Below are 115343 nucleotides of genomic sequence, written 5' to 3'. Positions count from 1 at the left end.
TATCAAAACCCTAGAATTGCTCAGACGATCAGGGACTTACGACCAGTTAGATCGGGTGACCGGTAAGTTAATCTCTGGATTGCTGCAGATTGCCCGTGAAGCAGGCCATGAAGTCTGTGGGGGACATATCAACGGCATGTTTGGGATGTTCTTTGCCCCTGGCCCTGTCCATAGCTATGACGATGCAAAGGCTGCTGATGCAGCTAAGTTTGCTAAATTTCATCGGGGAATGTTGGAGAAAGGGATATACCTAGCCCCTTCCCAATTTGAGGCAGGTTTTACCTCCTTGGCCCATACGGATGCAGACATCGACCAAACCCTTGAAGCCGCCAAGATTGTATTGTCTAACATCTAAGATCTAATTTAGAGATTGATTTCATCAGCTAAAGATCATCTTTGCAAATAATCATTCAAGAGAGGCCGATGTGCCTCTTTTTTTATTATTTATATTCATAAAGATTCCGTTCTGTAGACATTTTCGGTGCCATTGAAATATAGTCCCTTGTGGTAAAAGACTATTTCTGTTTTTTATAGTAGAAATTATGGAGCAAAGGACAACATAGCCCTACAAAGCTTACTGATTAAAGGAGATGAGAACTGTAGACATGTAGAGAACTATGACATCAAAGCTATCTATAGTGATGCCCATATTTTGAGGCTTAGCTTTTTATACAGGTTGAGAGAGCAAGGATTAGTACAGATTTCTATATATGATTTAAGTTTTTTTATTGCTAAAAAAATATTGGGCTATATCAATGAATAGAAGGTTTTATTGAACGTTCGTTTGGATACATAAATATCTTTGTAAAGAAAATTTCAGTAGATTTACATATTTCTCCCTCCACAGAATTGGCTAGGATTTAGGACAGTGAAATAATCCGTTTGCCTAAGATTGGGTGACTGGAGTCAAACATTCGTTGTATTAACCCTTGTGATTCAATTGCGTATTTAACAGGTCCCCAAATTTGTATCGTTGGCTCTATGAATGACTTTGCGACAAATCCTCTAGATAGACAGTCGGAACTAACTGAATTAGGGCAGAAAGCATTGTCCGGGTCTAGCTTAACTGACTTGTATTTAGATGCGATCGCACTGATGAGTCACCACTTGCCAGTCGAAGACTGTAGTTTGTGGCAAGTCCTCTCCGATAGCAATACCCTGAGGTTGGTGGCAAAACAAAAAGCGACACTCCTAGGGGAAGCCACCGATATCGATAGTCGGGGCTATCGGTGGTTACAGGCATTGATGCAAACTGGGCAAACAGCCGTTATTTCCGGGCAATCAGAACAACTTCCTCTGACACAACCCCAACTCATTAGCGGACTTTGCATCCCCATCCCTGGAACCGATCGCCCCCTAGGGTTACTGGAAATTTTGACTCCCGAGCCCCAGAATTGGAGTCAAGAGGATCTCCGTTTTGGTGCCTGTGTGGCCCAGGTGTTAGCAACGGCCATTCAGCGCAAACGTTCGGAAACGCTACTGCAAACCCAGACCCAAATCTTGGAACATGTGGCGACGGGGCAAGGGCTAGATGCAATCCTCAGCAGTTTATGTTTATTGATTGAAAGTCAGTCCCCAGGGACGGTGTGCTCTATTCTCTTACGGGATGCCCACAAACAGGAACTGCGCATGGGAGCAGGGCCAAGCTTGTCATCGGAAGTGGCTGCCGCTTTTGATCATTTACTGATTGCTGAAAATGCAGGCTCTTGTGGGACGGCTGCCTTTCGTGGCAAGGCTGTCTATGTTGAAGATACTCAACGCGATCCCGTCTGGGCGGACTTCCGGGAGTTTGCCCAACAACATAATATTCGTGCCTGTTGGTCCACGCCTTTTTTCTCCCAGTCTGGAGACCTCTTAGGCACCTTTGCCCTGTCTCACCAAGTCCCCTGTTTCCCGACTGCTCATCATCTCAACATCATTAAAACCGCTACCCATTTGGCGAGTATTGCCATGGAGGGACATCGGACAGCCGAGGAACTCAAACAAAAAGCGCTCTTTGATACCTTGACCGGATTACCGAGTCGTGACTACTTCTACGAACAGCTGCAACACAAACTGCAACAGGTCCAGCGGCAACAACTGGAAGGATGTTCTCGCCAACCTGCCCTGAATCATTTCGCCATTTTGTTTTTGGATGTCGATCACTTTAAGCTCGTCAATGACAGCCTGGGACATAGTGTGGGAGATCAGCTCCTCGTTGCCATTACTCAGCAGCTTAAAGAGAGTTTGCGACCTCAAGATTTGCTGGCTCGATTAGGGGGAGATGAGTTTGCCATTCTCTTAGATGGAGTGGTGAATCATCAGCAAGCCCATAAAATTGTCCAGCGTATCCAGCGGTCCTTGGCTAAGCCCCTGAAGCTCAAGCAGCAAGAAGTATTTACCTCAGTCAGTATGGGTATTACCCATTCCACCAGTTTGTCTCAACATCCAGAAGAACTATTGCGAGACGCAGATACGGCCATGTATCGTGCCAAAGCCCATGGTCGAGGGAGCTATGTGGTCTTTGATGAAAAAATGCATCGGCAAGTTCGCTCTCGCCTATGGTTAGGCAATAGCTTGAGATATGCCATCAAGGCGATTGATCAAGGGCAGAACCCGTTTCAACTGTATTACCAACCTATTTTCTGCTTGCGGCAACAGCAGCTGGTTGGTTTTGAAGCCCTGTTGCGATGGCACCATCCTCAACAAGGACTGATTTCTCCCGAAAAGTTCATTCCTGTTGCCGAAGAAACGGGGCTGATTATTCCTTTGGGACAGTGGGTTTTAGAAGCAGCTTGTCAACAACTATCGACATGGGAGCAGCAATTTTCTGTACCGTTGACCATGAGTATTAACGTGTCCAGCCAACAGTTTCTGCAACCTAACTTTGTTAAGTCCGTTGAATCTTTACTACAGTCGCACCAACTCGCCGGTCAGCATCTCAAACTGGAAATTACCGAAACGGTGTTGATGGAGTCCACTCACTACGTCACCGATCGATTAGAGCAATTGCAAAACTTAGGAATTTCCCTCAGTTTGGATGATTTTGGCACGGGCTATTCATCCTTGAATTATCTGTATAACTTGCCCATTAATACCCTCAAAATCGATCGATCTTTTGTCTGGGGGATTGGCCAAGGACAAGATCAAATTGTCAAAACGATTATTGCCCTTGCCCATGGATTAGAGATGAATGTTGTGGCAGAAGGGATTGAAACGATAGAACAAATGCAATATCTACACACCTTAGGATGTGAACTTGGGCAAGGCTATTGGTTTGCTCGTCCCCTGAAGCCGGAAGCTGCTAAGCAGGTTATTGCTGCGCGGTCTAATCCAGCGAGCTTGTCTTTACCGATTGCGGAATAAACAATACTTCTATGCCCTTTTGGTCCACACCTAAAACCTCCCTAAACCAACGCCTACGATTGGGCTTAGGGGCCATGCTTGTGCCCTTACTCATGCTGGCTACAGGGGCAATCATTTCCTTTGAAGGGGCATTAGGTAGTTTTGATAAGCACGATAATTTGGGTCGGGAAGCCTTGTTCCCCCTGGCCGAGGTTGAGGGATTATTTCTAGATTTAAATGTGGTGGCATCTCCGGTAGGGCCATCTCGCCCCATGACTTGGGATAAGTATCAGGAAAAAAAGTCAGGCCATCACAAATAGTTTGGAAAGGCTCTTAGAATTCTCCCACCATGATCCACACCAATTTAATTCTGTTCTAGAAATACAGCGAAAATGGCAACGAATTTCCCAGCTGTGTAAACAACTCCTAGATCCCTCTATTTCTGAATCAGGAAATACACAATCTACCAGAATTGAGCTGCAAGACCAGCTCAGAATGATTTTGCAAGATGTCCAACAACTGAATTATCGGTTAATTGTGTTTCAAAATGATGCCAATACCAACCAAGCAAAAGCCGTTCGCAAAGAAGTTAGACAGCTCATCGCTATGATTTGTGGTTTGGCGTTGGCACTAGCAATCGTGTTTGCCTATGGACTGTCTCGCTCTATTACAGTTCCACTGCAAACTTTGGAGGAAGGGGTTGAAAAATTAGGTAAGGGAGAATTGAGCCATCGGATTGCTTTGGCCTCAGGCGATGAATTGAGTCATTTGGCAGAAACCTTTAACCTGATGGCGACCAAGCTGGAGCAAAGCCAAAAAGACTTGTACCGTTTAGCCACGTTGGATGGTCTAACGGAGGTTTACAATCGGCGGGAATTCAATCGCTGGTTGAGGGTGGAAGTGGAGAAATCCCAGCGCAATACCGATCAAGTTTCGCTGATCATGGTGGATATTGATCATTTCAAGCAGCTCAATGATACCTTTGGCCATCAGGCCGGGGATTTGGCCCTTTGTGAAGTAGCTCAACTCCTGCAGCGGGAAGTGCGACCAGGGGATATTGTTTGTCGATACGGGGGCGAGGAGTTTGCGGTCATTCTTCCTAAGACCAATAGTGATGATAGCGTTGCGATCGCAGATCGAATCCGTCTAGCCATTGCTGAGGAGACCGTTATCCTGCCCTCCTTGCAGCAGGTAGAAATGACGGCTAGTTTAGGCGTTTCAACCTTCCCGGCTGATGCCCAAACGAAAGAGCACCTGATCAAACAAGCAGATCAGGCACTCTATGGAGCTAAGACTTCAGGTCGAAATCGAGTTCATCAGGCTCAGCAAAATGTCCTAGAGAACAAAGTGGTGGTCTAACTATTTCTGGTTAAACAAAGCACCCAAAGTATCAGGATTCATCATGTTGCACTGCATGAGTTTAAGGGCCAAGGCTGTACCCACTCGATTGGCCACAACTTGCTGCAACTTAGGTTGGGTTTGGGCCGAGGCTAGCAATTGACCTTCTAAAGATAGCTCTGAGGTTTTGCTGCCTTTGCTCTTACGCATCTCTTTCAATAGATTGCGAGTATCTTTGCAAGAGGAGGCTGAGATACGGGCGGCCACAGTATCACTCATTCGCGTAATGATAGCAAATGTTGTCTCTTCAGGAATTCCTAACTGAGAGGGATCCGCTTGGGCCTGGGCACCCAGGGGTAACATTGCGCTCAGGGCAACGAAAGCGCAACTTCCTAAAGATAAGATTGATTTGCTTCTCGACATATTCCACTCCAAAAATTTTCGTCAATTGGGATTGTGCCAATTTGGCACGGCCATCTAGCGGTGAGGCTGATGCCTATTTACGGTCTGGCACAGATGAGTTCAATACACCTAAAAATTCAGAATGCACCTAAAATTACTCAACTCTAACCACTTACTACCTACAAAATAGGTTTAATTTCTTGATGTTGAGACGAAATTAAGAATCACTCTATTTTCATCCCCCCATAAGTTAAAGTGACGGATACGAGCATTTGGTTGCTCTGGCTTTTAGGTAATGTTTAGTTGAACTGCTGACCTCCTCTAGGTTTACTATGGCTGGGTTTGATGCATATTGCAGTGATCGGCATCATGTTTTTGACATGATCAAACTGCCTTATATTAGGGCGTTCCAGGCCTTTTCTCTGCCTTTCCAAAGAGGAATGATTCGATGCCGATAAATCCCTTTGCCGCTGCTGTTATTCGTGGGTGGTTACAGCAGACACAATCTGCAAATCGTCGGGGTGTTCAGGCTGGCTTTGCATTACCCCTGGCCTTGGGTTTAGGCTTTGTGATGGTGGTATTGGGACTCACAATGCTCATGACTGCCCAAAGCGATCGCATCACGTCTTGGCAACGTAAAGAATCCGGTGCAAGTCTATCCACAGCTGAAGGGGGAATGGCCAGAACCTTGGCGCAACTGACGAACCCCAACAACGCCATTTTGCTCAACCGCAATTACGACACGATCAATATCAAAACGGGCAAAACCTATTTAGGTGCAGATGGAATCTTTAATAGTGGAGATGAAGAGACTGCCCTCATTGATGAATGGACCAGCTATAACCCCAGTAATGAACCCTGCCACCAGCAAATGAACTGGGGGGTACCTAATTTCCAATTTTCCGGTTCAATTGGTGATAATGGCACCTATTCCTTGAAGGCCTATCGCTATGATCCGAAACAACAACAGGGCACATTATTTGTAGAAGCCACCACCAATGGTCAGGCCACAGGCATCATAATCACGATTAATGTGACCCCGGATTTAGACAATTTTCCAGGTATTATCGCTTCCCGCAATACGAATGGTGCCGTCAAGACTGGGACTCTGGCCCTAAGAGGGCGCGAGGTTCTGGGGAGTAAGGGGAATATCTACTACAATCCTGATGGTTCAGCCAATTCTTCCCTCACAAATAGTGCTGCCCCAGAGGATGCCAGTCGTGCTGATTATTTGGATGCTATTTGGTCTACCGATGGGGAGGATTTTGATGCAGATGCTAGTCCGATCGATACAGTAGAAGGAAAAATTTTTGCTTGCAACTTACCTCCTAAGCTACCGACGACCATTCAAGGAACAAACTTCGGCCGCATTACAACAAGTACGACCTTAAAAGGGGTCGGTAGTATGACCCCAACCCTCTATCGTGTCGAAAGTATTGATTTAGACAACGATGAAGTATTGACCATTGACACCACTGGAGGCCCTGTCCAAATTGATGTCATTTATGGGGGTACTGATCCAGAATTAGCGATTACTCTGCGAGATAATGCCAAAATCCTCAATATTCGGACGGATGATCAACTCCCTCAAGTAGGGGATTTACGCATTTTGGCCAGAGGGAACAGTCAAGTTAACCTCTTTGACCGCAGCTGTATTCAAAATGCCTTTCTCTGGTTCCCGATTGACGACTTAAGATTGCTAACTACTGGCCCAGGTTGTCCAGGAGGGAGAAATACGAATGTTGAGGGAGTGTTATGGATGGAAGCTATTCTTGCGCTCAAGAGCAAAAAGTGTCCCCCTCCCAATGACCAGAACAATTTATATCACCGGGATGTGAATTTTTTGAACGGCTTTAATGGCACCAACTATGATGAAAATCCAGAGTGTCCCTATCAAAGAATTACATCAGGAATAGCTGTGCCAGAAGATGTCTCAAGTCTGATAGATTTACTGAAATATGTGGAGTGGCCTGCTCGCTATCGATTTGGTGGAGTAAAAAATTGGCAACGCGTGCGGCTATAGGTAAAAGATTTACTGAAACTACATTGCTTTTCATCGCCCCTTATCTATCTGTATTCAGCCCCCTGATTTAAGTATCAGCCTCTAATACTTGAGTTTGGACTAACGAAGAGTGGACAATAGTGCCAGGTGCTTTCAATCATGTGTTAGAAATCTGACGGTAGGTTAGGTTTCTAGCCTTTGATGCCTACAGAGACCTAGGGTTGAGGCTCCTGAGTGAGTTTCGTCCCTGAGGTTGGAAGGGTTGTCAATCGTGCGGGCAAGCATTGCTACCTAATACCAAGCTGTGCCTGAAGGTGTAACTCTCAAACTTGTGAAACCCAATACTGAGTTGGCTTAGCAAATAATTAGAATTACACTCTTAGGTGCTAATTGGTATAAGCTATTTCAACTGGATTTGGACCCATAGCCGTACCCACAGCTCAAAAAGCGGAGCTATCCTTGAATCCTTGGACTTGGAACGATTTAGCTGTGTATCCCACACTTCGCTAGCGCACTACCGATTTGTTTAAGGAGCGGCTAGTAGATGTAGGCTATGATTCTGAGATGGGAGCGCGTCCGCTACATCGAGCGATCACACATCTTTTGGAAGATTGTCTTGCTGAGGAAATTCTGACCAGTCGTGTTAAGGCAGGAGATGAGATCGTTATAAATATCGATGAGGTGGGGCAAACGAAAGTTCTCATTAAACAAACAGAGAAGAGTGATTGAGAAATAGAAGGAAGCTTCTACCAAAACCTGATGTGGGTAGGTGGAGGCGTTAGAGTATCACTACCTATCAATTAGTTAATATCTCAATATTAGAAGTTACAGGGTGTTTAATTTAGGTGCGTTGTATTGATTAAGCTATATGCCAAAAATACTAATCTGCTTTTAGTAAACAGATTTAAATTCAAAATTCCACTTTCAATACTCAATGAAGATTAAAGGAAATGTATGTCAATTCGTATTAGTAATCTTGCCGATGACGTTACAGAGATTGCTCTAAAAACAGTATTTTCATCATATGGGACAATAAAAAAAGTTAAGCTTCCAACTGATGAAAAAGGCCATATACGCGGCTTTGCTTTTATTGATATGGAGTCTGATACTGAAGAAAAAGCTGCTATTGAAGCCCTTGATGGTGCGGAATGGATGGGTCGAGATCTGAAGGTTGATCAAGCGAGACCTCAGAAAAAATATAGAGTCTCATCATTAGGTAGTGAGCACAGAACTGATCGTCTTTCTCAGGCTGATAACTTTCACAAGTGAGCCATTTTAGAATTCAAGATTTGGGAGCACCTAGAAAAATGGGTAGTAGACTGAGATGATTTCAACCTACCTTTGGAGTCATCTAAAGATAAGTACTTCCGACAAAATGTATTTACTAAATACATAAATCTTGTAGCCTTTATTCTGCAGTATTCTATCAAGGAGGCTGAGATGATCACACCTCACCTCCTAACTGCTTCCATTAGTGAGAATTACCTCTACCAGCGATTTCCACCACCACCTCTATTTTCACGAGGTTTTGCTTGATTTACTTTCAGGGTACGCCCCATCCATTCAGCACCGTCTAGTTCTTCAATAGCTTTGGCTTCCTCAGCTTCATCACTCATCTCAACAAAACCAAATCCCCGAATCTTACCTGTTTCACGGTCAGTGGGGAGCTTTGCACTTTTTACAGTTCCATATTCTGCAAAAGCGGTATTGAGGTCTTGCTCTGTAACGTCATATGAGAGGTTACCAACGTAAATCGACATAAATTTATATCCAAAATTAGTAAAGTGTAGAGATTTGGATATCGGTATATTGGCTTAAAAATTGAGTTGGAATAAACCTGGCAATCTTGAAAACAAATGTGAAACCGATACTTTCATCATACTAATCATGCTAGCGTATCGCTGAATATCCCTAGACATGGGACTTACACACTATACAAAGGGAGTATATTATGCATCAGCATATATGGGGGTGTTTCAGCCTCTTTTTAATTTTCTTCTAAGGCTAAAATCTCTTGTGGTAAAAGTGCTTTTATAGAAAATTATATCTAAACACTGGTTATTGCTTGTTTTAGCGGATTCTGGGGTCTTTAAAAATCCAAACCTAGAAAGTGTTCCTGAGAAAGCTTTTAATCTCATATTTCACATGACTTGCAGGAATTTAATAAATTCTCCCATCTGAAAACTGAGTGGGGCAATTTGAACCTAATATTATTGACATCAGGGTTTAAGAAGTTGATCAACATCATTTCAAGAATATGGCTTTAAAGCTTACGAAATAAGAACTCCATCCTATTGGAGATGCTCTTAATAGAGATCCCCCAGAATCCCTTAAACGGAGGATCAAGCCGGTCACCCTTGAGCTGGTGAAGGTAGGCAGTAAGGAATCAGCGAGTCTGTATTCAGGCAATAAAGCATACCAAGATCTTTGATTCAATAATTCTAAAAAGTAATATATGTTACAGTTTCTATAGGTATAGGTTTAAAAGAAAACTCAGCTAGGTCCTGAGCTTCTCGCTTCGATATATACATTACTTATATTCACCAAAGAATTTACTAAGCTCTGCAGTTTTAACTGCGTAGATCTTTAAAAAACACGATCACACTAGATTTCAGGAACTGTACTTTCTGAATAGTTTCTTCCTGTGAGAAAAAAATAAATCAACTCTAAATACTCAAGAGGCTTAGCAATCTTATAAAAGCCTCTTGAGTATTTAAGAGAAAATTGTAAAGGTTTAATGGCATGCCATTTGCGAAAAAGACGGCTTTAGTTTACTGCGAGAATCAGTTTGGTTTAGTAGACGGGAAAACTGCTTCAGGGTTAGTTCGGCACTCTGAGGCTTATACCATCGTTGGCGTTATTGATAGTACTTTAGCGGGAAGAGATGCTGGGGAAGAGTTAGGAGATCATAAAAACGGCATCCCTGTTTTTGCCAACTTAGATGAGGCTTTAGACCAGCTACAAGAAGTTCCAAATTGCTACATCTATGGAAAAGCTCCTTTAGATGCCTGTGTCTCAAGGGTGGAAAGGTTCTTAATTCTTGAAGCGATGTCCAAGGGCATGGATATCATTAACGGTTTGCACCAATTTTTCTCTGAAGATCCAGAGTTTGCCCGTATGGCTGATCACCATGGTATTCAGATTAAAGATATTAGAAAACCACCTCAGCTCAAGGATTTGCATATCTTTAGCGGTCAAATAGCTAGAGTGAATGTACCTGTCATTGCTGTCCTCGGTACAGATTGTGCTTGCGGCAAAATGACTACCGCAGTGGAGTTGAATCAAGCCTTAAAGAGGCTGGGGATAAAATCTGTCATGGTCGCGACAGGGCAGACGGGTTTAATGCAAGGAGCAAAATATGGAGTATCAATGGATGCTCTGGTGTCCCAATTCGTAATTGGTGAAATAGAAAATGCTGTGGTGCAGACGTTTGACAATGAAGCCCCCGATATCATTTTGGTGGAAGGTCAAAGTGCAGTCGGTCATCCCGCTTTTATGAGTTCTCTCGGTATTTTAAAAGGCAGTATGCCCGATGGAGTCATTCTCCAGCATCCACCTGCCAGAAAATTTCGATGTGATTTCCCTCATCTATCTATGCCTACTCTGGAGAGTGAAATTCAACTGATTGAATCGATTTCCCAATCTCAGGTGCTTGCCATCACAGTTAGCCATGAAAACATGTCTACTACAGAAACCCAAAGGGTGATCGCAGAGTATGAAGACTATTTTCAAGTACCAACAACCGATGTCCTTCGTGATGGGTGTCAAAAACTGATTCAGGCATTGGGTCAGCATTTTCCGCAACTGAATCAAAAAATTAAGCAGGAGGGGTTAGAGAAAGTACTGCTATTGGCAATGGGGTAGATGCAAAATATCTGGATTGAGATAGATGCAAGCTTTTTTGCCAAGGATAGAGATTTCCCTCTCGCAGATACAGCATAATGCACAGATCCTATCGGAGTTGTACAGGCAGAAAGGTATTTCTTTGATGGGTGTTACTAAAGCGACCCTCGGAGAACCTGCGATCGCTGCAGCTATGCTTCAAGGTGGTATTAACTTTATTGCCGACTCACGCCTTGAAAATATTCAAAGGATGAAGGATGCGGGGATATCAGCTCAGTTTGTGTTGCTTCGCACAGCCTTGAGTCAGGCAGAATTGGTGATTAGAACTGTAGATATTAGTCTGAATACAGAGCTTGAGACGATAAAAGCGCTTTCTCACTATGCCAAAGCGCAAAATAAGATTCATCAGATTATCATTATGGTGGAATTAGGCGATCTTCGAGAGGGCATTCTTCCTGATGATCTTGCTCCTTTTATCCACAAAGTGTTGGGCTTCCCTAATATTGATATTATTGGCATTGGCTGCAATTTGGCTTGTTATGGAGGGATTAAGCCAGATGCACAAAATATGGATGAGTTATCTGAATTAGCTACTGCAATGGAAACTGAATTTCAGATGAACTTCACCATTGTTTCAGGCGGAAACTCGGCAAACTATGAATGGTATCAATCGAATCAGGGAACTGGAAGAATCAATAACCTCCGCGTGGGAGAATCGATCCTTTTAGGTTGTGAAACGGTATATGGAAGAAGAATTCCGAGATTATATCGCCATGCCTTTAAACTAATCGCTGAAGTGATTGAGGCAAAAGAAAAGCCCTCTTTGCCTTTTGGTACGATTTGTCAGGATGCCTTTGGGAATATCCCTGCATTTATAGATCAAGGGATTCAGCACCGAGCCATTATTGCATTAGGAAGGCAAGATGTTTTGGTCTCTAGCTTAAGTGCTGAGAACGATGTTGAAATACTCGGTTCTAGCAGCGATCATATTGTCCTTGATAGTAAGGACTGCGATTTGAAGATTGGTAGCGAAGTTAGATTTAATCTGGATTATGGGGGAATTTTATCAGCTATGACATCGCCCTTCATTCAGAAAACAATGCTTGTCCATTTTTAATAAAAAAAGCCCCTATCAATTATTCATTTGTAAAAGTTGTCAGAGCACTGGTCGTCTAAAACTACAAGACAAAAGTCATTTTTTTGCCAAACCTTCAGATAAAATGGAGGCAGAAGCCTCAAATGCCGATTCAATAAGGCCTAAAGACTATAGATCCTGTTACACAACTAGTGCCTTAAGTTGGCCTGGTTCAAAAGCAGTGGATTTTGGGTTACACTTCCACGGCAAAATAAGCCATCAATTATCGATGACTTGAGGTCTACTGCTTCCCAATCAGATCAGACTATGCCCGTTGGAATCGTTTGAATCCTAGTAGCTCTAGCCAGTGAGAATGAGGTTCTCCCGTCAGCAATTCTTTAGGACTTTTACCTTCGCGTTCAGGAATCTCACTTCGCATAAAACAGCGGTGATTCAAGAAGTACTGCAACAGTCCCAAATAGGAGTTTCCAAGGGTACGTCGTAGAAAGAAGTAATTGCGCAGCCGGGAGTTGAGATCCTCCACTAACGAACTAGCTCTAGACGTCTGTTTAAGTGCCTCAGTGGCCGCTTCCATCAGGTAGTAGAATTTTCCTGAAAGTCCCTGATGTAATTGGTTCCACTTCTCCCAGTAGGCATTGGAGGTAGTCTGTTTTCGATGAAGCAGACAGACTTCTCTGACCTTGGCTAGCGGCATATCCAAGCGAATAGCAATCTCAGCCAGCTTTTGATCTAACACCCCTGAAAATGCCAGAAGTTGGTCACGTTGGTTGTGTAATGCCTTCCACAGTTTGCGCATCATAGGGAACTCACCATCATCCCGCTGTTGGAGTTCTACCTTGATGAAGTCAAATAACTCCTGACGCACTGACAAGGTTGGATCTGCTAGTTCGAGGACATCATGAACGATCCACTGAAACAGGGTTTTGACATCTTTTAGTAAGGTGAAGAGCCTCTTCTCTCGACGATTAAGGTGAACCCACTTGCTTATCATCGACCGAGTGGGTTCTTGTGCAAGTTGGGCTCTAATAATGTCCTCCTCCTGGTCCACTCGTGATGATGTTACCCCTTGAACTTTGCGTGTCAAACTCAGAACAAAGTCCTTAAACTGTTTGAGAATATGAAAGACATCGCCATGGCATGAGGTATCAGACATGGCTGCTTTTTGCCCAGCCCTCAAGCCTTTTGCTCCATCAGCAATTGTGTTGTCAGGGTCGAACCCTCGGGCTTGGAGCTCCAGTAAGTACCATCCCCAAGTCTCTTCATCTCGATGCTCTGCGGCTTTGAGGAGGTAGCAGTAAGTGGAAAAGGCATCTACCCCTGTCAATACAGGCATCGAGCTTTGAAAGATCTCATCATGAAGACCCTGCTTAATCGTAGATAGGTCTTGAGCTTGGTTGATCAGCTGCGACTTGCAAACGGTTGTGAACTGTTCCTACACTGATGAGCCAATCAAGCAGATCCCGCAGTAGCTCAACGACACCTCGATAGGAGCTGTGGCAGATCAGCACCAAGGCCAGAATCAGCTGGAATAGCCAAGTTTTGGTGATTGGCAGATGGAACAGAACCTCATTATCCCCTTTAGAGTCGAGAAAGGTGTCCTCTAATGCTTGTGCAGCGATACCTTCCTGCTCATACACAAACTTCCGACTGACTTGATTCGTTCTGGCAATGCGGGCGATGGGCATGGATCTCGATAGAGCCTAGATGCCGATATCTTTGCGGATCTTCGGAGGAAGGGTGGCTGCAATGGCAGGGGTTGAAATCATGCTCGGTGATCCAGTCAGAGGAGGAAACGACAAGCCTCCAGATTACCCTGATCGCCTATGACACTGTTACCTGGTTTTGAACCTGGCCGTCTGAAGCGGCACATTGCTCTCGAACTTGCACTTCCGAAGAACTTTGACAGTTGGCCTTGAGGAGTAACGATAGTTATCTAACAGTAAGTTTTTGGCTGATTCAAAAGGGAGAGGTTTGCCAAACAAATATCCTTGCCCAACTTGGCAGCCTAACCGCCGCAGAATATCAAGCTCTTCCTGGGTTTCCACTCCTTCAGCAACGGAAAGCATTTCCAAATCCTGAGTCATGGCCAAAATATTCTTCATCAGAGCCAGGGTTCGACGATTCGTTAACATTTGACGGACAAAATACTGGTCTATTTTGAGGCTATCTATCTCAAATTTAGCGAGATAAGTGAGACTCGAAAATCCTGTACCAAAGTCATCGAGGGCTAGATGAAATCCAAGCTGTCGGCACTGTTGAATGATGTTGATAGCTGAAGGTCCCTCCATTAGGACCCGCTCAGTGACCTCTAATTTAATCTGGGAATGGGGAATCTGATGTCGCTGGAGGATCTCAAGCAATTCTTCATTAAATTGTGGGGCTTGAAACTGGCGGGCAGAGACGTTAACGCTGATAAATAACGGTGGTCTGTTCTCCACCGGGTTTGCCAAAGTGTTAGTGAGGGCCTGATTAAGGCGATTGAGATCTGCGCAGGCGTTTTCAAGAACCCAACGACCAATGGGGCGAATCAATGAAGTTTCTTCTGCTGTATTGATAAACATGGCAGGAGAAACCCAGCCTCGGGTGGGGCTTTCCCACCGAATTAAGAATTCAAATCCCAGGATCTCTTCCGTCTCCAGATCAACTAGAGGCTGATAGTGGGGGACAAAGGCATTGGTTGCGATCGCATCTAGTAATTCCGACTCCAACCGCATTTTTTCCAAGACAGGTTGGTGAGGAAAGAACGGAGACGATGATGTTAACGAGGACTCCGGTAGGTCTGAGCCAGGCATAGCAGCCTGGGAGACTCCAGTATTCAACGACCGAATATGATCCAATAACCGTGAGACTAACAGCTTGACCACAGGATCAGAAGCTTCAATCCGATCTGAGATTTGCTCACTGGAAATAACAACACAACAGGTCTCTGTTAATGCCCGAGCAGAGGCTGAGCGGGGAGAAGCATCAATCACAGCCATCTCACCAAATACATCTCCTTTGGCAAGAGTCTTGAAGGAGACGTCTTTCCCCGTTGTTGTTACAAAAATATCGACTTGGCCTGACTCAATAATGTAGGCATGGTGCCCTTCTTCACCGGCAGTAAAAATCAGCTCTCCAGGCTGAAAATGAACCAACAACGAAGACTCTTTTCCCTCAGACATAATGCTTGGTTCTCAATGAGAACTCTCTAAAATCGATATTAACCTAGTCTTAGGATGCCCAAAATGAAGTCTGCAAGAGGCATATGGAATTTTTCAATATCTTTGAGGCTACTTCCCCTTTTATCCCTGTCTTATCCGTTTACAGGTAAAAAGCTTTCTTAAATGAATGCTTCAAGTTCTAGCTTGAGTCAATTCAGACTATTTAGAGACTGCTCAAATTTATATTGCATAGATGTCTGTCATCTTGTGCCTTTGTCAGGTGAATCTTGGGCAATACTGGATGCGATCGCATCCACAATACCTCTCTAACCCAGGCCTAACCTCTTGAGAGACTATTTTTGCTGCAGGGAACAAGCTTTGTTACTCTGGCGAAAGTAACATCAAGGGCACAATCCTTGGTGGACTGTGATATCCCTTATTGTTAGGTCTAGCGTATGAATCATGTGGAGCTTCTTGTAGATGCGGATGCCTTTTGGCAGCGCCTCCAGAGCGATCTGCAAGCAGCTAACCACGAAATCATGCTGCAGATGATGACCTTTGAAGGCGATCAAACGGGCCAGAATGTCATCGAGGCAATGCGGGCATCTGCGGCTCCTTGTAAACAAATCTTGGTGGATAACTACACACGATTTATTCAGAGTGACAAGTTTATCTACCATCCCAAATATTGGTCGGATCAAGAACTTAAAACCGAGGTCCGCCAGACTCACGCGATGTTTGAAGCCCTAATACAGGATGGAGGCCAGGTTCGCTTTACAAATCCGGTGGGTCCCTTCTTAATTCACTTCGTGGGGCGGAGTCATAAAAAGCTGATCGTGATTGATAACCGCATTGCCTATGTGGGCGGCTTTAACTTCAGCGACCATAACTTTGCTTGGCATGACCTGATGTTTCGGCTAGAAGACCCAGCAATGGTGGAATTCCTGCGGGCAGATTTTGTGGCGACTTGGCAAGATCAATCCCAGCCCAGGCATGCTGATTTCGGAGACTGTGAGTTTTTCCTCCTGGATGGTCGGTCTAATGAAGCCACATTTGCGCAAACGATGGATTTGCTATGCTCCGCCCAGAAATCTCTGCATATTATCAGTCCCTATCTGACCTTTCCGTTCTGCGGGGCACTAGCCGAACTACCTCAGCGGGGCGTCCCCGTCACTCTACTCACACCAGAAGGCAACAACAAAGGCACTGTGAGAGATTATCTTTTGTGGGAGGCCCAACGGTCGGGGTTTGATGTCCGCCTCTATGACGGCATGAGCCATATGAAAGCAGCTCTGGTCGACGATCGCTATCTAGTGGTGGGATCTTCAAATTTTGATTTTTTGAGCTATCGCATCGAAGAAGAAGTCCTAGCTATTTTTTCTAATCCCGCTGTGATTGAGACGTTTCGCCAACAGGTTCTTGAACCAGACCTGGCTCGCTGTCGCCCCTTTGATGGGCAGGCCAGTGCCCTACGAGGCTGGCTCTCCTATGGCATTCTGCGGGCAGTAGAAACATTGGCACTGTTCTCTCGCCGAATTAAATCAACCCAAGTCATTGATACAGCAGTGCGGGGCTATCCTGTGATGCCGAAAGAATCTTAGGGTCAACACTATTTTGGGGAGGTTTCAATGGTTGCGATCGCACCCAGGCTGCACTCTTTGCCCAGGTCACTGTGCCCTGACTTTCCCTAAGAATTGGGGCGAGCTTGTCGGTGTTCTGCTCGCCATTCTGCAATTAACCTCCACACGGTAATCAAACAGAGCAATAGGCCGCCGAGCACATAGGTAGACACCAGTAATATGAGCACATAGTCTGTTCCGGCCAAGGACTTATCCTGTATCCCACTGCTCATACTCTCAAGCAAATTCTCAGATCCCAGACGCACGAGTAGCAGCGGCGTGATTGCACAGGCATTGTGAAAGCCATGGGTCAACACTGCCCACCAAAACCCGTACCGCAACCGAATAAATCCCAAAAACACCCCAATCACAGTTTGGGGCAACACCAAAAGGGGGGCTAAAAGCCAAGCCTGAGCACCTAAACTCGTGAAGTTCCCAATATGAATTAGGCCAAAGGCTAAGGCAAAACTATAAAACAACCACCCTATCCATTTCTCATAAAAAGTATGGATGGGTTGAGAATCTAGTTCCTTGAGCCACAGCCATAGAACGACCGCTAGAACAACTGTGCCAGCCAACAAGGGTAATCCAGCGATGCGAGGGAGAACATCAGTCGCAGTTAGGGAAGATACAATCAACATCATCCCGATACAAAAAGGGATAGCTAGATTCATTGGGGTATAGCGCAAAGGCAATCGGAAGACCGCTTCTTCCCAAAGCGGAGCCAGAATCACCGCAAACAGAATAATTTGCAAGATAGGTACGGTTTTAGTAATCTCTAAGACTTTATTACTAGAGTCAAGATTATCTGCCAATCTGGAACTCAAAACCCCTAGGGGCAAAACCGTCACTAAAGCCAATGCATAGAGCCTCAGAACATCAATAACACCTTGATGCTCTGTTGCCACATTCACCGTATAGCGGGGATGTCTTAAAAACTTGAGAAACCGACCCAGCAGGCTTTGAGGTAAGTCAGAGGGCTGAGGGGAAGATATGCTATGAGTCATAATTTCAATCAGCATTAATCGCCAGGCAATTAACGGCCAAGCGGTCATAAAAGAGGGATATAAATCGTTGCATTAATGTTCAGGCCAATAGCAGAAACAGTGATAGCAAGGGATTGTTTTCACTGTAATGCTAAACACTGCGCAGCAATGCTGTCGCTTGTAAGATGCTCCCTAGACTACGACGCATCCAGCGGTATATCGAGTGCCATTGAGGTCAGATTTTTCAGGGATCAGGGGCCAAATGCAGCGGATGAAACCTTAGTGCAAAATCGTATATAAGCTATTTTCCCAAAGGATTCTGCCCTGGTTGCCAGAATAAATCTAACTGTTTGCTTGGGATACTTGTCCTTCAGCTCGCCACTCAAGCACCATTTTTACCACGATGAAGAGGCACAATAGAAGAAAGGCAATCTGACCCAGATTCAATATCAGCGTCATCAGTGCTGGATGGGTGGCGATGTCTGCAGTTTCATGGGTTCCTGATGGTTGTGTCAACATCCGATACAAAAGCATCTGTCCGACTAATAAACCATTATGAAACGCATGGGTAAACACACCCCACCAAAACCCATACCTTAATCGGACAAAGGCAAAGAAAAGACCGAGCAGAAGCTGGGGGGAGACCAAGAGCGGTGCTAATAGTAAAGCCGACCCGTTAATCAGCTGATAGTTGGGAATATGAATCAGGCCAAAAATAATGGTAGAGCCATAAAAGAACCATCCAATCCACTTCTCATATTGTTTATGAATGGGTTTGGCAGGCATCTTCTCCTTGAGCCAGACTCGTAAAAACACACATCCCAAAAAAGCCAGGCATAACAAAGGCAACATCAATATGGCGGATATAACCTTTGCACTAGCTAATGTGCCCAGGATGATAAGTAGCCATAGAAATAGAGGGAATGTCAAATTTGCCGGAGTGTAGCGCAGAGGTAGCCGAAACAGAACTTCTTCCAATGGCGGAGCAATCACCACTGCCATAGTAAATATCAGTAAGGGTTGCTCTGCCATCTCACTGATAGCGTGACTGCTTGACAGCTTCGCAGCCAGAAGACCCACCATAATTGCGAGAGGAAGAATAAGCACTAAAGCTAATGCATAAAGCCTGAGAATATCTTTGAGAGGTTGGGGCTGCGATGGGACATTGACAGTATAGAAAGGACGGCGTAAAAATCGATAGAATCTACCGAGCAAGCTGCCGAATGGCTGAGAAGGCTGCTGGGAAACCACACGTGAAGTCATGGAATAAACGGTCGTGCCTCAAATAATTGTGGGGTAGCAAAGAATGTCATTCCAGTTCCATGGGCAATCAGCTAATCCTGCTCGTTGGGCCGCAGTCGTTTTGAATCGGCTGTGAGTCCAAATCCAATTAAAATAGCTCACCCCTAACCGAGCCGTAACCTTCGTTTGCTCCCAAACTTTGCCAAACTTATTTTGGCGGCGATGCCATCGACCTGTTTGCTGCCGAACAATCCCATTGGTACGCTCCAATCGTTGAGTTCGGTCTTTACCAATGTAGTGGATAATGTCTGGCCCTAAGATGCGCTCATAACCGCCCCAATCATCACTATTCCAAAACTTGCAATCGGTCTTGCCTTCAGTGCTGGTCATCAGTTCATCCAACAATGAGTCGGTATGCTTGCCCACCCGACAGGTCAATATCAAACCACTGGTGTTGGCCAACGTAATCGCCATCCAACAATCGCCCACCTCTAGCTCTGATGGTCGGCAATGTTTTTGCTTTTTTTCACAAAGGACCACATCTCATCGGCACTGACATCATCGGTGCTGACTGCTTGAACGTTGCCATTATGAAGTTGCTGAGAGCGTTGGCTAGCAGAACGCACGAGGGAGACAACCGTGTTGTAGGAAAGCCCAGTGATTCGGGCAATGCCTCTGAGACTCGTGCCTTCTGCATGAGATTGGAGAACTTGATGGATCGTCTCTCGGCAGGTCTGTCGACGATAGTAAAGGGTATCAAAGGTTTCAGTGAAAGTTCGTTTACAAATAGGACAGTGATACCGTTGTTTCTCATTGGCCATCTTGCCATGCTTATAGGCTTTGGGATGACCGCACAATGGGCATTGCATGGTTACTCTAATAGCAGAAGGAATGTATTATTCTATCTGACCCACATTTGATTGAATCACAACCGAATAAACAAACCAGTATCAATTGCAACAAACGGTTCACAGCCTGAGTAGAGAGAAACTGGCAAAGGTTGCTAAATCCTACTCACTGTAGGTTTGGGGCAGTGAACATCAATATACTTAGGATGCCCATATTCCAGCTTAAGCTTAGGTATCGAAGAATGCATTTCAGCCAAAAGCATGCCCCATCATAATTGCGGTTAACGAGAGAGGGTTAAAACTTTCCAGATTGACTCTTTACGCACTTGTAGATTTTAGGACGACTATATAGAAGGCTCGTCATTAAAGGTAGAACCAATAACTCTCCAGCGAATTAGCGAAACCACCCTTTATTTAATGCCTAACACGCTATGGCAACTTTGCTTACCAACACAGTTGAATTTGCTTATCTTTATAGATACGATCATTGTTGAGGATTTTCAGGAAACTACTGCTAGGGGATAGAAGTTTTGCCATTGTGAATCCTGAGAAATTCAACCATCTCTACCCTTGCATTTGCTGGAATCCCCTTGCTTGAACCCTAAAAAAAACTAGTGACTTTGCCTACAATACAATCTAGAGAGACAGCATGAAAGACTCGACTATCTGTACTTTCAGCTGTGTTGTCTCCTATCAGGAAATAGGAATTGTTGTTCACTGACTGAATACGCTTGGTTAAATAAAGCTGATGCTGAAAAGGATGCCGCGCCAACACAATCTCTCCCGCTTGGGGAGTCGTCAGATGATAGGCCCCTGGATGAATCAAAACCTGATCGCCAGGATTTAACGTCGGTAGCATGGATCGTCCTTGCACTTCCCAACGTCGACGGCGGCGACAGCACCATAGCAAGAACTCCCAAACGGTGCAGTCTGGGAGTGATGAATTTGCAGGGAAATCTGGTTTAACTGGCTTTGTACCAGGACACATCTGTGCGGTTTTTAGTGGCCCAAAAGACTTTATGCACTTCCTCAACCGCAGTTAGGAGTTCTTCAGCATGTTGGAGGTTGACCTCCACCTTGCAAGAAGAGCAAAGCTTCGCTGCTTTCCAAAACATGTCGTGCAAATTAGGATATTGCTCCAGGTGCTGGGGCTTAAAATAGTCTGTCCACAGGATCAAAATTTCTTCTTTAGCCTTCTGGGCCTGCTCTTCTTTAATTTGAATATATCGGGACATCGTATTCAGATAAGTCGCCATAGCTTGCGGATTTTGATCGGCTGGCGGTTGTAGATCCAAAATCTTGCGAGTCATCGAGACTACCGCTTCTGTATAAATCCTTGCTGTCGCTGGATCATAAACCCCACAGGGACCATCACAATGAGCATGAGCAATAGGAGCCGGGAACCAACGCTTAATTTGGGTCGTAATTTGTCGCAGAACCATAACTAATCCTTAATCTGAATCGAAACAATCTTCGCCAAGGTGTCAGTCAAATCCATGAATACTATACACGCAACAACCGAGGTTGTATCTGACTGAAAAACGTCTGAGCAAGCTCAGAAGCTTGCGAAAACACCTTATAAGCTTTATCAGGCTGTCCTAAACGCTGATAAAACTCATAGATCTTGAGGCTAACCATTTTCAACGCTTTCGCAGCTTCTATGCGAAGACATTGAGAATATTGGGTGGCATACATCAAATCAACCACTTGATCTAAGACTTGTTGCATCGTTGTTTCTGCAACATGGAGATCCTCAAGTTTTACTAAATTATCGGCCAAATTGTGGCAAGCAATCGCATAGGCATGAATGGCTTCCGGGTGACGACGCTCTTTCTTGGCAGTCATCAACATCAATTCAGCTAAAGCAATGGCTTTGCGATAGGCCTGTAGCGCCTCCAGATGTGATCCTGCTTGAAAACACTGATTTCCTGCTTGACTGTGCAACTGCCAGTTCATTTCATAAGAGGAATAAGTCTGAGGATCGTAAGACATATCGTGCAATTCTCTTGAGTGAAGTTGCCAAGGGTTACCCGTCGATCAACTATTTCTAAAGTAGGGGGGTGAATGGAACATCGTTAACCTTGAGATCAAGATAGGAATTGGGCCATCTCGCTGCGATTAAAACTCACTCAACATCATTTGCCTTTTTTGGGTTAGCAAACGACATACGTAAAGACCTATTTATCAGCACCGCTCATTGATTCAGACTGTTGACTAATGAGTATTATGCTGACCACGTCATTACCATAGACATCATGCTGTCATATCTAGCTACCAATTGCAATCTATTATCAATAAGCAGTTTAAGGGGCTTAAGCAAATCATCTTAGGGATCCTTGTTCATAGCGTTTTGCTTGCAGTTCAGCATTTTTACGTATCCAGATAAACAAGAGAGACACAGCTGAAGGAAGAACAAGTTCAGTGGCTTACTTTGGAGTAGCTGCTCTCACTTCAATCCCCACAAGGAGATGTTGAAAAGCTTGAAATCTTCTATTGGTTCAGAACTCTCAGGAAAAAATCATGGGAGGGTAAGGATAGATCGATTTAATTAAATTGCCGTGCTAACGCTTCACCCCTATCAAATGGATCAGATCTATGCCCATGCCCAAGCCTGCTATCCAGAAGAATGCTGTGGACTGATGCTCGGGCAAATCCTAGAATCAGACGCTCAATCAGAAAAAAAACTGTTTGAACTCTATCCTCTAGATAATGCCTGGGACCAAGCCGAATCATCCATACAAAAAGAAGAGTCAGGAACACCTTTAACCACAACCCGCCGCTATTGGATTGCTCCTCAAGATTTATTTAACGCTCAGAAATACGCACGCACTCAGGGTTGGGATATTATAGGGGTCTACCACTCACATCCCGATCACGAAGCCGTGCCTTCTGAATGCGATCGCAAATGGGCTTGGCCCCAATATTCCTATGTGATAGTTGCCGTCGAAAACGGTGTACCCCACGACTTTCGCAATTGGATACTGGATGACCAGCAACGATTTCGAGCAGAACAAATCACGGTTGTGGATGCTATGGTCACATCAACCCTTGAAACAGATATTTAGAAACCTCATACATCTTTCCTCTAAGGATGTCCGTCATGCTTAATCCCAACTTGGACCAAATTCAGCTCAATAAAGAAGAATACGAGCGGTTCTCTCGCCACCTCATTTTGCCGGAGGTGGGCCTAGAGGGACAAAAACGCTTAAAAGCCGCTAGCATCCTTTGTGTTGGCACCGGGGGCTTAGGGTCACCGCTATTACTCTATTTGGCAGCAGCCGGAGTAGGCCGTTTGGGCATTGTTGATGCCGATGTGGTCGATAGTTCCAACCTCCAACGCCAAGTCATTCATGGAACGTCGTGGGTCGGCAAGCCTAAGATCGAGTCCGCCAAGCATCGGATTCACGAAATCAACCCCCTTTGTCAGGTGGATCTTTATAACACCTGGCTCTCCTCAGAAAACGCCCTAGAAATTGCTGAGCCTTACGACATTGTCATTGACGGTACAGACAATTTCCCCACCCGCTACCTGGTCAACGATGCCTGTGTCTTATTAGACAAACCCAATGTGTATGGGTCTATCTATCGATTTGAAGGCCAAGCCACCGTATTTAACTACGAAGGGGGTCCCAACTATCGAGATTTGTATCCAGAACCCCCACCTCCTGGTCTTGTGCCCTCTTGTGCTGAAGGGGGTGTGCTAGGGATTTTGCCAGGAATTATTGGCATTATTCAGGCTACCGAAGCGATTAAGATTATTTTGGGTCAGGGTACAACCTTGAGCGGTCGTTTGCTGCTCTTTAACTCCCTTGACATGAAGTTTCGAGAGTTAAAGCTCAGACCCAACCCAGAGCGACCTGTGATTGAAAAGCTGGTGGATTACCAAGAATTCTGTGGTATTCCCCAAGCCCAAGCAGCCGAAGCGGAGCAACAAGCCAATATGGAAGAAATGACGGTTCAAGATCTCAAGCAATTGCTCGATAGCGGTACGGATGATTTTGTCCTCTTGGATGTTCGCAATCCCCATGAATATGAGATTGCCCGCATCCCTGGCTCAGTCTTGATCCCCTTGTCTGAGATTGAGAGTGGTGAAGCCATTCCCAAAGTCAAAGAGCTACTGAATGGTCACCGTCTCATTGCTCACTGCAAGATGGGGGGTCGCTCGGCCAAAGCATTGGGCTTCCTACAAGAAGCAGGCATTGCGGGTACCAATGTTACGGGTGGAATTACGGCCTGGAGTCGTGAAATCGATTCTTCTATACCTGAATATTAAAGGCCTGAATTTATAGGTGTAAATGAATTTAATTTCAGGTATGAAATGCCCCAACCTACGCGGCTAACGCTGTTGTAGGTTGGTGGCTAGGATGGCAGCTTGGGTGCGATCTCGCAAATTTAACCGTTTCAAAATACTATTAACGTGGTTTTTGACGGTTCGTTCAGAAATATACAGGGCCTCAGCGATTTCCCGATTGCTCTGGCCCTCTGCTATTAAGGCCAGGACTTCTGTCTCTCGGGGCGTCAGTTCTGCCAATTCCGGCGGTTCTGCAACCGTTGGCGTTGCTGTGATCATCTTTTCAAACAAGCCAGGGCCGAAATGCGTATACCCTTTATGAACGGCCCGAATTGCCTCTGCCAATTCATCAGAGGGCGTATCCTTAAGCAAATAGCCCTTTGCCCCTAGCCGCATAGCTTGAGAAACATAATCCTCATCATCAAACGTGGTTAGGACCAAAATATTAATTTGAGGGGCCTGCTGTCGGATCGCTTGAGTGGCAGCGACCCCATCCATCACCGGCATGCGCATATCCATCAGGATAATATCGGGCTGGATTTCTAGGGCTTTCTCAATGGCAACTTGACCATTCTCTGCTTCACCCACCACTTCCAAATCGGGTTTTGTGTTGAGCAGACTGGAGAGCCCTTCACGCACAATCCCTTGATCATCTACCAACATCACCCGAATCATCACTCTTCTCCTAATCGAGGAATCTGGATCTGAATATGACAGCCTGTTTGAGGTTGGCTGTGTAGTTCGAATAGACCGCCTAAGGCCACTGTACGTTCCTGCATCCCTTGAAGACCAAAGCCCGTCGTATTTTTCCCCGGCAGAAATCCTTTGCCATTGTCAGAAATCTTAAGAGACAACTCCATCTCCTGCTCAGTCAAATTAATCGTAACCTGGGTCGCTTCACTGTGCTTGGAAACGTTAGTCAGGGCTTCTTGCACCAAACGATAGAGAGCTGCAGCCATTTCTCTAGGGACCGGAGTCTCTAGGTGAGTAGAGAATTGAACCTGAATCGATGTCGTGCGTTCAAACTCCTGGGTCATTTTGGTGAGGGCTTGGGATAAGGATTGACCTTTTAGCGGGTTATTACGAAGGGTAGCAACGGTATGCCGGACATTTTGGAGTGCGTCTTTCCCGAGGGATCGGGCTTTCGTCAAGTGATCAGAAGCTTTAGCCCTATCAGTGGCCATCCATACCTCTACATTTTCGAGCTGAATACTTTGAGCCGTTAGGGAATGGCCAACGGAATCATGCATTTCGCGAGCAATTCGGTTCCGCTCCTGCAAGGTAGCTTGATTTTCGATCATTAAGGCATATTTCCGCAGGCGCTGATTCGCAGATGCTAATTCTGTTCGACTGAGATGCTCCGTTAAGAGCGCTCCCACCATCAGCAATACAAAGATCAAGACCAAGCCAAATAAGAGGGCACTCCGCAACTGCAAACTCGCCACCAATTCTTGGGATAGTCCCCTGCCCCGCCAAGGGGGGGGAGGACCCAATCGCGGTGGACGAAAACGTTGGGGTCCCATCATTAAGCGGGCCAGAAAAGAGCCATAGGCAACGGATGCAACCATCAATCGCTGCTTCCAAGGAAACAACAAGCAGGCCCGAATCACCACAATCAATAGCATCGGGATAAAGTAGTCTCGGAGCCGCCCCCCCCATAAACACCGTTGCCCAACATAGACATAGCCCCAGACAGGTATAGAAGGCCTTCACTTTTTGGGATTGATGGATAGGCAATTTGAGCCCTAAACCAGCCAGAGTCAGAATACTCAGCAATATCCCTAAGGGAAATCTCAACCCTCGCCCTGGAATGACGTGGGGCAACAGAAAATGATGGCGGGGGAAAGGCACAAACAAGGTTAATAGGGCAATCCCCAGCAAAATCCATTCCAAATACAGAAGCAAACGAAAAGGATGGTTGGATTTTAATAGCCGAGACATAGATGCCCCCAGTCCAGAGAAGGATTTACCAGGCTCCTAAGGCTCTGATGTTCTCCCACTATAGGTGACGGTTTCTAGGTTGGTTTATCTCCCAGAAATTCTTGGGCTCAATCAGGATCATTCGTCTCCCAGAACACAAGTTAACAGAGAAAGGGGGTCCCATATTCATTAACAGAGAGACATTAACGGTCAATTAAGATCAGTTCTTGGCTTCATACAAAAAATTTGATGTTGGATGCAAAACATCTATAAAATGCATAAAAAGTAGCTAACCTTTGCCCCTTATACACTTTAAAGCATAAGAAAAACTTGGAATCATGCAGTTGTCTATTCAATTGATAATGATCACTTCTGAACTGCCATCACCCCGTCAAACTGCCTCTCCTTTCTCGATAGAAATCAACCTCAGACTCTCTTAACTTGAGATTGGAGAACAAAATCATTTTCGATGGCTGACAATTGTCCTCTTGAGCCCATCCATCTTTATCAGGGAATAGAGATATATAGCTTCAAAACTTTCTATGCTAACGATAGAGAATGATAAGAGTCGCTCCATGGCTTCACATACGTTAGTGCCAAACAACAGCTACTTCACTGTTGTTATTCAGGTCTTTACTAGCTTCGATTATGTCCGACTCCATTGATATATGCACAAAGGATTTTCTCTTCGACTCCTAAAAGCTAACTATCATCAGTATCAATTTAGTTCAATTTTTTTTCATAAAGGACTATACTGATGCAAAGCTTAATGAGCATCTTGAATCCAAAAATAAATTAATATTTTTTTGATCTACAAAAAATATTAGTTCTTCTAAAGATCTGTTCAGGTTTAATCAAAAGACATTTCCACAGCAGTTGAATCAGTGAATCTTATTGTTTAACTCCTAATCTCAAGACGAGGGGTACATCAGTTACCAGGACAATCCGTTCATCTTTTAGCGACTTTGACGATTGATCATCATGGCTTCTTCCTCTGTCCATCACCAAATTCAGATTGTTTCGAAGTGGGTTATTGATCGCACAGTTGCGTTGTTGGCCCTTATCCTGCTCACACCCATTTTAGGGATCATTGGGATCGCAATCTGCATCAAGATGGGTTGGCCCTCCTGGTTCACCCAACCTCGCCCTGGTAAAAATGGCCAAATTTTTACCTTCTATAAATTCCGTACCATGACTAATCAGCGGGATAGTAATGGCCAACTTCTTCCTGATGAACAGCGGTTGACGCCCTTTGGCCAATTTATCCGCAAGACAAGTTTGGACGAGCTGCCTCAATTGTGGAATGTGTTTCTAGGGCATATGAGTCTTGTAGGTCCTCGCCCCTTAATTGTCGAGTATCTTGACCGTTATACCCCAGAACAAAATCGTCGTCATGAAGTATTACCAGGGATTACGGGACTAGCTCAAATTAACGGCCGCAACGCCATCAGTTGGGAATCTAAATTTGAGATGGATGTTTGGTACATTGACCACTGGTCTCTGTGGCTCGATTGCAAAATCCTAGCTCTGACGGTGTGGAAAGTGCTGCGGCGAGATGGCATTAATCAAGATGGCTTTGCGACCTCAGAAGAGTTTATGGGGACCCTAGATCGATGAGCCCTCAAGCCCTATCTACTATGCAATGGGAGTCTCTGGATCAATCCTTAAGTGCCCGGCAACAGGCTCTGCTACCCACGGACAAAGATGTTGATTTCTATCGTCAGCATGGCTGGTTTATCTCTCAACCCGTCATTGCGGATACCGTTATTGAGCAAGCGCTCACGGGCACTGAAAGCTACTACCGGGGGGAGCGTGATACGGTTCTTCCCGTCAACGAAGGCTACAGTAATTGGCAGCCCAGTGACGGCTTTGACACTATTCGCAATAACGAATTTGTGTCTTTACAAAGTCAAGCCCTGAGGCAATTAGCACTCCAGCCAATGGTGGGGGCAATTGCAGCAAAATTAGCGGGCACTCAACAAATCCGCCTCCTGGATGATCAACTGGTTTACAAGCCCCCTCAGGATCACACCGCCCAAACTAGCGTCGGTTGGCATGCCGATCGGGCTTACTGGGCCACCTGTACCTCTGATCAGCTGCTAACTGCTTGGATTCCTTTCCATGACTGCGATGTTGACATGGGGCCATTAGTGGTGATCGATGGCAGTCATAAATGGTCAGGCTTAGAGCATCTGCGAGGCTTTAGTCAGACTGACCTAAGCACCCTATCGACACAGCTCCAGCAGCTTGGCATTAATCATTCAATCAAAGAAATTCCCCTCACCCTACGTAAAGGCCAAGTCAGCTTCCATAACTGTTGGACCATCCATGGCAGCTACCCGAATCACAGTCAACGAAACCGCCTTGCGATCGCAGTGCATCTTCAAGATGCCTCCAACCGCTATCGCCCTTACAAGAATGACAAAGGTCAAGCCATTCATATGTTTGACGAACAGCTTTGTCGAACCCTCCCCAACGACGATCCAGACTTTAGTGACCCGAATGTATTTCCAGAACTATGGTCAGAATCTTAATCAGTAATGAAAATAAAAGTATTGGATTGGCGCGATCCCTTATGGTCAGGCACCCTGACTCACCTTGCTCACGACATTTATCACTTACCTGAATATCTATATTGTGAGGCCCTAAGAACCCAAAGTATTCCAGAAGCAATCCTAATTACAGAGGGGCAAAAAGTCTGTCTTATTCCCTATTTAAGACGTGCTTGCCATTCCATTCCAGCAGCATCCGCTAAAGTTTATGACATCACTTCCCCCAATGGTTATTCTGGATTTTTACTCAGTCCAGCAGCCTTAGAAGATGCAGCATTTGGACCTAATGCTTGGCAGCAATTTCTCCACTTAGCTAAAGAACAGGGGATTTGCTCAGCATTTCTTCGCCTTCACCCTAGTCTCAATACAGTTCATCCCCAAGGGATGAAGGACATTCTCATCAAAAAAGTGGGTCAAACGGTATCCATTAATTTAGAGCTTTCAGAATCAGACCTTTGGAGTCATACCCATAAAAGTCAGAGGAATAAAATCAACAAAGGTAAACGACTGGGGTTAATAGCTAAGGTCAAGCCATTTTCTGAATACATCACTGAATTTTGTAATATCTATGAAGCCACGATGCAGAGGGTCGAGGCTGAGACCAGCTTTTTTTCATTCAATCGAGATTACTTTTATCTATTACAAAAGCATCTTGGCCATAAACTATTTGTCTGTGTTGTTGAATACCAAAATAAAATAATTTCTGCTGGACTCTATTCTGAATGTTCTGGAATTGTCCAAGGATTATTAGGGGGCACAACCCCTGAAGGATTAAAACTTTCTCCCACTAGCTTGGAGTTTTACCAAACTAGTTTGTGGGCAAAGCAGCGCGGTAACACCATGCTCCATTTAGGCGGAGGAGTAGGATGTACGGAAGATGGTCTTTATCAATATAAAGCGAATTTCTCGAAACAAAGGCATGGGTTTTATACAGCATCTATTATCATTAAACCGATACAATATAAACAGCTCCTTGAATCCCATTCAAAATCCCATAATATTGGTCTTGACCATTTAAACTCTGTTCAGTTTTTTCCAGCTTACCGATACAAATCTAATCCCCAGTGAGGTTTAGATTTCACTCATTGTTTACCAAGTCTGCAATATAAGTCATAGGTGAAATCGCAAATGGATGTGCAGATACTTGCATTAGATAATCCTCTCTGGCTCCAAGTTCTGGATGGTATTCGACATGATATTTATCACTTACCTGCATACGTTTCTATTGAATCCAAACGGTTAGAATCTCCTGCTGAAGCGATTATTATTCAAGAAGAAAGCAAAATACTTTTTTTACCTTACTTGCTTCGTTCCTGCAAAGACTTTTACCCTGAGCATCTAAAAGGTGGAGAAATATTCGATATTATCTCTCCCTATGGATACTCGGGAATAGTCTTGAGTCAAGAAGCAATAAAAGACCCAGCATTTATTCAGTCAGCACTCAAAGAGGTCATTAAAGCTTTTAAAGCTAAAAATATTTGTTCAGCTTTCTTTCGACTTCATCCTATTTTGAGCGCTCAGTATATTGAGCACCTTGATTCCTCTATTGCCACCCCAGATGGTGTAACTGTTTCAGTTGATTTATTGCAATCGGAGTCCAAGATTTGGGCCCATACAAGGAAAGGGCACCAAAGCACCATTAATAAGTGCAAGCGGTTAGGACTGCAAGCCAGAATCGTTCCTTATTCTGAGAGCATGGAAGTCTTTACGTCCATTTATACCGAGACAATGAATCGGGTTTCGGCCACTCAATCCTATTACTTCAACAAAGACTATTTTGAAGACTTACTCAATTTAGGTGACAAGCTGCACTGCTGCATCGTAGAAAATACCGACCAAATTGTTGCTGCCAGCTTATTTTTTGAATGTTGTGGCATTGTTCAAGCCCACTTAGGTGGGACTCGTACGGCATTTATGTCCCAGTCTCCCTTTAGCTTACTGCTTCATCATATGCGCCTCTGGGCAAAGGAGCGGGGCAATGAATTTCTACACCTGGGCGGGGGAGTAGGAGGATCTCAGGAAGATCGGTTATTTAAATTTAAGTCTGGCTTTTCTAGGCAGCAGCATGATTTTTATACCCTCAGACTGATTATCAATCCCGAAGCCTATTCTGAATTACTCCAACATCGAGCTCAATCTATTGATGTACCGGTTGAGAAACTTCAACAATCCACGTTTTTCCCGGCTTATCGAATAGCCTCCTAATCGTGAGAATCACCCCTCAATACGTAAAGTTAAGGCTTACAATGTTGCCCTGATCCAACTTCTCAACTTTTACACATTGCGAGAGTTAATTTCTCCTCTATTTTGACCTCAATGATTACTAAATATACTCGTGAATCCCTAGGCCATACGATCAGTTGGCTACTTAATGAACTTGAATTAGCTGAGGATTATTGAGAATAAAGACTTCAGCGGCATCACCCGACAAAGGTTGAGAAAAATAGTTTCCTTGGGCTTTCTGACAAGATAGCTTCTTCAAGTAATTGAGTTGCTGTTTGGATTCAACCCCCTCCGAAACAGCATCCATTTTCAACTGATTGGCCAAGCTAATGATCGTTTCAATAATTTCTTGATTTTCGCCCTGTTCACCAATCCGATTAATAAAAGATTGATCAATCTTGATTGTATTGAAGGGAAAAAGATGGAGATAGCTGAGGCTAGAATACCCTGTACCAAAATCATCAATACTGAGTTGAATTCCTCTATCTTTCAATTGATTTAAAATTACCTTTAATTCGATCACATTCTCCATCAAAATGCTTTCAGTCAGCTCTAAAGACAATTGGTGACCGTTTAATCCAGATTGTTCTAAAGCTCTATCAACCTTGGTGAGCAGGTTTGGATCTTTGAGTTGCTTAATTGACATGTTTACACTGATGGAGTAGTGCACTGCGGCAGGATAGGTTTGCAGCCAAGTTGCCATCTGCTGACAAGCCGTTTGCAGAATCCATTCCCCAAGAGGGACAATCAAGCTCGTCTCTTCGGCAATCGGGATAAACTCAGTTGGCGTAATAAATCCTCGCGTTGGATGAGGCCAGCGACTTAACGCTTCAAACCCAGATAATTTACCGGTCTGGATATCGACAATGGGCTGATAAAACACCCGGAGCTGTTGGTAGTCAATGGCTTGCCGCAAGTCATTTTCTACTTGCAACCGATCCAATGCTTGCATATACATCTGTTCATTAAAGATTTCAAAACAAGCTTTGCCTCGATTTTTGGCCCGATACATGGCGATATCTGCATCCCTGAGAATATCCGTAGCCTGGCTGTAATCTGGCGAACTCAGGGCTATACCCACACTGGCTGAAATAAAGACCTGCCGATTCCCTAAATCAATAGGAGAGCTCAATTCTTGCACAATCCGATCGGCCACTCGCACGGCATCGTTGACTTCCTCAATGGGTTCTAAAAGAATGACAAACTCATCTCCCCCCAATCGAGCCACGATATCTGTAGCTCTCACAAGGGAATGAAGCTGATGTGCGATCGCACCCAGTAACTGATCTCCGACTTCATGGCCCAGACTGTCATTGACGATCTTGAACCGATCCAAATCAATAAACAGGACTGCAAATAAATAATGGGGATGACGCTGCGCCTGCTTGACCGCTCGTTCCAATTGCTCCATAAAAAAAGCGCGGTTGGGGAACCCCGTCAAAGGATCGTGCAGTGCCAGATGCTTAAACTGTTCTTCGGCCCGTTGTCGCTCTGCCACTTCTTTCTTTAAGGCTAGATTGGCCGCTTCCAAATCACAAAAAGTGGTCTGCAGTTTTTCAGCCATGCGATTAAAGGAACGCTGGAGAACACCAATTTCCTTAAATCCTTTAACAGAAACCGTTTGATCAAACTGCCCCGAGGACATTGCTTGGCTAGCCTGGCTGAAACGGAGAATGGGTCTAGCGATCCAGCTGGCGGTACAAATGCCCAAATAGATCGCACACCCCAACGCTAGAAAACAGAGCAACAGTGTTGTTCGCGTGTTGGCATCGATCTGAGCCATAAAGCTAGACTCAGGAATAACCAAAACGCTGAGCCAATCTAATCCATGCTGATCTTGCAGCGGCGTCACTTGTAGAAAATATCGCTGCCCCTCAATAGAGAATTGGGTTTGGCGTCGAGCATTGATCTGCTGAAGCCCTCCCGTTTGCTTTGCTAAATAAGTAGCAGTAGCCTGGACAATACCATCTTCACTATGGTTAGCCATCAATCTTCCGGGCCGATGATTCCGCCAGACAAACGGCAGCTCATTGGATGAAGTTGCAACAATGTCGCCAGAGCGTTCCAGAATAAACGTCCGGCCAGAGTCACACAAACTCAATTCTTTCAGGAAATCACTAATTTGGGCCAGGGATAGATCCGTCGCTAAAATGCCCTGGAATTTTCCCTGAGTATCATAATAGGGCTGACCTAACGTGATGGCTAAGGTGGGCGGACTTACCCAGGGATAGATTTCTGTCCAGGCAGATTTATCAACCTGTTGAGGCACAATGTACCAGGGACGCTGACGAGCATCAAAATTAGGGGATGTTTCAAGATACTGTTTGCGATCGCCCTTGGTATCAATACTATAGGTTTGCAGTGCTCCCGTCTTTTCAGTCACTTGGTAGGTGAGCGTACCATCATCATTGACCGCTAAGCCTACAAACTCCCCTTGCGAATTGCCAAATTGAATATAGCTAATCAACTTAAACACTTGGCTCTGACGCCAGAAATGGCGTTCCATACTCTGGAGATCATTGAGCTGGAGTTGCCCCATATCGAGGGCATTTGCATTCAGTTGATTGACTTGATGAGGAGTCAACAGATAAATATTGAGTCGTTCTGAAATCCGATCTCCTGCCTCTGACATCAACTGATTGGCTAAGTCCTCTATCGCCTCTTCACCATTACGCAAAGATAAGTAGCCTACGAGGCCAACAGAAACCAATAATTGCAGAACAAATAGAACAATCAGAATAAAACGCAGCGGCAACTCTTGATGGACTGGAGAACCAATCTTTTTCCAACGTTTTAGCTGTTCCATGTCATCAATGCGAAACTTTTACTGCATTTTTCTGCAATAAAATTACTAATGCAGCGATTTTATCGTTATACCACCAATAATTATTCATTAGTCAGAGAAGGCAAAAATCAATCCAATTCATTCATTAAACTTTAATCGACAGAGGCGAATAGAGCAGGAGGTTATATTGACCTCATAATACTGTCCAAGCTGGAAGTATCATCCCTATAAAAGCACCCAGAATTTCACATTAGTGATTAAATCATCAACTGATAAAACACTCAGGCAATCACTTAATGAAACAAATCAATCGTTAATCTTAAAAAAACGATATTTATGCTGGTATTTCTTCATTCATATCAACCAGAATTTTGACTAACTAAGACGAGAGCATTTCTAGGTCGTACAGCGGGTCACTCAAATACTGAAACGGCCCAATATGGCCAAGTGCTGAATGGTGCCAAGGTTGCTGGCCCTTGCAATCAACCTTCAGAACTCATTCTCGACCTAAAAATCGGTCAAGGAAAGGTGATCGAACTAGAACATCCAGGTTATCTGATGTGATCGCAGCAAGAATTCCCTCACCACTTTCACCAAAAACCTTTAGCAGAGAAGTGTGCAGCCATTTTACGAGAAGGGTGGGCATGTCAGAAGATGGACGACTTACGCCAGACCCCTAACTACTCTTTAGCGCGAAAGGATGCACAATAAATTCCTAGATTATTGACTCGAACAGGAGCCAAACTTTAGCTTTAGGAGTCTATAGGCCAGTAAAGATGGTGCAAATCGTTACAGACAAAGACACGGCTACTGAGCAAGATTGATTTTCTGAGCAAGATCTCATACAGTTCTGAAGAAACTTTCGGCATCAACCGGTGGCCATTCGAAATAGGTGAGGAAGGATAATGACGGAATTGATGACAGACTCTATGGATACGACGATTGCAACCCCCTGTCCAGTCAATTCCTATAATGAATGGGATCCATTAGAAGAAGTGATTGTGGGTCACCTAGAAGGGGCGATCATTCCGCCTTATCACGTGACCGTTACCTACAATATTCCTCCCAGTACCGCCCGGTTATACCGGATTTTCGCGGGACAGAAATATCCAGGCTTCTTGCTCAAAAAAGCCCAGCGGGAATTAGATGAATTTATTCACATCCTAGAATCTGAAGGGGTGGTCGTTCGACGCCCTGAAGTCATTAAAGGAACCAAGCGCTATAAGGCATTAGATTGGTCTTCTAAGGGATTTTGTACTGCCTGTCCTCGCGATGGATTTATGGTGCTGGGAGACGAAATTATTGAAACCCCTATGGCATGGCGGTGCCGCTATTTTGAAACCCATGCCTATCGTCCCCTCTTTAAGAAATATTTTGCCCAGGGAGCCCGTTGGACCTCTGCACCAAAGCCAGAGCTAACGGACGATCTGTTCGATTATTCCTTTAAGCCCCCCGCCAAGGGAGAACCCATTCGGTATGTGATTAATGAGTTTGAACCGGTCTTTGATGCTGCCGATTTTGTCCGCTGTGGTCGCGATTTATTTGTGACCCAAAGCAATGTCACCAACCAAGCCGGGATTACTTGGCTCAGACGCCACTTAGGCGATCGCTATCAAATTCACGAGATTGATAGCTCTTGCCCCACCCCCATGCATATCGACTCTACCTTTATTCCATTGGCTCCAGGAAAGGCTTTGATTAACCCTGAATATATCGATGTAGATAAGCTTCCTAAAGCCCTTAAATCCTGGGATATGCTGGTTCCCCCCGAGCCAGATCCGATCACGGGCGTCCCCTCCATGTGCAGCAAGTGGATTAGCCTAAACGTCTTGATGCTGGATGAGAAGCGGGTGATCGTAGAGGAAGATCAAACTTCACTGATCGCAGCCTTCAAAGATTGGGGATTTGAACCGATTAAATGTCCCTTTATCAACTTTGCTCCCTTTGGGGGTTCCTTCCACTGTGCCACCCTTGATATTCGCAGACGCGGCACCTTGCAGTCCTATTGTTAGGCCAATGCAGTCATTAGCAAAGAAGTATCAATTGGACTGGAAAATTCAGATTCTAGATAGGTTATTAAACCGCTCCCAGTCGATTGAGCTGTTAAGCCCTGAAGCACTGCGTCAAAGGAATGAAACAACGCGCCCGGCTGTTATCAATTGGCTAAAGCATGGGCGCAAACGCAAACTGCCCAAAATTAGCAATCAATGGGTGGTGGGTCGCCATGGCAAGATTCCCATTAGGCTCTATTCCCCTAGCTTGAATCCCCACCTCCCCTGCATTGTTTTCTTCCATGGCGGTGGCTGGGTAACGGGTAATCTGGATACCCATGATGCCTTCTGTCGCCAAATTGCCTATCAAAGTGGGGCTTTAATCCTCTCTGTAGCCTATCGATTAGCACCTAAATTCCCCTATCCCACTCCCTTAGAAGATTGCTATGACGTGACCCAATGGGCAGCCCAAAACGCTGAGGCTTTAGGGGCTGCTCCTCAACAACTGATGGTGATGGGAGATAGTGCTGGGGGAAACCTGGCTGCTGCTGTCTGTCTGATGGCCCGCGATCTGAATGGTCCAACTTTACAGAGACAGATTCTTCTTTATCCTGCCTTGGATGGCACCCTTAACCATCCCTCTATGGATCAGTATGCGGATGCACCGGTATTAACAAAACCTGCCATGGAACACTTCGTTAATCAGTATGCCAAGTTGCCTGCAGATATTCAGTCCCCCTATTTTTCGCCACTCTTAGCTGAGGACTTGAGCCAATTACCACCTGCCCTGATGATCACGGTAGCCTATGATCCCTTACGGGATGAAGGACAAGCCTATGGTCAGCGCTTACAACAGGCCAGTGTTCCCACTCAAATAACGGACTATCCAGGAATGGTCCATGGCTTTCTCAGTTTTCCCCGATTTTGTAGCGGTGCAAAACTAGCCTGGGCTGAAATTACCCAATATCTTCAGGCTGCCGTTTCTCCCAACTGCTCCCCCACAGAGAGCCTTAATCCATTGGCAAAGTCCCCCCCCGACTGACGACGTTTACCTGCCATCTGCAGGGAGCGCAATAACAATAATCCATCACCCGTTTGCACAACTGGACCTTGCTGGGGCGCAATATAAACGATGCTACCGGGGTCAGCGTCTGAAGTTGGCATGACCTGAGTGAGAGCTGCTAACTCTTTTGGTAGAACAGCTGCATAGGCTTCCCCTAGGGGAGCTGTTGCCATGATTTTAAGGCCAGATTCTCGAAATTGAGTCACACAGCTGGGTGAAAATCCTCGCACTTGATTGTGAAGTGCGATCGCAGATCGAGACCAATCTAATGAGAAATCAGATTTCTGAATCAAGGGAGCATAGTTTGCCTGTTCAGGATCTTGAGGCGTAGGCGTAATGGTGTGTTGGTCTAGCTGGTTCAAGGTATCTATCAACAAGTCACCCGACAAATCAGCCAAACGAATCGCCACATCCAGGGTATTTTCCAGCAGGCCAATCTCAATACTTTTGTTCAACAGCATATCGCCGGTATCCATGCCTTCATCCATCAGCATAGTTGTGATACCCGCTAGGGGTTCACCATGATATAGCCCCCACTGAATGGGGGCAGCCCCTCGATATTTGGGAAGCAAGGAGCCATGGCTATTAATACAGCCTAAGCGGGGCATAGCCAAGATTTCAGGGGAGAGAAGTTGGCCATAGGCGACTACAACAAAGGCGTCCGCCCCTTGCGATCGCAACTCTGCCAAAATCCCTTGATCTTTTTTTTATATTGTGAGATTGCCAAATCGGCAATCCTGCTTCCATCGCCACCCCTTTCACAGGGGATGGAGACACTTTGCTGCCTCGGCCGCGCCGTTTATCCGGCTGAGTGACCACCCCTACCACCTCTATATCAGGTGCTTGGAGCAGACGTTCTAAACTGGGAACCGCAAACTGTGGGGTTCCCCAATAAATAAGCTTAATCACACTGCCAATCTTGGCTCTTGCTTACAACTTTGGCATCATACCCCAGCTCAGCAAAGTTCAAGCCCCATTCGATGGATAAACAGCGAAGGAATCTAAACGGTTTTCTCTGTTGCTTCTTCTGAGCCTTTCAACATTTGGCGGAGAGAAACTAACCCTTTTTTGACTTGACGGGAGACCGTCACAGCACTGATACCCAGGACCTCAGCCGTTTCCTTTTGAGTTAAGTCATGGAAAAAGACAAACTCTAATACATCCGAGGTCCGCTTTTCTAACTTAGATAAGGCCTGACGCAACCGAATTTGATCTTCTTGAGCTAACTGAAAACTGTGATAGTGGCGATCGGGCAACAGTTCCCCCAAAGACATGGATTCTTGCTCAGAATTATGCACTGGAGCATCAAGGCTCAAAACAGAGCGATTGCAGGATGCCAGCTTTACTTCTTGCCATTCCTTTTGACAGATATCTAAGGCTGCAGCAACCTCAACATCCGTAGGTTGTCGTTGTAATTCATCTCTCATTTCTCGGGTCACATTAATGGCTTGCCGCTGTAGCTCATGCCATTTTCGAGGGATCCGAACCTGAGGGCTTTTATCCCGCAGATAATGTTGAATTTCTCCTCGGATGTAGGGAACGGCAAAGGAGCTAAAGGCATGTCCCTTAAACGGATCAAATCGTTCGATGGCTCGAATTAAGCCGAGGGAACCCACCTGCATTAAATCATCAAAACTTTCAGTGGAATGACCAACCCATCGATGGGCCTCTCTCCTGACTAAACCCAAATTCATCTGTACGAGGCGATTTCGCAACTCAGTGCATGAAGACTGTTGATACTGCTGCAATAACTCCAAGCTTTCACTTTTAAGATTATTAGTAAGAGTTGCGGTCATGTCAAAAAAATATGAATTTGTCTTTTAGTCCGTTCTAATTAAGGATTCTGAGGAGAAGAAAACTAATTTGAACCTTCCATTAACTTAAGAAGTCAAAGGATAAACGGACATCAGCAAATCCACGGAACTTTACTGAACACTCCTTAACATTCCTTATTTATCTATCATCTCTCTGTGCTTTTGGGCGTATGGAGATCTCGACAAGCCAGTGACAGAGAGTGATTTGAAGAGTGTAGAATCAAAGCCTGACAACTCTTAAACTCAACTAAAATCTCTCTAGTATAGATGGGGTCAGTAAGAATACGCAGTCTCCCCATTCGCTTAATTGAGACATAAAAAAACAGGTGTGTTTTAGCTAAACACACCTGTTTTTTTGAATGTATATTTTAGGTTACAGAATAACCCTAAACGTTATATCTAAGAGATTTTCTTAGTTAACGCGACCATAGAAGATTCCTTGAACTTTCACTTCTAAGGGGTCAATAGCACCTAAGTCACTATCCGAAAACTGCTCGCTTTCAAAGGTGCCACCAAATTCTCCAGTTTCGTTATCAACAGAAGCAACATCCATGGAGATACTACCTTTGGTGAGGTCAAAGCGCTTGGCATTGGCTCGGTTCAGTTTATCAGCATCTGCGGAAGCAGGAAGTGCAACAGCATTGTCGTAACCAGTGGCAACACCCCGGCCTTTAGGATCTAAGAAACCTGAAGTCCGGTAGGAAGGTACTGCATACTCTCCGGAGAAGCTCGTTCCATCGGCGATGGAGCTGCCGGAGGCAGAAGCCAGAAGTTCCTTGACGGTGAACAGCATGGGTACGCGCTCACGGCCAGAAATTTGTACAGTAATGGCTTGGAAGTCCATGCCATCGGTCTCTTTGAAAGTTAGACCGCCGCCATCAGCAGACAAAGGTCCTTCAATCTGCTCAAGGGTGGTTGTTTTCCGAGTCATAACGCTCGCAGGCACGAATTCGGCCTCTTGGCGAGGGTTCTTAGGCTCTTCCTTCACAAAGAAAGAAGTTGGTTGGAAACACAAATCTGTAATGTAGGCAGAGCCTCCGACTGATATGGTGTCACCGGTGCCTGTAGGAAGGGTTGGGCAGCTATCAGCCAGACCAGTGCCTTTTACCTGGTCATAGGTCATAGAGCTGGGTACAACTGCCAAAGCCTTGGCGTTGACTGAGAAAACCCCCAGACAGACCGCTAAAAAAGTAACGATTAAAGTGCGAAATCTCATTGATCACCCTCTAGTATCAAAAGTTATGTTTATTCTTGCCAGATTGCCATCAAGGCACTGATGACCATGTTTGGTAAGACTTTTAGCTTTAGAGCCAACAATAATTTCTATCGGTAATGTCATAAAACGATGACCTTTCACAGAGTCTGCACTTTAGGGAAGTAAGTGCTATGCTCTGGGTGCAAGTGCACCGAAGAAATCGTCTAGGAGAAGGGTAGAACCTTTATAGATTCCACTTGAAAAAAACCACCTATACAATTGATGGGTGGTCTTCTGCGATCGCAGGAAGGATTCCCTCTCTCATAGAGCATTGTACACGGCGTTGACGCTTTTACTATGCTTGGTTTTAGAAATCAGGTGTTTAATCTGCGACAGAGATTGCCAGGATAAGATGGGAATTCGCTATCCTACTGACATATACATTAATGAATGATATCTATTTACTGACGGCAGTCCCTAATTAGATATCTGTGATATTTGATCCCCCCAACCGCTTCAGCCCACAATTCTAGGCCTAGTCCTTACAAAAACCACCATCAGCCCCACTATTTAGAGCTAACACTCCAAATAGTGGGGCTGATGGTGGTTCTGATGTATCAAAGCCCAGTTAGTGAAGCAACTGACTTCAATAGATTTAGGTTTGATACATCCTCAAGCGTATGGGAAAGAGAAGCGACCCTAACCTAGGCAAACGCCACCTCATGGGAAGCAAAATTTGGCTCAGGGGTAGAGGACTGTGGAGTGGTATTCCGCTTGTGGCCACTTGTAGATAATTGTTGCCAAGCTGCCGCCATCGTTGAAGGTAAAACCCCCACGAGCTTAGCCAAAATTTCATTGGGAATCATTTGGATTTCATCTTGATAAAAATGCTGAGATAGCATTTCAAGAACGGCAACAGCCCGTTCTATCGGTAAATCTTTTTCACAAATCAGCTGCATGTGCTCAATATCTTCCATTCTCTTTTGAAACGCATTTTGGCGCTCATCCAACGTTTCAGGAGCACTGAGTTCAACTTTGCCCAAGGGGTGAATAGTGACGCACTGTAGATCAAACATCCCTCCTACAGCCGAACCTGGACCAATATACTCGGCATAATAAGGTTTTTGCAGAATTAATCCTGCTGGGTAGCTTTGGGATAAAGATAATAGTTGTCCGTCTTTCAGCATCTCAATAGGCTGCTTGTTCTCGGAATTGCCGGAATTATCATGTGAATGGATAACTTTCATATGATTAATAAGGTGAAGTGACGATATGAGTGAGACGATGGGACTTGACTATTTCTGAAAACCTGAATGCTGCAGAACAAATGAACAAGATCGGCTCTTTCTCTAAATGCAGTGAGGTATACAGTTTGTCTAAGAAATACGAATCTACTATTAGTATCTTGCTCTAATCCAACAAAAATATCTTCCGTAAGATCACTGGAAAAATACTTCCGTGAATTCACATAAGCCTTTCATAATAGGCTTTACAGAAACCTACTAGTTCTCTTACTCCGTAATCTTGCGGAGAAAAAAACGAACACTTTTCATATCTCAGATAACTTCTTATACATAGGCAAAAGGTAAATATACAACTCCAATCCGTTAATATACCTTTGACTATTTAGGTTTCAAAAAAGAAGGTGCTACGGGAAATACTGAAATTACAAAAAAAATTAAAATATTCTTAACGCTCAATCTAAACTCTTTGCTGGAATTCTCTAGCGTTATGGAATAAGAGGTGATTGAGGCAGCACATATACAATGCCAGAAACGACGGTCAGGCAAACCGAAGCAGCATAAACGCCTAAAGAAATGGGCATCCACACCCCTGACAAGGGTGCAATTAATAAGGAAACAGCAACAATCTGCAGAACGGTTTTAGCTTTGCCCCACCCATTAGCTCCTGAAATTTGGATTTGCTGAACACGCCACCCAGCAATGGTTAACTCCCGAGTCAGAATAATCACCACACTCCAGGCGGGGATCTGGCCTAGTTCGACTAGTGCAATCAGGGGACCCAAAATCAGTAATTTATCTACGAGGGGATCTAGGAATTTCCCAAGATCTGTCACTTGATCTAATTTACGAGCTAGATAACCATCTAGCCAATCAGTGCCAGCAGCCACAATGAATATGGCTAAACAAATCCAGCGAGCGGTAGGGGAAGAAGCCACAATATCGCCCTGTAAGCCATAAAGCAGAAAAGGTAGGGCAAATAAGCGGGAAATCGTGATCCAAGTGGCTAGCGTCATAGGTCGTTAAAAACGGATGCGATATTCGAGAATGCCAACAGCTTCTCCATCAGTACTGATAGCACTTCGAACCCGCAATTGCTCATTAATGTCGTAACTTGCATTAAATAAGGTCGCTTCATCCAATCCCGTTAAGATTTGCAGGGCTGATACTGAGAAACGATCCGTCACGTCGTAACCTAGTTCTGCACCAAATGCCAACACGGACTGATCTTGGTCATCATTAGGGATTAAAACTGGAAACACACGAAAACTAGCTCGTGTTCCAAGTGCATCTGCGAATAACCCTTCAAAACCGGTTAGAAACGCTGAGCTAGCTAAATTTACTAAGGCTAATTCTGTATTTCCATCTTCTAAATTATTTGTGACACTCCCTCCTAACAAGGCCAGAATTTCACCTTCTGATCGGCTGGGCGTACTGGAAAGTTTCACCACTTGATTAAAGTTATTGACTAGCTCACTGGCACGCCCTTCTACCGTAGCCCGGACTCGCACGGATTCAATCGCCCCAATTCGACCTGCGGGTAAGTCTTCAAACTCGTTCAATTCCGTGGCCCGTCCTCCCGCGATATCTGTGGCAGTCGTCACCATGCCAATGCTGAGAAAAGGATCCAATCCCAAACTCGGATCGAATTCGGCAAAATTATCTTGGCGAGAATCAATCCGAAAACGACTGGTAAATAGATTCACAGATCCCTGACGGAATCGAATTTTACCGGCAGGGCGAGGGGCATTAATAGAGCCGTTGACGGTTACATTACCGGCAGCGACAAAACTAAGCAAGGGGGGCTGAGTGACCCGAACATTATTATTGAGCTGAACTTGAAGGTTATTAAATTCCAGGGGGGTGGTTTGTCCAAATTGTCCTGGAGCACTGGAGGAAGCAACATTCACATCAGCCAAAATGACCTGACCATTCGTCAAGGCCATCACTCCTCCCAATTGAGGGGCTAACAGCGAGCCGGAAATATTCAGATCACCATCAATTTGACCTTTATATAGTCCTTTGACATTGAGCTTGAGGGCTTTGAGGGCTAGTTGCAGGGAATCAGAAGAAGGAGATGCCTCGGACACAAATAGGGGGAGACTCCCCGAAGCCTCTAGTTTGCCCTGGCTATAGAGTCCGTTCAGACGTTTAATCCGCAAATGATTGCGATCGAATTGAATGATTCCAGTAACATTTGTGAGGGGTTCAAATAATAGATCAGACCCTAAGGTTGCCTGGTTGAGCTGGATACTCCCCTGCATGGAAGGTTGGGTTAGGGTACCCGTTATATTGAGATCGATTTCTCCCTGACCCTCTACCCAATTGAGCTGATCCGTAAACAGATTAATCAGAGACAGGCCATCATCCTTCACTTTCAGAGACACTTCCAGGGCATCGCTATCCGGTCCCACCGCAGTCAAGGGTAATTGATAAGGGATATTCCCTGTAAACCTGAATGGAAGGGTATCTGAGCCACCTTCAAAGGTCAATCGTCCTCGATTATAGGCAAAGGTCGACCGAGCTTGATTGAGGGCAAGGGTATTCACCATGGCCTCATCCCATTTCAGCTCGCCCTGAAGCTGAGGATTGGCTAAAGTACCGGCAAGGCTAGCAGAACCATTGACAGTGCCAGCCACCTCAAAGGGCAAATCGAGGAATTGATTCAGTCCTTGCAAAGGCAGATTCTTCAGAGTTAACTGGCCAGATTGCTGCTGAAGGCCAATCGTTCCTTGAAACTGGGCTTCCTGTTTCCCTGTTGTCACCCGCAAAGGTCGGAGCTGCAGGCTGCCATCTGCATATTGCCCCTGAGCAGTCATGAGATCAATGGCATAGTCCCCCCACTTTAAAGCCTGAGTCTTTAGGGCAAAGCGAGTATCTAGTCCCGATTGTAAAGAGCCTGAAAACTGCAGGCGGCCTGCAAGCTTACCTGATAACTCAGCTAAATCGGGAAATAGGGGGTCTGGGGGAGCTTGGGCTTGCTGCTGCGTAGTTAAAGCATCTAACTCAGACAGACGTCGAAGCTGCATGAGTAAAGACCCTTGGGCTGAACCTACGGGAAGCGTTTCGACATCTTCGGCTTTCCCTTGGGACTGACCCTGAGATACCGATGGATTGAGGTTGAGGGATGTTGCCGCAGCGACGAGATCGGCAATTTCAGATTGGCGAATGTTGAGTGTCCCTGAAAATTTGGGATTGATGCCAGGTACAACGTTGGCTTGGAACTGATATAAGTTGTTGCGATCGCGCAATTCACCTTGTTGCAACCGAATGGTATCGCTGGTGAGTTGAAACCTACCTAAAAATTGATCTCCGACTAACTTGCCAATGGCAGGGCGTTTCACCGTAAGAGTTCCAGCACCTACATAGGTTGTAGGGTTAAGAGAAAACTCACCAGAAGAGAGACCCGAAAGCGGTCCGAGATTATCAACAGGTTGCCAGTTTAAGGCAGCGAGGGGAACATCCTGGAAATCGAGATTGAGCCTACCCTGTTCAGTTTTACCGATCGCCCAGGCTTGATCACGACGAATATCAAAGGATGTGGGCAATTGATTGGAATTTAATGCGAGATTGATGCGATCACGCTGTCCTGATACCCGCAAATCTAACTTGGCTTGTTGCCCATATTGCATTTTGCCTTTGAGCGTGTTTTCAAAGGGAACCCCTCCTACCAAGAGGTTGTTAATTTGTACCGTAGAGTCTAGGTAGGGATCCTCGATAGTGCCTGTGAGTTGACCGACTAGGTTAGCCCGCCCCGCCATTTTGACTTGTGTGGGGCCAAAGGGAGGAAATAATCCTAAATCGTACCCTTGAGAACGAACCGCGAGATTGAGGGTGGTGAGCTGAGGACCTTGAGGCGAATCAAATTCCAGTCCCACTTGACCTTGGGACCAAAAACCTGGGGCAGTGGCTTGATCCACCAAGATCTGCTGTCCATCCCATTGAATTTGGGCTGCAATCGGGTCATAGACAATGGCAATTCCATCAGAGAAGCGAGCCTTTCCCTGGGCTCTGACTGTGTTGACACTAAAACCATCGAAGGGACCCGTAATGTTGAGTTGCCCAGTCATAAGTCCCCGTGTGTCAGGGGAGTAAGCCTTCAGGGCCACGCCGGGGGTCATCGTTGTTACGTTAACCTGATTATCTTTAATCTGGCCTTGGGTCCGTAGTTCCCCCCCAGGGACCTGAGTGACAATCCGCCTGAGTTGAGCAATGCTTTGGTGAATAAGAATATTCCCTCGGGTCGGGAATTGTCCCTTCAGGGCCTGAAAATCTACATTAGTGCGTATATTCTCTGGGGGGCCAAATATCTTAATTTGACCTTGGAGGGGCCCCAAGGGAAAACCGGGATCGGCTTGGTAGAACTGTGCGATCGCATTCCCGGGAATCTCGCTAGCTTCCAACTGGGTTAACAACTGTCCACCGGGCTGAACATCAAAGCGAGCTATCCCTCGGAACCGTCCCCCTACAATTGTTTCGGCCTCGATATTCTCCATTTTTAGCAGGGCATCAGCCAATTGAAATTTAGCCGTGAGCTGCTTAAACGGCACCCGATCAACCTTAGGTTGCTTTGCTAATTGAACTGAACCCGAGAAAATCGGCTGATCAATGGCACCATCAAATCGAAGATTATCTCCCTTAAACTTGCCCGTAACGGGAAAGGGTAAACCTGTGACTTGGAGGGTTTCTAGCATGGGTTGAGCGGCAACCCACTCCGTTTTCCCCACCAAACGATATCCGCGATCTGGATCAATCCAGCCGGTAGCCTGCATGGGGATTTGCCCATAGTCTCCCTGAAGTCCTTCTAGACGAACGGCAATGCCCTTAAAGCGCAGATACCCTTTCACCCGCCGAAAAGGTTGAGGGACATTAACTATCCCCATCTCAACCCGTTTTAAGAGGGCAGTCCCTTGGACATCGGGACGCTGTTTTGGGCGGAGATTGACTCGGATGCTGGCACTCACTTGACCCGAATCAACAGTCATGGGGAGTTGATAGGCTTGGTCAAACAGAGGCGCTGGCAGATTCTGAAGCTGCAGCCGCATGTTGGACTGTTGCTCTAAAAAAGAGGCCACGCCCCTAGCTTGCAGACGGCCACTTTGCCCCATTCGCCCTTTAAGATCAAAGCGAAATCGCTGTTTTAGACCCAGGAAATCAACTTTGCCCTGGAGCTGGGATAAGCGGCGAGGTTGTTGACGCTGATTATCTAGAAGTAAATCTTCGGGGACATCTGCCCTTGCGCCCTCTACAAAGGCCTCGCCTTTCAGTTCAACCGGACGCTGAATGGGCACTTCGATGCGGACATCGGTGCGAATGTTATTGGCTTGGACGCGAATGGCTTGCTTGGGAATCCAAATATCCCCTTGGAATAAGGTGGCATCAGAATGAATGGTTAAAGGCTGTTGGGGACGCACTTTAACCTGAAATTGCCCATTTAATTGTCCTTTGTTGATTTCAAAAGGGAGCTTTGGTAGCAAGCCCATCAAGGGGGCAGCAACGAGATCCTCCGCTTTGGCATTGACTTCTAGCTGCTGCTGTTGGGATTGCCAAGCCCCTTTCATCGAGAGTGTACCGCCTGAGTCCACCTGGCTTGTGGTATTGAAGTATAGGGTTTCAGGGTTCGAGAAATTGAGGGTGCCGTTGAGCTGGCTTAATTGTCGAGTCTCGATTTTGGCAGGATCAATCTGAGCTGTTCCTTGCTGCACCCGCAGCTGATTCAGTTTGACTTTTATCCAAGCCTTCGAAGGGCCAGAGCGAAGTCGAGTGGCAATCCATTCCCCATCCTGGGTCTGATCAAGGTACAGATGGGGTTTGATCAGTGTTGCATCTAGATGCAGCTTGCGACTCCATAAGATTGGCAACAGATTGAACCGGATATCTACGGCTTCCATTTTTGCGGAGTCGGCATCTTCCTTCGCACAACCCTGCTGGGGCGAACAAGCAGGAATCTCTGAAGGTCCAAAACGAATATGGGTGAGGGAGTAATTTTGAACATCTCCAATCTTGACCGGGCGATTTAAGGTTTTACTCAGTTCTTTTGCAACAAGGGGAGTTAAGTCTTCATCAATAAATCGCAGCACCCACCAACTCACACCTGAGATCGCAGCCAGTAGCAACCCAACTACAATGAGCAGAAAGTGAAGACGAATAAAGTGTCGATGGGGAGGAGATGGACGAGAAGCTTGCCCAGGAGGGGAAGATTGGGGCATGACATCCCTCAGAGGGGTACCGTTGACAAATAAGGAGTGGGCCCTTTAACTCAAAATCTGAATCAATGCACTGTAACCTTATTACAGAAGGCTTTCTTAGGGGTTAGTTCCTCAACAACATATAACGCACAGCAGAATTAAACTGATTTGAACAAAGTGACCTTCTTCAGATATTCTGTCCCCCGAGCAAGATTGAGCATGACACACCATGGGGTAGCCTTATAATCATTGTCCAGACAAAAAACGATTATAGAGGTAAATGCTATTCTTGTTCAGCACCCTCTAGTGGTCGATCAAAGGTCTATCTAATTTCAACTCAGGATCATGCGCGTATTTGTTTTGTTATTTAATGCTGGAACTGAGAACGAGGGCATTCACTCCTTACAAAAGCAGGTTTCCACCGATGAAGGCAGTTATACACAAGATGTAGTACTGGCTTTTGAAGAGGAAGACGACGCCACTCGCTTTGCCTTAATGCTGGAAGCTCAAGATTTTCCAGCAGCCACGGTGGAGGGATTTGATCAAGAAGAGATTGAGGCATTTTGCGACAGTGCGGGCTTAGAACTGGAATTAATTCCCGAGGGCTCCCTTGCTGTGCCGCCAGAGGCTAATGTCGACAAAACAGACTGGCAAGCCGATCAGTCTGATGCTGATCAACCGGATGCCGATGTCAATAACTTAGATCAAATTCGTCGTCGTTTAGAGAATCTGCTGGATTAACCCGTTATATTTCGCAAGGGTTTCCATGCTGGGTTACTTTCTGGTTATTGTCATTATTGTTTTGGGCGGTGCGATCGCAACTTTGGGCGATCGGATTGGTTCGAAGGTGGGCAAAGCGCGCCTGAGTCTATTCAACCTCCGTCCCAAAAATACTGCCATTGTCATTACGATCATGACGGGTGCGGTGATTTCTGCCCTCACCTTGGGGATTGTTTTTGCCTTTAGCCAGCAGTTTCGGGATGCCCTTTTTCGGTTTGATGACATCCAGAAACGGAGTCGTATTGTCCAGAAGGAACTGGCTGAGACCCAGGCTGAGAAGGACTCCATTGAGGTCGATCTCGCTCGATCCCGAACTAGCCTCAGTCGGACCCGGCAACGCTTGAAGACGGCCAATCGTTCTTTGGTAAAAGCGATTGCCCGAGAAAAGCGGATCGAGCGCCAACTCAAACAAACCCAACGCCGGTTTCTCCAGTCCAAACGGGAGATTGCGAAGTTCGCCGGACAAGCAAAGCAGTTGCGATCGCAAATTCAATCCCTTCGCACAGAACAAAACAACCTTCGAGTTCAGCGCAACCAATCTGAGGCTCGACTCAAACAAGTGAATGTTCAAAAAAGGCAACTCGAAACCGCGATTACTGAAGCCCAAACGCGACTAAGCCAAGTCGAAATTCAAAAGCAGGAATTAACCACAACCATTACGAAAGGGCGTAAAGAGCTTCTAGCAGCCAATCAACAACGTCAACAGCTACAACAAGACGTTCAGGCCCTGGAAGTCAATCGAGACCGCCTAGAGAAAAATGTCGAATTTTTACTGTTGGGGTTACGTCGAGGCACCATTGCCATTCGAACAGGGCAAGTCTTGGCCTCAGCGGTGATTCAAGACATCAATTCCAAAACCGATGCCTTACAAGCTATCAACACGTTGCTGACGCAGGCTCGTCAAAGTGCGATTTCCTTGTCCAACCTAGAAGACCTTCCAAATGGGCAGCAGGTTGTGCAAATGCGCCAGTCCGATGTTGAGCGGTTAGCCATTCGGATCGGGGATGGGAAATCTTATGTGGTCAAAATTCTAGCGGCTGCCAGTTATTTACAAGGAGAACGAGCCATCTTTGTCGTTCCTCAACTGGCTGCGAATCGAGTCATTTACCAAGCCGATACTAGAATCGCCCGAATTGCCGTCCAGCCAGCTCAGATGAGTGATGAGCAACTCCTACTTCAAATTGAGCAGTTATTAAGAGTCGTCAATCGGCAAGCTATCGTTGCAGGCTTCTTACCGGATCCCTTGACGGGTACCGTTGGTACTTTTCGACAGGTTGATCTATTCCGATTCATTTTGGCATTGAAAGATCGGAACGATCAAGGCCCTGTCGAGATTATTGCCATTACCCCTAAAACAGTACTTACCGCAGGCCCACTGGCCATTGAGCTCATCGCCATCAAAGACCAACAAATCATTCTCAGAAGTAACTCACCTGATCCGTCGTAAACCAGGCCTAACCCGTCAAGTTACTGATGGCATCTTGAGTCACTGCGGCGATGGCTTGATCGGTCGCTTTTGGCAAGTGATAGTAGTTCCCACCTGCATTTTGGGCCAGCTCTTTTGCAAACCCAGTGGAAATAAACTTGTTCTCGGTATCGATCACCAACAATTTCAAATTCAAGGCTCGAATGCGGCCTGCAATTTCTAATAGTTCAGCCTTAATATCGGGTTTCTCCCCATCTACAGGAGGTTCACCCAAGGATGTGGTCAAGGGAATATTACCTCGACCATCCGTAATCGCAACCAATACAACCTGGCCAATGTCTCCAGAAGAGAGGGCATTCATACCCACCCGAACCGCTTGGGTAAGGCCGTGGGCTAAAGGCGATCCACCGCCACAGGGCAAGGTATCCAAACGACGGCGGGCTGCTTCGATAGAGCGAGTAGGAGGCAGGAGAACATCAGCCCGTTCTCCTCTAAAGGGAATCAGAGAAACCTGATCTCGGTTTTGATAAGCTTCTGTTAATAAGCGCATCACGGCCCCTTTTGCCGACTGCATCCGGTTAAGGGCCATAGAACCTGAAGCATCCACCACAAACACGACCAATGCCCCTGCTTTACGGGCCAATCGTTTGGTACGGACATCAGACTGTTCGACAATTACTCGTCGATTCGGATGGCGCAACCGTCGCGCCTTTTGGTAGGGAGCCGCCGCTCTCAGCGTGGCGTCAACAGCAATCCGTTTAACGCCTCCCTTGGGCAACATGGGTTTGACATAGCGTCCCCGATCTTCCGAGAAGACAATACTCCGGCTGCCCGATTTTCCTTGTCGGCTAGCATTTTGGGCAAAAAACAAGACTTGGGGGTCAAGAACAACACCATCCGGATCGAATACAAATTCTTCAGGAATATTGGGGGGGGGGCTCCTCCGGTTCGGGTGGATCTTCCTCGTTCTGATCATCCTCTTCTTCCTCCTCCTGATCCGACTGATCGGAATTATCTTGCTGAGGGGGGCGGTGGAGGTGGGGGGTTGAGGTTGCTCAGGAGGTGGGGCGTCAATAACGGTTGCCCGAGGTACAATCACTAATTCAACGGCACGCCGTAAATCTTCCGCAGTGACTTCTGAACGACCGTTAAGAGCCGCATGGGCCTTAGCAACACGAACGGCAAATAATTCGGCTCGATGCCCCTGTACTCCGCCCCTGAGGGCTTCATCTACAAGATAGACAATCTGGGAGTGCTGGATTTGAACATCCTTTAGCCATTCCCGCGCCAGCAAGATCTGAGTTTTTAGATCATCGGTTTCATCCGCATACTGCTCTAAAAACTCCTGGGGAGAATTGGCATAGGCAGTAGCCTGCTCAACCGCCTGGACTCGCATGTCAAGACCTAAAACCTGATCTGCAGAGAGGGATATGGCAATACGGTCCAGCAGGTGTTCTCGCAGGGGGCCTTCTTCGGGATTGTAAGTGGCAATAAAAATGGTAGAGCAGGGATGTTGGAAGCTAAGCCCCTCTCGCTCAATTTGGTTCCGACCTTCCGTCAAACTGGTCAGTAACAAATTAGAGATCTGGTCATCGAGGAGGTTAATTTCGTCTACATATAAAACACCTCGATTGGCTTCAGCTAAGAGTCCGGGTTGAAAAACCGTTTCTCCTCGCCTCACAGATTGGCTAACATCAACGGACCCTATTAACCGATCTTCAGTCACTCCCAAAGGCACCTGAATAAATGGGGTCGGAATAATTTCTGTTTCGGGTTGAGGTTGACCATCCACTATCGGGATGTCCCCAGCTTCTAGACTGGCCAACAGATCATCATCCCAAGCAGAAGTATCCTCTGGATCGCCTTGGCAAATAGAGTCTTTGACCACTTCAATGGGCGGCAGGAGGGAATGAACTGCTCGAGCCATGACCGATTTTGCTGTTCCCCGCCGACCCGCAATAACGACCCCACCTAAGGTTGGATCAATAGCCGTGAGTAACAATGCCAATTTAATCGCTTCTTGGCCCACCACCGCGGTGAGGGGAAAGGTGGTTATTTTTCTGGGAGGTACAGCAACTGGCATAGAAGATTTCATTGGCGTTCAGACCTTCAGAATACCAAGATCCATGCCTCAAAGGTGTTGCTCCCAGATTTTGTCATCAATGTTGGCTCATCTCAAATGGTGATAGAGCCTAGAGACGTAGCGGCAACCACCGAACGATGCCAACCATCATTAGCGTCATTGCCAGTTGAGCAGAAGGAGGAGCTAAGACAAAACTGCACATGCTACTCAAGAGACCTGCACAACTAGCCGCTACAGCATGGACTTCTTCAGTTCTTCTCAGTTTGATGGCGAGAGTGATACAGACAAAAGCTATCGCCAGAAAGAAACCGCTAAACATTTACACACCCTTAATCAAATGATGTTGTTCTGGACGTTATAGACAGCAAGTATTGATTATAATCAATCTATCTTAATTTAATCATTTGAATTAGTCTATCATAAATGAGCTAAGTATTTTTGCTTATTCATTATGATTCTCTATCAGTTGTATTCAATTTCTTAAATAGCTATCTCGACTAGAGTGGCTCCTAGAGCAGATACTATTTTTCGGGATGAGACCTTATTTTTAGGTGTGTTTACGGAAGCATCCAGGTCTTGGTCTAGGTTTAAGAATTAGGACTTCAGCTGATGCCAAACTCAGGTTGTTTATGAGTTTTAGAGAGATGGGTAATAACGTAGTTAATCCCTAGGGCCAAGACTGTTTCAAGTTGACCAGCTGTAATTCAAAAGCACTGGAAACCTTTGAGCAGAAGCGTCTTGAGAAATATTAGGTTCACAAGAATCTTGGTTTCAGATTGGCTTGCAGGAACTTGGAATCATTCTGAATTCAACCCCAAAAACTTCATTAAGCCCAGGAGAGAGCTAGCCTAAAGATGTTTTTGATTGATTTCATTAGACTCTGGGGATGCACTTTTAGGAAACTCAGTTTTTTTTGAAGGTGATATAAAAAGCCTGCTCAATCTAGTTCCACACAGTCACTTTCTTGGGATCTTGAAACTCAGAAAAATTAATCAACAGTTCCACTTCATTGATAGGGTTACCAAGTTCATAGATCGAATTCTTAGTCGTAACATAAACATGACCTTTTTCTGAAAAATATCCTGTAACACTTGAGGTGTTAATCTTGACGCCTTGAGGATACTGCTCATGATTATGAATACGACCTTTGATGATGACTCTCCCGTTTTTACATAAACCTGACCATGACTCAATGACTGGAACTCCTTTAAAATCGTACTTTGTAACCTTTCTAGCCTCAGAGGAATTATCCAGAAAAAAACCAGTGATGTCGTCAACGGTAACCATGGAAATTAAAGGGGAAGAGACAATGGGACAACAACGGGATGTATGAGTTGTGTATAACTTAATTGTATTGCCCTTGTTTTATGACCACCTTCAGTAATATCCCTGATCTTTTTGAGAAGTTTATCCTTACTATCCAGATATTGATTTTTTTTGAATACAATAGTCCCTATTAGTATTCCCATGATTCATTTGAGGCTAGGTGTACTTATCCATCCTCAAAATCATTTTTTTCATTAAATTAGTAAAAAATTAAAACTGTACAATCCAGCCAAATTAATAGACTGAATTAGCGACCTGTATAAAGCAGACTTTATTACTCTCAGGGCTGGTGGTTTGATCCACCTTGGCGATGACAGTGTAGCAATGTTTTTCTCCTGCAGATCCTTGCATTTCAGTTACGTTCTGAATATCCGAGCCGGTGTAAATTTGGGATTTCTGAGCAGTTGAGGGGACTTCTTGATTCACCTCAAAGGTTACGCCAGTCAAAGTACCAGACCACTGCCAGTTCAATTCGATCTGATTGGTACCAGGTTGTTGAGTCGCAGTTAGAACTGGGATGGGCTGGCTATTGATGGGTTGGCTAGAGATTGTTCGGGAGGTTGCCCTACTACTCAATTGATGAATTTCTACATCAGAGATTTTACTCCGCATCATTAAATCAACTTGACTGCCCTTTACACAGGCCTGAAACCCCCCTTGGCCCATCATTACACCGGGTGCAAGGCAAGTAGGGGTGGTATCGATTTGCTCTGCGATCGCATCCACTAAGGTATCGCTAGCAACGGGATTACTACAGGGGTCGATACTGCCATCACTTCTGGGAACACGACCGTACCGTTGAATCGAGTTAGGTGCAAGCCAATCTTGGGTACTAGGGCGGATGTCATACACCACCTGATCATAGGTAGCGGGTTGAGGTGGAGGAGAACCCGCATTGGGGCCACCGACAGGGCAAATAGCTGGAACTTGAGAGGTGATGGGAATTTCTAAGTACAGAACGGGGTTACTCCAGTCCGAAGCCTTCAACCCTGCACTGGTCAGCATGCTAGACATAGAAGAGGCATCGGTTGCCTTGATCATTTGAGATTGGTTAATGCGTTTGGCCATCCTAATTTCATTACTAATGAAATCAAACGCTCGACTTAAGTCATGACGTCTAGCCGCAATCGCTTCAGTGCGGTTATTGGCTCGGGTCGCCGCAATCACCCCAAATCCTGCGACACTAACCACTAAACTGGTGATGACAGCTGCAACCAACAGTTCCACGAGAGTAAAGCCATTGCAAGAAGTTGAGGTCTCTTGAGGTGAGTGCTGATTCAAGCTTTTCCTTGAATAGTGCTTCATTGCTCCTCCCAATTCTCGGCAGAGCAACGACCTGAATCGGTAATCGAAGTAGGTCTGATATCTCCTTTATAGGTACCAATACGAGTTAGACCTAGGGTGTTGGAAATGGCAATACAGTGTTTAGTGGCCTTGGTATCACTGGGGTTGTAAAAGATAATTTTGCCGCTAGGGTCAGTTGGCGTTTGTTGAGAACTAACAATTGCAAATTCAGGATTACCTAATACCCCATATTTGATAGGAATGCTGGTTGATATCCCTTGACTTGGGGACGAATCATTCCCATCATCATCATCATCGTCATCTTTGTCTTTATTTTTGTCTTTGCAGGTTCCTAAACCTAATCCTTTCTCGGTATTACCTTTACATTTAGCGATCACCTGGACCACCATACCTGCTTTAGGCGCGTTGGCTCTATCTTCAGGAAGCGGAACCATAGCAATCTGGGAAACAGTTTCGCCATCACTCAGACCTAGAGAGGGTTGCACATCTGAGCCAATCAGAATGGGTTGTCCCTCATCAGTTGCAGAGCTGGAACTCGGGTCAGTTAGATTTGTGGCAATGGCGACATCAGCCTCCAGGGTGCGATCGCCCGTTTTGAGACAAGGTCCTGTAATTTTTCCTTCCACAAAATTGAGGGTTAGGGTGCAAACTTTGTTGCCTTTAATGGCTTCTCGTTGGGTTTCATTCAGGGCAGTGCGAACCGCAGCCATGGTTTGTTTAACCTTGGCCCGATTCATGGTAGCCATAATACTTGGGGCTGAGGCCGCGGCAGCAATGCCGACAATAGCAACAATCACCATCTTCTCCGCCAGGGTAAACCCCGCTTCTGAAGGAAAAGGTCTAGATTTAATGGGTCGATTGAATCGGAACATGGTAAGTCACAGCAGAATAATGAAACAGGAGAAATCTGTTTTCTCCTTTGGAAGTAAGGAGCTAACCCATTGAGTACACCTCTCCTTAACCCGCAAGCATTGCTAGAGATTGAACTCAATAAAAAGCGCTAAAGTATTTTCGTCACAACCTCACCCGTTGCCACTGCAAAACCCCACCAAATCTATAACGGGCAGGCCAGTCAATATATTTCAGCAAATCCATCAGGCTTGTCACATCTTCAGGAACTACAATTCCCGATTTTTCCCCTGATTTTGTAGTTGTGTCGTAATCTTGGCCACTATGATCAAAATATTCGACATCACGATGGATTGCCTCATTTTTTGAACTGAGAATTGCTTCTATCCATAGGACCCCTTCTATATTGGTATTCTGACCTCCTGGACATCCTGGGCCGTCGGTCAGCAACCTTAATTCGTCATAGGGAAACCACAAAAAGACATTTTGAATACAGGTTTGGTCATAGAGGTTAATTCGGTCATTTCCCCTGGCAATGATTCGTAAATCACCGACACGAGGAGGTTGCCCATCAGTACGCACATTCAGAATTTTTGCTGTGTCTCGAAGGGTGATTCCGTACTTGTACACACCATCATTGGCGAATTCAAGTTGCACAGGTCCATGAGTTGTATCTACCGTTAATGTTTCATCCCCGCTGAGATCGATTCGATCGACAGTAAAGTAAGTTCGACTTTTACCAGCAACACCTGCCAGGGTTGTGCTGTCATCGATTGTCCCTAGATCTGTTCCCATTTCTCCGATAGGGATATTCGGCGTCAACATGCAGGCAAAAATCTTCCCTTGGACGGTATCTTCACTGACTCCATCAAGGGTGGAAGACCAAATTGCATTTAGATAATTGCTGCGATTCAGATCTCCGGGGCCTGCGCTCTCAGTTAATGAAGGATCTGCCGAAGTAGAAGGGCGGAAATAGACATTCCCATTACTGCCTTGAATGTCTCGACCTCTTAAAGCTAATACCCCTGCTAAAGACGTAGATTTAGGATTTCCCCTGGGCTCAGCTAAGACAATACCGGGAAAGTCTTGTACATCTGATTTAACCGCAATTGAGATTTGAACCCCAGTTGTTTTCCCATCTTTGCTGGCTTCGACAAATAGAGTTCCTTTCTGTTTCTGGGGATTAAACCGGTAGGCTCTAACGGTGTAGGTACCTGTTTTTCCCATTGCCCCTGTTTTGGCAAAGGTGGGACTACCCCAATTTTTTTGCTGGTGACAGGGTTGATTACTCGGGTCGTAGGTTGCCCATTCATCAATAGCACTGGCTTCTTCATCCCCATTATTAAACATGCCGTCGGGGCCAAGATAAGTTTTTCCCGTTTTGGGATTAATCGTATCGAAATTGCGATTCAGCAGTACGGCATTATTGGGGGCTGCTAGTTGAGCTAAGGACCGGGCCATTCCTCCTTCTGCAATGGCTAAACTGGCCCCGGCCTGTTTGCGGTTAAATGCGGAAGTGCGATCGCTTTGGGCAACCATGATTGTCGACATGCCCAAGATGACCATCACAAAACCCAAGCCTAGGGCTAGGGGCAAAGCAAACCCCTGCTCAGAAGAACTTCCCAGGCATTTAGGATCCAGATAATTTTGCCGCCCTATTCGAAACAGAGACGCAGAAAATTTTTTGCTCATTATCTTACCCGCTGCCCAAGATTGGTAAAAGGGATGAAAAAGTAACTGTAATTTGAATAGCTACGCCAACCGTTGAGCATAAATAGATCAGAAAGGGTTAAATGCCAATGGGGAACATGGGCAGGACAGTGTTACAGGACAACACTGTTCATATCCTGGCTTTCCTGACCTATGACTGGCGACAGAGATAATACGGAATTCACTCTCAGAAATAAATATTGCTGCTGAGGGAATTCCGTAGTTCTGATGAGAAGTGCTGTTAGGTAGGTCTCGGGTTTTGCTACACACCTAGATTGGGGGTGAGCCTTACAACCTCACCCGCTGCCATTGCAAAACACCACCAAATCGATAGCGCACAGGATAATCAACATATTTCAGCATGTCAATTAAACTGCTAACATCTTCAGGCACTGCAATGCCAGAAGTAGTGCTAGGGATAATAACGGTATCGAAGGGTTCTCCTACCCTGTCAAGGAAATTGATATCTCGATTGCTAGGTGCATTCTTCGCACTAAACAGTCCTTCTGCCCACACGACACCTTCGATATTCGTATTTTGACCACTCGGACAACCCGGACCAGACGTCAGTAACTGAACCTCATCCCAGAAAGACCAAATAAATGCACTTTGGATACAAGTTTGGTCATACAACAAAACCGTATCCTCCCCACCCCTCAAATGCATTCGTAGATCGCCAACACGAGGGGGTTGACCATCCGTGCGGATATTGAGGATTTTGGCTGAATTCCTTAGCCGAATGGATTGTCCTGGAGCACTATCTTCCACAAAATTCAACACGACTGGGCCGTTGGTGGTGTCAACGGTCAACACATCAGTTCCCGTCAGATCGATTTGCTCAATCTGATAAAAGGTCGGCGCATTGCCAACCCCGTTTAGCGTTTGACTGGTCGTGATAGTTCCCAAATCGCTGCCCTGTATTCCGTTAGGAATGATAGGCGTCAACAAACAAGCAAACAGCGTCCCTGAGACAGTATCCCCCGTTGCTCCATCAGATCCTGCGGAAGAAAATACTGCATTGAGGTAGGCGGCTCGGTCCACATCTCCCGGTGCTGAACTCGCAGTTAAGGATGGATCCGTTGAACCGTTGGGGTAGTAGTAGATATTACCTTTACTGCCAAGAATTTGTCGGCCTCGCAATGCCAAAACACCAACATCTCTAGAATCGTCAGCATTCGGATCGTGTAGCAATAATCCAGGAAAATCATCTAGATCAGGTTGTACAGCAATCGTGATATGAATCCCGGTGGTTTTGCCATCCTTACTTGCTTCAACAAATAGGGTGCCTTTTCGCTGTTGAGGATTAAATCGATATGCTCTGACCGTATAGGATCCTGTTGTTCCCATGGCTCCCGTCAGGGCAAAGTTGGGGCTACCCCACGCTTTTTGTTGATGGCAAGGGGCACTACTCGGGTCATAGCCCATCCATTCATCAATGGCACTCGCTTCTTCATCTCCACTATTGAAAATACCATCGGGCCCCAGGTAGGTTGTTCCCGTTTTGGGATTAATCGTATCGTAATTACGATTCAGCAATACGGCGTTATTAGGAGCGGTTAATTGCGCTAAGGAACGGGCCATTCCTCCTTCAGCAATGGCTAAACTGGCCCCGGCTTGTTTGCGGTTAAATGCAGAGATGCGATCGCTTTGGGCAATCATCATCGTCGACAACCCCAAAACAACCATCACAAAGCCCAACCCCAAGGCAAGGGGTAAGGCAAATCCCAGTTCAGACGATCGAGAATATTGTGAATTTACTGTCGAGGATGTAGGTTTTAGAAAATGTTGAAGCCATGAATGCAGGAAAGGTACTGGATGTTGTCTGTTCTTCATTCCACCTCATTTCCAAAAGCTACAGGAACGCCGACTTGAGGAAGACAACAGCAACCAAAATATCTAAACCAACGAGTTCGCATAAGTCCATCAGAGCGGTTTAGTGCCAATAAAGAATATCGGCAGGACAGTGTTAAAGGACAACACTTCCTTCATCCTTGTTTGTTTCCATCTTCTTTGGCGACAGGGATAATACGGAATTTTCTCTGATCAATACCGGATGCTAGTTAGGAACTTGACGTTCGCGTTATGGAAGGCATAAACCTTAGTCTGACAGCAAGGAGCCTGAAATCTCGTCCCCTTGAGCGCATTATTTAAAGACTAGGCAGCTTTGGCTTCTGATGTAAGCGTGTTAGTTTCCAAGCGGCCATCTTCCATGTGGACAATTCTGTCCGCCACATCGAGAATACGGTTATCGTGGGTGACCAGCAGAATAGTACAGCCCTGTTCTTTTGCTAAGGTTTGCATCAGGGTGACCACATCCCGACCTGATTTACTATCTAGTGCTGCTGTGGGTTCGTCAGCGAGAACAATGGCAGGGTGATTGACTAGAGCGCGTGCGATCGCAACCCGTTGCTTTTGCCCCCCGGACAGATCATCGGGATAGTAGTGGATATGATCGCCCAAGCCAACTTGATTCAGGATAGCGGTCGCTTGCTCCACCATCTCCTGGGGAGATCGAGTCCCCGTCACCTCTAGCCCCATTTTCACGTTTTGGAGGGCTGTTAAACTGCGATGTAAATTATGGGCCTGAAAAATATAGCCATTGTGGCGACGGGCTTGTACTAGATCCTTTTCTTTTGCACCTGTTAATTCCTGACCCAGAATGTTGAGGCTGCCATTTTGGGCCGCACGTAACCCACCCACTAGGGTGAGTAACGTTGTTTTCCCCGAGCCGGAGGGTCCAGTCATCAAGACAATTTCCCCCGCCTCAATGTCTAGGTGGATATCAAACAAGACCTGTTTGCGCAGGCGACCGTGACCAAAATAGTGGTCAAGATTGCGGATAGAGATAACGGGAGCGTTCATGGCTACAGTTCCTGGGGAAGTCTAAAACATATCGGCAGGGTCAGCGGATTGGAGTTTCCGAGTTGCGATCGCACCTGACAGGGTACACATCACCACCGTCAAAATGAACACCGTAATTGCTCGGGCTGTAGTCATAAACAGGGGCAAAGCCGTAGCAGATCGGGCCAAACTGTAAAGTCCTAAGGGAAGAATGGCCCCGGGGATAAATCCGAAGACGGCCAAGATAATGGCTTCTTCGAATACCACTCCTAGGAGATAGCGATTCTTATAGCCCATGGCCTTAAACGTGGCATACTCGCGAACATGGGCATTTACATCCGTGGACAACACCTGGTAGACAATCACCACCCCGACAACAAAGGCCATCGCAGTGCCTAAACCAAAGATGAAACCCACCGGACTGCGAACTTGCCAATAGGCTGTTTCAAAAGCAATAAACTCTTCCAGGGTTAAAACCCGAACATCTTCAGGGAGATGCTCCTTCAGGGCTGCCACCACTTGCTCCAGGTTGGCATCTGGTTCTAGTTGGATCAGCCCCAAATTGATGCTGCCTGCCTGCCGCCGGGGAAACTGCAGCAAAAAATTCTGATCGCTGGTAATCAAAGTCCCATCTGCCCCAAAGGACGCCCCCATCTCAAACAATCCTGCAATCGTAATGGTGCGACGTTGCGCTTCCGTCTGCACGGGTTGGCCTTGATCGATCAGGGCAAAGGACTCGGCATAATCTCCTCTGGAGCCTCGATCGAAGATAAATGTATCTGGCTGTTTGACCCGGGGAAGTTGCTGAGCCAACCCCGGTAGATTGATGGCAGATCGATCGGGGTTGAACCCAATCACCTGCACTAAAGTCTCGCGCTTGGTCTGGGGATTCTTCCAGTTCAGGGTATTGATGTAGAAGGGGTCTGCAACCTTTACTCCTGGGATATCCTGAGCTTGATACAAACGCCGTCGTGAAAAGGTGGAAAGGGCCTGCAGATTTCGAGCTTGGGGACTGAGGAGGACAATATCTGCATTTAAGGTGCGGTGTAGTTGGGTATTGCTGACAAACAAAGAGGCCTGAAAGCCCATCTGCATAAACATCAGCACATCTGCAAAGGCAATGCCTGCTAGGGCCACAAACAATCTGCCTTTTTCATGGCTGAGCTGTAGCCACCCTAAAGGGGTTCGTCTTTTGAATGGTCCCAGGACCTTCATAGCTGCACCTTCACGTTCACTTGCAAGTTGGTAAACTGAGCGGCCTGCTGGCTGGAGCCGTTATCGAGCTTGATATAGACTTCCACGACCCGGGCATCAATATTTTCGCTGGGGTCGGTATTAATAATGTTTTGCCGACGGACTTTGGTGCTAATCCGATCCACTTTCCCCATTAGGGATTGAGGTAAAGCATCGCTATTGACTTTAACAGCCTGACCCATTTTGATTTTATGGACATCGCTCTGGTAGACCTCAGCTACGGCATACATTTGCTGAGTTTGACCGAGTTCTGCAATGCCGTCCGTCCCGACGACTTCACCAGGATGGGCATAGATATCTAGAACGACCCCGGAACGAGGCGCTTTCACGTAAGCCTGATCCAGTCTGGCCTGGGCTTGCTTAACGCTAGCCCGAGCTTGATTAATATTGGCCTGGGCCACTTGCACATCTACAGGCCGAACCTCAGCAATCTGATTCAGGCGAGCCCGAGCTGATACCAACTCAGGAGATTGAACCGCCTGTAAACGGTTGGCCACGGCTTGGGCTTCTTGCAGACTCCGTTGGGCGGTTTGCAGAACCAACTGCTTTTGATCCCGTTCCGATGCAGAGATGGCTCCCTGCTGATAGAGGGATTGATAGCGGTTGAATTCAGCTAAAGCATTGTCCACTTCGGCCCGGCGGCGAGCAATTGTTGCCGATTGGGTGGTCATTTCCCCTTGTCGTTGGGCATCTAACCGAGCAATCTCTGCTCGCTGGGCCGCCAGTTCGCCTTGCTTAGCACCCGCTTTAACCCTAGCTAACTCGGCTTCCGCGACCCGTACCTGTTGTTGAGCTGTGAGCAAATCTGCTTGCAGGCGATCGCGACTATCGAGAACGGCGATCACTTGTCCCGTGGAAACGGCCTCCCCTTCTTTAACAAGAAGTTGGGCAATTCGATTTCCTTCTGCACTACTTGGTGCTGAGAGCTGGACGAGTTCACCTTGGGGTTCCAGTCGGCCCAGGGCAGAGACGGTCTTCACCTCTATAGGGGCAGAAGGAACACCGGACTTAGCATTGTTACTGGCATAGGGTCGCAGAATCCAAACAGAAACCCCACCCAAGGCAATCGCAGCTGCGATCGCAACCATAGTTACACGGGGCCATTTAAACCGGGATTCTGGAGGCACACTGTTCGAGACCATCATTTGTCGCCAAATATATAACTAAACTGTTTAGTTTAGATCTGATACTATTAGACTAAACCGATTAGTTTAGTTCTGTCAAGCCAGTCCCCACTGTGCCCTAGGATAGGGAAACAATCGGTTGTCATTACTGAATTGGCGTTATATCGTCCTTTGCCCACCATGGATACCAAAACTCCCGCCTCTGAACGTCAGCTCTCTGCGACGAAACGCAGCGCCATCTTGTCAGGTGCCATGCAGGAGTTTCTGGCTCATGGCTATGCTGCGACAACGATGGATCGGGTGGCTGCGGCAGCAAAAGTTTCTAAAGCGACGGTCTATAGTCATTTTCAAGATAAAGAAGGGCTGTTTATAGCCTTGGTTCAGCAGTTGCAAGAGAAGAAATTTCAAGCCGTTTATGGTTCACCCGAGGGGCCACGATTGCAAGGCCCTCCTCAGCAGGTCCTCCATCATCTCGCCAGCACCATGCTGGAAAACATCATTGAAGATAAGCCTTTCCAAGCCTTTATGCGGTTGATTATTGGCGAGTCAGGCCGCTTTCCTGAGTTAGCACGAGCCTTCAGTCACCATACACCTCGCCGTTTTCTATCAATTTTGAAAGAGTATCTAAGCACACAATCGGGTCTCAACCTCAAGGACCCCGAAGCAACAGCCCGCATCTTTATCGGTAGCCTGGTTCATTACGTGATTTTTCAGGAGCTATTGTATGCCAAAGAAGTGGTGCCCTTCGAGCGAGAACGGATGATCGCTGGACTGGTTGATTTAATCGTCAACGACTCGGCATAATTCCCTGCGGCCCCTCTATCTATAAGATTGCTTTGTTGAGGTGAGCATTCAACACCTAAATGGATTCATGGGTTTGGCCAAATCCCTACAGCTAAGATTTTGTACCGATGGCATAACAGGAGCTGGGGATAAAAACTTCCACAATATCTAGAAAAGGATATGCAGGGGGCTCCACTATCGATTTACAATTTTACTTAGCTTGATTACAAAATATTGAGGAACTGATGGAGTATACCCTGCCCGCAACTTATAACATTCCTGCCCCCCCTTACTTTCTCGTCCTGATTGCGGCACTACTCGGTCTAGCCTGTGGAAAAGCCTTTGAAGTGTCCTTAAAGCAGAAAGCTGAAGAATGGGTAAAAAGAAAAACGAACAAACCTTTAAGCGATGTTGCAGAACTTCGATTGCTGATTCCAGCAGCGGGTGTTTGCCTCTGTAGTTGGGTCTTTTTAGGGTCTGCCTTAACTATATTTGCAGTGTCCTGGGCTCAGGGTTTCACCACAGCATTTTGTGTGGTGACCTTTAGTGCGGTTCTATTATGGTCACAAATGATTCAAGTGATGAAAGCCATTGAAGAAGGTGGATCAGAAGCATTGGAAATCACCAGCATTTTCTAATTTCAAGTTGTTCTAATGACTGATTCTGCTGAATCATGACACTGAGTTTGTGCATGATTGTCAAAAATGAGGCAGCGAGCCTATCTCGCTGCCTTAAAAGTGTGGAGAGTTGGGTAGATGAGATGATCATCGTGGATACCGGCTCCACCGATGACACTATCTCGATTGCCCAATCTTTTGGGGCCCAAGTTTACAACTATGACTGGGGGAATGACTTTGCCGCTGCTCGCAACTATGGGTTGCAATATGTGCAGTCAGATTGGGTCCTGGTTCTAGATGCCGATGAAGTTTTGGTCGAGGATATTATTCTCCAACTTCAGGCCAGCCTGAAGCAGAAAGACCTCTTGGCGGTGACGTTAATACGTCATGAAGTGGGGGCTCAGCAGTCCCCTTATTCCTTGCTTTCTCGTCTATTTCGTCATCATCCACAAATCCGTTTTCAGCGCCCCTATCATGAGCTGATTGATGATCGAGTGCTGGCCCTGCAGGAACAAGAACCCCATTGGCAGGTGGGCCATCTGCCAGACGTTGCCATTGAGCATTTTGGCTATCAGGCAGATGCGATCGCAACTCGTAACAAACATCAACGCGCCTGTCAAATCATGGCCGCCGCCCTCACCCAAGATCCGAAAGATGCTTATCTATGCAGCAAACTGGGGGCTTTGTATGTCGATATGGGTCAAGTTGAACAGGGGATAGAGCTGCTGCAAAAAGGACTGAACCTACATCCACCTGAACCCTCCATTCTCTATGAACTGCATTACCATCTGGGCCACACCTACGCTCGATGCCGGCAGGTCACCCTGGCCCTTCAGCACTATCAGCAGGCGGTACAGCAGAATTTACCTGAGCTATTAAAGCTCGGGGCTTACAATAATTGGGCAAACTTGCTCCAAGCCTGTGGCCAATATGAGCGGGCTAGCCACCAATATCAACAGGTCATCACTCTCCAGCCTGAATGGGCGGTGGGCTATTACAACTTAGGGTTAACCCTAAGAGCGATGGGAGATTTGGCGGGGGCAATTGCAGCCTACCAACAAGCCATCCAAGCACAGCCTGACTATGCAGAGGCTTACCAGAATCTAGGGGTCGCCTTATTCAAGCAAGGACAGCTTCAGGCCTGCCAACACGCCTTTAGTCAAGCCATTGCTCTGCATCGAAAGCACGACAATAGTATCGCTGCAGAACAACTACAACAGGGCGTTGCCGAATTAGGACTACCAGACTTTCCTGCTAACCCCTGCCTATAGCACATCATCTTCACTTAAGCTTTTAACATCTTGCATAATCCGAGATAAGTTGCGTGTTTCATCTAAAGAAACGCGGGTAGGCGTACCACTGATGATGCCTTCAAAATCGTGGAAGGCTTTTTTAATTTCCGGTCCCTGATGACTAATTGAATACTCGCGAATCCCTTTGTCATGCCAAGATCCTCTCATCTTGAAGACATTGATGGCACGGGACATTTCTCCCCGTATCTCCACATACTGCAGCATCAGAATCGTATCTGTAATCGTAGAGATATGAGATTCAGTAATGGAATTTGATCCGAGAAAATGATCGGTGGTATTGGTGAAGAACCCTGTAATTTCCTCTTGCTTAGCGAACCCAGTCACTCCAATGACAAACTGACGGAAAGCATTATTGCTCACCCCCCGTGCCAAAGCAGATAGGGAATCAATGGAAATACGTGAGGGTTTAAAGTCTGCAATTTCAGACTTAATTTGTTGCAGATGATCTTCTAATCCCGCTGATTCTGGGTAAGCACAAAGAATTTTTAGCAACCCTTTCTGTTCCATCTCTTCAAAGTCAATTCCCCAGGAGTAAGCGTTTCGGGAGAGCTGAGCCCGGGATTCTTCATAGGCAAATAAGATGGCCCGATCACCATTCTTACAAGCGTTTTCTAAAAACTTACTAACGAGTAGGGTCTTTCCAGTTCCCGTTGCACCCGTTACGAGAATAATCGAATCCCTAAAGTACCCACCCCCACACATCTCATCCAAAGTTTCTACCCCAGAAGATACGCGGGTATTAGACGATCGCTGAGTAAGGCGCATTGCTCCTAGCGGGAAGATATTAATGCCATCAGCCGTAATCGTGAAAGGATACTCTCCTTTCATATGGCTGGTGCCTCGTAATTTCAGAATTTCTAAGGTGCGTCGGCGGCGCTCTCCCTCTAAGACATTGCGAACAATGACCACATTGTCAGACACAAATTCTTCAACGCCGTACCGAGCCACAGGACCATATTCATCAACGCGCTCCGTGGTCATGACGGTCGTCACCCCAATGTGCTTGAGGCGAGCGGTTAATCGAAAGATTTCTCGCCGCACGACGTTCGCGGCATCATATTGCTGAAAAATAGCAGTAACGGAGTCAACACCAACTCTTTTGGCCTGATACTTGCTAATCGCATACTGAATGCGCTCAATCAATGCGGATAAGTCAAATTCTCCCGCTATATCTTGTCCTTCCGGATCAGGAGAAGCATCCAAAATGAATAATTTTCCATCATCCATTAATTGTTGAAGATCCCACCCAAAACTTAATGCATTTTGAATAATGTCTTTTGGAGATTCTTCAAAGGTGACAAAGACAGCCGGATCCTCAAAGTAAACAATGCCGTGATAGAGGAACTGAATCGCGAACATTGTTTTCCCAGTTCCAGAGGTGCCACTGACCAAGGTGGTTCGCCCCACCGGTATGCCACCATGACTAATATCGTCAAAGCCTTCGATACGAGTCAGGATCTTTTTTACTTCGACTTTCTTTTTATGATTATTTTTATGCTGGGATGAGTTGCTTTTTTTTCATTGGTCATTTAAACCGTAATAAATAAAAAATTTTAAAAGTCGAATAAAAGCAGAATGATACAAAGTCACTTCAGTATTATGTGGGATTAGTACTCCATAATGCCATCGGAAAGTTCTTCATAGAGCAGGTCTAAACCAATCAAGACTCGCTCACGATCCGAGAGGTCGCCGATAATTTTGCGAACTGGAGGGGGCAAGACTTTTGCTAAGGTAGGTGTGGCTAAAATCTTATCTTCTTCGGCAAGTTGTGGGTTTTTTAATACGTCAATTACTTTCAAGGCATAAACGCCTTGAAATTCAGTTTCAAGAATATGATTTAGTGTTCTTAAAGCTCTGACGGAGTTGGGTGTATTGCCAGCAACATAGAGTTTAAGAACATAGGTCTTTCTGATAGGGCTCATGGCAGGGGATTACGGTTGATCTGTCTTGAATAACTAACGGGTTTTAGGGATGGAGCGACGATACATCTCACATAAATGGGCCATGATATCAATTAAGGTTAAGCGATAGTCCAGCAGAATATCTTCATTGCGGCCTTCTAGCTTTAGTTTTTTAGCAAAAGCATCCATTAACTCCATATGAATTTCTAATATTTTTAAGATTGAGATATCAACAAAGAAGATTTGAGTCACGAAGTCATCAATTTCTTGGTTGACATTACTATCCTGCCGAAAATAGTTGAGAATAATATCTCGATAATCCCGCTTAAACGTCGCTAAGTAGTCCGCTTGCTCTTCTTCAGTAAGTTGGTGGAAGAACTGCTGAGGATTTCGTTTGTAGAAGACGCCAATATAACCCAGACGTTCTTTTAGCTTTTGGGACAGGCGTTGCTGCTGAGTCGCTAGACTGTTCTGGATGACTGCACTTGCATGTTGTTTTTTCGCTGCAGTGGGTAAACGACATGCTTTAGAGAGCTGTAGGAATTGTGCGATCGCACGATCGATACTGGACACAACATCCTCTGGGGCATACTCCACCCTCACTTCAGCAATGTGGTAACAACTATCTTGTTGCTGAGCACTATCCAGTGAATTTGATTGAGGAATATTGGCTACCGATGCCTCAACCTGTAGCAGCACAGCAGGCAACAAAATCGCTTCACGGTGCAAATGACTCACAATTTTAGGGAGTGCGGCATTCTCTTCGACAATGAGACAATCAATACGATGTTTGCCTTGTTCAACTATCTCTAAGAAATTGTCATAGGTAGCATGAACCAAACTATAACGTTCGCCCTCCAAAATCTGGCTCAAAAGGTCAACTAAAGATACTGAACTCAGTAGTGTACAGATAAAGATCTGGGGACGCGAGACCGCAGTTTGAGAAAGGGTCATAACGCCAATTCTATCTAATTATTAAGAAATACTTTAGCATCAAATGAGATTATGAAGGAGCATTAAGTTATGAATGGAATTTAGGACTGCGTTGTGCTTACAACAGCTCTGTCTTGCTCACGATTGCTAAAGGCTAGTGGTGACTTTAGCCATATCAATTGGGCGGATGCCACTGTATTTTCTTCTTAAGAATTATCTATAACGGCTTTTTATGACTATAGATCGAGCAAAACTCCATATCCTCTATCTGCAAATTCGTGACGATCAAGTGACACGAAGGGAAGAGCTACAGGAGTTTGCACGTCATGGTCAGCTAAATGAAAAACAGTTCGCCGTCCTTAACGTGTTTGATCAACCCAATTTTGCCCCTGACTATGCAGATACTTATGATGCTGTCTTCGTCGGCGGATCAAGCGACGCTTCAGTCCTCAAGCCCGATCAGTATCCATTCGTGCAATCTGCCAAGCAATTACTCAAGCGTTGTGTCGATCAAGCTATTCCTGTGTTTGCCTCCTGCTTCGGTTTCCAGTTAGGGGTTGAGGCCTTAGGCGGGAAAGTCATCCATGATCCCAAAAACATGGAAATGGGGATTTATCCAATGCAGTTGACGTCAGTTGCAAGCGAAGATCGGTTGTTCTCAGATACTCCCGATCAATTTTTAGTCGTTTCTGGCCATAAAGAGCGGGCATTCAAACTGCCGCCCCACACCCAATTACTGGCATTTACAGAGCGTTGTCCCTACCATGCCTTTAAAGTAATGGATAAACCGTTCTATGGCTTTCAGTTTCATCCAGAGGTGGACCACCATGATTTAGCTGCCCGCATTACCCGTTATCAAGATCGGTATCTGGAGACGGATGGAGCTTTACAAGCCATCCTTAATAACCTCCACCCCACGCCAGAGTCAAATCGACTCATTCTAAAATTCGTTGATCGGATTCTGCTTCAAAAAAGGTAAAATCGGCACTTGCCCGATGCCATAACTCTTAGCCCTCTTATCCCCAGTTAGGTAATTTCATGTCCACCCCTCTTACTGCCGATCAAGTCAATCGAATTGTTTGGAATCACCATCACGATCCCTTCGAGATTCTCGGTCCCCATCCTAGTCAGGACGGCAAATCAGGGTGGGTTGTACGGGTATATTGGCCAAAAGCAGATGCAATTTCCGTGGTATGTCCTGGACACAGACAGGAATATCCCATGCAGAGTGTTCATGATCCTCACTTCTTTGAGTGTGAAGTTCCTATCCCTGGAGCACTGAATTATCAACTTCGGGTTAAAACGGGAAGCCATGAGCAAGTCTTGTACGATCCCTATGCTTTCAAATCCCCCCGAGTCACAGAATACGATCAGCATTTATTTGCTGAAGGAAATCACCACCGCATCTATGAAAAGCTAGGCGCGCATCTCACCACTGTAGACGACGTTGAAGGTGTTTATTTTGCCCTCTGGGCCCCCAGTGCACGCAATGTTTCTCTCTTGGGTGACTTCAATGCATGGGATGGGCGACAGCATCAGATGCGCAAGGGACCATCGGGGATTTGGGAATTGTTCATTCCAGAATTGAGCATTGGTGAGCATTATAAATACGAAGTCAAAAATCATGAGGGCCACATTTACGAGAAATCTGATCCCTATGGTTTTCAACAAGAAGTTCGGCCAAAAACGGCTTCTATCGTCACAGATCTCAACTCCTACAGCTGGTCCGATGGGTCTTGGATGGAGCAGCGACGCAATGCAGACGCTTTAGCCCAACCGATTTCAATTTACGAAGTTCATCTGGGCTCCTGGATGCATGCCTCTTCTGACGAACCTTCGCAATCGGAAGAAGGACATCCACTGCCTCCCGTTATTGTTTCTGAACTTAAGCCTGGAGCTCGATTCCTAACTTATCGGGAGTTAGCAGATCGATTGATTCCCTATGTTAAAGACCTCGGCTTTACCCATATAGAGCTACTGCCTGTTGCCGAGCATCCCTTTGACGGTTCTTGGGGCTATCAAGTGACGGGCTACTACGCTTGTACTTCACGGTATGGAACACCCGAAGACTTTATGCATTTTGTCGATCAATGCCACCAACAAGGCATTGGAGTCATTGTTGATTGGGTTCCTGGGCATTTCCCCAAAGACGGCCATGGTTTAGCCTTTTTTGATGGCACCCATTTATATGAGCATGCTGATCCCCGTAGAGGAGAACATAAAGAGTGGGGTACGCTGGTCTTCAATTACAGCCGCAAGGAAGTCAAGAATTTTCTCATTGCCAATGCCCTCTTTTGGTTCGACAAGTACCATATCGACGGCATCCGTGTCGATGCCGTCGCCTCGATGCTCTATCTCAATTACTGTCGCAAAGATGGTGAGTGGGTGGCCAATGAATATGGGGGAGCCGAAAATATCGAAGCGGCTGATTTCCTCCGCCACCTGAATGACGTACTCTTCAGCTACTACCCTGGTATTCTCTCAATTGCCGAGGAATCAACCTCCTGGCCCATGGTGTCCTGGCCCACCTATGTCGGTGGTCTAGGCTTTAACCTCAAATGGAATATGGGATGGATGCATGACATGTTGGATTATTTCAACATGGATCCTTGGTTCCGCCAATTTCATCAAAACAACGTCACATTCAGTATCATGTATGCCTTTAGTGAGAACTTTATGTTGGCCCTGTCTCACGATGAAATTGTTCATGGCAAAAGCAACATGCTGGGCAAAATGCCAGGAGATGAATGGCAGAAGTTCGCCAACTTGCGATGTCTATACACCTTTATGTTTACCCATCCTGGCAAAAAGACTCTGTTTATGAGCATGGAGTTTGGCCAATGGAGTGAGTGGAACGTCTGGGGTGATCTGGACTGGCAGCTCTTGGAGTATGACTCCCATCAAAATCTCAAGAAATTTGTGACGGACTTGAACCATCTTTATAAAGAATTGCCTGCCTTATTCACCAACGACTTCAGCTATGACGGTTTTGAGTGGGTCGACTGTAATGACACTCGCCATAGTGTCATCTCCTTTGTTCGTCGTGCGAAGGATTCTGATGAGTTTGTACTCACGGTCTGTAACTTGACGCCTCAACCCCATAGTCATTACCGAGTTGGGGTGCCGGAATCAGGCTATTATGTCGAGCGATTTAATAGCGATGGTCGTCAGTACGGAGGGAGTAATATGGGGAATCTAGGCGGGAAATGGACAGATGAATGGGCTTTTCATAACCGCCCTTACTCTTTAGATCTCTGTTTGCCACCCTTGGCTACTTTAGTCTTTACTCTGGATCGACAAAAAACGGCACAAGCCCACCAGCAACTTCCTGAGTCGCAAAATCAATAGGTTTTGCCAATTTCAAGAAACCTGTCACACTAGACTTGGGACAGACACCCACCATAACTTAAGAAGAGGATGCCCTTATGGGCGCTACGTTAGAGCAAATTTCTGGGTACTTAGATAAACAAGGGCTGATTTACGAGATTCAGTCCGATAAGGCACGGATTATCACTCAAGTCGAAGCTGAACATGTTGAAGATTTTTTGATTGTGATTCAGCTCGATGAAGAGGGAGAGTTCTTTAAGCTTTTTGTGCCTGAGGTTCTCACGGGTGTCCAAAACCACCCTCATAAGGCTGCTATTCTGCAAACCATGTTAGTGATCTCTTGGGAGACTAAGATGTTGCAGTGGGAATATGATGCGTCTGATGGTGAAATTCGGGCCATTATTGAATTTCCATTGGAAGACGCCATCATGACTGAGCGACAGTTTGATCGCTGTTTTAGTGGTTTGGTGGAAATGGTAGATAGCTGGGCAATGCCCCGTTTGCGAGAGGTAATGGAAACGGGGGTAGATCCGGGTGATGTCGCTCTAGGTGAGCGTCTTCTACTGACAATTGAACAAGAAGCGCCAGGGTTGCTCGTTCTCCTTGAAAAAGCCATGCTGGCCCGTAAACACCGAGGACAATTTCCTCCTTTGCGGGATTCGTGGTTGGATTAAGTGGCCTGTCATCATGTCGCTCTCTCATCGACATCTGGGCTATCTTCACCAGGAAAAACCAAGAAAGAGACAGAGTCATTGGGTAAGTGCAAGGTCTGGAATTGCTGCTTGTCCCAAACCTGCTGGCTCATCCGTATTCCACCCGAGTCAATCGTGTAAATTTGATAGGTTTGCTGGGTGGGCTGCCAACCCTTCATGTCTAGGCGAGTGCTCTTGCTGGGATAGGTGTGACTATTGATAATCATAAGGCTATGGGAGTTTTGGCTTCTGACAGCAAAGACATCAATTCCTCTGGGGGCCGAGACGTGAATTCGCTGGCCACGGCTAAAATATTGTCTCAGCAGTTTGAGCACATATCCCGCTGGGCGCAAAGAATAAGTTCCATCCTTGTGATTAAAAAGACCATAGGTATGGTCGGCATCGTTCCAAGGGAAAATACCATCAATATCGTTGTGCTGAGCGGCTTGCTGAAAGACTAGGGCTAAAAATACGGCTCCATGATGGGTGCGCATCAACCTTTGTTTGTCCCTATCCCAGGTTGTGAACATATGGGTCTCCCCGAGGAATAGCTCAGCATCCTGTAATCCTTTTTGGTTCATCCATTGACGAATGGCTTTGGGACGTTGGCCAATGACTTTGGCGGTTTTGTATAGCTTGAAGGGATCGGTGGAAGGTTGGTGTGTACCATATTGATGGTAGGAAAAAGCCTGAATATCACTATTTCTGGAAGCTTCTAAAAATGCTTGAATATCACGTTTGTCATAGGGGTGAGTCCAAGCGCCAACAACAATACGAATGGCTGGATTGGCTCTCTTCATTGCATCTGCAGTTTGCTTCGCCAACTCAGCAAGTTCCTGGGAATTGCCGTTGTATTCAGGGTCTTTTTCGTTGAGTATTTCAAAATACCGAACCGAGTGCCTGTCGGAGACTGAGCGAACAAGCTGGGCACACCATAGAGCAAAAGCTCTGTGTTTTTCGGATGGAAGTTGAGAGCCCTGATATAGCGTGGGTGACCAACTGGGAATAGAGATCATAATATCCTCACAGTGAGGAGCAATATTCTGCAAAATGGCATCAATTTTGCCAATATCCCATTCTCCATTTTTATTAATCCATGCTTTCCTATGACCCACTTTGAGCATTTCAGCTGCGTGAAGCCGACAGATAGAGGGACGGATTTTACCCAATTGTTCTCCAAATTTGAGATTCGATCCTATAGCTGAATCAGTTGCAGACCAAAGATTTAAGCTATAAATATTGCGCGCAGAGCCAGTGGATCGGTTCCAGTCAACGCTAATGGGTAGATGTGGCTTCGCATAACTGTGAGAGCAACCAGAGGGTATGCCAGTGCAGACGAACAGGATAATCGCAAAGGCAGAACGACATCTTTGCTGATGGAGAAAATTCAAAGACATTGCAGGGAGATAGTCAGAAATTTAAGGACTGATTTTATGCTCGAAAACCTTGAGCAGACTGAGGATCTATCGGCATAAAGCCAAGCTTTCTTCCCTTAGTATGACGTGGGCACATCATTAAAAGTCTCTCATAGTTGCCGATGAGCCTAGCAGTACGATTAGGGGAGTCAGCAATATTGAATGTTAACCAGCTACTGTTATTCTTCTACCGCCAATGTTCGGATTGCCGATCTTTGTCCTTCGCAAAGACGCTAGGATAAAAAGGTCCTGTCTTACCTTCAAAGGCTGACCCTGTGCTGAAGACACTTAAAACTGATTTTCAGATCATTTTCGACCGAGACCCTGCAGCTCGCAACTGGTTGGAAGTGTTGGTCTGCTATCCGGGCTTACAAGCTATTCTGTTACACCGCTTTGCCCATTGGCTATTTATCTTAGGCTTGCCCTTCTTTCCTCGGCTTATCTCACATGTCTCTCGCTTTCTCACAGGAATCGAAATTCATCCCGGTGCCACCCTGGGGAAAGGCGTGTTTATTGATCATGGTATGGGGATTGTGATTGGAGAGACGGCGATTGTCGGTGATTTTAGCCTGATTTATCAGGGGGTGACGTTAGGTGGAACAGGAAAAGAAACGGGGAAACGGCATCCCACCGTGGGGGAAAATGTTGTGATTGGTGCGGGTGCCAAAGTTCTGGGCAATATCCTCCTAGGCAGTAATGTGCGGGTTGGAGCGGGGTCCGTTGTATTACGAGATGTACCCTCAGGCTGCACGATTGTTGGTGTTCCAGGGCGCATTGTTTACCGAGGAGGGGCAAAAGTGGATCCATTGGATCATGCTCGCCTTCCAGATTCTGAAGCTCAGGCCATTCGCTATCTAGTGGATCGGCTTGAAAGTCTAGAACAAGAAGTGGAGCAGTTAAGACGATCTTCCCCTAGTGGTTCTACCCATGAGTCTGAAACCACTGACTGTTGCCATCTCCGGGATAAAGCAATAGAGCAGTTTTTAGACGGTACCACTGTCTCGAAGAATGGCTAAATTAATATTCATCTACAATGCTGATGCCGGTTTGGTTAATGTTGCGCTGGACATTGCCCACAAGGTATTGTCACCGGATACCTATAGCTGCAATTTATGTATGTTGACCCACGATACCTTTACAGAACGGTCAGCCTGGCAAGCCTTTAGAGAATCATATTCAGTCCCCATGGAATTTCTGCATAAGGATGAATATGAGCAAAAGGTCAATGACCAAAATTCGCTCAAGTCGAAAAAGACGCATTCCTATCCTATTATTTTGAAGGAAGACCAAGGCCAAATTGATATTTTCATAGATACCCCTGAATTAAACGAAATTAAAGACGTCAATCGCTTGATTAATACGATTCAAGAGCGTTTGTAGAAGATCGGCTCAAAGTTGGTCTTGATTTCAAGGAGATGGGGGCTACGCTTTTTGTTGATGTCGTCTTTGGGCAAACCAGTCTTGTAGTTGTTGGCGACAGGTTGGCTCTTGGACTCCGGCAATGACGGGAAGTTTGTGGAAGGAGCAAGGGCTATCCGGTAGGTTAAGAACAGTTCGAACGGCTCCGGTTTTCGGATCATGGGCTCCATAGACCAACAAGCCCATACGAGCTTGGATAATGGCACCTGCACACATTGGGCAGGGTTCAAGAGTGACGTAAAGGCTGCACTCATGTAGTCGCCAGGACTGCATGACTTGGCTAGCAGCTCTGATAGCTACGATTTCTGCATGAGCGGTAGGGTCGTGATCGCGTTCGCGTCTATTTTCACCTTCCGCAATGCAGTCTCCTTTTGGGCCTACAATAACAGCTCCTACTGGCACTTCTCCGGCATCACCTGCTTGAGACGCTAAAGAAATCGCTTTTTCCATCCATTGATGATGTTCGGGGTAGCTTGGGGCGTCCACTCTTGATTTAATGAGATTATCGTTACATGCTAACCAACTATTATGCCTCTAATTAAAGTGCAATCTTCGATAGATGCTCCTGAGAAGCCTGTTGTGGAGACCTTATTAAAACAATTGTCTGCTCGGTTAGCTCAGCATTTGGCGAAGCCAGAATCCTATGTGATGACAGCTTTTGAAGCAGAAATGCCTATGACTTTTGCTGGCACGACCGAGCCCGTGTGTTACGTGGAAATTAAAAGTGTAGGCACCATGAGTAGTCCTCAGACGCAAGCGATGAGCCAGGAGTTTTGCCAACAGCTTGAAACCGCTTTAGGAGTCCCTAAACAGCGAATTTATATTGAGTTTGCGGATGCAAAGGGCATGATGTGGGGATGGAATGGTTCAACCTTTGGTTAATGGATCCTTGAATAAGGTTTCGTCACGAGGTTTGAATAATTTGCTTGGAAGTCATTAAGGTTTCAAGGCTAATCACCCCAGGAGAAAGGCTTTTGGCGGAACTCATTCCGATTGCGAGAGATCCTCCGGGCCCACTGGATTGTCGCAAAAATTGAGGGCTGGTGTTGATAAATACTTGAGAACTGCGAACACCCTGGATAAATTGTTGACTGTCCTGATAAGAATCAGTGACTAAGCAATCGGCGTGATGACTGCTATGGCGGTTGATCCAGTTGAGGGCATCGGCTAAATCATCAACGACGCGAAAAGCCACGATTTTTTGGAGATAAGGCTGCTGCCACTCTTCCCTAGTTGCCAGGATTAACTCTGGGAACTCAGCTGCCAGGGTGGCATCTCCCCGTAGCTCAAACCCTTTATCCTTGAGGGTACTCCATAGGAGCGTGAGTCGAGACTGTTTAATGTTAGGGGTCAGTAAGACTTTTTCAATGGCATTGACCGCATCTGGACTGCCTTGATGGCTATTGATAATCATGGAGCGGGTCAAGTCTGTACTGCCCGAGTCAGACCAAAAAAGATAGCAGTTACCCATGGCAGACTGCAAAGTGGGTACGGTAGACTGATGCACAACCTGTTGGACCAAGCTGGGGCGACCGTAAGGCACTACAAGATCGATGGGCAGGTCTCGGGAAACGAGATCGGAGATTGAAATGTTGCGATCGCAAGGGATAGATTGCACACAAGTTAAGGGTAAATCAGCTGCTGTCAAGGCAGCATGGAGTAGTTCGGTGACAACCTGGTTAGAATGCTTAGTTTCAGTTCCTCCCTTCAGCAATAAGGCATTGCCCGTTTTCCAGCACATACCGGCTAGCAACAACGCTAAGTCTGGAAACGCCTCATAAATAAAGGCAATGACGCCACGGGGTTGTAATTTGGCATAGCCTGGAGCCACCATAAAGGTGGATTGGGGAAAGGCGGTCATAGCCAACGGGTCAGTTGTTGTTGCCAAATGGCTCAACATCAGCCCCAAGGTTTGCAGACGTTCTGGAGCTAGCTTTAGCCAGTTCAAAACTAGGGCGGGAATGGCTAGGTCACGACTGACTTCTAAATCTATGGTGTTTGCTTCTAACAAATCATCCTGGCGATCTTGCAGGATTCGAGTCAAACAACGCAGCAATTCATTACGCTTTGGATGTGGCAGAAGTGCTAGTTTCTGCGAGGCAATGTGAGCCTGATGCACTGTTGTGTTCAGGTCAAATCTTTGAGCAGCATCCATAGGCAAAAAACATCAATTAACGTCGATAAAGATATGAACCGAGGTGAAGAGTGGGGACTGCCATGAATACAGCAAGGCCGAGCCGAAACTCCCTCTTGAAAGACAAGGGAAGAAGCGTTGGGAATAGGACTAATACAATTATGCCCATGACCAGTAGCCAGAATAGAAGTAACCGCAAATAAAATAGGGGTTTCCTTTTTCGGGAGGGTTGCCACCGACGCCCGGTCCAATACCAACTTTGATGGGGGTAGTCTGAACACTGTTCAATCGTATACCCATCGGGTTTCACAACAAAAACACGATGACATTGCTCACACCCGAGGGCCTCTGTGAGAATGATGGGGCTAAGGTGACCATGCCGTCGACAGGGACATGGATAAGGACTACTTATGTCTATTTTGTTGATTTTCGTGGAAGGCACGAACTAACAGGTTCCTTCAGATGATCTAGCCTGTAATATGGAGGTATCGATGATCCAGAATCATTGCTCCAACTTTAGGGGGAGAGACGGAATCAATATTTTCACCTTTTGCAACAACAGATGAAAATGGTTAGCGAAGATTCCCCCATTCTACCTGAAGTTTATGGGAAGAGAATTGACTTTAAAAAAGCGGGTAACGCGATTCGAACGCGCGACATTCACCTTGGCAAGGTGACGCTCTACCACTGAGCTATACCCGCAAATAAACCTCTTGCTTACCTAGCTTCTCAAATGTAGCCGGGTCTGTCAATAAATTAGGAATTATTGGATTCAGACTTCAAAGTATTAGAGGCTTGGGCGTTGCTTACGCCTGGAGGTAATACGGCTGTTTCGCCTAGACTTTGATTATTAGCATCCGTTACAGCTAGCTGTGGCCGGAGCTGATGCATTAGGCTAGCCATTTCTAAGGCATTCATGGCAAAATCCCAGCCTTTGTTGCTTTTTATACCTGCCCGTTCAAGGGCCTGTTGCATACTATCTACGGTCAGAATGCCAAAAATGACTGGAACACCCGTTTGTAAACTCGTCGCCGCTATCCCTTTGGAAACTTCACCAGCAACATAATCAAAATGAGGGGTGTGACCACGGATGACTGCCCCTAAGCAAATGACAGCATCGTAGCAGTGAGATAAGGCCAGCTGTCGAGCAACTAGGGGGATCTCAAAGCCTCCTGGCACCCAAATATAGTCAACCTGAGTCCCAGCTTCATTGGTGTCAACGCCATGACGATGTAGACAATCTTGGCAACCTGCCAGCAGTTTGCTGGTCACTAGGTCATTAAAACGCCCAATAACAATAGCAAACCGGAAGGATGCCGAATGCGTAAATTTGCCTTCAAAGACAGCCATTCCAGTTTGCCTTAACCTTTATCAATTTAGAGACACAGATCAGAATACAAAAGCGATTCCTAGAACATTTGAGCTTGATGATTGAAACATAAATGCTCAAGGTTCATGATTTGGGAAGGAACCTAGATAACAACGATAGAGGCTAATGCAGCTACGAATAGCAAAGTAACCCATGCAGCAGCACCACCCCAAATGAGTTTATTGGCGTCGTCCGATGCATCACCTGTAGAGAAAACCACAGGTACGCCAATTATCATTGCAAAAGATAAGGCAACGAAAGCAGCAATTAAAAGTTGAAACAATACTGACATGATTCTCTCCCAATCCAGTCCTGAAAGAAGTTTAAATATAAGCAAATTAACTAGGCATTTGATAGTGCCTACGCCAGATAATCATACCCTAAAAGAGGGGATTTACTTGACTGAAGTCGATGGGGCAGTAAGCGTTGGGATGTAAATAGGCTGGATGGATATTGTTTTATGTCATCGAACGGCAGACTTTGATACGTTGGGAGCTGCTGTCGGTATCACTCATTTGCATCCAGGGACTCGAATTGTTCTGTGTGGTGGAGCCCATCCAACGGTTCGGGAGTTTCTGGGGCTCTATCGAGATCAATTTCCCCTGATTGAGCATCGGGCTGTCAATGTAGAACAGCTTCGCTCGATTACAATCGTAGATGCCCAACGGCGTAAGCTTCTGGGACCCGCTGCACACTGGCTTGATCTTCCCCAAGTTCAAGTCAAAATCTACGATCACCATCTGTCAACAACAGGAGATATTGCCACCGATCAGATGATTCTTGAAGCGGTGGGCGCAGCCACTACTCTGATCGCGGAAGAGCTGCAGCGAAAACACCTGGAGCTGCCCGTAACGGTGGCGACGGCAATGGCTTTGGGAATTCATGTGGATACGGGGTCTCTCACTTACCCGAGTTCGACGGTTCGGGATGCGGCTGCTTTGACCTGGTTGATGGGACAAGGGGCCAATCAACGGGCGATCGCAGAGTATACCGAACCTGTTTTTCCCTCAGATTTACAAGATCTGCTGGCTCAAGCCTTGGAGTTAACGCAAACCCAGTCTAGACGTGGAAAGTCCTTGTCTTGGGTGATGTTAAAGACAGAGATTTATGTGCCCGGCTTAGCCAGTCTGACCTCACAGCTCATGCTTTTGCACGATAGTGACAGTTTTTTGCTGGGGCATGTCTATGGCAAGGCTGAATCCCAAAAACTAAGCGTGATTGGCCGATCTCGGGTTGAGGGGGTTGATCTGAATGGGCTATTGCAACCCCTAGGGGGTGGGGGACATGCCCGTGCAGCTGCCGTAACGTTGAAAACAGAAATGCCTCAAGCGGTGATAGATGACCTAGTGGCAACGCTGCTTGAGCAGATGCCCTTGCCGCCCATGACTGCTGACTTGATGTCTTCCCCAGTCAGAACCATTCGCCCTACGACTACCATCGATCAAGCCCGGCGGATTTTATTGCGATACGGACATTCTGGGCTGTCGGTGGTTAATGACGAGGATCAGTTAGTGGGAATTTTGTCTCGGCGGGATCTAGATATCGCCCTCCATCATGGCTTTGGGCATGCACCAGTAAAGGGGTATATGACGGCTCCGGTCCGCACGATTGATCTGAATACTTCCCTGCCTGAAATTGAACTGATGATGGTTACCTATGATATTGGTCGGTTGCCGGTGGTGGAACAGGGTCAACTGGTAGGGATTGTGACACGCACGGATATTCTGCGGCAGTTGCATCAGCTCAAGCATCCTGTACTTCCGGTCCATCAAAAAGTGGTAAGCACATCCATTCAGGAGCAACTGAGATCGCAACTGTCTCCGACGTTGCATACTTTGTTAACGACTGCGGCTGATGCCGCTACTACTCAAGGTTGGCAACTTTACCTTGTAGGAGGAGCAGTTCGCGATTTGCTGCTGTCGGGTCCCAGCCAGCCCTTTACCGTTAAGGAATTCGATCTTGTTGTCGATGGCGTGGAAACAACGGCAAAAGCTGCAGGGGTTGCCCTCGCTCAAACCTTGCAGGAAGCCTATCCTGAAACTCAATTACAGGTGTATGGCCAGTTCCAAACGGCGGCTCTTATTTGGCCCTCTGGATCGGAGTTAGCCGGATTTTCCGTTGATATTGCGACGGCTCGCAGTGAATTTTATCCCTACCCTGCAGCTAATCCAGAGGTGGAAGCCAGCTCTATCCGTCAGGACCTGTATCGACGGGATTTTACGATTAATGCCTTGGCAGTTAGATTGACACGCCAGGGATTTCAGCCCCAGCCGAGCGGCGAGCTACTGGATTTTTTCGGGGGGGTGGTGGATTTGCAGGATCGCCAGATTCGGGTTTTACATCCCAATAGCTTTATTGAAGATCCCACGCGAATCTTTCGGGCGGTGCGGTTCGCGACTCGACTAGAATTTGAGATTGGAGAGCATACCGAAGCGTATATTCGCCATGCGATCGCAAGTGGTATCTATACCCAAGTCCAGGCAGAGAAGGATAAAGCACCAGCTTTACAATCTCGCCTCAAGAACGAACTGAAGTATATTTTTCAAACATCTCACTGGGTGAGAGCCTTGACTTTGCTAGCTGACTTAGGTGCTTTGCAATGTATACATCCTCAGTTACAGATAGATAAACAGTGGTGGCAGCAAGTGCGGTTAGCGATTCGTTGGTACAACATATTTGAGGAAACTCATCCAGAAATCCCGGTTTGGTTGCTGATTCTAGAAGTGTTGCTGACCGCCTTACCCACGATGGAACGCTGCTCAGTAGCAACGAATTTGCATTTACCCGAACCGACTCAACAGAGACTTCAGGCCCTGGATGGGGTATTGCAAGAGTTGGAAAATCAACCTATCCAGGCATCCCCTAGTCAGATTGCAGCCCTATTGGAGCCTCACCCCATCTCAACACTGATTTTAGTAGGGATTCATAGTAGTGTCAGAAGGCGTCAATGGCTGTGGCAATATCTATCTGATTGGTCTGGCCGAAAACCGTTACTAACGGGGAAGGACTTGATTCAATTAGGGTATCGCCCCAGTCGACAGTTTAAAGAGATGTTGACAGCTATTTGGGCCGCTACCTTAGATGGGGAGCTCAGAGATCTTAACCAAGCACAAGCCTGGGTGAAGGAACATTTCCCCCTCTCCTCTAATATACTGCCAACGGCTGAGGGCTTAACATTTTAGATTAAGCTAAAACTCTCTCTAGCAAGGGATTTGAAGCTCATGAAAAAAGTAAACTTTCAACTCGTTCGGAGTATAACTAACTTCTATGCCCCCTGGTGTCTGGTAGAGTCATCTTACGAATTGCTGGAAAACTTCATGGCCAAGCTTCGCCAGGGACCAAGATGGCGCCAACCCCGTGTGAGGGATGGGATGCTCCAAGCATTGGTTCTACTTCTAATTGGATTGGTTATTGTTTACTTCGGTGCCAATCTCATTCAAAACCTGCAGCGTCTGCGCTTACCCTTTGGCTTTGACTTTTTGTTCACTAAATCTGGACCCAGTATTGGTGAAACTCTAATCGAGTATTCACCGACGGATAACATTGCTCTGGCTTTTGGGGTAGCCCTTCTCAATACCCTGCGGGTCGTTGTTCTGGGAATTTTTTTAGCGACCATTATTGGTATTGGAGTAGGGATTGCTCGCCTATCAGATAACTGGCTAGTTCGTAAGCTAGCAACGGTGTATGTGGAAACCTTGCGGAATTTTCCCTTACTGCTACAGCTACTGTTCTGGTATTTGGCTGTTTTCTTGAAGCTGCCAACCTTTGAAAATCGAATTCAACTTCCGGGACCAATCATTCTTAGCAAAAATGGAGTGGCTTTCCCCTGGCTACGGGCTAATGCATCAACCTCGACCTGGCTAATAGCTTTGGGCATCGGCAGTGTACTGGCCTTCTTGCTATGGCGCTACCTTACTCGGTTACAAATCGAGCAGGGACGCATCATCTTTGCCTGGTTATGGCCATTACTATTGCTCATGGGCTTGGCAGGAGGCATCGCCCTGTTCACCCAGCACTTACCGTTTGACCTCAGCCAACCCCAAGTGGACAAACTCGTGGTGACGGGTGGCTTACAATTCACATCAGAATTTTCCGCTTTACTCTTGGGCCTTACTTTGTATACGGCAGCCTTTATTGCTGAAATCGTGCGAGCAGGTATTCGCTCTGTTTCCATCGGTCAGTCAGAAGCGGCACGAGCTTTAGGGCTAAAGCCGACACTAGTCATGCGATTTGTGGTGTTCCCCCAAGCCTTAAGGGTGATTGTGCCACCGTTAACCAGTCAATATTTGAACTTGGCGAAAAATTCTAGCCTAGCCGTCGCAGTAGGCTACCCCGATATCTACTATGTAGCCTCTGCCTCCTTAGAAGATACCGGACGCTCGGTTGAGATTGTCCTGTTGTTAATGGCGATCTATTTAACAATGAGTCTACTGATTTCAATTCTGATGAATCTCTACAACCGCAGCATTCAATTGGTTGAGCGATAGAGCAATGAGTCCAATGCCGCCGAAATCTCCGATTACGCCTTCAGCTTCCTCTATATTGATCTGGTTGCGCCGCAACCTCTTCAGCACTTGGTACAACTGTTTGCTAACGGTGATTAGTCTCTGGATTATTTATCTTGGGGGACGAGGTCTATTTCTGTGGATGTTTAGTCAGGCGCAATGGACGGTTTTGCAAGCCAACTTACGCTTGTTCTTTGTCGGCCGCTTTCCCCTCGACCAAATTTGGCGAGTATGGTTGATTGTATTGCTGGTTTCCGCAGTAACCAGCCTGACAGCAGGTGTCATTCAGTGGAACCGGACTGTACCCATCAGTGTGGGGATTTTGACTGCAATTGGCTTAAGCGTTGCCCCTTTAGTGGGTGGGCAACGCCCAGAGCTAATATGGGTTGCAGCGATAGGCAGTGTTGCTTTGTTCAACCTACTGGGGGGACCGTGGTTGAAAGCTCACCTATCTCCTCGCTTGATCAGCAGAGGTTTGCCTTCAGTTTGGTTCCTAACCGTGTTTATGATCCTATGGCTATTAATGGGAGGGTTGGGATTAAGCGCCATCGGAACTAATGTTTGGCAAGGGTTGTTATTGACCGTGCTGACGGCAGTCGTTAGTATTGCCCTGTCATTCCCAATAGGTGTGCTATTGGCTTTAGGACGGCGCAGTTCCCTACCTGTGATTCGGACTCTCTGTATCTTATACATCGAAGTGATTCGAGGGTTACCGTTAATAGGAGTTCTCTTTATTGCCGGGGTGATGTTACCACTGGTATTGCCAAGCCAAGTACAGTTAGATGCAGTCTTGCGGGCAATTTGTGGTCTCACACTCTTTAGTGCAGCTTATCTGGCAGAGAATGTACGGGGGGGCTTACAGTCGATCCCTCAAGGTCAAATGGAAGCAGCCAAAGCGTTGGGGCTCAATCCAGTTTTGGTTTTAAGTTTGGTGGTGTTACCGCAAGCCTTACGATCGGTCATCCCCACAATTGTTGGGCAATTTATTGGATTGTTTAAAGACACTTCACTACTATCGATAATTGGTCTTGTAGAACTGACGGGGATTTCACGGTCCGTTCTCTCTCAACCACGATTTATTGGTCGGCATGGAGAAGTGTATTTATTTATTGGTTTGCTGTACTGGTTATTTTGTTATCTGATGTCTTTGGGAAGTCGGCGTTTAGAGCGTCAACTCGGTGTGAAGTGAGGCTTGTTGTATTCCGGTTGATAGATAAACTGCAATGACTGAAATGAATCCAATTATTGTGGCCACAGATGTCCACAAGTGGTACGACGCTTTTCATGTCTTACAGGGCGTGGATTTAAAGGTGGAGCGCCAAGAAGTAGTCGTACTGATGGGACCCTCAGGGTCAGGCAAGTCTACCTTTATTCGTACTCTTAATGCTTTAGAAGATTATCAGCAAGGACAGATTGTCATTGATGGCATGGAGCTATCCCCAGACCTCGGCCATATTGAATCGATTCGCCGGGAAGTGGGGATGGTGTTTCAGCAGTTTAATTTATTTCCCCATCTGACGGTGTTGCAAAATATCACCTTGGCACCGATTTGGGTGAGACGTTGGCCCCGCACTAAAGCAGAAGAGGTGGCGATGCAGCTTTTGGAACAGGTCGATATTTTGGAGCAAGCCCATAAATATCCTGGACAGTTGTCGGGAGGACAGCAGCAACGAGTTGCGATCGCACGGGCTCTCGCCATGCAGCCCAAGATTATGTTGTTCGACGAACCCACCTCTGCCCTTGATCCTGAGATGGTAAAAGAAGTGTTAGTCGTCATGCAATCGTTAGCTGAATCTGGCATGACTATGGTCGTGGTTACCCATGAAGTTGGGTTTGCCAGAGAAGTAGCAAACCGTATTCTGCTGATGGACCAAGGTACTGTCGTCGAAGAAGCTGCTCCAGAGCAATTTTTTCAAAATCCCAAAGAAGAACGAACCAAACTTTTCTTGTCACAAATCTTGTAGCCTGATTTCTCTTGAGATTTAGAATTTTTCAACCTATAGGTGAACAAAAGGCAAGCCTTTTAAGGCTAATATTCTTCCCTAAAACTAGAATTACTAAATTCAAAAGCATTTCGCAATATTTTAATATTTTTCGAGAGATCTTGAAACCCAAACGTGATATATTCGTCTAAAATATTTACAGAAATAAAATTTAAGCCAGTAAGTGTTATCAGCCTTCTATAAAGGTATAGAATATATCGCTAGCTTAGCTAAGAAAGCAGAAAGAATTTGTCACCATAGATTCTCTATATCGAGAACTTCTAGATTTCTGCTCAATCAACAATTTAAGATCAATTTCTCAATATGTATGATACTTTCCAACTATGAAATCTATGATTGACGTTAAAGTTTTCTAATTTCTCAATCCTAGTTCGAGTGCAAATGAGACTGAGCCTTTTGAATCTAGTGGTAGAGACAACTAGCAAATAATGTATTGGGGGAGCAAGTATGTCCCGTTGGTTGAGATTTCTGGCTTTACAAGTTCCGCTGAGCACCTTTCTGCTGACATTGTTTGCCTTTGGCGATCTAGCAATTGCTCAGGATAAAAAAGGCCAGCCATTTGTTTGCGACGGCAAATTTTTCATAGCTCAAGGCAAAACAGGGAAAGATCCGACACAACTTTTTATCGTTGACACCAGTACTACGCCTTATCAGTTAACCCCTGTTGGTGGGACGAGCCCAGGGATTAAATACAATGCCATTGGCTTCAATGTCCAAGATGGCTTTATTTATGGCATACACCCTAGTACGGGAGAAGTCTATCGTATTGATGCCAATGGTGTAGCTACTTCTATGGGCATTCCTCCTGGTTTACCCAGTAGTAGTTATTCGGGGGATGTTGCCCCTGATGGTACCTACTATATTCAAAGGGGAAACAAACTTCATTTAATTGATGTGTCTGGTGCCAATGCTCAGTACCAGAAAACTATTAAGCTTTCAGCTAATCCAGGCGTGGCTGATATTGCCTTCAACCCTGTAGATGGCAAACTGTACGGCGTAAATGCCGGTAAAGATCAAGTTGCAGTTATTGATCCGGCAACAGGGAACGTTGCGTTCCAGCCCCAGAAAACGTCTGTGAGTACAGCAGTCGGTGGAACTTATTTCGATGCCTTTGGTAATTTATTTGGTTATCACAATAAGGGAGAATTTTATCGATTTGATGTTCAGTCTGGCACTGGAGCTTCAACCTTTCTGAGTAGTGCGCCTAAGGTTAGTGCAAATGATGGGGCTTCTTGTACAGGCGCTCCAAAAATAGAAAAAACGGTATCACCTAGCGCTGTTAAACCAGGAGGGATTGTTACCTATACCTACAATGTGGTGAATCCCAATGGGTTTCCGTTGACGGTAGATTTTTCGGATAGTATGCCCGCAACAGATGGGCGAGTTTATCAACCCCCTATCTGTAAATAATCCCTTTGGGGGAACGGTCGATTTTTCAGCTGACAATAAAACCTTCAATATCAAAGGTTTAACCGTTCCAGCAAATAAAACAGGCCAAATTACGGTTGATGTCCAAATTCCCGAAGATGCAGAATTTGCAGTTGTTTATAACCAAGCATCTTTAGCAGGAGATCAAATCCCACCGGGACTAGATGGGTCTAAAACCTTACTCTCAGACTACCCAGATAGTGGAGAATTTTATGACCCAACTCCCCTCAAAATTACGGAGTATGACTTAGGGATTACCAAAGCGGAGTCCGCTGATCCGGTCAGTGTCGGCGAGAATTTGACCTATACCCTGACCGTCACTAATTTTGGCCCTGACACAGCTGAAGGAGTCACTGTTACTGAAAATCTTCCCGCTGGAGTCAATGTAGTTACGCTACCTAGTAACTGTTCGAATTCCAGTGGAACGGTTACATGTAATCTAGGTGACCTTGCCAAAGATCAAGTTGTCAAACTAGAAATTGTGGTGTCTCCGACCCAAGAAGGAGAAATTGTTAACTCAGCCTCTGTAGAGAGTCCCCTGAGTGACTTGGTCGAAACTGACAAAAGTAATAACGATACCAAAATTGATACAACGGTCAGTAACGAAGCCAATCTTACGGTTGAGAAAAAGGATGCCGCTGATCCGGTTGCCGTAGGAGACACTATTACCTACAAAATTTCAGTTACGAATAACGGTCCTGATCCAGCCACTGGCGTTATCTTAACTGACGTGTTGCCAGCAGGTGTGATGTTTGTCTCAGCTGAAGATAATAGCGGTCTTTTAAGTTGCACTGAAACAAGCGGCACGATAACTTGTAATCCCATTGATTTGGCAAATGGTGAGGGTGCGGTACTTGAAGTAACGGTCAAAGCTGATTCTCCTGGCACTTTAACGAATTCTGCTAGTGCCAAAGGGAACGAGAACGATCCTGATCCAGATGACAATGAAGCTTCCGAAAATACAACTGTAGAAAAGCCAGAGCCCGGACCTGATCCAACGCCGGACCCCGGACCCGACCCAACACCGGATCCTGGACCTGACCCAACGCCAGATCCTGAACCAACGCCAGATCCAACGCCAGATCCAACACCAGATCCTGGACCTGACTCAGATCCAACACCGGATCCAGAACCTGATCCAACGCCGGACCCCGGACCCGACCCAACGCCAGATCCTGACCCAACGCCAGATCCAACACCAGATCCTGGACCTGACCCAGATCCAACACCGGATCCAGAACCTATTCCAACACCAGATCCTGAACCCGACCCAACGCCAGATCCAACACCAGATCCTGGACCTGACCCAGATCCAACACCGGATCCAGAACCTGATCCAACGCCGGACCCCGGACCCGACCCAACACCGGATCCTGGACCTGACCCAACACCAGATCCTGACCCAACGCCAGATCCTGACCCAACGCCAGATCCAACACCAGATCCTGGACCTGACCCAACGCCAGATCCTGGACCAGATCCAACACCGGATCCAGAACCTATTCCAACACCAGATCCTGAACCCGACCCAACACCGGATCCTGGACCTGATCCAATGCCAGATCCTGACCCAACACCGGATCCTGGACCTAATCCAACGCCAGATCCAACACCCGTTCCTGGACCAGATCCAACACCTGACCCAGAACCTATTCCAACACCAGATCCTGAACCCGACCCAACGCCAGATCCTGGACCAGATCCAACACCAAATCTCGGACCTGTTCTAATTCCTGAGCTAACGCCAGACCCAACACCAGATCCTGGGCCTGATCCCGGACCGGTTTCAACACCTGATCCCGGACCTGAGCCAACTCCTGAGCTAGCGCCGGCCCCAACACCAGATCCTGGGCCAGAGCCAGCTCCCGATCCTGGACCTGAGCTAACTCCTGAGCTAACGCCAGACCCAACACCCGATCCAAAAACACCACCTTCTGATAGTTCTAGTCCGAATCCGATTCCATTTCCTGTACCAATTCCTATCCCAGGCCCCTCACCCGGCCCAGGCTCAGTCCCAGGAGGAACACCTTCTCCGGGTTCGGTACCACCCCCCACTACAGGTACGCCTCCCACAGTACCTCCAGGTGTAGAAACACCTAATCCAGGAACTGAAATACCTGTTTCAGAACCGGGCAGTCAACCTCCAACTCCTGTGGAATCATTACCTGATCCGCCCGAGCAGCCTACTCCTCAACAGGACTCAGCAGCACCCACACGGGATGATCCTCCCTCTCCCCCACCTGTGAGAGCACTTTGGTAAACAACCACTTGCATCAATAAGCTCTGGTACTTGATGTGCCAGAGCTTATTTTTTTAGGCTTGACAAGCCACCAATTAATCTTGAGAAAAGGAAGGGGTTGAGGTTCCTACACCATCTTCAGAACTTTAGCTTTTTTAGCAACTAGCTCAGCTACAAACCCGCATGGCCTATGGCTAAACCCGCTACTAGCGTACCTAGTACCAGAAATGGCTGGGCGCTGGCCTGATATTTCACGTCATTTTTGACGGGGTCACGCAGAAAGTACATATCTTGGAAGGTAATTTGAGGAATGACCAGTAAAAATTGGATAACGGCATATAGATTCTCGTGAATACTGATTAAGAATAGTGCCATGCCAATCTGGAAAACATCGATCATCAGCACACAAATCCAGGCAGCTTTTTTAATTCCAAAGACAACTGGGAGAGATTTGAGTCCTAATTCGCGATCACCTTCTACGGCTTTGAAGTCGTTGATAATAGCAATGCCTAATCCTGACAGACTATAAGCCAGCGTTAACACCATGACTTTGGGAGTGAGAGTGCCAAATAAGGCTTGGCCTGCCCACCAAGGCAAAGCTATGTAGCTAGCTCCTAAGGCAAAATTGCCCGTCCAGCCATTTTGTTTGAGTTTGATGGGGGGAGCTGAGTAGATAAACGAAATAAAGGATCCAAAAATAGCGAGTACTGTTAATGTGGGAAACTCATGGCCCGCCCAACGGTCGAGCCCATAAGCAACACCTATGCCCGCTGCTAGCAGGACAATAATTTGGGTTACAACTTGGGGAATAGAGATGGCTCCGGAGGGGATGGGGCGATAAGGTTCGTTAATGGCATCAATATCGCGATCGTAGAAGTCATTGATGGTTTGGGTATATCCCGTTAGCAATGGCCCAGACATCAACATGCAAACAGCTGACATCAAAACATGCTCAAAGGTCCAGGTAAAATGACCGGATGCAGCGGCTCCACAAATTACCCCCCAGACAAGGGGGACCCAGGTAATGGGTTTCATCAGCTGCAAGCGAATTTTCCAAATATTGGTATCGCCCGTATCAGCCCCTTTCATACCTAATAGTTGGCGAGCTGCACTGCCTTGTTCAGTAGCTTCGGATGTTTCTACGGCTGCTGGTTCTGAAGGTGTTGCTGTGGCCTCGGTATTATCAGTAGAGGCAGGTACCTGGGATGGATCCGGATTAGCCATAGTAGTCGAGAGAAGATGGAGTACAAATTTGAGGTGAAGAAACACTGATCATGGTACCGCTTGATCGTGGATCTTCGCCTAAGTAGCTGCTTTATAGGAGCTTGCGAATACGTCGAATATTGATGGCTCGACTAGAAATAGTGGCGGAACGATCGAACATGATTACATATATCCCTCCTGCAAGCTTTCCAGCTAAGCCTGGTCGAGAATAGCTCAAGTATTCTTCCTCTGACTCAGGGTTTGAATTGATATCAGCTGTTTCTTCTTCAAGTTCTTCTAGCTCAAACCCGATTTCTACCATCTTTTTGTTGAGGCGAGATTGAAATTGAGTGCGATTTTGAAAGGTAATGACCATCGCCACATTACGGTTGATGATAGTGCCAATGATGCCAGCTATCAAACCTGCTAGAGTACCGTACTGACGCAGTTCAGGAGAGGCAAAGGTAAAGGCTTCAGAACGAGATCCCACAAACATCACAATGATTACTGTCATGCTGAAGTAATACAAGAATGTCAATCCAATGCCGGGGCCTGTTAGCTGGGTATCTTCTTGTTGAGCCATAGAGGGCTGTTAAGTCTGACGAAGGTAAAGGGTGGGTGGGTGAAAACCATACCCGAGCTGTTACATCCTTGAGTTGGAGGATGATTCTGGATAAGGGGATCACGATGAAATTGGGTTTTCTTGCACCATAATCGTATCTTTGAGATCCATAATGCACAAGCAACCAGAGCAAGATTATTGGCTAGGTCATCACCGATCGAGAGATTTACAATATTGGTATGGACCAATCACTCAACCATTCCTCTGGACTAACTACTGAGCCTGACTGTGATCCAAGCTTTACCCTGCCGCCACAGCAAACCCAACAACTGCAGGGGCAGCTTTTAGATCCTCTTAAAGCACAACGAATGGCTGAGTTTTTTAGTCTGCTAGGCGATGCAAATCGATTACGGATATTGTCTTTGCTAGCTGAGAAAGAACTCTGTGTTAAAGACTTAGCCGTAGCCGTAGATATGAGCGAATCAGCGGTGTCTCATCAATTGCGAACCCTCAAGTCCATTCGGTTAGTGAGTTATCGCAAGCAGGGTAGGCATGTGTTTTATCAGTTACAAGATCAGCATGTTTTTAGTCTTTATCAAGCCGTTGCTGAGCATTTGGATGAGACATAGAGTCTCCATCTCCACTACTGTCACTGGTCTTGATGTACTAAGTGGAAGACTTATTTGGTGCAGTCTCACGCTCACAAAAAGAAACTCTTTGAGCCAGCGTTGGAATTAAAATTGCTGCACCTTTCAAAGATGTTGAGTCGTTGGGGGATTCGAATGGTAAAAATACTTTTGCGGGTAAATGTCCTAGTGGAGAATTTAAGGCAAAGGCTAAATTTCCATATCTATAAGGCAAAATGCTACCGTATTTTGGATAAAACCACTTCGTTCGTTTGACAAACTCAATTAGAGCAGTGTCTGAGTTATTATGCTGAACATTGGTGTTATCTGTAAATTTCCCAACCAAGTTTTGCCAAACTTTTGTTTGAGCTTTAAATCCAAATCGTCCTTGACTCGATTGCTCCCAATATTGGTTGATGGTGCGTAGGTCTTTACAAGGAATCTGTTCTAAATCTTCCACACGAAGAGTGCTGCCTGCGCGTCCAGTAACACTGAGAAGTAAGTCGCGGGTGATTTGATCCGCATTTTTCCACTGCCCAGCAGCTAATGACTCTTTTAGGGGCGTGTAATCCACCACTACAGGTGCGCTGGCCGCTGTAATGGTTTCAGGGGAAGCGTCAGTGTCGGCAGCGCCTTTCCCAGATACTTCAGGCGTAAACCCTTCCCCCGGTCCACCTTCCACCACCGTCTTATCTGGCACAGAAGTCTCCGAGGTTTCAGAAGGTGCAGAAGCTACGGTTGGCGCAAAAGCGGTAGGAAAGTAACGAGATACAACATATACGGCACTTGCCGCGCCACCGCATAAGCCTAAAAACAGTGCAGCGAAGAAAGTGCGGATGGGTAACTTGGGTTTCATCGACATTGAGGGGGAAGAGGGCAGGGCACTAGATAGCGGTGAAACATTGGGGCCACTTGAAATTGCGGTAGTTGGTGTAGAGACAGAAGATATGGGTTGTGAAATCGGTTGCGTGGTTAGCAAGTACTGCAAAGCGGCTCTGGCTTCGGTGGCATTTTGGTAGCGATGCCGAAAGTCATAGAGCACCATCTTGTTGAGGATGGTGGCGAGGTGAGGACTGACAGTGGATTGATCTTGCCAAATCACTTCTCCAGTCTGCGGATCCTTTTCTAGTTGATTGGGAAGTTGACCTGTCAGGGCTTGAATACCCACCATACCCACAGCAAAGACATCACTACTGAATTTGGGTTGGCCTGAATATTGCTCATTGGGGGTATATCCAGGGGTACAAATGCTGATCGTTTGAGCCGTATTGCCATGGGCGATGGTGGTTTGTAGACCAACGGCCTTAACTGCTCCAAAATCAATCAGAATAATTTTGCCATCGGGCTGGCGACGAATCAGGTTGGAGGGCTTCATATCTCGGTGAATGACCCCCTGCTGGTGGACAAATTCGAGGACTTCTAGAATTCCATCTAATAATGTGACCGTGTAGTATTCCGAAAACTGTTTACCTGGCACCAGTTCTCGACTTAGATCTGCCCCATTAATCAGTTCTTGGACGAGGAAGAAATGTTCTTCTTCTTCGAAATGGGCTAGTAACCTGGGAATTTGATCATGATTACCTAGCTGGGAAAGGCTTTCTGCCTCTCGCTGAAAAAGGCGGCAAGCATCTGGCCAGATGCTGGGATTCTCTAGCTGAGGCTTCAGTTTCTTGACGACGCAGTGAGGATTGCCAGGAAATTGAGTATCTTCAGCTAGGAAAGTTTCACCAAACCCTCCACTCCCAAGAGGTTGCAGAATTTTGTACCGTCCACCAAGTATCTTTTCTGACATATTTAATCAGTGCAGAACTATTAGTTGCGTATTCTACAGCGACTGCAAGGCGGTATTACAAATTGCAAGGGTCTTGTGAAGAAAGTCAGGTCTAGGATTTGGATGGGACGACGGATTAGAGATCTCTTGGCTGTGTTGTTATTGAATGTTACAGAGATAGTAGAGCCACATATCTGTGTTTGAAGATAGGTCCTTAGGACTCAGTTCAATTCCTTGGTTCCAGGAGTAAACTTTGATGTTTTTGAATCCTGATGCGAGTTGAATGAGTTGTTCTTGGGGGCGAATATGATAGGTGCGCAGGCGAAAATTATGGGGTTCGTCTCGAATCATGGCATGGGCAGAGGATTGGAGTTGTTGTAGAGAGTAAGATCGGTTAAAGACTCTGTGTAAAGACCAAATCACGAGTTCTATATAGGTGTTGATGGGGTTGTAGCTGAGATGCGATCGCCAATTAAATACCTGCTCCATTCCTTGAAGGTTATGGGTAGAAAAGCAGAAATAGCCCCCTGGCTTACCCACGCGCTGGATTTCCTGCAATACCTGGATGCGATCGCAATGCTCAATATAGTCAATGCCATTGAAACTAAACAGAATAAAATCAAACGTGTTGTCAGCGAAACAACTCATGTCCCGCGCATCGCAGACGGTAAAAGAGTTGGGATCTATAGAACTTGCAAATCGTTTTTGGCAAGCACTGATCATCCCAGACGAATAGTCGATACCCCTGTAATCTGCAGCAAGCTTGGCAAAGTGTTGAGTGGTTCGCCCTCCCCCTACTCCCATATCCAGCATGGTCATTGTGGGCAACTGGTCTTTTAGTTGGGTCAGTATGGCTGCTTCAGCAGGTTGTAACTGCTGGAGTTGAGCGTAGTGCTGAACAATCCCACTAGACTCGTAGGTCTTGAGATTCTGAAAATTAACCATTATTTTAGTTCAACCCAGTTTCGAACTAGGGCTGAAATATTCTACCTGACTATGGTCAGTCGCTATTCTAAGGGCAACTGCGTGCTAAGTCCTTTTCCAGATTCAGCCAAAACACTGATTTAAGACATTTATAGTCGCTTTGGGAGTCCAAGTTAGAACTCAACCTACTTACTGGAGACTATATGAGAAAGTCACTTTTCTTCGTATTGATCCCAGTTTTGATCGAAAGCGATTCTCTACTTGAATGAACGAAGTATAAAAGACACTGCCACAGCAAGCAGCAAAATAATTCATCCACAAATAAACGTCAAACGTATTGGCTAGTGCCGCTAAGTAAAGATATCTTTTGCCTGTGTTGATGGCATCCACTAGACCTATTTCATGCCCATGACACATCAACCGCCTGCCGATTTCAAACAAATATAGAGATTTATGCTTGTTATCTAACGTGCTCGGCTGCCGATAAAACTCTTCAATGCCTTGGTGATGCTTATCTACAAAGACGAGATGCCCTTCAGTTACCATGGCATGGTTGGTTGAGCCCCGTTCATCTTCATCATGATCACGATAAAGGGCTAAAGGTTCAGGGACCACTTCAAACTGATAGCTTTCAGAAATCTGCAACCACATATCCCAATCCCCGCAACACCGAAGATTGGTGTCAAACTGCAGATCTGACTCAATACACTCTTTCTTGATCATGACCGTTGACGGTGTGCCAATGAGATTCTTATAGATCAGATAATCCTTAACATCTCCGTTAATATCAGGTTTTCGCATCCGAACGATCTTTCCCTGATCGTTCATCACCTGCAGCCATGAATAAACCACACCCACTTCATCCGGGGCAGATTGGAACACATTGAGTTGCTTTTCTAACTTGTTGGGCAACCATTCATCATCGGAATCCAAAAAAGCAATGTATTGGCCTTGGACTGCACCTAAGCCTGTGTTTCGGGTACCGCACTCACCGAGATTTTTTTCCTGCAAAATGTATCGCACTCGTGGGTCGTCAATACCTGTAATTTTTTGTTGAGTGTCATCCGTAGACGCATCATCGACGACTATCAATTCAAAATCTTCGAGAGTTTGATTCAATACGCTTTGAATGGCAGGTATCAGTAGGTTAGCTCTATTAAACGTGGGAATGATAACGCTAACAATAGGTTTAGAGTTTTCCATAATCACAGTCTACTCCCACACGAAACATATAAATACTATCAAGCAGCCGTTTTAAGCGTGTTGATCAAATTCAGATATTGGTTGGTTGAAGCTTCTATTGAAAACTGATGCAGCCATTCGGAAACATCACTTTGAGACTGCTGGTTCAGAACGTCACAAATCGCTGTGGCCAAACTTGTATCGTCACCAACAGGGGTCAATGCCCCATATTTACCCCCTTGTAAAATTTCTCTAGGGCCGCTGGGACAATCCGTTGAAATAACCGGCTTACCTAAGGCCAACGCCTCAATTAAAACCGTGGGTAGTCCTTCCCAAGCAGATGACAAGGTAAATACCTTAGCACGAGCCATATAGGGGTAGGGGTTATCCACATAACCCATTAAATCAACATCTTCTTGGACACCCACCTCGGCCGTGAATTCTTGTAGCTTGTCTAAGTCGGGTCCCCATCCCAAAATGACCAATCGACAGGGAATTTGCTTACGGACTCTAGCGAAGGCTCGGATTAAAGTGGGGAAATCCTTTTGGGGTTCAAGCTTGCCTACACCAATGATGACCGGCGGTTCTCCAGGTTGGAACCAGGGATGATCGATCTCAGCATTGGCTTTGGAAAAAAGGTCAGGGGCAATGACTGGATTATAAATCGTTGTAATTTTATCTGGAGATATACTGCTGATTTCTGTTAAGGAGGTCGTTGCTCCTTGGGATACGGTCACGACGCTATCCGCCCAAGGATATAACAAGCGAATTGCGAAGGGAATGATCCTTTTCTTGCGGTTCTTATTGTGTTTTAACGAGTGGGTTAATGTGTTGTGTTCAGTCGCGATGACCACCGTATTTGTCTTGACGAGTCGTTTTGCTAGAATCGCGACTTCATTGGCAAAATGCATACCAGAAATTAACGCTTGGGGTTCTGTTTGCTTAAGATACTGGGCTAGCTTTCTGATGCTGGCAAAACTGCCTGAGGCCTTCAAATCAACCACTGTTATTTCAGGGGGAATTTTTTTGAGATGGGGCCCCCAAGCTTGCCCGAGGACAAAATCAACTTGGTATCCATTTTTAATAAATCCACTGGCAAGATTGATTAATACTCGTTCGGCACCGCCGCCGCCGAAATAGGTTAGAAAGAATGAAATCGTAGTGGATGGATGGGACACTTGCAAGCTACTCCAGACGATATACCTGTATCATTAAACACATCTGTAATCTGTAATGTGATCTTCCACACAACTAGCAAATTTTATGGTTCGTTTAAGCGTTTGCATCCCCTTATAAAATTGGCTAGGGGCAGTTACTATTCATTCATTACTTTAAACGCAATAAAAAAACAATGCAGAGCAGCCAACAGGCGTTAGGCATAACCCATGACTCCGAGAAGACTACCCCTCATTTGTTAGTTTTCGATCTATCTATTCGGGGCCATCATCCTAACTACATTCGCCATCTCATTCGGTATTGGCATACTCAGACGCACTTTCAGATTCTTTCGATTGTGGTTTCGCCTCGCTTCTTAACGGAGCATGCCGATGTTGTTGAGTTTGCAGAACAGCAATCAAACCCGAATATTCGGTTTATTGCCATTACCCATCCACAAGAATCTGCTCTAAAGTCGCGAAAAAAACCAATAGACCGTAACCTCCGCAACCTTCAAGAATGGAGATTGTTTTGTGACTATGCGAGTCAGCTACAGGTGAACCACGGTCTGATTATGTATTTGGATACCTACTTTCTATCCATAGCATGGTGGCTAAAACCGCCCTGTTCTTTCTCAGGGATTTATTTTCGACCCACGCTACACTATCGTCAACTAGGTGTGCAGCCCCCATTGAACTGGCGGCAAAAATTGAATCAAGGTCGAGAGAATTTAAACTTAAACAAAGTTTTGCGGAATTCACGGTTGGCCACTTTATTTTGCTTGGATCCTCTAGCTGTACCGGCTTTGCAGCAGCGGCCTAGTCAAGCTGAGATTATCCATTTGCCCGATCCCGTGGAGTTTGTCCCACCCCCCATCTGCAGTTTGTACCTTAAAAGATGATTTGGGGATTGAAGCTGAGAGAACCGTATTTTTTATTATTTGGAGCCATTGATGGCCGCAAAGGGATTCATCAAATCCTAGATGCGATTCAGAAGTTATCTTCCGACTGGGGGCGACAGCTTTGCCTGGTGCTGGTCGGTGAATCCAAGATTCAGCAACAGCTAGAAGCGCGCATCACCGAAATTACGGCTTCTCAACCGGTGCAAATTATTCGGAATTATCAGTTTGTTTCGGAAGAAGAGGTCTGGTCCTACTTTCGGATGTCGGATGTGATTCTGGCGACCTACCAAAAACATGTAGGAATGAGTGGTATTTTGTTGCTGGCTGCGGCGACACAAAAGCCCGTGCTCAGTACCGACTTTGGTTTAATGGGGGCCATGGTGAAACAGCATCAGCTAGGGCTGTCGATAGATTCTACACAGCCGGAGCAAATTAGTGAAGGCATGATGAAGTTAATAGGTGCATCCAGGAATGATTTCTACAATCCAGAGAAGATGCGAATATGGGCAAAACAAAACTCCGCTGAAAATTTTGCTCAGACTATTTTTGCTGGAATCACCAACAACGATTGACCGTTGATTTGTCCCATGGAGTAGATAAGTAATTCGATGCCTGTCATTTTTTTGATCTCTGCCTACATCTTGCTGTATCTCATTTATCGCCGAGATCATGATTGGCGCACGGCTGTTCTGTTATCAGCCGTGTCTTGGGCGGTGATCGCCACGGTTATTGCCGAATTTTTGAGCTTTTTCTCTGCCCTAGTATTAGAAGGATTACTCATTGCCTGGATTGGGGTTAACCTGGGGCTGGGCTTCTGGTTTGTTCGCCATTCCCGGAAGACTAGCCTCCCGTCTCAACCGGAGGCACAAGATCAATCCTTCACTCGCTTCCAGCAAATTCTCCTGGTGGGTGTGATTGGTATCGTTTTGGGAACGGGGATTACAGCTCTTTTATCCCCCCCCAATAATTGGGATTCAATGACCTACCATCTGGGCCGGGTCATTCATTGGACTCAAAATCAAAGTGTGGGCCATTATCCCACTCATATTCCTCGGCAGCTATATTCTGGGCCAGGACCTGCTTTTGCCGTGGTCCAAGTGTTTATTTTGACAGGCGATCTATTCCTCAACTTGCTGCAATGGCTGAGTATGGTGCTCAGTCTGATCGGAGTATCGCTCATTACAGAACGGTTGGGGGGGAAGTTGCGATCGCAACTCGTTGCCGTCGTCATCAGTGCCACCATCCCCATGGGGATTTTGCAGTCTTCCAGTACCCAAACAGACTATGTGGTTTCTCTGTGGCTCGTATGCTTCGTCTACTTCTCCTTAGTCACGATTCAAAATCGGATTGGTTGGACCTATGTTCCGGCCTTGGGAGCGAGCTTGGGCTTAGCTATCCTGACGAAACCCACGGCTTATTTGTATGGGTTTCCCTTTGCCCTATGGCTCTTGTTCGTAGGCGTTCGATATCTGCGCTGGAAAGTTTGGCAACCCTTAGGGGTGTCCTGCGGCATCATTGTACTGATGAACTTAGGGCAATATTCCCGCAATCTCAAAGTCTTTGATTCTCTCTTTGGGCCGACGGGACAAGACAGTGGTTCCTATGGATTGCCCGTCCTGATTTCCAATATTCTGCGAAATTTAGCCCTCCATCTGAGTACCCCAATTCGATCTATTAATCTGATCACCATTCGGATTGTGACGGCGATCCACCAAGTCATGGGCTTAGACCCGAGCGATCCGAGTATTACCTCTCCCCCAGGCCAAAAATTTGATATGCATAGCCTGGTCAACCATGAAGACTTGGCGGGAAATCCCCAACATTTGCTACTGTTCCTCCTATGCATTGTCGTATTCGTCCTATTTAGAAAGCGCCTGAAGACTCGCGAACAGCTTTTATGGTCCACCTATTTACTCTGCTGCTTAGGGGGATTTTTGCTGTTTTGCTTCCTCGTGATTTGGTCTCCTTGGCGCAGTCGACTTCACCTCCCTATTTTTATATTGCTGTCTCCCTGGGTGGGCATGGCCCTCTCTGAATTATTCAAAAAGCCCATTGCCAATGCAATCACTGCGGGTTTTCTAGCCATTTCCTTCTTTTGGGTGCTTTGTAATGAAACCCGCCCCCTGGTGATCAATACGCAATTTGTGGAAGAACGCAGTGTCGTCACCATCTTTAACCAATCGAGAACGGATCGCTACTTTAGTAGCCGCCCCAAACTGGCCAAGCCTTTTTTAGCCACCGTGGATTATATCGCCGAGCAACCCTGCAGCGATGTGGGTTTGATTATTGGTGGCGATACTTGGGAATATCCCCTCTGGAAACTGGGGCGAGAGCGGTCCAACCGCCCCATTCGGTTTGAGCATCTTCAGGTAGATAATCCATCGTCGTCGCTTGCCTCTCAGCCACCCCATCAAGACTTTGAAGCCTGTATGGTGATGACGGTAAAACCTGAGTACTTGGACCAAACGGACCTCCAGCTTGGTGATCGAAGTTACCGACAAACCTGGGAGCAAGGAGACATAAAAATATATAGCAGGAGCTAGATTTAGCAAACTGCATGCCAGAATAAGCGCAGAGTTTAATTGCCAAGCACAGCCTATATTTAGCTGATTTATGACAAAACTCATCATCCAAATTCCTTGCTTTAACGAAGAAGAAACTCTTGGCATTACCCTCAATGAGCTGCCGAAAGAATTGCCCGGTGTTGATTGTGTGGAATGGCTGATTATTAACGATGGCAGCATTGATAACACGGTGGAAGTGGCGCGGGCCCATGGTGTCCATCATGTCGTTGATCTAGAACATAACCAGGGATTAGCCAAAGCCTTTATGGCCGGGATAGAAGCCTGCTTAAAAGCAGGTGCCGACATTATTGTGAACACCGATGCCGATAATCAATATTGCGCAGATGATATCCCCAAATTGATTACCCCGATCCTGGCAGGGCAAGCAGAGGTCGTCATCGGGGCGCGCCCCATTCAGAAAATCAAACATTTTTCCCCTGCCAAAAAATTTCTGCAAAAGTTAGGCAGTTGGGTGGTGCGGATTGCCAGTGGCACCAATATTACTGATGCACCCAGTGGGTTTCGGGCTTTTAGTCGCAACGCTGCCCTGCGGATGAACGTGTTTAACGAATATACCTATACCCTGGAAACCATCATTCAAGCAGGGCAGCATGGCATGGTGATTACCTCCGTGCCCATCCGCACAAATGGCTACCTGCGACCTTCGCGCCTAGTCAAAAGTATCGCCTCTTATATTCAGCGATCTATTCTCACCATCTTGCGGATTTTTATGGCCTATCGGCCATTGAAGTTCTTTACTTTTTTAGGGAGTATTCCCTCGTTTTTTGGCTTACTTCTATGGCTGCGTTGGCTCGTCTTATATTTCCAAGATCCAACAAGGGCTCGGGCACCGAGTCTGATTATTTCAGCGGTGTTGATTTTGATTGGTTTTCAGCTCTATATGTTTGGATTGTTAGCTGATTTATTAACGGTCAATCGTAAACTGTTGGAAGATATCCAGCTGCGGCAACGCCGAGCTGACTTGGAGTCCCATAACAAAGGATGAATAAAGATCTTTTTGCCCAGATTGCCTTAGCCCAGATTCCCAAGATATTGACCTTGCAGGATCGGAACCCTCATAGTCCTCACTATGGTTGTTTTGATCGCAACTATTGGCAATACAAAATCATTGATTTCCCCAGCGGCATGTCCCAGGAGTTTGTCTGGCCCCTGGCTTTGGTCTATGCCCATCAACTACCAAACAATCAATATTATCAGCAGGAATCGATTCGAAATTGGGTTGAGGCGGGGATTCTGTTTGCGGCGCGCAGTGCCCATAAAGATGGATCCTGCGATGATTATTTCCCGTTTGAGCGAGCCGGTGGGGCCGCCGCCTTTTCTCTGTTGGCCTGTGTCGAAAGCTATACCTTATTGGGATTGCAGAACGAAGAGGCACTCCGCTTTTTTGAACTACGGGCAGACTGGCTCGCCCATCACAATGAAAGTGGTCGATTGACCAATCACCAAGCGCTGATTGTACTGTGTCTAGAGCAAGTGTCTCAGTTGCTGAAAACGTCTAAATGGGATCAGGCCAAGGCGGAGCGCCTAGCCCGCGTATTTGAATGGCAAAATCCTGAAGGCTGGTTTCAAGAATATGAAGGCTGCGATCCGGGCTACCACACCTTAACGATTTCCTGTCTGGCCAGGATTTACGAACTCAATCCGACGGACCAACTGCAAACGGCACTGAAAAAAGCAGTGGCCTTGGTAGCAGAGTTCGTCCATCCCGACGGGTCCTATGGTGGAGAATATACCAGCCGGAATACCTACAACTTTTTCCCCCACGGATTTGAACTAGTGGGTAAATGGTGGCCGGAAGCGCTCAATATCAATGACCGGATATTAGCTGGATTGGCGAATGGCCTAGGGTCTTGCTATGCCGACGACCATATTGTCGGCCATCATACTTGGAACTATCTATTGGCCTGGCAGGATTTTGTCCCTGCTCGTCCGCCGCAAAAACCTCGTCCCCAGGGACGATTTTGGTTACCCGAAGCCCGAGTTCTAATTGATCGACGAGGGGATACGGAGCTGTATCTGGCCCTGAATAAAGGTGGGGTGTTTAAGTTCTTTCGTCATGGGCAGCTGGTGGCCTCAGATACGCACCTATCTTTGCAAGTGAAAGAGGGGGGCAAAGTTAAAAATGCCGTCGGCCATTTGGTTGGGGATTACCCCAGTACCCTCCAAGAAGACCAAATTTTGGTGCAAGGGGCTTTGGGCTGGGCCAAACAGAAACAAATGACGCCCCTGAATCTGATGATTTTGCGAGTGGTCATGTTGACGGTGGGCCGATTCTTTCCCAACTTGATCCGGTCACTGCTGCAAAAAATGCTGATTACGGGCAAAAATAGCACTGATTTTCAGTTCAAGCGTAGTTTTAGTTGGCAAGAAGGATACTGGGTGGTGACGGATGAATTACAGTCCCCCTCTTGGCAGAATGTTCTGTCAATGGGCTTGGGTGGCGCTCAAACCTCAATTTATGTGGTGATGAGTCGGACCTTTCAGGTGGGACAGTTACAGCCCTGGCAAGACCTAACCCAGCATGTCCGATCCTTAGGGGCAGGAGAATCCTTTAAACTGGAGCGCAAACTTTGATATGAAACGGTATAAACGCCCCATTTCCATTGCCGTTAGTGTCCTCATTCTTTGCATTATTTACTCAAAGATTGACTTCCAGGGACTGATTGAGGTTTTCCGCAATTGTGACTTGAAGTGGATGGTGATCAGTCTGGGAATGGTGATTCCCCTGACGGGATTTACCTCCTGGCGATTGCAGCAATTAATGCCTTCCGGTTCAGGGATGGGGGCAGGGGAAGCGAACAAACTCGTGTTGGCAGCCAGTACCCTAAATATGGTCTTGCCTTCCAAAATGGGAGATATAGCCAAGGCGTATTTTATTCGCGATCGCGGCTATCTGACCGGCACCCTCTCGGTCTCTCTGGTGGTGTTCGAAAAAACCTGCGATATGCTGTCGCTGTTATTCTGGTGTGCATTTGGCCTGATTCTATATCCCCAGAAGGATGCGTTTTTCTGGACCATGACGGCTGGGGTTGTGGCAGGAGTGACCCTAGGGCTACTGTTATTAGGGTCTGCTAAATTTGCCCACCTATTTTTTGGCATCCTGAGAAAGATCACGCCTAAGGGGATTAGTCAGAAATTTAAGAGCTTGCAAGAGTCCTGGCAAGAAATGCAGCAACATTTCTGGCAAGATCGGGTTCAACTGGCCAAGGTCTCAGGCACCTCGATTTTTATCTGGTTTCTGCACATGGTGCAGATTTGGTTTTTTACCTTAGCGCTGAAGGCTACGGTGCCTTTTATTGTCAGCCTTGCCCTCTCTCCGCTGGCCATTTTGGCAGGATTATTACCGCTGACTTTTGCAGGGGTTGGTACTCGTGATGCGGCTCTAATTGCCCTCTATGCCAATTACTTTGATGAAGCAACAGGTGCTGCTTTAGGGCTTCTGTGTACCATGCGCTATTTTCTGCCGGCCATTGGTGGATTACCCTTTTTACGGACCTATTTGGCAACCCTCAAATCGCAAAAGAAAGCAGCCACAGATGGCTAAGACTACGGGAACAATCTATCTCGATAGATCTCTGCTCCCATGAAGACATGTTTTCCATGCCAATTCATTTCTTTTTCGTTTTAAAGAATGACCAAACCTCATCGGCCATCTCGATATCAGCGTTTTGGTTCCCTAGTATGCGCAGGAGAAGCCTCCTGTTTCTTACTTGAATGCTGGGGGTGGTGTGACCACCATTCAAGATTCTAAACAGAACAACTTCAGTATTGTTGATGCCGTTTTTATAGGTATATTTCTCGGCTCTACTTTGATCTTTCACGGTCGTGTCGGGCAACTTGTCCATTTCAGCGAACGGGTCGGTGCCATTTCTCTTGATCCAATAATGAAGCGTTCCAGCGGTTGATAAGACATCGCCTCTCTTGGCCATCATTGGGCCGCCGTTATAGGGCAAGAAACGGTCTGCAGTGCCATTCATAACCAATGCTGAAACCGGAATCGTTGAATCTTTGCACTCTGAATTAACAGCATTGGATGCAGAGATTGCGGCAAATGCTGTTATTTTTTCGGGGATTTCTTGAGCGAGTCTAATGGCAAAATGCCCACCGTTTGAATGTCCAGTTGCATAAACTCGTTGGGGATTCGCTTGGTACTCATCCACAATTGAGTCCAGAAGCTTACTGATAAAAAGAACATCATCTGCCTTGGAATTTGTGGGAGCGTCGGCTCTGCAGTCGTTCCACCCTTTTTCCCTCCGAGAGACATAGCGTCCATTGGGGATGGCGAGAATCACGTTATCTTTTTTCGCAATATCCAGCCAAACTCTAAACGAAGCTTGAGGGGCTCTTGTGCCAGATAGCCCGATTAATTCATCACTGGTATTGGTGTGTCCATGGAACAGGAATACAATCGGAGCGTTATGGTGATCATCAGGCACGAAAAGGTGATATTCGCGTTCTACACCAGCAACGCGAATTTTCTGGTCAGTCATGAGCTGAGCATTGACACGGCTAGGCAGAAAAAGTAAGAGAGAAAAACAGCCTGCTTGAACAACTTTGGTGAGGTGTTTTAACATTCTTGATTGAGACCATCCGTTTGAGTGACATTGCCCGTAAGGAAACTGACCCTAGACCAACCACACTCGTTCCTGACGTTCCATTTCAGCTGAGAAACTTTTGAGTGTTAAGAGCAAGACAACATGGGGCAACCTCTTTATTATTGAGGATATGAACGAAGCACTGTTGCAATCGCAAATCATCGACTACAGCATCCAAAATGGCTACAAAGCTGAACACTTTACTGTTGCCAAATGCTGCGACCGTAATGTTTTTCGACTAGTCATCAATGAAGAGGAAGGGGTGGCCGCACGAATCTGTACTGCCTGCGATACCGAGCATGGTATTGGCGATAGTGATGACTATATCGATGAAGTCGAAGCCGTTTACCCAGTAAATTGCTCCTGTGATAATGATCAATTTGAAATTATGGCAGGGGTGGCTCTCTACCGTATGAGTGAAGATGTGCGGTGGTTTTATTTGGGCTGTGAATGTTCTGCCTGTGGACTCTCAGGTGTTTATGGCGACTGGAAGAACGAATTTTTAGGGTATACGAACCTTCTCAATCGTATTTAGTCAGGTACCTGATGTGGTGGCATAAGCAGTTGAGGATCATATAATGATATCAATGCTATCGTTAGAGAGAATCCCTAAGCTACAGTAAAGTTTATGGCAAATCTGATTGTTCGTAATATTGACGACTCTATAGTCAGAGCCTTAAAGATGCGGGCTAGTCAGAATGGCGTGAGCGCTGAGGCCGAACATCGCAAAATCTTAGAACAGGTATTGTTTCATCCACCCCAGAAGTCCTTCTCTGAAGTTCTTTGCCAAATTCCACAGGTTGGCTGTGACGAAGATTTTGAGCGAATCCAGGATGACTTAGCTCAAGATGTATTTGATTGATACTAACGTCATTAGTGAACTCCGCAAGCAGGCAAGAGCTGATCCGGGTGTACGGAAGTTTTTTCAGGTTGCTGCTGAGCAAAAAGCTCGCTTATACATCAGTGCCATCACTATTGGAGAGTTACGTCGAGGGGTTGAACTGATTCGCTATCGTGGTGATTTACCGCAAGCTAGCCTATTAGAGAATTGGTTGCAAACCATTTTAGACAGCTATGCTGACCATATTCTCGATTTTACGGAAGTGGAAGCTCAGGTATGGGGATGTTTATGTGCTCCCCAACCCCAGAATGCGATCGATAAACAAATTGCTGCGATTGCCTTGACTCGTGACTTAATTTTGGTGACTCGTAATGTGAGTGATTTTGCTGATACAGGGGTATCTCTGGTTAACCCTTTTGAGGTTGCTGATACTGTTTAACTGTCTGGAAGCAGGCTTGTTTTTTTTGAAAGTATTCACCAATAGATCTTTCAACGCTTCAGACTGATGTCTTGAGTCCATTGCTACTATAAGTAAAAAGCCCTAGTTTTTTTATTAGAAATTGTATATATGGTGTTGGACAAGTGTTCGAGTACAAACCTAAGTTAGAAAAATAGATATATCTTAGGGGTAAGGCATGCGAACTAGTGATGATTGCAAAATAGGAATATCAATTCCATATTTACGAGTCACATTTTTTTACAGTCTCAGAAAACCAATTTGCTGCGGTAGGTGAAATAATAATATTCTCTATAGTTTTGTTTATGTTTAACGGAACGAGTATTCCTGTGGGATAACCATCTAGCATATTAGAATTGCCGGTTCCAGGATTTCTTCTCCAGTATACAATTCGGATTTCCCGCTCATGCTGGAAAGACTTTAATTTATGCATTATTGGATAAAAAACATTATTTGACGGCATATCATCTATGTGATGGTTAATATATTTCACTTTCCCAATAAAATAATGACTACTTTCTACTCCTGGCACATCAGGTAAAGCATCACCAAGCTTTTGATAAGTTGTCTGAATACAAACTGCTTCACTATATGAGCTTGAATAAAGTTGCCACATTGCGTGTGATTCGGATTCGTTCAAATGCCAGCAACTGACATAATTAGTTGATAATCCAAGAAGACGAGATTTTTGCGAATTTAAAGCTATTTTATCTCCTGATTCTACTTTTCTAAACTCTTTTTTTGTTGTTGTGCCTTCATACGGATCTGCATGTGCTAAGACCTTAACTTGAGGCAAGTACAAAGATTGAGTTTGAAGAAATGAGACATATTTTGCAAAATTCATGTAGCGCCATACACGTATATTTGGATCGCTCGGTTGCTCGAATGCAGGGTGTTCTCTATCAACGGGCATAAATTTTTGTACGATAGAACTGCAAGCTAGACATAAAAAGGATGAATAATTGATTAATATCAAGAATATCAATGGCCACCAGTTTTAAATTCTTGATATTAATCTTCAGCGATTTCAACTATTTACTAAATAAAAGAAACATAATAATTACTCCAATTCTAAAGGCATTGTCTGGATTTTGCCCAACTAATTTCAGAATAGAAACATCATCTGTAAATTTATCTAAACTTTAACATTTTTGCTAGAATTCTTAATCTCTTTAAAAGCTCTCTAAATTGGATGTATAGCGAACACCAAAGGTCAGTCTGTAATTTACTACTAAAAAAGTTTACTGCCGAAAGCAATGGCAATCGAAATCTATGATTATTGAAAGTAGATAATTGCTCAGAGAAATTGGATAAATAGTGTTTAACCTAATTTTGATCCATGGCATGGGTCGAACGCCCCTGTCCATGCTGTACCTACAGCACCGACTTCGCAAACTGGGCCATACCCCTCACCTATTTGGCTATTCCCCCCACCTTAGAATCCTTGCAAACTGTCACAGACCGCTTGGTTCAACGGATTCAAACCCAAATCGGTTCCCAACCCTATGCTTTACTGGGCCATTCCCTCGGCACCATTATTATCCGCAACACCTACCCCCCAGCTCAACTCCCATCCACCCACAGCCTGTTTTTTCCTCGCCCCACCCATGGTGGCCTGTCAAGCCGCCAAATTCTTCTCCAACGTCGGCCTCTATCAGCTACTCACGGGAGAAATGGGGCAATTGCTCGCCCAGGATAGTTTTATTGACCAACTCACCCTACCGCCCCATACCAAAATTTACGTTGGCACGGGCGGACCTAGGGCACCGTGGCTCCCTTTTGGCAACGAATTAAACGATGGCATTCTCTCAGTTGCAGAAGCCAGTGGAGGTCATAGAGTAATAACAGTGCCTGCCATCCACACCTTTATTATGAACTCCACCCCAGTGTTTGAGGATATTGCCCAGTCCCTAGATGCCCTAGCCTGACGGCCTCAGTACTATTTTGGCACCACAAAGTTCACCAGCTTGCCAGGTACAACAATTACCTTTTTCACTTCCTTATCGGCAATATACCGCTGGGCCACTTCTGACTCGCGGGCGAGCTGTTCCAAGTCTTCTCGGCTAGAGTCCGCCGGAACTTGAATCGTGCCTCGGGTTTTACCCATAATTTGAATCACTAGGGTAATTTCATCGGCCACCAGGGCTTCTTTATCCACCTGAGGCCAAGCCTGACCCAGAATAGAATCCGCGTGACCTAAGTTTCCCCAAAGCTCTTCACTGATATGGGGGGCAAAAGGGGTGAGGAGCAGCAGCAAGGTTTCAACACCTTCGGCATAGACGGGAGACGCTTTCTCCTTGGAATCACTAAGGGCATTGCTCAGCTTCATCAGCTCGGATACAGCGGTATTGAACTGATAATCGCCGTCTAAATCTTCACTGGTTTCTTTAATGGCAATATGAACAGACCGTCGCAGCTCCTTCTCAATTTTCGAGAGCTTGGCCTTATTCACCTTCGCTTTCTTGCCCTGGGCTTGGGCGGCATGCTCACTGACCAGTCGCCAAACCCGATTGAGAAACCGGAATTGACCTTCCACGTCTGCCCCTTCCCACTCCAGATCTTTTTCTGGGGGTGCCTTGAATAGGGTAAACAGACGAGCGGTATCGGCTCCATACTTATTGGTGACTTCTTCCGGGGGGACGCCGTTGTATTTAGACTTGGACATCTTTTCGTAAAAGGCTTCCAAGGGTGCACCTGTTTCTGGATCCTTAGGATCGTCAGCATCAACATTAATAGGTGCAATATACTTGCCCGTCTCCTGGTTTTTATAGGTGAGAGCTTGCACCATCCCTTGGGTGAGCAGCTTTTTGAAGGGTTCATCGAAATTGAGGAGTTTGCGATCGCGCATCACTTTCGTAAAAAATCGCGAATATAATAGGTGCAAAATCGCATGTTCAATCCCACCTACATATTGATCAACGGGTAGCCAATCATTGGCCTTCGCTGAATCAAAGACTGCTTTGTCATTTTTGGCATCGGGATAACGAAGGAAATACCAAGACGAATCAATAAAGGTATCCATGGTATCGGTTTCCCGTTTGGCATCCGCTCTACAGGTGGGACAAGCGACATTCACCCAGGACTCCAGCTTGGCCAGGGGCGATCCACCTTGAGTTGAGAACTCCACATCTTCTGGCAGCTCCACAGGCAGATCGGCTTCGGGAACGGGGACAGCACCACACTTAGGACAGTGAATCACCGGAATCGGCACGCCCCAATAGCGCTGTCGGGAAATCAGCCAATCCCGCAGACGATACTGCACCCTAGCCTTGCCCCAGTCTTTGGTCTCGGCTTTGGCAATAATGGCCTGCTTGCCTTCAGTAGAGGCTTTGCCATCAAATTCACCGGAGTTGACCATCAGCCCCGGTTCCGTATAGGCAGCTTCTAAGGGCGTATCCGCATCACTTCCTTCAGGCACAATTACCGTTTGAATCGGCAGCTTATTCTGTTTTGCAAACACAAAGTCTCGCGTGTCATGGGCGGGAACCCCCATCACTGCGCCTGTCCCGTACTCATACAGCACATAGTCGGCAATCCAAATGGGAATTTCTTCCCCGGTGAAGGGATTGATCGCCTTACCCCCCGTGGGAATGCCTTTCTTGGGCTTGTCCTCTGCCGTGCGATCCATCTCGCTCTCGGCTCCCACTTCCTCGATAAATTTCTCCACCGCTTTTTGCTGGGCTTTACTAGTGACTTGGGGAGTGAGGGGATGTTCTGGAGCCAGCACCACGTAGGTGACGCCATAGACCGTATCGGGACGGGTGGTAAACACGGCCACCTTGTCATCCATACCTACAATCGGAAACTCCAGATAGGCTCCCACGGATTTACCAATCCAGTTGGCCTGCATGGTTTTGACCCGCTCAGGCCAGCCGGTCAGTTTATCTAAGTCATTTAAGAGTTCTTCCGCATAGTCAGTAATTTTTAGGAACCACTGGCGCAGCAGTTTGCGCTCCACCTTGGCCCCGGATCGCCAAGAGCGACCTTCATTATCCACCTGCTCGTTAGCCAGCACGGTTTGGTCCACCGGGTCCCAGTTGACAGCGGCTTCTTTCTGGTAAGCCAGTCCCATATCCAGAAATTGCAGAAAGATCCATTGGGTCCAGCGATAGTAGTCAGGTGAGCAGGTGGCGATTTCCCGGCTCCAGTCAATGGAGAGTCCCAATGGCTCTAGCTGCTTTTTCATTTGGGCCATATTGGCATAGGTCCATTCGGCGGGATGAATCCCCCGAGCGATGGCGGCATTTTCGGCGGGTAGGCCAAAGGCGTCCCAACCCATGGGCTGGAGCACTCGGTAGCCCTGCATCCGCTTGAGGCGAGCAATGACGTCGGTAATTACATAGTTGCGGGTATGGCCGACGTGTAAGCTGCCCGAGGGGTAGGGAAACATGGATAGGGCATAGAATTTGGGTTTGTTAGTGTCTTCAGGAGTTGCATCTAGCCCCTGTTTGGCCCAGCTTGTTTGCCATTTGGGTTCAATCTCGGTGGGATTGTAACGGGACTCCACTACTGTTACTCCTGAAGGTCTGCGTTTGCTTCACTATTCTAGAGAATATCTGGCCTAAACTTCCCTCGATAATTCGCGCTAGATTACCGGCGCTAAACCTGTTGACTTATGTTAAAAAAATGTGTACGTCGATTCTAAAAGCTTTTCAAGGTGGGGCTTTTAAGCATACTTTTTGGACATGAGCTAACAGGTTTTCTCGCCAGGCGGATCAGGGGCACTTGCTGAAAACTCTCTTCGTTGCTGTATGACAGATATATTGAAAATGCTTTTTCCGTCTTATGTGTAAGCGTTCAACTTCAAGTTTGTATATCGACAAATCTTCGTAATACTGAGTTTTTATGCTGTGGTGCTAATGTAGACAAGGCTTGGCTTTGTTGGCCATTTGACTCAGCTTAGCAGGACGAGTCGTTAGCTCCTATATGCCGGACTCCATTGACAAACCGAGCGATCTTGCCGCCTACTATCCCTGGGCTGTAAAGCACTTGTCATGCGATTTTGATGATTCCAAAGCGGAGAGAGTTTACGAAACGAACGTCAGCAACATTTTGACGTCGGTGACCCAAAGCGATTTTTTCGTCGAATTTTCGGAAGTTGCCGCTACATGGGCAGAAGACTACCTCGTACAGACAAAATCAGAACTTTTCATGGACTCCGCTGAGCCGGACCTTAGCACAAAGCCATACACATCCGTTGTCGACAAGTCGTTTCGCAAGAACGTGCTGTGGAACAAGAGGTTCCCCAAACCTCCCCACCGTGGATGGGTCACATTAGATACCGTGTATTCGCAACTGAACGACCTTGTACGCGGAACGTTGGTTTGCCGTTTCATTGACGGACCGGAGTTGGTGGCACGTCAAATCGGCGAGTATGCGGCACGGCGTGGTTTGAAGTACAGAAGCTATTCGCAAGAGCGAGAATCGGGGTATTATGCGTTTCACGCTTATGTCTCTTTTCCTGTAGACGTCTTCGACATCGAGTGGAACAAACATAGCGTTGCAGTTGAAGTCGAGATTCAGATTACTACACAACTGCAAGAAGTTCTTAGAAGTCTCACCCATCATCTGTACGAAGGGCAACGTCTGCAAAACGATGACACCGAAAAATGGAAATGGGAGTTTGGTTCAAATCGGTTTAAGGTCGGCTATCTGAGTCATACTCTTCACCTCTTGGAATCGGTAATTGTAGAGTCTAGGGACAAATTGCTAGACAACCCTCATACAGATGGAGGTGAGACACATGGCTAAAACAATGGTCAGTCTTTATAGCCTTGTTGATCTGTTTCACTTCATGGAAGCAGGGCGTATCGCCGTTCCAGCGTTTCAACGCGGCTATGTTTGGTCCAAGAAGAACGCGAGCATGCTCTTCGATAGTGTGAATCGTGGACTACCGATCGGCATGCTGATCGCCGTTGAGTCAGACGACAACGGGTTTGCTGAGGCGACACCAAACGTTTCAATGTTTCCGACGCGTAAGCCAACGGATGTCAGAGGCGCTCGGCGACTTTGGCTAATTGACGGGTGCCAACGGCTGGCTGCCCTTTACAACGGGCTTTTTGAGTCAGCATTTCCACTTGGTCTTCTTTACGATCTGCGAACTCAAGAATTCATTTTCCAAGATCAAGCTGACGGACGTGATGAACTCCTCCAAATGTCGTCACTCTTCAATTCGGATCGCTTGATGGAATTGCAGTCCCAGTTGGTGCAACAGCTTGATGCTGATAACTTGCTCGAAGAGCTAAATGGTCTCCGAGAACGTTTCTACACGTACCAAGTACCTACAATGATTGTCATGGAAGCAGCTCCGGAAGATCTAGTCGAAGTGTTTATGAGACTTAATTCCGCTGGCACTACATTGACAAAAAACGAAATTAAACGGATTTCACAAAAAGACCGTCATGGAAAACGTGGCGAATAAGGCTGCCTAACAATTGCGTGAACCGGAGTGGCGAATCCGGCGTAAACTGAAATGCCGCCCGGTTACGCATGACGTTAGCGATCATTGCCGACAAAATCTTTCAACGAACAAGCAATATCGGGGAATGCCTTCACCAATTTACGGTCGGCAGTAACAAGCGAAATTGAGAAGGATTGTGCGAGCGCAACGAATTCACAATCATACGCAGAGCAAGCGCTCTTATCTGCCAGTGATAAGACATGGCTGGATTGCACACTGAATTCATTCTGATCCATCAGACTTTCCGCCTGACTCTGGATTTCAAGAGCGGTCGGAAAGTCTACAATATCTTTACGCAGATATAAAGCAAGAATATTGCGAAACTCACTCCGCCAGAGCATGGGCGCTACCCAATGGTCATCCGTTTCGACGAGACGTTCCGCATATCTCGTATTGTTATCCGCGGGCAAGAATAGATACGCAATAACATTGGTATCAACAACAATCACTCAGGGCGTCCCATCGTCTTCGCATCAGCAATATCTTTAGCACTAATTTTTTTTGTTTTTACTCGTGCTCGAACGGCTCGCGCATTCGCGAGTATCTGATCTGGGGCTAGTCGATTGGGCAGTAACATTTGCTCCAGACATGCGATTAATTCGCTGTTAATGCTTCGGTGGTTGCGATTCGCAGTCTCCTTGAGCAACTCGTAGAGGTCGTCTGGAATATTCTTTAGAGTTAGATTAGCCATAAGGCATGGTTTTTTGAAAAGCTGTAAATACCATTATGGTATCAATATGGTTCTTTTGCAATTACTGCAAAGATACCCACTCAGGCTATCAGCATAAAGCAGTAGTCGTATTCCCAAGCACCCAAGTACTCCCCATTCAGTTTCTAGATAAAATAGTGTTGAGTTTCCAAACTTGCGGGCAAAGAGTCAACCTAAATGGTCCAAACACCCTCAAAAACGCTGACCTTGGCGGAGTTTCTGGAATTACCAGAAACGAAACCTGCAAATGAATACATTGACGGCCAAACTATTCAAAAGCCAACGCCCCAAGGGAAACATAGTGTCATTCAAGGAGAACTTGTACCTGCGATCAATGGGGTCGTTAAGTCCAAACGTATTGTTCGTGCCTTTCCTGAACTGCGCTGTACCTTTAGTAATCGTTCAATTGTTCCTGATATTGCAGTGTTTCTTTGGCACCGAATTCCCCGCGATCAGAATGGGGAAATTGCCAACACGTTTTCTACCGCACCAGATTGGACTGTTGAAATCCTGTCTCCCAATCAAAGCCAAACAAAAGTTACAAAGAATATTCTTCACTGTCTGCAACACGGAACCGAAGTGGGTTGGTTAATCGATCCAGGTGAGCAAACAGTGTTTGTCTATCGTCCCAAACAAGAACCTGAAGTCCTGGATGAGCCAGATCAAATCATTCCTGTCCCCTCTTTTGCCAACGAGTTACAGCTTACGGTAAGAGAGTTATTTGCTTGGCTGCTGGAGTAAGGATTGAAGTTGTCAGCCAGGAATAAACTGATGGCAAGTCAAATCCGCACACACCTGATGTTTGATGGCATTGCAGCAGAAGCGATGAACTCCTAGCCTTTTCCTCAATTCAGACGTTCAGGAAGCAACCTTCTATTCTGAGGGTGAGAACAACGACAAAATAGAACAAGCCTCATTTACGTCAGGGGGGCGAGAATTTATCTATATTGATACCCCCGTTAAACATGACTTTGGTTTTACACCTGTCGTATCTATCTTTATTGATTGTGAGTCGGATGAAGAGTTGGCTCTATGCGAGGCTGTCTGAAGACGGAGAAGTGTTGATGTTTCTAGAAAATGATGGTTTTAGTCAACGGTTTGGATGGGGTTGCGATCGCATCAACGTTTCATGGCAGCTAAATCTGTCCTAGGCAACACAATGGCAGTTATCAGATAGGCAATTCGAGTGTTCTTCGAAGATATCCACTGTCTTCAAAAAAGGGCAAACCCTGCCAACAAGGCATCAGTCAGCTAATTGCCCATATCAATACCTGAACTCATACCTGAAAGAATCTGAACTTTTCAGGATTTTTTCTGCTGAAAATTTAGAGGATAGTGAATTCAACAAAGCACAGCAGTGCAGAACCAACCCACAACTTCCGCAGAAAGAAAAGGATAACCAACTATGCTGGCATTCGTATTTACTCAAATCATGAGCGTTTGGACTATTTGTTTCATGTTCGGATTTTATTTTGCCTTAGAAGCAGTAAATGTCGACTAGCTGAATGCACCCCATCCATTCAATCGATAGAGAAAAATGATGTTTTATATAAACAGCCGCAAGTACTCCAAATCAATCGATTACCGTTTCAAATCATCTTTTTTTGAAGCTAGAACATTCATTCTTTGCTGCAGTCAATATTGAAAAACGTTCAACTGCGAGTCTCATCTATCAATTAATTCCTTCCAAGTGTCCCTTAGAATCAGAAATCTATTTCTTTAGTCATAAGTTGGGCCATAGTCCTCCACTGTGCAAGCTCAACCCAGCTTACACAGAGTTTATGGCTTTTAGGTTTTGGGCTCTTTCCCGCCTCACTGATCATTGTTGAGAAGATGTAAATCGATACATTCACTATTCGCTCAACATCAATAGATTGGGTCGCTAGAGATAGAGATATTTAATTATCAAAAGAGAAATATATGGTTTTATATTAAATATTTTACAGTAAATATTTCGTTGTCTTTTTTTGTAACAAAGTTTTTTGTATTTTTAGCTACTTTTATTCAGTAATGGCAATAACTTAAGCAAGATTATAGTAAATATTTTCCAGTTGTATTTTCTCTGAGATATTGATAGTTTAAACCTGAAATTGTTCTCTATGAATAATCAGTTAGGGTAAGAAATTATGGTATACGTCGCGTTAGAGTGGGACCACAAAGTTGCGCACCCACCTATTCATTGGCTAGTGGTAGAGTGTTCTAGCCTTGGCGAAAAATTTGGAGGGCCACAGGCCTTACCCCCCAGAAGAGATGTTGCTTATTTTGTAAATGAAGAAACCGCTCAAGAAGATGCTCAAATGTTTGCGGACTACAAAAATACGATGAGCTCTGATGATCCATCTCTCGTCAAGCATTATTCAGAGTTATTACATCAACAAGCGAATCTTCACCGTCATGTGCCCTTTGCCTGGGATCATGACATTTTTAAAGGCTTGATTCGCTGGGCAGTTCTGGAATGGGGGAAACCCGGTAGAGAAGATATGGCATATTTTCTTGATTCGAAGATTGCCCAAGAGGATGCTAAGGCATTCAGCATCTTACGAGACCGAAGACTTTACTCTTCCGAAGAACAAATCCGTGAACTATATGCAGCGAATCAAAAAGCAACTAAAAAAGTTGCTGAACGCTCAATTCAGCCCGTTCATAGCTAAACGAGTCTCTCTTAGAGTTACCTTAAGCTGCTAATTATTTAAGGCTGTGAGACATCTTCTTGAGCCTTGGAATGGCTTTCTGGGCTAGAGGTAGCATCAAACACTTGAGGCAATGGCTCTCAGTGATATCGGCTGCAATATTGCTTTAGATAGGGTTCTAATTACTTCATCCCAGGCTACGTTTATAGTCTGGGATGAAGTAACTAGAACGGATCTTTAAAACATCTCACGCCCTTGTAGCCTATAGGTCATGCCTCAATACTCTAACTGTCAATAGCTCTCAAAAGGTTTGGAGTCCTAGATTTGCAGCATACTGCCTCCCATCGGTATCCAGCTTAAGTTTGATACCGATGGCCAGAACGTGGCTATCAATTTAAATGCATTAGACGAAGAACTACTAGACCTCTTGCAATATGCATTTCACGATATGCTATTGGCTCATAAACTGGGCCAATTCCGTCTATATATTTGAGACTCCATTCATAATCTTGTGACCAATTACACAAGAGGTCTAATAATTGTCCAAACCAAGGTAAATCAAACTGCGCCTACTTTCCCATAAAGGTAGAGAGTCAGGAAAATCAGACTGAGCTTTGGCACCCTTCAATTCAGTATGTGGCGATGATGCAGCATAAAAACTACAGCCTGGATTTTTATTAGATCTAAACTAGCTGAGATCAACATTACCTCCGTCGCTGATCCACTTTCCCTTGGTAATCATTGAAGCTATCCATGATTCATCGCTGATGGTCATATTTTGTTAGTTCCAGACTTAACACCCGATTTTCTGAAAGCACAGCCAGGTAAAACCAATAGCTCCTTATCACTGATCTAGCTTGCCC

General features: G+C 46.1%; 101 protein-coding genes, 1 tRNA gene and 3 pseudogenes (1 of these 105 running past the window's edge). 55 read left to right on the top strand and 50 right to left on the bottom strand.

The genetic code is table 11. The features are described 5' to 3' along the window. The 4 genes from hemL to HRE53_RS04020 form a co-directional block, all read left to right on the top strand. Window positions 1-355: the end of a glutamate-1-semialdehyde 2,1-aminomutase gene (hemL, locus tag HRE53_RS04035; RefSeq protein ID WP_235109162.1), read on the top strand. Its footprint begins 944 nt before the window's first position; only the last 355 of its 1299 coding nucleotides appear in the window; its start codon lies beyond the left edge, outside the window; its stop codon occupies window positions 353-355. A 626-nt stretch (window positions 356-981) separates the two neighbouring features. Beyond that, on the top strand, window positions 982-3345 hold the full coding sequence (locus HRE53_RS04030) for an EAL domain-containing protein (RefSeq protein WP_235109161.1): 2364 nt from the start codon (window positions 982-984) through the stop codon (window positions 3343-3345). An 11-nt stretch (window positions 3346-3356) separates the two neighbouring features. Further along, window positions 3357-3644, top strand: coding sequence for a hypothetical protein (locus HRE53_RS04025; protein WP_235109160.1), 288 nt, complete (start codon window positions 3357-3359; stop codon window positions 3642-3644). A 1-nt stretch (window position 3645) separates the two neighbouring features. Next, on the top strand, window positions 3646-4683 hold the full coding sequence (locus tag HRE53_RS04020) for a GGDEF domain-containing protein (RefSeq protein WP_235109159.1): 1038 nt from the start codon (window positions 3646-3648) through the stop codon (window positions 4681-4683). Here HRE53_RS04020 and HRE53_RS04015 read toward each other — a convergent pair whose 3' ends face one another. Continuing rightward, window positions 4684-5025, bottom strand: a complete 342-nt coding sequence (locus HRE53_RS04015; RefSeq protein ID WP_235109158.1) for a hypothetical protein — start codon at window positions 5023-5025, stop codon at window positions 4684-4686. Window positions 5026-5512: 487 nt separating this feature from the next. Between HRE53_RS04015 and HRE53_RS04010 the strand changes: the two genes are divergently transcribed. From HRE53_RS04010 to HRE53_RS04000, 3 genes are all read left to right on the top strand, one after another. Further along, a complete protein-coding gene (locus tag HRE53_RS04010) occupies window positions 5513-7087 on the top strand; it encodes a hypothetical protein (protein WP_235109157.1) in 1575 nt (524 codons plus the stop codon). A 501-nt stretch (window positions 7088-7588) separates the two neighbouring features. Then, window positions 7589-7795, top strand: coding sequence for a hypothetical protein (locus HRE53_RS04005; RefSeq protein WP_255801186.1), 207 nt, complete (start codon window positions 7589-7591; stop codon window positions 7793-7795). Window positions 7796-8020: 225 nt separating this feature from the next. Next, window positions 8021-8335, top strand: coding sequence for an RNA-binding protein (locus HRE53_RS04000; RefSeq protein ID WP_212662321.1), 315 nt, complete (start codon window positions 8021-8023; stop codon window positions 8333-8335). A gap of 218 nt (window positions 8336-8553) precedes the next feature. On the opposite strand, the gene HRE53_RS03995 is transcribed toward HRE53_RS04000, so the two are convergent. Next, on the bottom strand, window positions 8554-8826 hold the full coding sequence (locus HRE53_RS03995) for an RNA-binding protein (protein WP_235109156.1): 273 nt from the start codon (window positions 8824-8826) through the stop codon (window positions 8554-8556). A 982-nt stretch (window positions 8827-9808) separates the two neighbouring features. Here HRE53_RS03995 and HRE53_RS03990 point away from each other — a divergent pair. After that, window positions 9809-10930 carry a DUF1611 domain-containing protein gene (locus HRE53_RS03990; RefSeq protein ID WP_235109155.1) on the top strand — a complete coding sequence of 374 codons (1122 nt, stop codon included), beginning with the start codon at window positions 9809-9811 and terminating at the stop codon, window positions 10928-10930. 25 nt (window positions 10931-10955) lie between these two features. After that, entirely contained in the window at window positions 10956-12026 is a 1071-nt protein-coding gene (locus HRE53_RS03985) for an alanine/ornithine racemase family PLP-dependent enzyme (RefSeq protein ID WP_235109154.1), read from the top strand. A 283-nt stretch (window positions 12027-12309) separates the two neighbouring features. Here HRE53_RS03985 and HRE53_RS03980 read toward each other — a convergent pair whose 3' ends face one another. Together HRE53_RS03980 and HRE53_RS03975 are read right to left on the bottom strand one after the other, a co-directional pair. Next, entirely contained in the window at window positions 12310-13338 is a 1029-nt protein-coding gene (locus HRE53_RS03980; protein ID WP_235109153.1) for a hypothetical protein, read from the bottom strand. A 34-nt stretch (window positions 13339-13372) separates the two neighbouring features. Then, entirely contained in the window at window positions 13373-13690 is a 318-nt protein-coding gene (locus HRE53_RS03975) for a hypothetical protein (protein WP_235109152.1), read from the bottom strand. A gap of 19 nt (window positions 13691-13709) precedes the next feature. Here HRE53_RS03975 and HRE53_RS34270 point away from each other — a divergent pair, with 19 nt between their 5' ends. Further along, window positions 13710-13832 (top strand): hypothetical protein, encoded by a 123-nt coding sequence (locus HRE53_RS34270; RefSeq protein ID WP_255801184.1) that lies wholly within the window; start codon window positions 13710-13712, stop codon window positions 13830-13832. 5 nt (window positions 13833-13837) lie between these two features. Here the strand turns inward: HRE53_RS34270 and HRE53_RS03970 are convergent, their stop codons facing one another. Beyond that, on the bottom strand, window positions 13838-15166 hold the full coding sequence (locus HRE53_RS03970; RefSeq protein ID WP_235109151.1) for an EAL domain-containing protein: 1329 nt from the start codon (window positions 15164-15166) through the stop codon (window positions 13838-13840). Between the two features lie 434 nt (window positions 15167-15600). Between HRE53_RS03970 and HRE53_RS03965 the strand changes: the two genes are divergently transcribed. Continuing rightward, on the top strand, window positions 15601-16746 hold the full coding sequence (locus tag HRE53_RS03965; protein ID WP_212662316.1) for a phosphatidylserine/phosphatidylglycerophosphate/cardiolipin synthase family protein: 1146 nt from the start codon (window positions 15601-15603) through the stop codon (window positions 16744-16746). Between the two features lie 86 nt (window positions 16747-16832). Here the strand turns inward: HRE53_RS03965 and HRE53_RS03960 are convergent, their stop codons facing one another. The 6 genes from HRE53_RS03960 to HRE53_RS03935 all read right to left on the bottom strand — a co-directional run bounded on the left by HRE53_RS03960 (window position 16833) and on the right by HRE53_RS03935 (window position 21832). Further along, a complete protein-coding gene (locus HRE53_RS03960) occupies window positions 16833-17819 on the bottom strand; it encodes a type II CAAX prenyl endopeptidase Rce1 family protein (RefSeq protein ID WP_235109150.1) in 987 nt (328 codons plus the stop codon). Between the two features lie 273 nt (window positions 17820-18092). Beyond that, the gene (locus tag HRE53_RS03955; protein WP_212662314.1) at window positions 18093-19013 is read right to left on the bottom strand and encodes a CPBP family intramembrane glutamic endopeptidase; all 921 of its coding nucleotides are present in this window, start codon (window positions 19011-19013) and stop codon (window positions 18093-18095) included. An 18-nt stretch (window positions 19014-19031) separates the two neighbouring features. Then, window positions 19032-19861, bottom strand: a protein-coding gene (locus HRE53_RS03950; protein ID WP_235109149.1) for an IS1 family transposase whose coding sequence is annotated in 2 segments (ribosomal slippage) — window positions 19032-19517 and window positions 19520-19861 — 828 coding nt in all. Because the reading frame shifts where the segments join, the coding sequence is not laid out codon by codon here. A 580-nt stretch (window positions 19862-20441) separates the two neighbouring features. Beyond that, window positions 20442-20828, bottom strand: a complete 387-nt coding sequence (sodX, locus tag HRE53_RS03945; RefSeq protein WP_235109148.1) for a nickel-type superoxide dismutase maturation protease — start codon at window positions 20826-20828, stop codon at window positions 20442-20444. Next, window positions 20803-21282 (bottom strand): superoxide dismutase, Ni, encoded by a 480-nt coding sequence (sodN, locus tag HRE53_RS03940; protein ID WP_212662313.1) that lies wholly within the window; start codon window positions 21280-21282, stop codon window positions 20803-20805. Before sodN ends, sodX begins: the two co-directional genes overlap by 26 nt. 61 nt (window positions 21283-21343) lie before the next feature. Next, window positions 21344-21832 carry a hypothetical protein gene (locus tag HRE53_RS03935; RefSeq protein ID WP_212662312.1) on the bottom strand — a complete coding sequence of 163 codons (489 nt, stop codon included), beginning with the start codon at window positions 21830-21832 and terminating at the stop codon, window positions 21344-21346. A 566-nt stretch (window positions 21833-22398) separates the two neighbouring features. Here HRE53_RS03935 and HRE53_RS03930 point away from each other — a divergent pair. Continuing rightward, window positions 22399-22905 (top strand): Mov34/MPN/PAD-1 family protein, encoded by a 507-nt coding sequence (locus HRE53_RS03930; RefSeq protein WP_212662311.1) that lies wholly within the window; start codon window positions 22399-22401, stop codon window positions 22903-22905. A gap of 35 nt (window positions 22906-22940) precedes the next feature. After that, a complete protein-coding gene (gene moeB / locus HRE53_RS03925; RefSeq protein ID WP_212662310.1) occupies window positions 22941-24113 on the top strand; it encodes a molybdopterin-synthase adenylyltransferase MoeB in 1173 nt (390 codons plus the stop codon). Window positions 24114-24176: 63 nt separating this feature from the next. On the opposite strand, the gene HRE53_RS03920 is transcribed toward moeB, so the two are convergent. After that, window positions 24177-24806 carry a response regulator transcription factor gene (locus HRE53_RS03920; protein WP_212662309.1) on the bottom strand — a complete coding sequence of 210 codons (630 nt, stop codon included), beginning with the start codon at window positions 24804-24806 and terminating at the stop codon, window positions 24177-24179. Next, window positions 24806-25756 (bottom strand): sensor histidine kinase, encoded by a 951-nt coding sequence (locus HRE53_RS03915; RefSeq protein ID WP_235109147.1) that lies wholly within the window; start codon window positions 25754-25756, stop codon window positions 24806-24808. The genes HRE53_RS03920 and HRE53_RS03915 overlap by 1 nt, the downstream gene beginning before the upstream one ends. Before the next feature lie 1276 nt (window positions 25757-27032). Between HRE53_RS03915 and HRE53_RS03910 the strand changes: the two genes are divergently transcribed. Genes HRE53_RS03910 through HRE53_RS03895 form a run of 4 tightly spaced genes read left to right on the top strand, consistent with a single transcriptional unit; the run spans window position 27033 to window position 30808 of the window. Continuing rightward, on the top strand, window positions 27033-27668 hold the full coding sequence (locus tag HRE53_RS03910) for a sugar transferase (RefSeq protein ID WP_212662307.1): 636 nt from the start codon (window positions 27033-27035) through the stop codon (window positions 27666-27668). After that, window positions 27665-28585 (top strand): phytanoyl-CoA dioxygenase family protein, encoded by a 921-nt coding sequence (locus HRE53_RS03905; protein ID WP_396133413.1) that lies wholly within the window; start codon window positions 27665-27667, stop codon window positions 28583-28585. The genes HRE53_RS03910 and HRE53_RS03905 overlap by 4 nt, the downstream gene beginning before the upstream one ends. Window positions 28586-28591: 6 nt before the next feature. Then, complete coding sequence (locus HRE53_RS03900; protein WP_235109145.1) at window positions 28592-29671, top strand: GNAT family N-acetyltransferase; 1080 nt, start codon at window positions 28592-28594, stop codon at window positions 29669-29671. Window positions 29672-29731: 60 nt separating this feature from the next. Beyond that, window positions 29732-30808, top strand: coding sequence for a GNAT family N-acetyltransferase (locus HRE53_RS03895; protein ID WP_235109144.1), 1077 nt, complete (start codon window positions 29732-29734; stop codon window positions 30806-30808). A gap of 163 nt (window positions 30809-30971) precedes the next feature. On the opposite strand, the gene HRE53_RS03890 is transcribed toward HRE53_RS03895, so the two are convergent. Further along, window positions 30972-33632: an EAL domain-containing protein gene (locus HRE53_RS03890; RefSeq protein ID WP_235109143.1), complete on the bottom strand. Its 2661-nt coding sequence runs from the start codon at window positions 33630-33632 to the stop codon at window positions 30972-30974. Window positions 33633-34516: 884 nt separating this feature from the next. On the opposite strand from HRE53_RS03890, the gene HRE53_RS03885 reads away from it, so the two are divergent. Both HRE53_RS03885 and HRE53_RS03880 read left to right on the top strand, forming a co-directional pair. Further along, entirely contained in the window at window positions 34517-35623 is a 1107-nt protein-coding gene (locus HRE53_RS03885) for an amidinotransferase (protein ID WP_235109142.1), read from the top strand. Window positions 35624-35627: 4 nt separating this feature from the next. Continuing rightward, window positions 35628-36644 carry an alpha/beta hydrolase gene (locus tag HRE53_RS03880; protein WP_235109141.1) on the top strand — a complete coding sequence of 339 codons (1017 nt, stop codon included), beginning with the start codon at window positions 35628-35630 and terminating at the stop codon, window positions 36642-36644. On the opposite strand, the pseudogene fmt reads toward HRE53_RS03880, so the two are convergent. The 6 genes and pseudogenes from fmt to HRE53_RS03850 all read right to left on the bottom strand — a co-directional run bounded on the left by fmt (window position 36572) and on the right by HRE53_RS03850 (window position 47124). Then, window positions 36572-37571: pseudogene (gene fmt / locus HRE53_RS03875) on the bottom strand (methionyl-tRNA formyltransferase). The gene HRE53_RS03880 and the pseudogene fmt sit on opposite strands and share 73 nt — an antisense overlap. 95 nt (window positions 37572-37666) lie before the next feature. Further along, a complete protein-coding gene (locus tag HRE53_RS03870; RefSeq protein ID WP_212662299.1) occupies window positions 37667-38461 on the bottom strand; it encodes an RNA polymerase sigma factor SigF in 795 nt (264 codons plus the stop codon). 430 nt (window positions 38462-38891) lie between these two features. Then, the gene (locus HRE53_RS03865) at window positions 38892-39695 is read right to left on the bottom strand and encodes a photosystem II manganese-stabilizing polypeptide (RefSeq protein WP_235109140.1); all 804 of its coding nucleotides are present in this window, start codon (window positions 39693-39695) and stop codon (window positions 38892-38894) included. A 683-nt stretch (window positions 39696-40378) separates the two neighbouring features. Then, window positions 40379-40861, bottom strand: a complete 483-nt coding sequence (locus HRE53_RS03860; RefSeq protein WP_212662297.1) for a hypothetical protein — start codon at window positions 40859-40861, stop codon at window positions 40379-40381. 542 nt (window positions 40862-41403) lie between these two features. Beyond that, window positions 41404-41931 carry a CDP-diacylglycerol--glycerol-3-phosphate 3-phosphatidyltransferase gene (gene pgsA / locus HRE53_RS03855; protein WP_235109139.1) on the bottom strand — a complete coding sequence of 176 codons (528 nt, stop codon included), beginning with the start codon at window positions 41929-41931 and terminating at the stop codon, window positions 41404-41406. A gap of 6 nt (window positions 41932-41937) precedes the next feature. Continuing rightward, window positions 41938-47124 (bottom strand): translocation/assembly module TamB domain-containing protein, encoded by a 5187-nt coding sequence (locus HRE53_RS03850; RefSeq protein ID WP_235109138.1) that lies wholly within the window; start codon window positions 47122-47124, stop codon window positions 41938-41940. A gap of 324 nt (window positions 47125-47448) precedes the next feature. Here HRE53_RS03850 and HRE53_RS03845 point away from each other — a divergent pair, with 324 nt between their 5' ends. Together HRE53_RS03845 and HRE53_RS03840 are read left to right on the top strand one after the other, a co-directional pair. Further along, complete coding sequence (locus HRE53_RS03845) at window positions 47449-47844, top strand: DUF3110 domain-containing protein (protein ID WP_212662294.1); 396 nt, start codon at window positions 47449-47451, stop codon at window positions 47842-47844. Between the two features lie 25 nt (window positions 47845-47869). Then, complete coding sequence (locus tag HRE53_RS03840) at window positions 47870-49330, top strand: DUF3084 domain-containing protein (protein WP_212662293.1); 1461 nt, start codon at window positions 47870-47872, stop codon at window positions 49328-49330. A gap of 7 nt (window positions 49331-49337) precedes the next feature. On the opposite strand, the gene bchD is transcribed toward HRE53_RS03840, so the two are convergent. From bchD to HRE53_RS03790, 10 genes are all read right to left on the bottom strand, one after another. Continuing rightward, window positions 49338-51404 carry a magnesium chelatase ATPase subunit D gene (gene bchD, locus HRE53_RS03835; RefSeq protein ID WP_235109137.1) on the bottom strand — a complete coding sequence of 689 codons (2067 nt, stop codon included), beginning with the start codon at window positions 51402-51404 and terminating at the stop codon, window positions 49338-49340. Between the two features lie 97 nt (window positions 51405-51501). Next, a complete protein-coding gene (locus HRE53_RS03830) occupies window positions 51502-51711 on the bottom strand; it encodes a hypothetical protein (RefSeq protein WP_212662292.1) in 210 nt (69 codons plus the stop codon). 623 nt (window positions 51712-52334) lie between these two features. Further along, window positions 52335-52679: a hypothetical protein gene (locus tag HRE53_RS03825; RefSeq protein WP_235109136.1), complete on the bottom strand. Its 345-nt coding sequence runs from the start codon at window positions 52677-52679 to the stop codon at window positions 52335-52337. 273 nt (window positions 52680-52952) lie between these two features. After that, complete coding sequence (locus tag HRE53_RS03820; RefSeq protein WP_235109135.1) at window positions 52953-54023, bottom strand: type II secretion system protein J; 1071 nt, start codon at window positions 54021-54023, stop codon at window positions 52953-52955. Beyond that, window positions 54020-54895 carry a type II secretion system protein gene (locus HRE53_RS03815; protein WP_235109134.1) on the bottom strand — a complete coding sequence of 292 codons (876 nt, stop codon included), beginning with the start codon at window positions 54893-54895 and terminating at the stop codon, window positions 54020-54022. The genes HRE53_RS03820 and HRE53_RS03815 overlap by 4 nt, the downstream gene beginning before the upstream one ends. A 142-nt stretch (window positions 54896-55037) precedes the next feature. Beyond that, window positions 55038-56564, bottom strand: a complete 1527-nt coding sequence (locus tag HRE53_RS03810) for a hypothetical protein (RefSeq protein WP_235109133.1) — start codon at window positions 56562-56564, stop codon at window positions 55038-55040. Between the two features lie 306 nt (window positions 56565-56870). Next, window positions 56871-58415 carry a hypothetical protein gene (locus HRE53_RS03805; RefSeq protein ID WP_212662288.1) on the bottom strand — a complete coding sequence of 515 codons (1545 nt, stop codon included), beginning with the start codon at window positions 58413-58415 and terminating at the stop codon, window positions 56871-56873. Window positions 58416-58736: 321 nt separating this feature from the next. After that, a complete protein-coding gene (locus HRE53_RS03800) occupies window positions 58737-59444 on the bottom strand; it encodes a DevA family ABC transporter ATP-binding protein (RefSeq protein WP_212662287.1) in 708 nt (235 codons plus the stop codon). 21 nt (window positions 59445-59465) lie between these two features. Then, the gene (gene devC, locus HRE53_RS03795) at window positions 59466-60638 is read right to left on the bottom strand and encodes an ABC transporter permease DevC (protein ID WP_235109132.1); all 1173 of its coding nucleotides are present in this window, start codon (window positions 60636-60638) and stop codon (window positions 59466-59468) included. Then, a complete protein-coding gene (locus HRE53_RS03790) occupies window positions 60635-61819 on the bottom strand; it encodes an ABC exporter membrane fusion protein (RefSeq protein WP_315876550.1) in 1185 nt (394 codons plus the stop codon). Before HRE53_RS03790 ends, devC begins: the two co-directional genes overlap by 4 nt. Before the next feature lie 162 nt (window positions 61820-61981). Between HRE53_RS03790 and HRE53_RS03785 the strand changes: the two genes are divergently transcribed. From HRE53_RS03785 to HRE53_RS03775, 3 genes are all read left to right on the top strand, one after another. Beyond that, a complete protein-coding gene (locus HRE53_RS03785) occupies window positions 61982-62605 on the top strand; it encodes a TetR/AcrR family transcriptional regulator (RefSeq protein ID WP_235109130.1) in 624 nt (207 codons plus the stop codon). A gap of 224 nt (window positions 62606-62829) precedes the next feature. Continuing rightward, the gene (locus HRE53_RS03780) at window positions 62830-63222 is read left to right on the top strand and encodes a hypothetical protein (RefSeq protein ID WP_212662284.1); all 393 of its coding nucleotides are present in this window, start codon (window positions 62830-62832) and stop codon (window positions 63220-63222) included. Window positions 63223-63275: 53 nt separating this feature from the next. Then, window positions 63276-64472: a tetratricopeptide repeat protein gene (locus tag HRE53_RS03775; RefSeq protein WP_235109129.1), complete on the top strand. Its 1197-nt coding sequence runs from the start codon at window positions 63276-63278 to the stop codon at window positions 64470-64472. Here HRE53_RS03775 and kaiC read toward each other — a convergent pair. The 3 genes and pseudogenes from kaiC to HRE53_RS03760 all read right to left on the bottom strand — a co-directional run. Continuing rightward, window positions 64467-65987, bottom strand: a pseudogene (gene kaiC / locus HRE53_RS03770) (circadian clock protein KaiC); the annotation flags it as partial. The gene HRE53_RS03775 and the pseudogene kaiC overlap by 6 nt on opposite strands. A gap of 134 nt (window positions 65988-66121) precedes the next feature. Further along, window positions 66122-66436 (bottom strand): circadian clock protein KaiB, encoded by a 315-nt coding sequence (gene kaiB / locus HRE53_RS03765; RefSeq protein WP_212662281.1) that lies wholly within the window; start codon window positions 66434-66436, stop codon window positions 66122-66124. Between the two features lie 33 nt (window positions 66437-66469). Then, entirely contained in the window at window positions 66470-67369 is a 900-nt protein-coding gene (locus HRE53_RS03760) for a circadian clock protein KaiA (protein WP_212662280.1), read from the bottom strand. Between the two features lie 211 nt (window positions 67370-67580). On the opposite strand from HRE53_RS03760, the gene HRE53_RS03755 reads away from it, so the two are divergent. The 3 genes from HRE53_RS03755 to HRE53_RS03745 all read left to right on the top strand — a co-directional run bounded on the left by HRE53_RS03755 (window position 67581) and on the right by HRE53_RS03745 (window position 71349). Then, window positions 67581-68327: a type 1 glutamine amidotransferase gene (locus HRE53_RS03755; RefSeq protein WP_235109128.1), complete on the top strand. Its 747-nt coding sequence runs from the start codon at window positions 67581-67583 to the stop codon at window positions 68325-68327. 59 nt (window positions 68328-68386) lie between these two features. Next, on the top strand, window positions 68387-70696 hold the full coding sequence (gene glgB / locus HRE53_RS03750; protein WP_235109127.1) for a 1,4-alpha-glucan branching enzyme: 2310 nt from the start codon (window positions 68387-68389) through the stop codon (window positions 70694-70696). Window positions 70697-70773: 77 nt separating this feature from the next. Then, complete coding sequence (locus tag HRE53_RS03745) at window positions 70774-71349, top strand: hypothetical protein (protein WP_212662277.1); 576 nt, start codon at window positions 70774-70776, stop codon at window positions 71347-71349. An 11-nt stretch (window positions 71350-71360) separates the two neighbouring features. Here the strand turns inward: HRE53_RS03745 and HRE53_RS03740 are convergent, their stop codons facing one another. Beyond that, complete coding sequence (locus tag HRE53_RS03740; RefSeq protein WP_235109126.1) at window positions 71361-72536, bottom strand: cellulase family glycosylhydrolase; 1176 nt, start codon at window positions 72534-72536, stop codon at window positions 71361-71363. A gap of 521 nt (window positions 72537-73057) precedes the next feature. Here HRE53_RS03740 and cysE point away from each other — a divergent pair. Together cysE and HRE53_RS03730 are read left to right on the top strand one after the other, a co-directional pair. After that, window positions 73058-73798, top strand: a complete 741-nt coding sequence (gene cysE / locus HRE53_RS03735; protein ID WP_212662275.1) for a serine O-acetyltransferase — start codon at window positions 73058-73060, stop codon at window positions 73796-73798. After that, window positions 73791-74162: a GTPase gene (locus HRE53_RS03730; RefSeq protein ID WP_235109125.1), complete on the top strand. Its 372-nt coding sequence runs from the start codon at window positions 73791-73793 to the stop codon at window positions 74160-74162. The genes cysE and HRE53_RS03730 overlap by 8 nt, the downstream gene beginning before the upstream one ends. A gap of 42 nt (window positions 74163-74204) precedes the next feature. On the opposite strand, the gene tadA is transcribed toward HRE53_RS03730, so the two are convergent. After that, the gene (gene tadA, locus HRE53_RS03725; RefSeq protein WP_255801178.1) at window positions 74205-74687 is read right to left on the bottom strand and encodes a tRNA adenosine(34) deaminase TadA; all 483 of its coding nucleotides are present in this window, start codon (window positions 74685-74687) and stop codon (window positions 74205-74207) included. Between the two features lie 42 nt (window positions 74688-74729). Between tadA and HRE53_RS03720 the strand changes: the two genes are divergently transcribed. Continuing rightward, window positions 74730-75083 carry a phenylpyruvate tautomerase MIF-related protein gene (locus HRE53_RS03720; RefSeq protein WP_235109123.1) on the top strand — a complete coding sequence of 118 codons (354 nt, stop codon included), beginning with the start codon at window positions 74730-74732 and terminating at the stop codon, window positions 75081-75083. Window positions 75084-75105: 22 nt separating this feature from the next. Here the strand turns inward: HRE53_RS03720 and HRE53_RS03715 are convergent, their stop codons facing one another. From HRE53_RS03715 to psbZ, 4 genes are all read right to left on the bottom strand, one after another. After that, on the bottom strand, window positions 75106-76356 hold the full coding sequence (locus HRE53_RS03715) for an aldehyde dehydrogenase family protein (protein ID WP_212662271.1): 1251 nt from the start codon (window positions 76354-76356) through the stop codon (window positions 75106-75108). A 609-nt stretch (window positions 76357-76965) separates the two neighbouring features. Continuing rightward, window positions 76966-77037: transfer RNA gene (locus HRE53_RS03710), tRNA-Gly, on the bottom strand. A 54-nt stretch (window positions 77038-77091) separates the two neighbouring features. Next, window positions 77092-77685, bottom strand: coding sequence for a 6,7-dimethyl-8-ribityllumazine synthase (gene ribH / locus HRE53_RS03705; protein ID WP_235109122.1), 594 nt, complete (start codon window positions 77683-77685; stop codon window positions 77092-77094). Between the two features lie 122 nt (window positions 77686-77807). Further along, window positions 77808-77996, bottom strand: coding sequence for a photosystem II reaction center protein PsbZ (gene psbZ, locus HRE53_RS03700; protein WP_212662269.1), 189 nt, complete (start codon window positions 77994-77996; stop codon window positions 77808-77810). Between the two features lie 154 nt (window positions 77997-78150). Here psbZ and HRE53_RS03695 point away from each other — a divergent pair, with 154 nt between their 5' ends. From HRE53_RS03695 to HRE53_RS03670, 6 genes are all read left to right on the top strand, one after another. Then, complete coding sequence (locus HRE53_RS03695; protein ID WP_235109121.1) at window positions 78151-80886, top strand: CBS domain-containing protein; 2736 nt, start codon at window positions 78151-78153, stop codon at window positions 80884-80886. 135 nt (window positions 80887-81021) lie between these two features. Further along, complete coding sequence (locus tag HRE53_RS03690; RefSeq protein WP_212662267.1) at window positions 81022-82191, top strand: amino acid ABC transporter permease; 1170 nt, start codon at window positions 81022-81024, stop codon at window positions 82189-82191. 13 nt (window positions 82192-82204) lie between these two features. After that, entirely contained in the window at window positions 82205-83398 is a 1194-nt protein-coding gene (locus HRE53_RS03685) for an amino acid ABC transporter permease (protein WP_315876548.1), read from the top strand. A 34-nt stretch (window positions 83399-83432) separates the two neighbouring features. Beyond that, complete coding sequence (locus tag HRE53_RS03680; protein ID WP_283250024.1) at window positions 83433-84173, top strand: amino acid ABC transporter ATP-binding protein; 741 nt, start codon at window positions 83433-83435, stop codon at window positions 84171-84173. A gap of 486 nt (window positions 84174-84659) precedes the next feature. Continuing rightward, entirely contained in the window at window positions 84660-85622 is a 963-nt protein-coding gene (locus tag HRE53_RS03675) for a DUF6923 family protein (protein WP_235109119.1), read from the top strand. Next, window positions 85588-87900, top strand: coding sequence for a DUF11 domain-containing protein (locus HRE53_RS03670; protein ID WP_235109118.1), 2313 nt, complete (start codon window positions 85588-85590; stop codon window positions 87898-87900). Before HRE53_RS03675 ends, HRE53_RS03670 begins: the two co-directional genes overlap by 35 nt. 150 nt (window positions 87901-88050) lie before the next feature. Here the strand turns inward: HRE53_RS03670 and chlG are convergent, their stop codons facing one another. Together chlG and HRE53_RS03660 are read right to left on the bottom strand one after the other, a co-directional pair. Then, window positions 88051-89103 carry a chlorophyll synthase ChlG gene (gene chlG / locus HRE53_RS03665; protein WP_212662265.1) on the bottom strand — a complete coding sequence of 351 codons (1053 nt, stop codon included), beginning with the start codon at window positions 89101-89103 and terminating at the stop codon, window positions 88051-88053. A gap of 91 nt (window positions 89104-89194) precedes the next feature. Continuing rightward, a complete protein-coding gene (locus HRE53_RS03660) occupies window positions 89195-89665 on the bottom strand; it encodes a hypothetical protein (RefSeq protein WP_235109117.1) in 471 nt (156 codons plus the stop codon). A gap of 218 nt (window positions 89666-89883) precedes the next feature. Here HRE53_RS03660 and HRE53_RS03655 point away from each other — a divergent pair, with 218 nt between their 5' ends. Next, complete coding sequence (locus HRE53_RS03655; protein WP_315876244.1) at window positions 89884-90273, top strand: helix-turn-helix transcriptional regulator; 390 nt, start codon at window positions 89884-89886, stop codon at window positions 90271-90273. Between the two features lie 37 nt (window positions 90274-90310). On the opposite strand, the gene HRE53_RS03650 is transcribed toward HRE53_RS03655, so the two are convergent. The 4 genes from HRE53_RS03650 to HRE53_RS03635 form a co-directional block, all read right to left on the bottom strand. Then, window positions 90311-92062: a serine/threonine-protein kinase gene (locus HRE53_RS03650; protein ID WP_235109116.1), complete on the bottom strand. Its 1752-nt coding sequence runs from the start codon at window positions 92060-92062 to the stop codon at window positions 90311-90313. 138 nt (window positions 92063-92200) lie between these two features. Further along, complete coding sequence (locus HRE53_RS03645) at window positions 92201-92986, bottom strand: class I SAM-dependent methyltransferase (protein ID WP_235109115.1); 786 nt, start codon at window positions 92984-92986, stop codon at window positions 92201-92203. Between the two features lie 168 nt (window positions 92987-93154). Further along, on the bottom strand, window positions 93155-94168 hold the full coding sequence (locus HRE53_RS03640; RefSeq protein ID WP_235109114.1) for a glycosyltransferase family 2 protein: 1014 nt from the start codon (window positions 94166-94168) through the stop codon (window positions 93155-93157). 38 nt (window positions 94169-94206) lie between these two features. Then, window positions 94207-95325 carry a glycosyltransferase gene (locus HRE53_RS03635; protein ID WP_235109113.1) on the bottom strand — a complete coding sequence of 373 codons (1119 nt, stop codon included), beginning with the start codon at window positions 95323-95325 and terminating at the stop codon, window positions 94207-94209. Between the two features lie 173 nt (window positions 95326-95498). Here HRE53_RS03635 and HRE53_RS03630 point away from each other — a divergent pair, with 173 nt between their 5' ends. From HRE53_RS03630 to HRE53_RS03605, 6 genes are all read left to right on the top strand, one after another. Further along, window positions 95499-96203 (top strand): hypothetical protein, encoded by a 705-nt coding sequence (locus HRE53_RS03630; RefSeq protein ID WP_235109112.1) that lies wholly within the window; start codon window positions 95499-95501, stop codon window positions 96201-96203. Next, window positions 96200-96775: a glycosyltransferase gene (locus HRE53_RS03625; RefSeq protein ID WP_235109111.1), complete on the top strand. Its 576-nt coding sequence runs from the start codon at window positions 96200-96202 to the stop codon at window positions 96773-96775. Before HRE53_RS03630 ends, HRE53_RS03625 begins: the two co-directional genes overlap by 4 nt. A 36-nt stretch (window positions 96776-96811) precedes the next feature. Next, window positions 96812-98746, top strand: coding sequence for a glycosyltransferase family 39 protein (locus tag HRE53_RS03620; RefSeq protein WP_235109110.1), 1935 nt, complete (start codon window positions 96812-96814; stop codon window positions 98744-98746). Window positions 98747-98816: 70 nt separating this feature from the next. Then, the gene (locus HRE53_RS03615) at window positions 98817-99773 is read left to right on the top strand and encodes a glycosyltransferase family 2 protein (protein WP_235109109.1); all 957 of its coding nucleotides are present in this window, start codon (window positions 98817-98819) and stop codon (window positions 99771-99773) included. Further along, window positions 99770-101362 carry a hypothetical protein gene (locus HRE53_RS03610; protein WP_235109108.1) on the top strand — a complete coding sequence of 531 codons (1593 nt, stop codon included), beginning with the start codon at window positions 99770-99772 and terminating at the stop codon, window positions 101360-101362. Before HRE53_RS03615 ends, HRE53_RS03610 begins: the two co-directional genes overlap by 4 nt. Window position 101363: 1 nt before the next feature. After that, window positions 101364-102332 (top strand): lysylphosphatidylglycerol synthase transmembrane domain-containing protein, encoded by a 969-nt coding sequence (locus HRE53_RS03605; protein WP_235109107.1) that lies wholly within the window; start codon window positions 101364-101366, stop codon window positions 102330-102332. Between the two features lie 64 nt (window positions 102333-102396). On the opposite strand, the gene HRE53_RS03600 is transcribed toward HRE53_RS03605, so the two are convergent. Further along, window positions 102397-103278 carry a PHB depolymerase family esterase gene (locus HRE53_RS03600; protein ID WP_235109106.1) on the bottom strand — a complete coding sequence of 294 codons (882 nt, stop codon included), beginning with the start codon at window positions 103276-103278 and terminating at the stop codon, window positions 102397-102399. Window positions 103279-103462: 184 nt separating this feature from the next. On the opposite strand from HRE53_RS03600, the gene HRE53_RS03595 reads away from it, so the two are divergent. The 3 genes from HRE53_RS03595 (at window position 103463) to HRE53_RS03585 (ending at window position 104663) form a co-directional block, all read left to right on the top strand. Further along, window positions 103463-103918: a hypothetical protein gene (locus tag HRE53_RS03595; protein ID WP_235109105.1), complete on the top strand. Its 456-nt coding sequence runs from the start codon at window positions 103463-103465 to the stop codon at window positions 103916-103918. A gap of 93 nt (window positions 103919-104011) precedes the next feature. Continuing rightward, a complete protein-coding gene (locus HRE53_RS03590) occupies window positions 104012-104245 on the top strand; it encodes a FitA-like ribbon-helix-helix domain-containing protein (RefSeq protein WP_212662251.1) in 234 nt (77 codons plus the stop codon). Next, window positions 104232-104663, top strand: a complete 432-nt coding sequence (locus HRE53_RS03585) for a type II toxin-antitoxin system VapC family toxin (RefSeq protein WP_235109104.1) — start codon at window positions 104232-104234, stop codon at window positions 104661-104663. Before HRE53_RS03590 ends, HRE53_RS03585 begins: the two co-directional genes overlap by 14 nt. A gap of 241 nt (window positions 104664-104904) precedes the next feature. Here HRE53_RS03585 and HRE53_RS03580 read toward each other — a convergent pair whose 3' ends face one another. Next, the gene (locus tag HRE53_RS03580) at window positions 104905-105594 is read right to left on the bottom strand and encodes a hypothetical protein (protein ID WP_235109103.1); all 690 of its coding nucleotides are present in this window, start codon (window positions 105592-105594) and stop codon (window positions 104905-104907) included. Window positions 105595-106020: 426 nt separating this feature from the next. Between HRE53_RS03580 and HRE53_RS03575 the strand changes: the two genes are divergently transcribed. Together HRE53_RS03575 and HRE53_RS03570 are read left to right on the top strand one after the other, a co-directional pair. Further along, window positions 106021-106380 carry a hypothetical protein gene (locus HRE53_RS03575; protein ID WP_235109102.1) on the top strand — a complete coding sequence of 120 codons (360 nt, stop codon included), beginning with the start codon at window positions 106021-106023 and terminating at the stop codon, window positions 106378-106380. Then, window positions 106355-106609, top strand: coding sequence for a hypothetical protein (locus HRE53_RS03570; protein ID WP_235109101.1), 255 nt, complete (start codon window positions 106355-106357; stop codon window positions 106607-106609). The genes HRE53_RS03575 and HRE53_RS03570 overlap by 26 nt, the downstream gene beginning before the upstream one ends. Before the next feature lie 11 nt (window positions 106610-106620). On the opposite strand, the gene leuS is transcribed toward HRE53_RS03570, so the two are convergent. Beyond that, window positions 106621-109188: a leucine--tRNA ligase gene (gene leuS, locus HRE53_RS03565; RefSeq protein ID WP_235109100.1), complete on the bottom strand. Its 2568-nt coding sequence runs from the start codon at window positions 109186-109188 to the stop codon at window positions 106621-106623. A 419-nt stretch (window positions 109189-109607) separates the two neighbouring features. Here leuS and HRE53_RS03560 point away from each other — a divergent pair, with 419 nt between their 5' ends. Both HRE53_RS03560 and HRE53_RS03555 read left to right on the top strand, forming a co-directional pair. Then, window positions 109608-110432, top strand: a complete 825-nt coding sequence (locus HRE53_RS03560; protein ID WP_235109099.1) for a hypothetical protein — start codon at window positions 109608-109610, stop codon at window positions 110430-110432. Next, window positions 110425-111102, top strand: a complete 678-nt coding sequence (locus HRE53_RS03555) for a DUF262 domain-containing protein (protein WP_235109098.1) — start codon at window positions 110425-110427, stop codon at window positions 111100-111102. The genes HRE53_RS03560 and HRE53_RS03555 overlap by 8 nt, the downstream gene beginning before the upstream one ends. 74 nt (window positions 111103-111176) lie before the next feature. Here HRE53_RS03555 and HRE53_RS03550 read toward each other — a convergent pair whose 3' ends face one another. Then, window positions 111177-111590 carry a type II toxin-antitoxin system VapC family toxin gene (locus tag HRE53_RS03550; protein WP_235109097.1) on the bottom strand — a complete coding sequence of 138 codons (414 nt, stop codon included), beginning with the start codon at window positions 111588-111590 and terminating at the stop codon, window positions 111177-111179. Continuing rightward, window positions 111587-111832: a FitA-like ribbon-helix-helix domain-containing protein gene (locus HRE53_RS03545; RefSeq protein ID WP_235109096.1), complete on the bottom strand. Its 246-nt coding sequence runs from the start codon at window positions 111830-111832 to the stop codon at window positions 111587-111589. The genes HRE53_RS03550 and HRE53_RS03545 overlap by 4 nt, the downstream gene beginning before the upstream one ends. A gap of 195 nt (window positions 111833-112027) precedes the next feature. On the opposite strand from HRE53_RS03545, the gene HRE53_RS03540 reads away from it, so the two are divergent. The 5 genes and pseudogenes from HRE53_RS03540 (at window position 112028) to HRE53_RS03525 (ending at window position 114501) form a co-directional block, all read left to right on the top strand. Further along, window positions 112028-112591 (top strand): Uma2 family endonuclease, encoded by a 564-nt coding sequence (locus HRE53_RS03540; RefSeq protein ID WP_235109095.1) that lies wholly within the window; start codon window positions 112028-112030, stop codon window positions 112589-112591. A 154-nt stretch (window positions 112592-112745) separates the two neighbouring features. Then, window positions 112746-112817: pseudogene (locus HRE53_RS34855) on the top strand (hypothetical protein); the annotation flags it as partial. After that, window positions 112816-113001, top strand: coding sequence for a hypothetical protein (locus tag HRE53_RS03535; protein ID WP_235109094.1), 186 nt, complete (start codon window positions 112816-112818; stop codon window positions 112999-113001). The pseudogene HRE53_RS34855 and the gene HRE53_RS03535, both read left to right, overlap by 2 nt. Before the next feature lie 453 nt (window positions 113002-113454). Beyond that, on the top strand, window positions 113455-113679 hold the full coding sequence (locus HRE53_RS03530; protein WP_235109093.1) for a Mo-dependent nitrogenase C-terminal domain-containing protein: 225 nt from the start codon (window positions 113455-113457) through the stop codon (window positions 113677-113679). A 297-nt stretch (window positions 113680-113976) separates the two neighbouring features. Further along, complete coding sequence (locus HRE53_RS03525) at window positions 113977-114501, top strand: hypothetical protein (protein ID WP_235109092.1); 525 nt, start codon at window positions 113977-113979, stop codon at window positions 114499-114501. The last annotated feature ends 842 nt before the right edge of the window (window positions 114502-115343 follow it).

Source organism: Acaryochloris sp. 'Moss Beach' (assembly GCF_021497025.1).
Lineage (GTDB): Bacteria > Cyanobacteriota > Cyanobacteriia > Thermosynechococcales > Thermosynechococcaceae > Acaryochloris > Acaryochloris marina_A.
The sequence above is the reverse complement of the archived record's forward strand: the minus strand, read 5'-3'. Positions and strand labels throughout refer to the sequence as shown.

Bases quoted from the DNA above. Each gene is read 5' to 3' on its own strand.
- HRE53_RS03580 (WP_235109103.1), bottom strand. From the start codon at position 105,594: ATGCCCGTTGATAGAGAACACCCTGCATTCGAGCAACCGAGCGATCCA.
- HRE53_RS04030 (WP_235109161.1), top strand. From the start codon at position 982: ATGAATGACTTTGCGACAAATCCTCTAGATAGACAGTCGGAACTAACT.
- moeB (WP_212662310.1), top strand. From the start codon at position 22,941: ATGCTTAATCCCAACTTGGACCAAATTCAGCTCAATAAAGAAGAATAC.
- HRE53_RS03640 (WP_235109114.1), bottom strand. From the start codon at position 94,168: ATGGAAAACTCTAAACCTATTGTTAGCGTTATCATTCCCACGTTTAAT.
- HRE53_RS03850 (WP_235109138.1), bottom strand. From the start codon at position 47,124: ATGCCCCAATCTTCCCCTCCTGGGCAAGCTTCTCGTCCATCTCCTCCC.
- HRE53_RS03900 (WP_235109145.1), top strand. From the start codon at position 28,592: ATGAAAATAAAAGTATTGGATTGGCGCGATCCCTTATGGTCAGGCACC.
- ribH (WP_235109122.1), bottom strand. From the start codon at position 77,685: ATGGCTGTCTTTGAAGGCAAATTTACGCATTCGGCATCCTTCCGGTTT.
- HRE53_RS03960 (WP_235109150.1), bottom strand. From the start codon at position 17,819: ATGACCGCTTGGCCGTTAATTGCCTGGCGATTAATGCTGATTGAAATT.
- HRE53_RS03990 (WP_235109155.1), top strand. From the start codon at position 9,809: ATGCCATTTGCGAAAAAGACGGCTTTAGTTTACTGCGAGAATCAGTTT.
- HRE53_RS03610 (WP_235109108.1), top strand. From the start codon at position 99,770: ATGAATAAAGATCTTTTTGCCCAGATTGCCTTAGCCCAGATTCCCAAG.
- HRE53_RS04010 (WP_235109157.1), top strand. From the start codon at position 5,513: ATGCCGATAAATCCCTTTGCCGCTGCTGTTATTCGTGGGTGGTTACAG.
- HRE53_RS03585 (WP_235109104.1), top strand. From the start codon at position 104,232: ATGTATTTGATTGATACTAACGTCATTAGTGAACTCCGCAAGCAGGCA.
- sodX (WP_235109148.1), bottom strand. From the start codon at position 20,828: ATGTGTCCTGGTACAAAGCCAGTTAAACCAGATTTCCCTGCAAATTCA.
- HRE53_RS03880 (WP_235109141.1), top strand. From the start codon at position 35,628: ATGCAGTCATTAGCAAAGAAGTATCAATTGGACTGGAAAATTCAGATT.
- HRE53_RS03870 (WP_212662299.1), bottom strand. From the start codon at position 38,461: ATGACCGCAACTCTTACTAATAATCTTAAAAGTGAAAGCTTGGAGTTA.
- HRE53_RS03995 (WP_235109156.1), bottom strand. From the start codon at position 8,826: ATGTCGATTTACGTTGGTAACCTCTCATATGACGTTACAGAGCAAGAC.
- HRE53_RS03840 (WP_212662293.1), top strand. From the start codon at position 47,870: ATGCTGGGTTACTTTCTGGTTATTGTCATTATTGTTTTGGGCGGTGCG.
- HRE53_RS03695 (WP_235109121.1), top strand. From the start codon at position 78,151: ATGGATATTGTTTTATGTCATCGAACGGCAGACTTTGATACGTTGGGA.
- psbZ (WP_212662269.1), bottom strand. From the start codon at position 77,996: ATGTCAGTATTGTTTCAACTTTTAATTGCTGCTTTCGTTGCCTTATCT.
- HRE53_RS03800 (WP_212662287.1), bottom strand. From the start codon at position 59,444: ATGAACGCTCCCGTTATCTCTATCCGCAATCTTGACCACTATTTTGGT.
- HRE53_RS03540 (WP_235109095.1), top strand. From the start codon at position 112,028: ATGGTCCAAACACCCTCAAAAACGCTGACCTTGGCGGAGTTTCTGGAA.
- HRE53_RS03760 (WP_212662280.1), bottom strand. From the start codon at position 67,369: ATGACCCTTTCTCAAACTGCGGTCTCGCGTCCCCAGATCTTTATCTGT.
- HRE53_RS03965 (WP_212662316.1), top strand. From the start codon at position 15,601: ATGAATCATGTGGAGCTTCTTGTAGATGCGGATGCCTTTTGGCAGCGC.
- HRE53_RS03575 (WP_235109102.1), top strand. From the start codon at position 106,021: ATGGCATGGGTCGAACGCCCCTGTCCATGCTGTACCTACAGCACCGAC.
- HRE53_RS03825 (WP_235109136.1), bottom strand. From the start codon at position 52,679: ATGGTTACCGTTGACGACATCACTGGTTTTTTTCTGGATAATTCCTCT.
- HRE53_RS03745 (WP_212662277.1), top strand. From the start codon at position 70,774: ATGGGCGCTACGTTAGAGCAAATTTCTGGGTACTTAGATAAACAAGGG.
- HRE53_RS04015 (WP_235109158.1), bottom strand. From the start codon at position 5,025: ATGTTACCCCTGGGTGCCCAGGCCCAAGCGGATCCCTCTCAGTTAGGA.
- HRE53_RS03975 (WP_235109152.1), bottom strand. From the start codon at position 13,690: ATGCCCATCGCCCGCATTGCCAGAACGAATCAAGTCAGTCGGAAGTTT.
- HRE53_RS03605 (WP_235109107.1), top strand. From the start codon at position 101,364: ATGAAACGGTATAAACGCCCCATTTCCATTGCCGTTAGTGTCCTCATT.
- pgsA (WP_235109139.1), bottom strand. From the start codon at position 41,931: ATGACGCTAGCCACTTGGATCACGATTTCCCGCTTATTTGCCCTACCT.
- HRE53_RS03545 (WP_235109096.1), bottom strand. From the start codon at position 111,832: ATGGCTAATCTAACTCTAAAGAATATTCCAGACGACCTCTACGAGTTG.
- HRE53_RS03715 (WP_212662271.1), bottom strand. From the start codon at position 76,356: ATGGATGCTGCTCAAAGATTTGACCTGAACACAACAGTGCATCAGGCT.
- HRE53_RS03675 (WP_235109119.1), top strand. From the start codon at position 84,660: ATGTCCCGTTGGTTGAGATTTCTGGCTTTACAAGTTCCGCTGAGCACC.
- HRE53_RS03980 (WP_235109153.1), bottom strand. From the start codon at position 13,338: ATGCCTGTATTGACAGGGGTAGATGCCTTTTCCACTTACTGCTACCTC.
- HRE53_RS03985 (WP_235109154.1), top strand. From the start codon at position 10,956: ATGCAAGCTTTTTTGCCAAGGATAGAGATTTCCCTCTCGCAGATACAG.
- HRE53_RS03720 (WP_235109123.1), top strand. From the start codon at position 74,730: ATGCCTCTAATTAAAGTGCAATCTTCGATAGATGCTCCTGAGAAGCCT.
- HRE53_RS03820 (WP_235109135.1), bottom strand. From the start codon at position 54,023: ATGAAGCACTATTCAAGGAAAAGCTTGAATCAGCACTCACCTCAAGAG.
- bchD (WP_235109137.1), bottom strand. From the start codon at position 51,404: ATGAAATCTTCTATGCCAGTTGCTGTACCTCCCAGAAAAATAACCACC.
- HRE53_RS03670 (WP_235109118.1), top strand. From the start codon at position 85,588: ATGGGCGAGTTTATCAACCCCCTATCTGTAAATAATCCCTTTGGGGGA.
- HRE53_RS03620 (WP_235109110.1), top strand. From the start codon at position 96,812: ATGCCTGTCATTTTTTTGATCTCTGCCTACATCTTGCTGTATCTCATT.
- HRE53_RS03655 (WP_315876244.1), top strand. From the start codon at position 89,884: ATGGACCAATCACTCAACCATTCCTCTGGACTAACTACTGAGCCTGAC.
- HRE53_RS03905 (WP_396133413.1), top strand. From the start codon at position 27,665: ATGAGCCCTCAAGCCCTATCTACTATGCAATGGGAGTCTCTGGATCAA.
- HRE53_RS03535 (WP_235109094.1), top strand. From the start codon at position 112,816: ATGACTTTGGTTTTACACCTGTCGTATCTATCTTTATTGATTGTGAGT.
- HRE53_RS03625 (WP_235109111.1), top strand. From the start codon at position 96,200: ATGATTTGGGGATTGAAGCTGAGAGAACCGTATTTTTTATTATTTGGA.
- HRE53_RS03910 (WP_212662307.1), top strand. From the start codon at position 27,033: ATGGCTTCTTCCTCTGTCCATCACCAAATTCAGATTGTTTCGAAGTGG.
- HRE53_RS03920 (WP_212662309.1), bottom strand. From the start codon at position 24,806: ATGATTCGGGTGATGTTGGTAGATGATCAAGGGATTGTGCGTGAAGGG.
- HRE53_RS03615 (WP_235109109.1), top strand. From the start codon at position 98,817: ATGACAAAACTCATCATCCAAATTCCTTGCTTTAACGAAGAAGAAACT.
- devC (WP_235109132.1), bottom strand. From the start codon at position 60,638: ATGAAGGTCCTGGGACCATTCAAAAGACGAACCCCTTTAGGGTGGCTA.
- HRE53_RS03630 (WP_235109112.1), top strand. From the start codon at position 95,499: ATGCAGAGCAGCCAACAGGCGTTAGGCATAACCCATGACTCCGAGAAG.
- HRE53_RS03570 (WP_235109101.1), top strand. From the start codon at position 106,355: ATGGGGCAATTGCTCGCCCAGGATAGTTTTATTGACCAACTCACCCTA.
- HRE53_RS03730 (WP_235109125.1), top strand. From the start codon at position 73,791: ATGGCTAAATTAATATTCATCTACAATGCTGATGCCGGTTTGGTTAAT.
- HRE53_RS03845 (WP_212662294.1), top strand. From the start codon at position 47,449: ATGCGCGTATTTGTTTTGTTATTTAATGCTGGAACTGAGAACGAGGGC.
- HRE53_RS03865 (WP_235109140.1), bottom strand. From the start codon at position 39,695: ATGAGATTTCGCACTTTAATCGTTACTTTTTTAGCGGTCTGTCTGGGG.
- HRE53_RS03830 (WP_212662292.1), bottom strand. From the start codon at position 51,711: ATGTTTAGCGGTTTCTTTCTGGCGATAGCTTTTGTCTGTATCACTCTC.
- kaiB (WP_212662281.1), bottom strand. From the start codon at position 66,436: ATGAGCCCTATCAGAAAGACCTATGTTCTTAAACTCTATGTTGCTGGC.
- HRE53_RS03915 (WP_235109147.1), bottom strand. From the start codon at position 25,756: ATGCTATTGATTGTGGTGATTCGGGCCTGCTTGTTGTTTCCTTGGAAG.
- HRE53_RS03560 (WP_235109099.1), top strand. From the start codon at position 109,608: ATGCCGGACTCCATTGACAAACCGAGCGATCTTGCCGCCTACTATCCC.
- HRE53_RS03970 (WP_235109151.1), bottom strand. From the start codon at position 15,166: ATGTCTGAGGGAAAAGAGTCTTCGTTGTTGGTTCATTTTCAGCCTGGA.
- sodN (WP_212662313.1), bottom strand. From the start codon at position 21,282: ATGGTTCTGCGACAAATTACGACCCAAATTAAGCGTTGGTTCCCGGCT.
- HRE53_RS03600 (WP_235109106.1), bottom strand. From the start codon at position 103,278: ATGACTGACCAGAAAATTCGCGTTGCTGGTGTAGAACGCGAATATCAC.
- HRE53_RS03525 (WP_235109092.1), top strand. From the start codon at position 113,977: ATGGTATACGTCGCGTTAGAGTGGGACCACAAAGTTGCGCACCCACCT.
- HRE53_RS03645 (WP_235109115.1), bottom strand. From the start codon at position 92,986: ATGGTTAATTTTCAGAATCTCAAGACCTACGAGTCTAGTGGGATTGTT.
- HRE53_RS03780 (WP_212662284.1), top strand. From the start codon at position 62,830: ATGGAGTATACCCTGCCCGCAACTTATAACATTCCTGCCCCCCCTTAC.
- HRE53_RS03680 (WP_283250024.1), top strand. From the start codon at position 83,433: ATGACTGAAATGAATCCAATTATTGTGGCCACAGATGTCCACAAGTGG.
- HRE53_RS03785 (WP_235109130.1), top strand. From the start codon at position 61,982: ATGGATACCAAAACTCCCGCCTCTGAACGTCAGCTCTCTGCGACGAAA.
- HRE53_RS03935 (WP_212662312.1), bottom strand. From the start codon at position 21,832: ATGTCTTACGATCCTCAGACTTATTCCTCTTATGAAATGAACTGGCAG.
- HRE53_RS03890 (WP_235109143.1), bottom strand. From the start codon at position 33,632: ATGGAACAGCTAAAACGTTGGAAAAAGATTGGTTCTCCAGTCCATCAA.
- HRE53_RS03690 (WP_212662267.1), top strand. From the start codon at position 81,022: ATGGCCAAGCTTCGCCAGGGACCAAGATGGCGCCAACCCCGTGTGAGG.
- HRE53_RS04000 (WP_212662321.1), top strand. From the start codon at position 8,021: ATGTCAATTCGTATTAGTAATCTTGCCGATGACGTTACAGAGATTGCT.
- HRE53_RS03895 (WP_235109144.1), top strand. From the start codon at position 29,732: ATGGATGTGCAGATACTTGCATTAGATAATCCTCTCTGGCTCCAAGTT.
- HRE53_RS03775 (WP_235109129.1), top strand. From the start codon at position 63,276: ATGATTGTCAAAAATGAGGCAGCGAGCCTATCTCGCTGCCTTAAAAGT.
- HRE53_RS03755 (WP_235109128.1), top strand. From the start codon at position 67,581: ATGACTATAGATCGAGCAAAACTCCATATCCTCTATCTGCAAATTCGT.
- HRE53_RS03860 (WP_212662297.1), bottom strand. From the start codon at position 40,861: ATGCTGAAAGACGGACAACTATTATCTTTATCCCAAAGCTACCCAGCA.
- HRE53_RS03555 (WP_235109098.1), top strand. From the start codon at position 110,425: ATGGCTAAAACAATGGTCAGTCTTTATAGCCTTGTTGATCTGTTTCAC.
- HRE53_RS03815 (WP_235109134.1), bottom strand. From the start codon at position 54,895: ATGTTCCGATTCAATCGACCCATTAAATCTAGACCTTTTCCTTCAGAA.
- HRE53_RS03885 (WP_235109142.1), top strand. From the start codon at position 34,517: ATGACGGAATTGATGACAGACTCTATGGATACGACGATTGCAACCCCC.
- HRE53_RS03660 (WP_235109117.1), bottom strand. From the start codon at position 89,665: ATGGCTCAACAAGAAGATACCCAGCTAACAGGCCCCGGCATTGGATTG.
- glgB (WP_235109127.1), top strand. From the start codon at position 68,387: ATGTCCACCCCTCTTACTGCCGATCAAGTCAATCGAATTGTTTGGAAT.
- HRE53_RS03650 (WP_235109116.1), bottom strand. From the start codon at position 92,062: ATGTCAGAAAAGATACTTGGTGGACGGTACAAAATTCTGCAACCTCTT.
- HRE53_RS03685 (WP_315876548.1), top strand. From the start codon at position 82,205: ATGCCGCCGAAATCTCCGATTACGCCTTCAGCTTCCTCTATATTGATC.
- HRE53_RS03810 (WP_235109133.1), bottom strand. From the start codon at position 56,564: ATGAGCAAAAAATTTTCTGCGTCTCTGTTTCGAATAGGGCGGCAAAAT.
- HRE53_RS03805 (WP_212662288.1), bottom strand. From the start codon at position 58,415: ATGAAGAACAGACAACATCCAGTACCTTTCCTGCATTCATGGCTTCAA.
- HRE53_RS03590 (WP_212662251.1), top strand. From the start codon at position 104,012: ATGGCAAATCTGATTGTTCGTAATATTGACGACTCTATAGTCAGAGCC.
- chlG (WP_212662265.1), bottom strand. From the start codon at position 89,103: ATGGCTAATCCGGATCCATCCCAGGTACCTGCCTCTACTGATAATACC.
- HRE53_RS34270 (WP_255801184.1), top strand. From the start codon at position 13,710: ATGCCGATATCTTTGCGGATCTTCGGAGGAAGGGTGGCTGCAATGGCA.
- HRE53_RS03955 (WP_212662314.1), bottom strand. From the start codon at position 19,013: ATGACTTCACGTGTGGTTTCCCAGCAGCCTTCTCAGCCATTCGGCAGC.
- HRE53_RS03790 (WP_315876550.1), bottom strand. From the start codon at position 61,819: ATGGTCTCGAACAGTGTGCCTCCAGAATCCCGGTTTAAATGGCCCCGT.
- HRE53_RS04025 (WP_235109160.1), top strand. From the start codon at position 3,357: ATGCCCTTTTGGTCCACACCTAAAACCTCCCTAAACCAACGCCTACGA.